107 protein-coding genes (1 of these 107 cut by a window edge) are annotated in these 104,870 nt (G+C 71.8%); 81 read left to right on the top strand and 26 right to left on the bottom strand.

The window, feature by feature from the left end; all coding sequences use genetic code 11:
* The first annotated feature begins 130 nt into the window (after positions 1-130).
* The 39 genes from IEZ10_RS13575 to truA all read left to right on the top strand — a co-directional run bounded on the left by IEZ10_RS13575 (position 131) and on the right by truA (position 28,337).
* On the top strand, positions 131-4,018 hold the full coding sequence (locus IEZ10_RS13575; RefSeq protein WP_189246834.1) for a DNA-directed RNA polymerase subunit beta': 3,888 nt from the start codon (positions 131-133) through the stop codon (positions 4,016-4,018).
* A gap of 517 nt (positions 4,019-4,535) precedes the next feature.
* A complete protein-coding gene (rpsL, locus tag IEZ10_RS13570; protein WP_012887826.1) occupies positions 4,536-4,907 on the top strand; it encodes a 30S ribosomal protein S12 in 372 nt (123 codons plus the stop codon).
* A 2-nt stretch (positions 4,908-4,909) separates the two neighbouring features.
* Entirely contained in the window at positions 4,910-5,380 is a 471-nt protein-coding gene (gene rpsG, locus IEZ10_RS13565; RefSeq protein ID WP_179819699.1) for a 30S ribosomal protein S7, read from the top strand.
* A gap of 87 nt (positions 5,381-5,467) precedes the next feature.
* The gene (fusA, locus tag IEZ10_RS13560; protein ID WP_229811238.1) at positions 5,468-7,516 is read left to right on the top strand and encodes an elongation factor G; all 2,049 of its coding nucleotides are present in this window, start codon (positions 5,468-5,470) and stop codon (positions 7,514-7,516) included.
* Positions 7,517-7,671: 155 nt separating this feature from the next.
* The gene (tuf, locus tag IEZ10_RS13555; RefSeq protein WP_179819697.1) at positions 7,672-8,865 is read left to right on the top strand and encodes an elongation factor Tu; all 1,194 of its coding nucleotides are present in this window, start codon (positions 7,672-7,674) and stop codon (positions 8,863-8,865) included.
* 315 nt (positions 8,866-9,180) lie between these two features.
* Entirely contained in the window at positions 9,181-9,489 is a 309-nt protein-coding gene (rpsJ, locus tag IEZ10_RS13550; protein WP_012887830.1) for a 30S ribosomal protein S10, read from the top strand.
* Between the two features lie 14 nt (positions 9,490-9,503).
* Positions 9,504-10,157: a 50S ribosomal protein L3 gene (gene rplC, locus IEZ10_RS13545; RefSeq protein ID WP_179819696.1), complete on the top strand. Its 654-nt coding sequence runs from the start codon at positions 9,504-9,506 to the stop codon at positions 10,155-10,157.
* Positions 10,154-10,801, top strand: coding sequence for a 50S ribosomal protein L4 (gene rplD / locus IEZ10_RS13540; RefSeq protein ID WP_179819695.1), 648 nt, complete (start codon positions 10,154-10,156; stop codon positions 10,799-10,801). Before rplC ends, rplD begins: the two co-directional genes overlap by 4 nt.
* Positions 10,801-11,103 (top strand): 50S ribosomal protein L23, encoded by a 303-nt coding sequence (gene rplW / locus IEZ10_RS13535; RefSeq protein WP_189246832.1) that lies wholly within the window; start codon positions 10,801-10,803, stop codon positions 11,101-11,103. The genes rplD and rplW overlap by 1 nt, the downstream gene beginning before the upstream one ends.
* Before the next feature lie 92 nt (positions 11,104-11,195).
* Positions 11,196-12,032 carry a 50S ribosomal protein L2 gene (gene rplB, locus IEZ10_RS13530; RefSeq protein WP_179819693.1) on the top strand — a complete coding sequence of 279 codons (837 nt, stop codon included), beginning with the start codon at positions 11,196-11,198 and terminating at the stop codon, positions 12,030-12,032.
* A gap of 11 nt (positions 12,033-12,043) precedes the next feature.
* The gene (gene rpsS, locus IEZ10_RS13525; protein ID WP_030451498.1) at positions 12,044-12,322 is read left to right on the top strand and encodes a 30S ribosomal protein S19; all 279 of its coding nucleotides are present in this window, start codon (positions 12,044-12,046) and stop codon (positions 12,320-12,322) included.
* A 35-nt stretch (positions 12,323-12,357) separates the two neighbouring features.
* Complete coding sequence (rplV, locus tag IEZ10_RS13520; RefSeq protein WP_179819691.1) at positions 12,358-12,711, top strand: 50S ribosomal protein L22; 354 nt, start codon at positions 12,358-12,360, stop codon at positions 12,709-12,711.
* Positions 12,711-13,556 (top strand): 30S ribosomal protein S3, encoded by an 846-nt coding sequence (rpsC, locus tag IEZ10_RS13515; protein WP_179819690.1) that lies wholly within the window; start codon positions 12,711-12,713, stop codon positions 13,554-13,556. The genes rplV and rpsC overlap by 1 nt, the downstream gene beginning before the upstream one ends.
* A gap of 2 nt (positions 13,557-13,558) precedes the next feature.
* Positions 13,559-13,978 carry a 50S ribosomal protein L16 gene (rplP, locus tag IEZ10_RS13510; RefSeq protein WP_012887838.1) on the top strand — a complete coding sequence of 140 codons (420 nt, stop codon included), beginning with the start codon at positions 13,559-13,561 and terminating at the stop codon, positions 13,976-13,978.
* Positions 13,978-14,214 carry a 50S ribosomal protein L29 gene (rpmC, locus tag IEZ10_RS13505; protein ID WP_189246831.1) on the top strand — a complete coding sequence of 79 codons (237 nt, stop codon included), beginning with the start codon at positions 13,978-13,980 and terminating at the stop codon, positions 14,212-14,214. The genes rplP and rpmC overlap by 1 nt, the downstream gene beginning before the upstream one ends.
* On the top strand, positions 14,207-14,488 hold the full coding sequence (rpsQ, locus tag IEZ10_RS13500; RefSeq protein WP_179819689.1) for a 30S ribosomal protein S17: 282 nt from the start codon (positions 14,207-14,209) through the stop codon (positions 14,486-14,488). Before rpmC ends, rpsQ begins: the two co-directional genes overlap by 8 nt.
* Before the next feature lie 233 nt (positions 14,489-14,721).
* Positions 14,722-15,090 carry a 50S ribosomal protein L14 gene (rplN, locus tag IEZ10_RS13495; protein WP_179819688.1) on the top strand — a complete coding sequence of 123 codons (369 nt, stop codon included), beginning with the start codon at positions 14,722-14,724 and terminating at the stop codon, positions 15,088-15,090.
* A complete protein-coding gene (gene rplX, locus IEZ10_RS13490) occupies positions 15,091-15,396 on the top strand; it encodes a 50S ribosomal protein L24 (RefSeq protein WP_189246830.1) in 306 nt (101 codons plus the stop codon).
* The gene (rplE, locus tag IEZ10_RS13485) at positions 15,396-15,980 is read left to right on the top strand and encodes a 50S ribosomal protein L5 (protein ID WP_189246829.1); all 585 of its coding nucleotides are present in this window, start codon (positions 15,396-15,398) and stop codon (positions 15,978-15,980) included. The genes rplX and rplE overlap by 1 nt, the downstream gene beginning before the upstream one ends.
* 2 nt (positions 15,981-15,982) lie before the next feature.
* Positions 15,983-16,168, top strand: coding sequence for a type Z 30S ribosomal protein S14 (locus IEZ10_RS13480; protein ID WP_068896544.1), 186 nt, complete (start codon positions 15,983-15,985; stop codon positions 16,166-16,168).
* 154 nt (positions 16,169-16,322) lie between these two features.
* Entirely contained in the window at positions 16,323-16,721 is a 399-nt protein-coding gene (gene rpsH, locus IEZ10_RS13475) for a 30S ribosomal protein S8 (RefSeq protein WP_179819685.1), read from the top strand.
* A gap of 17 nt (positions 16,722-16,738) precedes the next feature.
* Positions 16,739-17,281 (top strand): 50S ribosomal protein L6, encoded by a 543-nt coding sequence (rplF, locus tag IEZ10_RS13470; RefSeq protein ID WP_179819684.1) that lies wholly within the window; start codon positions 16,739-16,741, stop codon positions 17,279-17,281.
* 2 nt (positions 17,282-17,283) lie between these two features.
* Positions 17,284-17,667, top strand: coding sequence for a 50S ribosomal protein L18 (gene rplR, locus IEZ10_RS13465; RefSeq protein ID WP_179819683.1), 384 nt, complete (start codon positions 17,284-17,286; stop codon positions 17,665-17,667).
* Positions 17,668-17,701: 34 nt separating this feature from the next.
* Positions 17,702-18,334, top strand: coding sequence for a 30S ribosomal protein S5 (gene rpsE, locus IEZ10_RS13460; RefSeq protein WP_179819682.1), 633 nt, complete (start codon positions 17,702-17,704; stop codon positions 18,332-18,334).
* Positions 18,335-18,337: 3 nt separating this feature from the next.
* On the top strand, positions 18,338-18,520 hold the full coding sequence (gene rpmD / locus IEZ10_RS13455; protein ID WP_068896549.1) for a 50S ribosomal protein L30: 183 nt from the start codon (positions 18,338-18,340) through the stop codon (positions 18,518-18,520).
* A 2-nt stretch (positions 18,521-18,522) separates the two neighbouring features.
* Positions 18,523-18,978 (top strand): 50S ribosomal protein L15, encoded by a 456-nt coding sequence (gene rplO / locus IEZ10_RS13450; RefSeq protein ID WP_189246828.1) that lies wholly within the window; start codon positions 18,523-18,525, stop codon positions 18,976-18,978.
* Positions 18,979-19,158: 180 nt separating this feature from the next.
* A complete protein-coding gene (secY, locus tag IEZ10_RS13445; RefSeq protein ID WP_189246827.1) occupies positions 19,159-20,475 on the top strand; it encodes a preprotein translocase subunit SecY in 1,317 nt (438 codons plus the stop codon).
* Positions 20,475-21,125, top strand: coding sequence for an adenylate kinase (locus tag IEZ10_RS13440; protein ID WP_189246826.1), 651 nt, complete (start codon positions 20,475-20,477; stop codon positions 21,123-21,125). The genes secY and IEZ10_RS13440 overlap by 1 nt, the downstream gene beginning before the upstream one ends.
* Before the next feature lie 205 nt (positions 21,126-21,330).
* Positions 21,331-22,149, top strand: coding sequence for a type I methionyl aminopeptidase (gene map / locus IEZ10_RS13435; protein ID WP_189246825.1), 819 nt, complete (start codon positions 21,331-21,333; stop codon positions 22,147-22,149).
* Positions 22,150-22,201: 52 nt separating this feature from the next.
* Positions 22,202-22,633: a DUF1707 SHOCT-like domain-containing protein gene (locus IEZ10_RS13430; RefSeq protein WP_229811227.1), complete on the top strand. Its 432-nt coding sequence runs from the start codon at positions 22,202-22,204 to the stop codon at positions 22,631-22,633.
* A 210-nt stretch (positions 22,634-22,843) separates the two neighbouring features.
* Positions 22,844-23,377, top strand: coding sequence for a hypothetical protein (locus IEZ10_RS13425; RefSeq protein ID WP_189246823.1), 534 nt, complete (start codon positions 22,844-22,846; stop codon positions 23,375-23,377).
* Positions 23,378-23,575: 198 nt separating this feature from the next.
* Positions 23,576-23,797, top strand: coding sequence for a translation initiation factor IF-1 (gene infA / locus IEZ10_RS13420; RefSeq protein ID WP_012887858.1), 222 nt, complete (start codon positions 23,576-23,578; stop codon positions 23,795-23,797).
* Positions 23,798-23,821: 24 nt separating this feature from the next.
* Positions 23,822-23,935: a 50S ribosomal protein L36 gene (rpmJ, locus tag IEZ10_RS13415; protein ID WP_003956441.1), complete on the top strand. Its 114-nt coding sequence runs from the start codon at positions 23,822-23,824 to the stop codon at positions 23,933-23,935.
* 216 nt (positions 23,936-24,151) lie between these two features.
* A complete protein-coding gene (rpsM, locus tag IEZ10_RS13410; protein ID WP_179819675.1) occupies positions 24,152-24,532 on the top strand; it encodes a 30S ribosomal protein S13 in 381 nt (126 codons plus the stop codon).
* Between the two features lie 45 nt (positions 24,533-24,577).
* Entirely contained in the window at positions 24,578-24,982 is a 405-nt protein-coding gene (rpsK, locus tag IEZ10_RS13405) for a 30S ribosomal protein S11 (RefSeq protein ID WP_020542285.1), read from the top strand.
* Between the two features lie 20 nt (positions 24,983-25,002).
* Positions 25,003-25,629, top strand: a complete 627-nt coding sequence (rpsD, locus tag IEZ10_RS13400; RefSeq protein ID WP_189246822.1) for a 30S ribosomal protein S4 — start codon at positions 25,003-25,005, stop codon at positions 25,627-25,629.
* A gap of 100 nt (positions 25,630-25,729) precedes the next feature.
* Entirely contained in the window at positions 25,730-26,746 is a 1,017-nt protein-coding gene (locus IEZ10_RS13395; RefSeq protein WP_189246821.1) for a DNA-directed RNA polymerase subunit alpha, read from the top strand.
* 85 nt (positions 26,747-26,831) lie between these two features.
* Positions 26,832-27,338, top strand: a complete 507-nt coding sequence (gene rplQ / locus IEZ10_RS13390) for a 50S ribosomal protein L17 (protein WP_189246820.1) — start codon at positions 26,832-26,834, stop codon at positions 27,336-27,338.
* A 120-nt stretch (positions 27,339-27,458) separates the two neighbouring features.
* Entirely contained in the window at positions 27,459-28,337 is an 879-nt protein-coding gene (truA, locus tag IEZ10_RS13385; RefSeq protein WP_189246819.1) for a tRNA pseudouridine(38-40) synthase TruA, read from the top strand.
* Here the strand turns inward: truA and IEZ10_RS13380 are convergent.
* From IEZ10_RS13380 to IEZ10_RS13370, 3 genes are all read right to left on the bottom strand, one after another.
* The gene (locus tag IEZ10_RS13380; protein ID WP_189246818.1) at positions 28,327-30,420 is read right to left on the bottom strand and encodes a hypothetical protein; all 2,094 of its coding nucleotides are present in this window, start codon (positions 30,418-30,420) and stop codon (positions 28,327-28,329) included. The genes truA and IEZ10_RS13380 overlap by 11 nt on opposite strands.
* 106 nt (positions 30,421-30,526) lie before the next feature.
* Positions 30,527-31,789 carry a chromosomal replication initiator protein DnaA gene (locus IEZ10_RS13375; protein ID WP_189246817.1) on the bottom strand — a complete coding sequence of 421 codons (1,263 nt, stop codon included), beginning with the start codon at positions 31,787-31,789 and terminating at the stop codon, positions 30,527-30,529.
* Positions 31,790-31,904: 115 nt separating this feature from the next.
* Positions 31,905-32,609, bottom strand: a complete 705-nt coding sequence (locus tag IEZ10_RS13370; protein WP_189246816.1) for a CAP domain-containing protein — start codon at positions 32,607-32,609, stop codon at positions 31,905-31,907.
* Positions 32,610-33,019: 410 nt separating this feature from the next.
* Between IEZ10_RS13370 and rplM the strand changes: the two genes are divergently transcribed.
* From rplM to glmM, 3 genes are all read left to right on the top strand, one after another.
* Positions 33,020-33,463, top strand: coding sequence for a 50S ribosomal protein L13 (gene rplM / locus IEZ10_RS13365; protein WP_189246815.1), 444 nt, complete (start codon positions 33,020-33,022; stop codon positions 33,461-33,463).
* A gap of 71 nt (positions 33,464-33,534) precedes the next feature.
* Entirely contained in the window at positions 33,535-34,056 is a 522-nt protein-coding gene (rpsI, locus tag IEZ10_RS13360; RefSeq protein ID WP_179819666.1) for a 30S ribosomal protein S9, read from the top strand.
* A gap of 1 nt (position 34,057) precedes the next feature.
* Positions 34,058-35,413, top strand: coding sequence for a phosphoglucosamine mutase (glmM, locus tag IEZ10_RS13355; protein WP_189246814.1), 1,356 nt, complete (start codon positions 34,058-34,060; stop codon positions 35,411-35,413).
* Between the two features lie 72 nt (positions 35,414-35,485).
* Here glmM and IEZ10_RS39920 read toward each other — a convergent pair whose 3' ends face one another.
* Genes IEZ10_RS39920 through IEZ10_RS13340 form a run of 4 tightly spaced genes read right to left on the bottom strand, consistent with a single transcriptional unit; the run spans position 35,486 to position 38,071 of the window.
* Entirely contained in the window at positions 35,486-35,608 is a 123-nt protein-coding gene (locus IEZ10_RS39920; protein ID WP_268246308.1) for a hypothetical protein, read from the bottom strand.
* A complete protein-coding gene (locus IEZ10_RS13350) occupies positions 35,608-35,952 on the bottom strand; it encodes a hypothetical protein (protein WP_229811226.1) in 345 nt (114 codons plus the stop codon). The genes IEZ10_RS39920 and IEZ10_RS13350 overlap by 1 nt, the downstream gene beginning before the upstream one ends.
* Before the next feature lie 2 nt (positions 35,953-35,954).
* Entirely contained in the window at positions 35,955-37,304 is a 1,350-nt protein-coding gene (locus IEZ10_RS13345) for an AAA family ATPase (protein WP_189246813.1), read from the bottom strand.
* 50 nt (positions 37,305-37,354) lie between these two features.
* Positions 37,355-38,071: an ABC transporter permease gene (locus IEZ10_RS13340; protein ID WP_189246812.1), complete on the bottom strand. Its 717-nt coding sequence runs from the start codon at positions 38,069-38,071 to the stop codon at positions 37,355-37,357.
* Between the two features lie 104 nt (positions 38,072-38,175).
* On the opposite strand from IEZ10_RS13340, the gene IEZ10_RS13335 reads away from it, so the two are divergent.
* Positions 38,176-39,387: an RNA-guided endonuclease InsQ/TnpB family protein gene (locus IEZ10_RS13335; RefSeq protein ID WP_189246811.1), complete on the top strand. Its 1,212-nt coding sequence runs from the start codon at positions 38,176-38,178 to the stop codon at positions 39,385-39,387.
* On the opposite strand, the gene IEZ10_RS13330 is transcribed toward IEZ10_RS13335, so the two are convergent.
* The 5 genes from IEZ10_RS13330 to coaA form a co-directional block, all read right to left on the bottom strand.
* Entirely contained in the window at positions 39,388-40,305 is a 918-nt protein-coding gene (locus IEZ10_RS13330; RefSeq protein WP_189246810.1) for an ABC transporter ATP-binding protein, read from the bottom strand. It lies immediately after the preceding gene.
* Entirely contained in the window at positions 40,302-41,360 is a 1,059-nt protein-coding gene (locus tag IEZ10_RS13325; RefSeq protein WP_229811225.1) for an ABC transporter permease, read from the bottom strand. The genes IEZ10_RS13330 and IEZ10_RS13325 overlap by 4 nt, the downstream gene beginning before the upstream one ends.
* On the bottom strand, positions 41,353-42,258 hold the full coding sequence (locus IEZ10_RS13320) for an ABC transporter ATP-binding protein (protein WP_189246809.1): 906 nt from the start codon (positions 42,256-42,258) through the stop codon (positions 41,353-41,355). Before IEZ10_RS13320 ends, IEZ10_RS13325 begins: the two co-directional genes overlap by 8 nt.
* A 194-nt stretch (positions 42,259-42,452) precedes the next feature.
* Complete coding sequence (locus tag IEZ10_RS13315) at positions 42,453-43,451, bottom strand: DUF389 domain-containing protein (RefSeq protein WP_189246808.1); 999 nt, start codon at positions 43,449-43,451, stop codon at positions 42,453-42,455.
* A gap of 17 nt (positions 43,452-43,468) precedes the next feature.
* The gene (coaA, locus tag IEZ10_RS13310; RefSeq protein WP_189246807.1) at positions 43,469-44,401 is read right to left on the bottom strand and encodes a type I pantothenate kinase; all 933 of its coding nucleotides are present in this window, start codon (positions 44,399-44,401) and stop codon (positions 43,469-43,471) included.
* A gap of 165 nt (positions 44,402-44,566) precedes the next feature.
* On the opposite strand from coaA, the gene glmS reads away from it, so the two are divergent.
* The 22 genes from glmS (at position 44,567) to IEZ10_RS13200 (ending at position 65,727) form a co-directional block, all read left to right on the top strand.
* Entirely contained in the window at positions 44,567-46,411 is a 1,845-nt protein-coding gene (glmS, locus tag IEZ10_RS13305; protein WP_189246806.1) for a glutamine--fructose-6-phosphate transaminase (isomerizing), read from the top strand.
* A gap of 104 nt (positions 46,412-46,515) precedes the next feature.
* The gene (locus IEZ10_RS13300) at positions 46,516-46,866 is read left to right on the top strand and encodes a holo-ACP synthase (RefSeq protein ID WP_189246805.1); all 351 of its coding nucleotides are present in this window, start codon (positions 46,516-46,518) and stop codon (positions 46,864-46,866) included.
* 196 nt (positions 46,867-47,062) lie between these two features.
* Positions 47,063-48,733: an NAD(P)H-hydrate dehydratase gene (locus tag IEZ10_RS13295; RefSeq protein ID WP_189246804.1), complete on the top strand. Its 1,671-nt coding sequence runs from the start codon at positions 47,063-47,065 to the stop codon at positions 48,731-48,733.
* A complete protein-coding gene (gene alr / locus IEZ10_RS13290; RefSeq protein WP_189246803.1) occupies positions 48,730-49,857 on the top strand; it encodes an alanine racemase in 1,128 nt (375 codons plus the stop codon). The genes IEZ10_RS13295 and alr overlap by 4 nt, the downstream gene beginning before the upstream one ends.
* A 20-nt stretch (positions 49,858-49,877) precedes the next feature.
* Complete coding sequence (locus tag IEZ10_RS13285) at positions 49,878-51,023, top strand: alpha/beta fold hydrolase (protein WP_189246802.1); 1,146 nt, start codon at positions 49,878-49,880, stop codon at positions 51,021-51,023.
* 84 nt (positions 51,024-51,107) lie between these two features.
* Complete coding sequence (tsaE, locus tag IEZ10_RS13280) at positions 51,108-51,524, top strand: tRNA (adenosine(37)-N6)-threonylcarbamoyltransferase complex ATPase subunit type 1 TsaE (RefSeq protein WP_218912107.1); 417 nt, start codon at positions 51,108-51,110, stop codon at positions 51,522-51,524.
* Positions 51,525-51,665: 141 nt separating this feature from the next.
* Entirely contained in the window at positions 51,666-52,379 is a 714-nt protein-coding gene (locus IEZ10_RS13275) for a hypothetical protein (protein ID WP_189246800.1), read from the top strand.
* Between the two features lie 6 nt (positions 52,380-52,385).
* Positions 52,386-52,952 (top strand): class F sortase, encoded by a 567-nt coding sequence (locus IEZ10_RS13270; protein ID WP_189246799.1) that lies wholly within the window; start codon positions 52,386-52,388, stop codon positions 52,950-52,952.
* Between the two features lie 200 nt (positions 52,953-53,152).
* Positions 53,153-54,184 (top strand): ABC transporter ATP-binding protein, encoded by a 1,032-nt coding sequence (locus IEZ10_RS13265; RefSeq protein WP_189246798.1) that lies wholly within the window; start codon positions 53,153-53,155, stop codon positions 54,182-54,184.
* Positions 54,181-54,972: an ABC transporter permease gene (locus IEZ10_RS13260; protein ID WP_189246797.1), complete on the top strand. Its 792-nt coding sequence runs from the start codon at positions 54,181-54,183 to the stop codon at positions 54,970-54,972. The genes IEZ10_RS13265 and IEZ10_RS13260 overlap by 4 nt, the downstream gene beginning before the upstream one ends.
* A complete protein-coding gene (locus IEZ10_RS13255; RefSeq protein WP_189246796.1) occupies positions 54,969-56,366 on the top strand; it encodes a YcaO-like family protein in 1,398 nt (465 codons plus the stop codon). Before IEZ10_RS13260 ends, IEZ10_RS13255 begins: the two co-directional genes overlap by 4 nt.
* A gap of 17 nt (positions 56,367-56,383) precedes the next feature.
* A complete protein-coding gene (locus IEZ10_RS13250; RefSeq protein WP_189246795.1) occupies positions 56,384-57,040 on the top strand; it encodes a TOMM precursor leader peptide-binding protein in 657 nt (218 codons plus the stop codon).
* Positions 57,041-57,051: 11 nt separating this feature from the next.
* Positions 57,052-58,737: a TOMM precursor leader peptide-binding protein gene (locus IEZ10_RS13245; protein ID WP_189246794.1), complete on the top strand. Its 1,686-nt coding sequence runs from the start codon at positions 57,052-57,054 to the stop codon at positions 58,735-58,737.
* On the top strand, positions 58,734-59,465 hold the full coding sequence (locus IEZ10_RS13240) for a nitroreductase family protein (protein WP_189246793.1): 732 nt from the start codon (positions 58,734-58,736) through the stop codon (positions 59,463-59,465). Before IEZ10_RS13245 ends, IEZ10_RS13240 begins: the two co-directional genes overlap by 4 nt.
* A gap of 60 nt (positions 59,466-59,525) precedes the next feature.
* Complete coding sequence (locus tag IEZ10_RS13235) at positions 59,526-59,705, top strand: thiocillin family RiPP (protein ID WP_189246792.1); 180 nt, start codon at positions 59,526-59,528, stop codon at positions 59,703-59,705.
* Between the two features lie 232 nt (positions 59,706-59,937).
* The gene (locus IEZ10_RS13230) at positions 59,938-60,108 is read left to right on the top strand and encodes a thiocillin family RiPP (RefSeq protein WP_189246791.1); all 171 of its coding nucleotides are present in this window, start codon (positions 59,938-59,940) and stop codon (positions 60,106-60,108) included.
* A 65-nt stretch (positions 60,109-60,173) separates the two neighbouring features.
* Positions 60,174-60,362 carry a thiocillin family RiPP gene (locus IEZ10_RS13225; RefSeq protein WP_189246790.1) on the top strand — a complete coding sequence of 63 codons (189 nt, stop codon included), beginning with the start codon at positions 60,174-60,176 and terminating at the stop codon, positions 60,360-60,362.
* Between the two features lie 93 nt (positions 60,363-60,455).
* Entirely contained in the window at positions 60,456-60,662 is a 207-nt protein-coding gene (locus IEZ10_RS13220) for a thiocillin family RiPP (protein WP_189246789.1), read from the top strand.
* A 191-nt stretch (positions 60,663-60,853) separates the two neighbouring features.
* Positions 60,854-61,924, top strand: coding sequence for a PqqD family peptide modification chaperone (locus IEZ10_RS13215; protein WP_189246788.1), 1,071 nt, complete (start codon positions 60,854-60,856; stop codon positions 61,922-61,924).
* Positions 61,921-64,428 carry a lantibiotic dehydratase family protein gene (locus IEZ10_RS13210; protein WP_189246787.1) on the top strand — a complete coding sequence of 836 codons (2,508 nt, stop codon included), beginning with the start codon at positions 61,921-61,923 and terminating at the stop codon, positions 64,426-64,428. The genes IEZ10_RS13215 and IEZ10_RS13210 overlap by 4 nt, the downstream gene beginning before the upstream one ends.
* A complete protein-coding gene (locus IEZ10_RS13205) occupies positions 64,412-65,368 on the top strand; it encodes a thiopeptide-type bacteriocin biosynthesis protein (RefSeq protein WP_189246786.1) in 957 nt (318 codons plus the stop codon). Before IEZ10_RS13210 ends, IEZ10_RS13205 begins: the two co-directional genes overlap by 17 nt.
* Positions 65,368-65,727 carry a hypothetical protein gene (locus IEZ10_RS13200; protein ID WP_189246785.1) on the top strand — a complete coding sequence of 120 codons (360 nt, stop codon included), beginning with the start codon at positions 65,368-65,370 and terminating at the stop codon, positions 65,725-65,727. The genes IEZ10_RS13205 and IEZ10_RS13200 overlap by 1 nt, the downstream gene beginning before the upstream one ends.
* 539 nt (positions 65,728-66,266) lie before the next feature.
* Here the strand turns inward: IEZ10_RS13200 and IEZ10_RS13195 are convergent.
* A complete protein-coding gene (locus IEZ10_RS13195; RefSeq protein WP_189246784.1) occupies positions 66,267-69,191 on the bottom strand; it encodes an AfsR/SARP family transcriptional regulator in 2,925 nt (974 codons plus the stop codon).
* Between the two features lie 348 nt (positions 69,192-69,539).
* On the opposite strand from IEZ10_RS13195, the gene tsaB reads away from it, so the two are divergent.
* Genes tsaB through tsaD form a run of 3 tightly spaced genes read left to right on the top strand, consistent with a single transcriptional unit; the run spans position 69,540 to position 71,699 of the window.
* Positions 69,540-70,223: a tRNA (adenosine(37)-N6)-threonylcarbamoyltransferase complex dimerization subunit type 1 TsaB gene (gene tsaB / locus IEZ10_RS13190; RefSeq protein ID WP_189246783.1), complete on the top strand. Its 684-nt coding sequence runs from the start codon at positions 69,540-69,542 to the stop codon at positions 70,221-70,223.
* Positions 70,220-70,675, top strand: a complete 456-nt coding sequence (gene rimI / locus IEZ10_RS13185; protein WP_189246782.1) for a ribosomal protein S18-alanine N-acetyltransferase — start codon at positions 70,220-70,222, stop codon at positions 70,673-70,675. Before tsaB ends, rimI begins: the two co-directional genes overlap by 4 nt.
* Positions 70,668-71,699, top strand: a complete 1,032-nt coding sequence (gene tsaD / locus IEZ10_RS13180) for a tRNA (adenosine(37)-N6)-threonylcarbamoyltransferase complex transferase subunit TsaD (protein ID WP_189246781.1) — start codon at positions 70,668-70,670, stop codon at positions 71,697-71,699. The genes rimI and tsaD overlap by 8 nt, the downstream gene beginning before the upstream one ends.
* Positions 71,700-71,757: 58 nt before the next feature.
* Here tsaD and IEZ10_RS13175 read toward each other — a convergent pair whose 3' ends face one another.
* Together IEZ10_RS13175 and IEZ10_RS13170 are read right to left on the bottom strand one after the other, a co-directional pair.
* Complete coding sequence (locus tag IEZ10_RS13175) at positions 71,758-72,924, bottom strand: class I SAM-dependent methyltransferase (RefSeq protein WP_189246780.1); 1,167 nt, start codon at positions 72,922-72,924, stop codon at positions 71,758-71,760.
* A 19-nt stretch (positions 72,925-72,943) separates the two neighbouring features.
* Entirely contained in the window at positions 72,944-73,582 is a 639-nt protein-coding gene (locus IEZ10_RS13170; protein ID WP_229811224.1) for a Uma2 family endonuclease, read from the bottom strand.
* Positions 73,583-73,886: 304 nt separating this feature from the next.
* On the opposite strand from IEZ10_RS13170, the gene groES reads away from it, so the two are divergent.
* The 4 genes from groES (at position 73,887) to IEZ10_RS13150 (ending at position 77,143) form a co-directional block, all read left to right on the top strand.
* Positions 73,887-74,198, top strand: a complete 312-nt coding sequence (groES, locus tag IEZ10_RS13165) for a co-chaperone GroES (RefSeq protein ID WP_179819630.1) — start codon at positions 73,887-73,889, stop codon at positions 74,196-74,198.
* A gap of 98 nt (positions 74,199-74,296) precedes the next feature.
* On the top strand, positions 74,297-75,922 hold the full coding sequence (gene groL / locus IEZ10_RS13160; protein WP_189246778.1) for a chaperonin GroEL: 1,626 nt from the start codon (positions 74,297-74,299) through the stop codon (positions 75,920-75,922).
* Positions 75,923-76,197: 275 nt separating this feature from the next.
* Positions 76,198-76,836 (top strand): sigma-70 family RNA polymerase sigma factor, encoded by a 639-nt coding sequence (locus IEZ10_RS13155; protein WP_189246777.1) that lies wholly within the window; start codon positions 76,198-76,200, stop codon positions 76,834-76,836.
* A gap of 91 nt (positions 76,837-76,927) precedes the next feature.
* Positions 76,928-77,143, top strand: a complete 216-nt coding sequence (locus tag IEZ10_RS13150; RefSeq protein WP_189246776.1) for an anti-sigma-D factor RsdA — start codon at positions 76,928-76,930, stop codon at positions 77,141-77,143.
* Here IEZ10_RS13150 and IEZ10_RS13145 read toward each other — a convergent pair.
* Positions 77,104-77,481, bottom strand: a complete 378-nt coding sequence (locus tag IEZ10_RS13145; RefSeq protein ID WP_179819626.1) for a DUF5319 family protein — start codon at positions 77,479-77,481, stop codon at positions 77,104-77,106. The genes IEZ10_RS13150 and IEZ10_RS13145 overlap by 40 nt on opposite strands.
* Before the next feature lie 285 nt (positions 77,482-77,766).
* Between IEZ10_RS13145 and guaB the strand changes: the two genes are divergently transcribed.
* From guaB to IEZ10_RS13130, 3 genes are all read left to right on the top strand, one after another.
* Positions 77,767-79,248 carry an IMP dehydrogenase gene (guaB, locus tag IEZ10_RS13140; RefSeq protein WP_189246775.1) on the top strand — a complete coding sequence of 494 codons (1,482 nt, stop codon included), beginning with the start codon at positions 77,767-77,769 and terminating at the stop codon, positions 79,246-79,248.
* 141 nt (positions 79,249-79,389) lie between these two features.
* Positions 79,390-80,508 (top strand): GuaB3 family IMP dehydrogenase-related protein, encoded by a 1,119-nt coding sequence (locus IEZ10_RS13135; protein WP_189246774.1) that lies wholly within the window; start codon positions 79,390-79,392, stop codon positions 80,506-80,508.
* 250 nt (positions 80,509-80,758) lie between these two features.
* Positions 80,759-81,778, top strand: a complete 1,020-nt coding sequence (locus IEZ10_RS13130; protein WP_189246773.1) for a hypothetical protein — start codon at positions 80,759-80,761, stop codon at positions 81,776-81,778.
* Positions 81,779-81,923: 145 nt separating this feature from the next.
* Here the strand turns inward: IEZ10_RS13130 and IEZ10_RS13125 are convergent, their stop codons facing one another.
* From IEZ10_RS13125 to IEZ10_RS13110, 4 genes are all read right to left on the bottom strand, one after another.
* Positions 81,924-82,748: a class II fructose-bisphosphate aldolase gene (locus tag IEZ10_RS13125; protein ID WP_189246772.1), complete on the bottom strand. Its 825-nt coding sequence runs from the start codon at positions 82,746-82,748 to the stop codon at positions 81,924-81,926.
* 157 nt (positions 82,749-82,905) lie between these two features.
* Positions 82,906-84,060 (bottom strand): 1-phosphofructokinase family hexose kinase, encoded by a 1,155-nt coding sequence (locus IEZ10_RS13120; protein ID WP_189246771.1) that lies wholly within the window; start codon positions 84,058-84,060, stop codon positions 82,906-82,908.
* Positions 84,061-84,115: 55 nt separating this feature from the next.
* The gene (gene nagA / locus IEZ10_RS13115; protein ID WP_189246770.1) at positions 84,116-85,252 is read right to left on the bottom strand and encodes an N-acetylglucosamine-6-phosphate deacetylase; all 1,137 of its coding nucleotides are present in this window, start codon (positions 85,250-85,252) and stop codon (positions 84,116-84,118) included.
* A gap of 100 nt (positions 85,253-85,352) precedes the next feature.
* A complete protein-coding gene (locus IEZ10_RS13110; RefSeq protein ID WP_189246769.1) occupies positions 85,353-86,249 on the bottom strand; it encodes an SIS domain-containing protein in 897 nt (298 codons plus the stop codon).
* A gap of 100 nt (positions 86,250-86,349) precedes the next feature.
* Here IEZ10_RS13110 and IEZ10_RS13105 point away from each other — a divergent pair, with 100 nt between their 5' ends.
* Together IEZ10_RS13105 and IEZ10_RS13100 are read left to right on the top strand one after the other, a co-directional pair.
* Positions 86,350-87,120 carry a DeoR/GlpR family DNA-binding transcription regulator gene (locus IEZ10_RS13105; protein ID WP_189246768.1) on the top strand — a complete coding sequence of 257 codons (771 nt, stop codon included), beginning with the start codon at positions 86,350-86,352 and terminating at the stop codon, positions 87,118-87,120.
* A gap of 220 nt (positions 87,121-87,340) precedes the next feature.
* Positions 87,341-89,077: a glycerol-3-phosphate dehydrogenase/oxidase gene (locus IEZ10_RS13100; RefSeq protein WP_189246767.1), complete on the top strand. Its 1,737-nt coding sequence runs from the start codon at positions 87,341-87,343 to the stop codon at positions 89,075-89,077.
* Between the two features lie 87 nt (positions 89,078-89,164).
* Here IEZ10_RS13100 and IEZ10_RS13095 read toward each other — a convergent pair whose 3' ends face one another.
* The 4 genes from IEZ10_RS13095 to IEZ10_RS13080 form a co-directional block, all read right to left on the bottom strand.
* Positions 89,165-90,295: a COG1361 family protein gene (locus IEZ10_RS13095; protein WP_189246766.1), complete on the bottom strand. Its 1,131-nt coding sequence runs from the start codon at positions 90,293-90,295 to the stop codon at positions 89,165-89,167.
* A gap of 23 nt (positions 90,296-90,318) precedes the next feature.
* The gene (locus IEZ10_RS13090) at positions 90,319-90,852 is read right to left on the bottom strand and encodes a hypothetical protein (protein ID WP_189246765.1); all 534 of its coding nucleotides are present in this window, start codon (positions 90,850-90,852) and stop codon (positions 90,319-90,321) included.
* A gap of 235 nt (positions 90,853-91,087) precedes the next feature.
* Positions 91,088-93,988: a M36 family metallopeptidase gene (locus IEZ10_RS13085; RefSeq protein WP_229811222.1), complete on the bottom strand. Its 2,901-nt coding sequence runs from the start codon at positions 93,986-93,988 to the stop codon at positions 91,088-91,090.
* 289 nt (positions 93,989-94,277) lie between these two features.
* Positions 94,278-96,578: a beta-propeller domain-containing protein gene (locus IEZ10_RS13080; protein ID WP_189246764.1), complete on the bottom strand. Its 2,301-nt coding sequence runs from the start codon at positions 96,576-96,578 to the stop codon at positions 94,278-94,280.
* A 160-nt stretch (positions 96,579-96,738) separates the two neighbouring features.
* On the opposite strand from IEZ10_RS13080, the gene IEZ10_RS13075 reads away from it, so the two are divergent.
* Together IEZ10_RS13075 and IEZ10_RS13070 are read left to right on the top strand one after the other, a co-directional pair.
* On the top strand, positions 96,739-98,304 hold the full coding sequence (locus IEZ10_RS13075) for a succinic semialdehyde dehydrogenase (protein ID WP_189246763.1): 1,566 nt from the start codon (positions 96,739-96,741) through the stop codon (positions 98,302-98,304).
* A gap of 82 nt (positions 98,305-98,386) precedes the next feature.
* Positions 98,387-100,096 (top strand): GMC oxidoreductase, encoded by a 1,710-nt coding sequence (locus tag IEZ10_RS13070; protein ID WP_189246762.1) that lies wholly within the window; start codon positions 98,387-98,389, stop codon positions 100,094-100,096.
* Positions 100,097-100,214: 118 nt separating this feature from the next.
* On the opposite strand, the gene IEZ10_RS13065 is transcribed toward IEZ10_RS13070, so the two are convergent.
* A complete protein-coding gene (locus tag IEZ10_RS13065; protein ID WP_189246761.1) occupies positions 100,215-100,751 on the bottom strand; it encodes a helix-turn-helix transcriptional regulator in 537 nt (178 codons plus the stop codon).
* A gap of 386 nt (positions 100,752-101,137) precedes the next feature.
* Here IEZ10_RS13065 and IEZ10_RS13060 point away from each other — a divergent pair, with 386 nt between their 5' ends.
* Complete coding sequence (locus IEZ10_RS13060) at positions 101,138-102,592, top strand: pyridoxal phosphate-dependent decarboxylase family protein (protein WP_189246760.1); 1,455 nt, start codon at positions 101,138-101,140, stop codon at positions 102,590-102,592.
* Here the strand turns inward: IEZ10_RS13060 and IEZ10_RS13055 are convergent.
* Complete coding sequence (locus tag IEZ10_RS13055; RefSeq protein ID WP_189246759.1) at positions 102,541-103,290, bottom strand: N-acetyltransferase; 750 nt, start codon at positions 103,288-103,290, stop codon at positions 102,541-102,543. The two genes, IEZ10_RS13060 and IEZ10_RS13055, sit on opposite strands and share 52 nt — an antisense overlap.
* A gap of 206 nt (positions 103,291-103,496) precedes the next feature.
* On the opposite strand from IEZ10_RS13055, the gene IEZ10_RS13050 reads away from it, so the two are divergent.
* Positions 103,497-104,870 carry the 5' portion of a DUF885 family protein gene (locus IEZ10_RS13050; RefSeq protein WP_189246758.1) on the top strand. Its footprint extends 141 nt past the window's final position, so 1,374 of the gene's 1,515 nt are visible here — the first part of the coding sequence; it begins with the start codon at positions 103,497-103,499; its stop codon lies off the right edge, out of view.

Below are 104,870 nucleotides of genomic sequence, written 5' to 3'. Positions count from 1 at the left end.
TGTCCATCGAGATGCGCGACACCGACGAGGACGTCTTCCGCGCCGCGGAGGAGCTCGGCATCGACCTGTCCCGGCGTGAGCCGAGCAGCGTCGAAGAGGTCTGATCTAGAAGCTGAGGAGGGGATTACAAATGCTGGACGTCAACTTCTTCGACGAGCTTCGGATCGGACTGGCGACGGCCGACGACATCCGTCAGTGGTCGCACGGCGAGGTGAAGAAGCCCGAGACCATCAACTACCGGACCCTCAAGCCCGAGAAGGACGGCCTCTTCTGCGAGAAGATCTTCGGTCCGACCCGGGACTGGGAGTGCTACTGCGGCAAGTACAAGCGCGTCCGCTTCAAGGGCATCATCTGTGAGCGCTGCGGCGTCGAGGTGACCCGGGCCAAGGTGCGCCGTGAGCGGATGGGCCACATCGAGCTGGCCGCGCCGGTCACGCACATCTGGTACTTCAAGGGCGTGCCGTCCCGTCTGGGATACCTGCTCGACCTGGCCCCGAAGGACCTGGAGAAGGTCATCTACTTCGCGGCCTACATGATCACGCACGTGGACAAGGAGCTGCGCGAGCGTGACCTGCCGTCGCTGGAGGCGAAGATCTCCGTCGAGCGGCAGCACATCGAGCAGCGCCGTGACGCCGACGTCGAGGCCCGTCAGAAGAAGCTCGAGAGCGACCTGACCGAGCTGGAGGCCGCCGGCGCCAAGGGCGACCAGCGCCGCAAGGTCCGCGAGGGTGCCGAGCGTGAGATGCGCCAGCTCCGCGACCGGGCCCAGCGCGAGCTGGACCGCCTGGAGGAGGTCTGGAGCCGCTTCAAGAACCTCAAGGTCCAGGACCTCGAGGGTGACGAGCTGCTCTACCGCGAGATGCGCGACCGCTTCGGCCGCTACTTCCGCGGTGGCATGGGCGCCCAGGCCATCCAGGAGCGCCTGTCCAACTTCGACCTCGACGCCGAGGCCGAGAACCTCCGCGAGACGATCCGCAGCGGCAAGGGCCAGAAGAAGGCCCGCGCCCTCAAGCGTCTCAAGGTCGTGTCCGCGTTCCTGAACACGCGCAACTCGCCCAACGGCATGGTCCTCGACTGCATCCCGGTCATCCCGCCGGACCTGCGCCCGATGGTGCAGCTCGACGGTGGCCGGTTCGCGACCTCGGACCTGAACGACCTGTACCGCCGGGTGATCAACCGGAACAACCGCCTCAAGCGTCTCCTCGACCTCGGCGCGCCCGAGATCATCGTGAACAACGAGAAGCGGATGCTCCAGGAGGCCGTCGACGCGCTGTTCGACAACGGCCGCCGCGGCCGCCCGGTCACCGGTCCCGGCAACCGCCCGCTGAAGTCCCTCAGCGACATGCTGAAGGGCAAGCAGGGCCGGTTCCGCCAGAACCTCCTGGGCAAGCGTGTCGACTACTCCGGCCGTTCGGTCATCGTCGTCGGCCCGCAGCTGAAGCTGCACCAGTGCGGTCTGCCCAAGCAGATGGCGCTGGAGCTCTTCAAGCCGTTCGTGATGAAGCGCCTGGTCGACCTGAACCACGCGCAGAACATCAAGTCGGCCAAGCGGATGGTCGAGCGGGCCCGTCCGGTCGTGTGGGACGTCCTCGAAGAGGTCATCACCGAGCACCCCGTGCTGCTCAACCGCGCGCCCACCCTGCACCGCCTGGGCATCCAGGCCTTCGAGCCGCAGCTGGTCGAGGGCAAGGCCATCCAGATCCACCCGCTCGTCTGCACCGCGTTCAACGCGGACTTCGACGGTGACCAGATGGCCGTGCACCTGCCGCTGTCGGCCGAGGCGCAGGCCGAGGCCCGCATCCTGATGCTGTCCACCAACAACATCCTGAAGCCGGCCGACGGCAAGCCGGTCACCATGCCCACCCAGGACATGGTCATCGGCCTGTACTCGCTGACCACCGAGAAGGACGAGAGCGAGAACGCGCCGGGTCAGGGCAGGATCTTCGGCTCCGTGTCGGAGGCGCTCATGGCCTTCGACCGCCGCGAGCTGGACATCCAGGCCAGGATCCAGGTCCGGGTCGACGGGGACGTCCCGCCGCCGCGCGGCTGGCAGGGCCCCGAGGGCTGGGAGCCGGGCGACCCCTACCGCCTGGAGACCACGCTCGGCCGCTGCCTGTTCAACCAGACGCTCCCGGCGAACTACCCGTACGTCAACTTCCAGGTCGGCAAGAAGCAGCTCTCGGCCATCGTCAACGAGCTGGCCGAGAAGTACCCGAAGGTGGAGGTGGCGGCCGCGCTCGACGCGCTCAAGGACGCCGGCTTCTACTGGGCGACCCGGGCCGGTGTGACGATCTCCATCGAGGACGTCATCGCGCCGCCGAACAAGGCCACGATCATGGAGACGTACGAGCGCCGGGCCGACAAGGTCCAGCGGGAGTACGAGCGCGGTCTGATCACCGACGAGGAGCGCCGCCAGGAGCTCATCGAGATCTGGACCCACGCCACCAGCGACGTGACCGACGACATGCAGCAGGCGTTCCCGAAGAGCAACCCGGTCTGGATGATGGTCCAGTCGGGTGCCCGCGGAAACCTGATGCAGGTCCGGCAGATCTCCGGCATCCGTGGTCTGGTGTCCAACACCAAGGGTGAGACGATCCCGCGTCCGATCAAGGCCTCGTTCCGCGAGGGCCTGTCGGTGCTGGAGTACTTCATCTCCACCCACGGACAGCGGAAGGGTCTGGCCGACACCGCGCTGCGGACCGCCGACTCGGGTTACCTGACCCGTCGTCTGGTGGACGTCGCGCAGGACGTCATCGTCCGCGAGATCGACTGCGGCACCGACCGCGCCGTCCCGCTGCACGTCGGCGAGCGCGACGCCCAGGGCAACCTGGTCAAGGCCGAGAACGCCGAGAGCAACGTGCACGGCCGCATCCTGGCCGAGGACGTCGAGGTGGACGGCAAGGTCATCGCGAGCGCGGGTGTCGACATCAACGACATCCACGTCACCGCGCTGGTCGAGGCCGGGGTGGAGACCGTCAGGACCCGCAGCGCCCTTGTCTGCGAGGCCAAGATCGGTGTCTGCGCCACCTGCTACGGCCGTTCGCTCGCGACCGGCAAGCTCGTGGACGTCGGCGAGGCGGTCGGCATCATCGCCGCCCAGTCGATCGGCGAGCCCGGCACCCAGCTGACGATGCGTACCTTCCACACCGGTGGTGTGGCGGGTGCGGACATCACCCACGGTCTGCCCCGTGTCCAGGAGCTCTTCGAGGCGCGCGTCCCCAAGGGCGTCGCCCCGATCAGCGAGGCCGAGGGCCGGGTCCGCATCGACGAGACCGACAAGACCCGGAAGATCGTCATCGTTCCCGACGACGGTTCCGACGAGGTCGCCTACCAGGTCTCGATGCGGTCGCGGATGCTGGTCTCGGAGGGACAGCACGTCAAGGTGGGCCAGCAGCTGATCGCCGGTGCGGTCAACCCCAACGAGGTGCTGCGCATCCTCGGCCCGCGGGCCGTGCAGCTGCACCTGGTGGCCGAGGTCCAGCAGGTCTACCGCTCGCAGGGTGTGTCCATCCACGACAAGCACATCGAGATCATCGTCCGGCAGATGCTCAAGCGCGTGAACGTGCTGGAGTCGGGTGACACCGACATGCTGCCCGGTGAGCTCGTCGAGCGGCCCCGCTTCGAGCGGATGAACCGCGAGTGCGTGGCGGAGCAGGGCACGCCGGCCTCCGGCCGCCCGGTTCTCATGGGCATCACCAAGGCGTCGCTGGCCACCGAGTCCTGGCTGTCGGCGGCGTCCTTCCAGGAGACGACCAGGGTGCTCACGGACGCGGCGATCCACGCCAAGTCCGACTCCCTGCTCGGCCTCAAGGAGAACGTCATCATCGGTAAGCTCATCCCGGCCGGTACCGGCATGCCGCAGTACCGCAACGTCCGGGTCGAGCCGACCGAGGAGGCCAAGGCCGCGATGTACACGGTCGGCGGCTACGACGGCTCCGCGGCGGACTACACCTTCGGCTCGGGCTCCGGCGAGGCCGTGCCGCTGGAGGAGTACGACTTCGGTCAGTACAACCGCTGAGTGTGACGCCGACGGCGCCCGTCCCCTTCGGGGGGCGGGCGCCGTCCGCTTTTCCGCCGGATTCTTATTGATCTCTCTTGACCGGAATGTTGCGGTGGAGGCCGGACGTTAACGAGAAGAACGGCCGGAGAAGTCCCGCACGACCGGTAAACTCGTCATGGACCCAGCAGCGGCCGGCGGTGAGTCGGACGCGGGAGTCATGGCACGAATACGGGTATCCACTGAGACGGCCGGCAGGCGCGATGGTTTTGACGCGTTGCGCTTGACTGGGTAGTCTTTCCCATCGTGCCCATGTCTTCATGGGCTCTCATGCGTGCGCGTCGACAGGTTCCCACGGGGAGTCGGCAGAGGCGCCGCGTGGCCCCCTCCACCAGGCAGGTTCGGAGATGGCGCGACAAGTGCGCGACACGCCCGACCGCGTGGGTCGGAGTGGGCGGCCACTTCGCAGGTCATGACACCGGCAGTACCTGCAAAGGCAACAACATTCGAATCACCGGCAAGCACGAACGGAGACGCGGTGCCTACGATTCAGCAGCTGGTCCGCAAGGGCCGCCAGGATAAGGTCACCAAGACCAAGACCCCGGCGCTCAAGGCCAGCCCCCAGCGACGCGGCACCTGCATGCGCGTTTACACCACGACCCCCAAGAAGCCGAACTCCGCCCTCCGCAAGGTCGCGCGTGTCCGGCTCACTAACGGCATCGAGGTCACGGCCTACATTCCGGGCGTCGGCCACAACCTTCAGGAGCACTCCATCGTGCTCGTGCGTGGCGGTCGTGTGAAGGACCTGCCGGGTGTTCGCTACAAGATCATCCGCGGCTCGCTCGACACCCAGGGTGTCCGCAACCGCAAGCAGGCCCGTAGCCGTTACGGCGCGAAGAAGGAGAAGTAAGAATGCCTCGCAAGGGTTCTCCTGGTCGTCGTCAGCTCATGGCTGACCCGGTCCACAACTCGCCGCTGGTCACCGCGCTCATCAACAAGGTGCTCCTGGACGGCAAGCGCTCCATCGCGCAGTCCATCGTTTACGGCGCTCTCGAAGGCGCTCGGGAGAAGACGGGCAACGACCCGGTCGTCACCCTGAAGCGCGCGCTGGACAACGTCAAGCCCACCCTTGAGGTCCGCAGCCGCCGCGTCGGCGGTGCGACCTACCAGGTCCCGGTCGAGGTGCGCGCCGCGCGCAGCACCACCCTGGCCCTGCGTTGGCTGGTGCAGTACTCCCGCGCCCGCCGCGAGAAGACCATGACCGAGCGCCTCATGAACGAGCTGCTCGACGCCAGCAATGGCCTCGGCGCCAGCGTCAAGAAGCGCGAGGACACCCACAAGATGGCCGAGTCCAACAAGGCCTTCGCCCACTACCGCTGGTAACAGCGGGTTCGACGAGACGACGAGGACGCGAGAGAAGTGGCCACCACGACCGCTCTTGACCTGGCCAAGGTGCGAAACATCGGCATCATGGCCCACATCGACGCGGGCAAGACCACCACGACCGAGCGCATCCTGTTCTACACCGGCATCAACTACAAGCTCGGTGAGGTCCACGAGGGCGCAGCCACGATGGACTGGATGGAGCAGGAGCAGGAGCGTGGTATCACCATCACCTCCGCCGCTACGACCTGCGAGTGGCTCGGCCACACGATCAACATCATCGACACGCCGGGTCACGTCGACTTCACCATCGAGGTGGAGCGCTCGCTCCGCGTCCTCGACGGTGCCGTCGCCGTGTTCGACGGTGTGGCGGGTGTCGAGCCGCAGTCCGAGACGGTCTGGCGCCAGGCCGACGGTTACGGCGTGCCCCGCATCTGCTTCGTCAACAAGATGGACCGCGTCGGCGCGGAGTTCCACCGCTGCGTCGACATGATGGTCAGCCGGCTGAACGCCACTCCGGCGGTCATCCAGCTTCCCTGGGGCGTCGAGGCCGACTTCAAGGGCGTCATCGACCTGGTGAAGATGAAGGGCCTGCTCTGGAGCGCCGAGGCGGCCAAGGGCGAGATGTACGAGGTCGTCGACATCCCGGCCGAGTACGCCGACGCCGCCCGTGAGTGGCGCGACAAGCTCGTCGAGACCGTCGCCGAGAACGACGACGAGCTGATGGAGCTCTTCCTGGAGGGCACCGAGCCCACCGAGGAGCAGCTGGTCGCGGCCATCCGCCGCGCGACGCTGGCCAGCGCCATCAACCCGGTCCTGACGGGCACCGCGTTCAAGAACAAGGGCGTCCAGCCCCTGCTCGACGCGATCGTCGCCTACCTCCCGGCGCCGACCGACATCCCGGCCTTCAAGGGCCACGCGGTCGGCAACGAGGAGGAGACCGTCGAGCGTCACGCGGACGTGACCGAGCCGTTCGCCGCGCTGGCCTTCAAGATCATGAGCGACCCGCACCTCGGCCGTCTCACCTACATCCGCATCTACTCGGGCACTCTCGAGTCCGGCTCCGGGGTCATCAACTCCGTGAAGGGCCGCAAGGAGCGGATCGGCAAGATCTACCAGATGCACGCGAACAAGCGCGAGGAGCGCCCGTCCGCGCACGCCGGTCAGATCGTCGCCGTGATGGGCCTGAAGGACACCACCACCGGTGACACCCTGTGCGACCCGGCCAACCAGGTCGTCCTGGAGTCGATGACGTTCCCGGCCCCGGTCATCAACGTCGCGATCGAGCCCAAGACCAAGGGCGACCAGGAGAAGCTCAGCACCGCGATCCAGCGGCTGGCCGAGGAGGACCCGTCCTTCCAGGTCCGCCGTGACGAGGAGACCGGCCAGACGGTCATCTGGGGTATGGGCGAGCTCCACCTGGAGATCCTCGTCGACCGGATGCGCCGCGAGTTCAAGGTCGAGGCCAACGTCGGCCGGCCGCAGGTCGCCTACCGGGAGACCATCCGCCGCAAGGTGGAGAAGGTCGACTACACCCACAAGAAGCAGACCGGTGGTTCCGGCCAGTTCGCCCGGGTCATCATCGACCTCGAGCCGCTCGGCGAAGGCAACGACGGCTACGAGTTCGCGAACAAGGTCTCCGGTGGCCGCATCCCGCGGGAGTACATCCCGTCGGTGGACGCGGGCGCCCAGGAGGCCGCCGAGTTCGGCGTTCTCGCCGGCTACCCCATGGTCGGGGTGAAGGTCACCCTGCAGGACGGCGCCTTCCACGAGGTCGACTCGTCCGAAATGGCCTTCAAGATCGCTGGATCGATGGCCTTCAAGGAGGCCGCGCGCAAGGCGGACGCCGTGATCCTGGAGCCGGTGATGGCCGTCGAGGTCACCACCCCCGAGGACTACATGGGCGACGTCATCGGCGACCTCAACGGCCGCCGCGGGCAGATCCGGGCGATGGACGAGCGCGCCGGCGCGCGTATCGTCCAGGCGCTCGTGCCGCTCTCTGAGATGTTCGGCTACGTGGGTGACCTTCGTAGCAAGACGCAGGGGCGCGCCAGCTTCAGCATGCAGTTCGACTCCTACGCGGAAGTGCCTGCGCACATCGCCAAGGAGATCGTCGCGAAGGTGCGGGGCGAGTAAGTCCGGCATCCGTTCCGGTGGCGGAGGCGATCTGATCGCCTTCCCGCCGGGGGTGCGGGGAGCGAGTGCTCGCCGGCCGGTCCCGTGAGGGACCGGCCTCCCCAAGCCCGAGTGAAAAGACGCAAGTCAAGTCAGAATCTCTAAGGAGACAGACAGTGGCCAAGGCCAAGTTCGAGCGGACCAAGCCGCACGTAAACATCGGCACCATTGGGCACATCGACCACGGCAAGACCACTCTGACCGCGGCGATCACCAAGGTGCTCCACGAGCGTTTCCCTGAGCTCAACGAGGCGACCCCGTTCGACAAGATCGACAAGGCGCCCGAGGAGAAGGCCCGCGGCATCACGATCTCCATCGCGCACGTCGAGTACCAGACCGAGAAGCGCCACTACGCCCACGTGGACTGCCCCGGTCACGCCGACTACGTGAAGAACATGATCACCGGTGCGGCCCAGATGGACGGCGCGATCCTCGTGGTCGCCGCCACCGACGGCCCGATGCCGCAGACGAAGGAGCACGTCCTCCTGGCCCGCCAGGTCGGCGTCCCCTACATCGTCGTGGCCCTCAACAAGGCCGACATGGTCGACGACGAGGAGATCCTGGAGCTCGTCGAGCTCGAGGTCCGTGAGCTTCTCTCGGCCCAGGAGTTCCCCGGCGACGACCTGCCGGTCGTCCGCGTCTCCGCTCTCAAGGCCCTTGAGGGCGACGAGAAGTGGGGCGACAGCATCATCGAGCTCATGACCGCCGTGGACGAGAACGTCCCCGAGCCGACCCGTGAGACCGAGAAGCCGTTCCTCATGCCGATCGAGGACGTGTTCTCGATCACCGGTCGCGGCACCGTCGTCACCGGCCGTATCGAGCGCGGTATCGTCAAGGTCAACGAGACCGTCGACATCGTCGGCATCAAGGACACCAAGACCACGACCACGGTCACCGGTGTCGAGATGTTCCGCAAGCTCCTCGACGAGGGCCAGGCCGGTGACAACGTCGGTCTGCTCCTCCGCGGCATCAAGCGCGAGGACGTCGAGCGCGGCCAGTGTGTCATCAAGCCGGGCACCACGACTCCGCACACGGAGTTCGAGGGCCAGGTCTACATCCTCTCGAAGGACGAGGGCGGCCGCCACACGCCGTTCTTCAACAACTACCGTCCGCAGTTCTACTTCCGTACGACTGACGTGACCGGCGTTGTGAACCTGCCGGAGGGCACCGAGATGGTCATGCCCGGTGACAACACCGAGATGACCGTCCAGCTCATCCAGCCGATCGCGATGGAGGAGGGCCTCAAGTTCGCGATCCGCGAGGGTGGCCGCACCGTCGGCGCCGGCCGCGTGACGAAGATCATCAAGTAGTACGATCGCGGAGTGGCGGTCGGCCCTCAACGCAGGGCCGACCGCCGCACCACGAGGTGGCCGTGCCGTACGGCACGTGCCGCCGGGTGCGGCCCACGAACCGTGATCTCGCAGTTGGTTCGGCCGAAGTGACCGAAGTAACTGCCAGATCACGGAAGAAAGCGCAGACCGAAACCGTCTGCTACGTGGGGCGCGGACGAGGACGCCACGCCGGAGACGGCGCGGGCCGCCAGGCCCGGCGGACTCGGCCATCACACAGCGGCCACAGGCCGCACGCAACTTTTTCAGACGACAGCGAAGGACACCGAGGCCATTATGGCGGGACAGAAGATCCGCATCCGGCTCAAGGCCTATGACCACGAGGTCATCGACAGCTCGGCCAAGAAGATCGTCGAGACGGTGACGCGGACTGGCGCTAAGGTCGCGGGCCCGGTTCCGCTGCCGACCGAGAAGAACGTGTACTGCGTCATCCGCTCGCCGCACAAGTACAAGGACAGCCGCGAGCACTTCGAGATGCGCACGCACAAGCGGCTGATTGACATCATCGACCCGACGCCGAAGACGGTCGACTCGCTCATGCGACTCGACCTTCCCGCCGGCGTTGACATCTCGATCAAGCTCTGAGGGAACGCACTGACATGGCTAAGCAGATCAAGGGCGTCCTGGGCAAGAAGCTCGGCATGACCCAGGTCTTCGACGCGGACAACCGGATGGTCCCGGTGACCGTCGTCGAGGCCGGTCCGTGCGTGGTGACCCGCGTCCGCACCGCCGAGAAGGACGGCTACTCCGCCATCCAGCTCGGCTTCGGGCAGGTCGACCCCCGGAAGGTCAACAAGCCGCTCGGCGACTACCTCCGCAAGCACGACATCACCCCGCGCCGTTACTTCGCGGAGATCCGTACCGACGACGCGAGCGACTACACCCTCGGCCAGGAGCTTCTGGCCGACACCTTCGAGGCCGGCCAGTTCGTCGACGTGACGGGCAAGAGCAAGGGCAAGGGCTTCGCCGGTGTCATGAAGCGGCACGGCTTCGGGGGTCTGGGCGCTTCGCACGGTACCCAGCGCAAGCACCGCTCGCCGGGTTCCATCGGTGGCTGCGCCACCCCGGGCCGCGTCTTCAAGGGCCTGCGCATGGCCGGTCGGATGGGCAACGTCCGCACCACCATCCAGAGCCTGAAGGTCCACGCTGTGGACGCCGAGAAGAATCTCATCCTGATCAAGGGTGCGATCCCCGGCGCCAACGGCAGCCTGGTCCTCGTCCGCACCTCTGCCAAGAAGGGGGCTGCCAAGTGAGCACCATTGACGTCCTCGACGTGCGCGGGGCCAAGGCGGGCACCGTCGACCTGCCCGAAGACATCTTCGGCGCCAAGGTCAACATTCCTCTGATCCACCAGGTCGTCGTGGCCCAGCTCGCCGCTCGCCGGCAGGGCACCCACAAGGCCAAGACCCGCGGTGAGGTCAGCGGCGGCGGCAAGAAGCCGTACCGCCAGAAGGGCACCGGCCGCGCCCGCCAGGGCTCGACCCGCGCCCCGCAGTTCGCCGGCGGTGGCACCGTCCACGGTCCGGTCCCGCGGGACTACAGCCAGAAGACGCCCAAGAAGATGAAGGCCGCCGCGCTGCGCGGCGCCCTCTCCGACCGGGCCGGCGGCGGCCGCGTCCACGTGGTCAGCGGCCTGGTCGAGGGCGAGACCCCGAAGACCAAGGCGGCCCTGGAGTCGCTGCGGAAGATCACGCAGGCTCGCAGTGTCCTCGTCGTCGTCGACGAGGGTGACGAGCTCACCTGGCTCAGCCTGCGCAACGCTCCCGAGGTCCACCTGCTGGACGCGGGGCAGCTGAACACCTACGACGTGCTCTGCTACGACGACGTCGTTTTCACTCAGGCGGCGTACGACCAGGTCGTGGCGCGTCTGGGCAAGAGCGGGAAGGAAGACGCCTGATGGAGAAGATCGCCGACCCGCGCGACATCATCATCAAGCCGGTTGTCTCCGAGAAGAGCTACGGCCTGATCGACGAGCACAACAAGTACACGTTCCTGGTGCGGAAGACGGCCAACAAGACGCAGGTCAAGATCGCCATTGAGCAGATCTTCGGTGTCAAGGTGGCCAGCGTCAACACCATCAACCGCCAGGGCAAGCGCAAGCGGACCAAGTTCGGCTACGGCCAGCGCCCCAACACCAAGCGCGCGATCGTGAGCCTGGTCGAAGGCGACCGGATCGACATCTTCGGTCAGGTCGGCTGACCCGCTCGCACGTAAGTACCCGGCCGGAGCGCCCCCCGTCCCACGACGGGGGGCATTCGGCCGGATCAACCGACAAAGGATGAACGAAAAAGATGGGCATCCGTAAGCTCAAGCCGACGACCCCGGGTCGCCGCGGCGCCAGCGTCTCGGACTTCGCCGAGATCACGCGCAGCACGCCCGAGAAGTCGCTGCTGGCGCCCCTGCACAGCAAGGGCGGCCGCAACGTCCACGGCAGGGTCACCACCCGCCACCAGGGCGGCGGCCACAAGCGCGCCTACCGGATCATCGACTTCCGGCGCCACGACAAGGACGGGATTCCGGCCAAGGTCGCTCACATCGAGTACGACCCGAACCGCACCTCCCGCATCGCGCTGCTGCACTACGCCGACGGGGAGAAGCGCTACATCCTCTGCCCGACCGGCCTCAAGCAGGGCGACCTGATCGAGAACGGCCCCACGGCCGACATCAAGCCGGGTAACTGCCTCCCGCTGCGCAACATCCCGACCGGTACCTTCATCCACGCGGTGGAGCTCCGTCCGGGCGGTGGCGCCAAGCTGGGCCGGTCCGCCGGCGCGCAGATCCAGCTTCTCGCCAAGGAGGGCCAGTACGCCACGCTGCGTATGCCCTCCGGCGAAATGCGCCAGGTCGACGTCCGCTGCCGGGCCTCCATCGGCCAGGTCGGCAACGCCGAGCAGGGCAACATCAACTGGGGTAAGGCCGGCCGTATGCGGTGGAAGGGCAAGCGCCCCACCGTCCGCGGTGTCGCGATGAACCCGGTCGACCACCCGCACGGTGGTGGTGAGGGTAAGACCTCCGGCGGCCGTCACCCGGTGAACCCCAAGGGCAAGCCCGAGGGTCGTACTCGTGCGGCGAACAAGGCCAGCGACCGGCTGATCATCCGCCGTAGGACCAAGCGGAAGAAGCGGTAGGAGCAGCCAAAATGCCACGTAGCCTTAAGAAGGGTCCCTTCGTGGACGACCACCTTCAGAAGAAGGTGGACGCGCAGAACGAGAAGGGCACCAAGAACGTCATCAAGACGTGGTCGCGGCGCTCCATGATCGTGCCCGACATGCTCGGTCACACGATCGCCGTCCACGACGGCCGCAAGCACGTCCCGGTGTTCGTCACCGAGTCGATGATCGGTCACAAGCTCGGCGAGTTCGCCCCCACGCGGACGTTCCGCAGCCACGTCAAGGAAGACCGCCGCAGCCGGCGGTAAGCGCCTCAGCGAAGCAGAAGTAAGAGGAGTAAGCGATGGAAGCCAGGGCTCAGGTGCGGTTCGCGCGCCACACGCCCATGAAGGCCCGCCGTGTGGTGGACCTCATTCGCGGGCTGCCCGCTTCGGAGGCGCAGGCCGTGCTGCAGTTCGCTCCCCAGGCGGCGAGCGAGACCGTGTACAAGGTGCTGTCGAGCGCCATTGCGAACGCGGAGCACAACTTCAAGCTCGACCGCGACACGCTCTTCGTGAGCCGTGCGTGGGTCGACGAGGGCCCGACCCTGAAGCGGTTCCGTCCCCGCGCCCAGGGCCGTGCCTATCGGATCAACAAGCGGACGAGCCACATCACCGTGATCGTGGAGTCCCGCGAGCCGAAGGGGAGGACCCGCTAGTGGGTCAGAAGGTAAACCCGCACGGGTTCCGCCTCGGCATCACGACCGACTTCAAGAGCCGGTGGTATGCCGACAAGCTCTACAAGTCGTACGTTGCCGAGGATGTGGCGATCCGCCGCATGCTCAAGAAGGGCATGGAGCGGGCCGGCATCTCCAAGGTGGAGATCGAGCGGACCACCGACCGGGTACAGGTCGACATCCACACCGCCCGTCCGGGCATCGTCATCGGCCGCCGCGGCGCCGAGGCCGACCGGATCCGCGGTGACCTCGAGAAGCTGACCAAGAAGCAGGTCCAGCTGAACATCCTCGAGGTCAAGAACCCCGAGATCGACGCCCAGCTCGTCGCGCAGGGCGTGGCCGAGCAGCTGTCCAGCCGTGTCTCGTTCCGGCGGGCCATGCGCAAGGCGATGCAGTCGGCGATGAAGAGCGGCGCCAAGGGCATCCGGGTGCAGTGCTCCGGCCGTCTGGGCGGTGCCGAGATGTCGCGTTCGGAGTTCTACCGCGAGGGCCGCGTGCCCCTGCACACGCTCCGCGCCGACATCGACTACGGCCTCTACGAGGCCCGCACCACCTTCGGCCGCATCGGCGTGAAGGTGTGGATCTACAAGGGTGAGGCCCCGACCAGCCGCGCCGAGCGCGAGGCGGCCGCCGCCGGCGCCCGCGCCGGCCAGCGTCGTGACCGCGACGACCGTCGTGGCGGCGCCGACCGTCCTCGCCGTGGCGCCGGTGACCGTCCGCGCCGCGGTGGCGCCGGTCGCGGTGACCGCGCCCCCAGGAACGAGGCGGCCTCGCAGGCCGCCCCCGAGACCGGCCCGGCTACGCAGCCGGGTGCTGAAGGGAGCTGACCATGCTGATCCCTCGCAGGGTCAAGCACCGCAAGCAGCACCGGCCTGACCGTCACGGCGCCGCCAAGGGTGGCACCAGGGTCGTGTTCGGCGAGTTCGGCATCCAGGCGCTTGAGCACTCCTACGTGACCAACCGCCAGATCGAGTCGGCTCGTATCGCCATGACCCGGCACATCAAGCGTGGCGGCAAGGTCTGGATCAACATCTACCCGGACCGTCCGCTGACCAAGAAGCCGGCCGAGACCCGCATGGGTTCCGGTAAGGGTTCGCCGGAGTGGTGGATCGCCAACGTCAAGCCCGGCCGCGTCATGTTCGAGCTGTCGGGTGTCGCCGAGCCGGTGGCTCGCGAGGCTCTGCGTCGTGCGATGCACAAGCTCCCGATGAAGTGCCGGTTCGTCAAGCGTGAAGTGGGTGAGGCGTGATGGCTAAGGGCCTGACCGCCGGTGAGCTGCGGGTGGAGGACCAGGACACCCTGGTCCAGAAGCTGAAGGAAGCCAAGGAGGAGCTGTTCAACCTCCGCTTCCAGGCCGCGACCGGCCAGTTGGAGAGCCACGGGCGGCTGCGCGCCGTCCGCCGCGAGATCGCCCGTATCTACACCGTGATGCGTGAGCGGGAGCTCAACATCGTTACGGTTGAGAAGGAGTCGATCGATGGCTGAGACCGCTGAGAGCACGACCCAGGCGCGGAACTACCGCAAGACCCGTGAGGGCCTGGTCGTCAGCGACAAGATGGACAAGACCGTCGTGGTCGCCGTTGAGGACCGCGTCAAGCACCCGCTGTACGGCAAGGTCATCCGCCGGACGACCAAGTACAAGGCGCACGACGAGGCCAACGCCTGCGGCGTCGGCGACCGCGTCCTTCTGATGGAGACCCGGCCGCTGTCGGCCAGCAAGCGCTGGCGGGTCGTCGAGATCCTCGAGAAGGCCAAGTAAAGAACGCGCGCCCCGTGGGGAGTGATCCGTTCACTCCCCACGGTGGTGTCCAAGGGGGCGAAGAAGACCTTCGCCCCGCCTGCGGCGGCGGCCCGCAGGCGGCAGAACCCCGTCGCACCGCGTAGGCTGCGACGGGCGGACCCGCCCGCAGGGCTGTCCCGGGGGAAAAAGACCCAGCAGGTTCCGCAAGGCTCACCCGAGGGTGAGAACCGGCGAGACAAACAGGAGTACAAGTGATCCAGCAGGAGTCGCGGCTCAAGGTCGCCGACAACACGGGTGCCAAGGAGATCCTTTGCATCCGGGTGCTCGGTGGCTCGGGCCGGCGCTACGCGGGAATCGGCGACATCATCGTCGCCACGGTCAAGGACGCCATTCCGGGCGGCACCGTGAAGAAGGGCGACGTCGTCAAGGCGGTCGTCGTCCGCACTGTCAAGGAGCGCCGCCGGCCCGACGGCTCCTACATCCGCTTCGACGAGAACGCCGCCGTCATCATCAAGGACAGCGGTGACCCTCGTGGCACGCGTATCTTCGGTCCGGTCGGACGCGAGCTGCGTGACAAGAAGTTCATGCGCATCATCTCGCTCGCGCCGGAGGTGTTGTAAATGCCGAAGCTTCACGTGAAGAAGGGTGACCTGGTTCAGGTCATCGCCGGCAAGGACAAGGGTGCCAAGGGCCGGGTGATCGCCGCCTTCCCGCGCGAGGAGCGCGTGGTGGTCGAGGGCGTCAACCTGATCAAGAAGCACTCCAAGGAGACCAACCAGGGCCCGCGCGGCGCCAAGACCGGCGGTGTGCAGACCATGGAGGCTCCCATCCACGTGAGCAACGTCAAGAAGCTCAAGGATGACGAGAAGCCTGCCAAGAAGGAGTCGGCCAAGTCCGCCTCCGACGAGTCGGGTGAGGACAACTGATGACCGCTGAGACCACCGAGACCGTCCAGGCCGCGCGGCCCGTCCCGCGCCTCAAGCAGCGCTACCGCGAGGAGATCATCGCGAAGCTGCGCGAGGAGTTCGGGATCGAGAACATCATGCTGGTGCCCACGATCACCAAGATCAAGGTGAACATGGGCGTCGGCGAGGCCGCTCGCGACTCGAAGCTCATCGAAGGCGCCGTCCGCGACCTCACCTCGATCACCGGCCAGAAGCCGGCCGTCGTCCGGGCCCGCAAGTCCATCGCCCAGTTCAAGCTGCGTGAGGGCATGCCGATCGGCGCCCACGTCACGCTGCGCGGCGACCGGATGTGGGAGTTCCTGGACCGGCTGCTGTCGCTGGCGCTGCCGCGTATCCGCGACTTCCGCGGTCTGTCGCCCAAGCAGTTCGACGGCAACGGCAACTACACCTTCGGCCTCACCGAGCAGGTCATGTTCCACGAGGTCGACCAGGACAAGATCGACCGCCAGCGGGGCATGGACATCACCGTCGTGACCACCGCTAAGACCGACGACCAGGGCCGGGCGCTGCTCAAGCACCTCGGATTCCCCTTCAAGGAGGCCTGATCATGGCGAAGACGTCGCTCAAGGTCAAGGCTGCTCGCAAGGCCAAGTTCGAGGTCCGGGCGTACACTCGGTGCTCGCGCTGTGGTCGTCCGCGCGCCGTTTTCCGGAAGTTCGGCCTGTGCCGCATCTGCTTCCGCGAGATGGCGCACCGGGGCGAGCTGCCCGGCATCACCAAGTCGAGCTGGTAGCCGTCCGCGCGGCCGTACGGGTCCCACAGGGGCACGTGGAGCCGCGCGGCGCCGCCGGCCACACCAGTAAGTCCATTCACCGGGCGCCGTTCCAGGCGCCCATGACCGCACCGCAGGTCCCCTGGGGAAACCGCGGTGAGGAAGGCCACCGGCCATGACGATGACCGACCCGATCGCAGACATGCTCACGCGTCTGCGAAACGCGAACTCGGCGTACCACGACACCGTGGCGATGCCGTACTCGAAGATCAAGGCGCACATCGCCGAGATCCTTCAGCAGGAGGGTTACATCCAGTCCTGGAGCGTCGAGGACGCCAAGGTTGGAAAGAACCTCGTGGTGGAGCTCAAGTTCGGGCAGAACCGTGAGCGTTCGCTCTCTGGCCTGCGCCGGGTCTCCAAGCCCGGCCTGCGGGTCTATGCGAAGAAGGACAACCTGCCTCGGGTCCTGGGCGGGCTGGGCGTCGCGATCATTTCGACGTCCGGCGGTCTGATGACCGACAAGCAGGCCAGCAAGCGTGGAGTGGGCGGGGAAGTCCTCGCCTTCGTTTGGTAGAAGGGAGAAACCACAGCATGTCGCGAATCGGACGGCTGCCCATCCCTGTACCGAACGGCGTGGACATCGCCATCGATGGCCGGAATGTCACGGTCAAGGGCCCCAAGGGCACGCTTTCACACACGGTCGCTGAGCCGATCGAGGTCGCCAAGGGCGAGGACGGCAACGTGACCGTCACGCGCCCCAGCGACGAGAACAAGATCCGTGCGCTGCACGGCCTGTCCCGCACGCTGATCGCCAACATGGTGACCGGTGTGACCCAGGGATACTCCAAGACCCTGGAGATCGTGGGCGTCGGTTACCGCGTCCAGGCCAAGGGCCCGACCCAGCTCGAGTTCTCCCTCGGTTTCAGCCACCCGGTGATCATCGACGCGCCGGAGGGCATCTCCTTCCGCGTAGAGAAGCCGACGCTGTTCCACGTGGACGGCATCGACAAGCAGAAGGTCGGCGAGATCGCCGCGAACATCCGCAAGCTGCGCAAGCCCGACCCGTACAAGGGCAAGGGTGTGCGCTACCAGGGCGAGGTTGTCCGCCGCAAGGTCGGAAAGGCTGGTAAGTAGGCATGGCTGGCAAGACTGCGTTCGGCAAGCACACGGCCGCCCGCGCCGTCTCGCGGGCCCGCCGCCACGGCCGAGTCCGCAAGAAGGTCGTCGGCACGGCCGAGCGTCCCCGCCTGGTCGTCAACCGCTCCACGCGGCACCTGTTCGTCCAGATCGTCGACGACGCTCAGGGTCACACGCTGGTGAGCGCCTCCACCATGGACGCCTCCCTGCGTTCGGCCGCCGGCGCCAAGACCGACAAGGCCAAGCAGGTCGGCGAGCTTCTCGCTCAGCGGGCCAAGGCCGCCGGGATCACCGCCGTCGTGTTCGACCGCGGTGGCAACCGCTACGCGGGCCGCATCGCGGCCCTCGCGGACAGCGCCCGCGAAGGCGGGCTGGAGTTCTGATGGCCCGTCTTACGAATGAGAAGAGGAACCACTAATGGCTGGAGCACCGCGTCGCGGTGGTGCCGCCGGTGGCGAGCGGCGTGATGGTCGTCGTGACGACCGCCGCGGTGGCAACGCTGACAAGGGCGTCTCGTACATCGAGCGCGTCGTGAAGATCAACCGAGTGGCCAAGGTCGTGAAGGGTGGTCGGCGCTTCAGCTTCACCGCCCTCGTCGTCGTCGGCGACGGCAACGGTCTGGTCGGCGTCGGCTACGGCAAGGCCAAGGAGGTGCCCGCGGCCATCGCCAAGGGCGTCGAGGAGGCCAAGAAGCACTTCTTCCGCGTGCCCCGCATCCAGGGCACCATCCCGCACATCGTGCAGGGTGAGGAGGCGGCCGGCGTCGTCTTCCTGCGTCCGGCCTCGCCCGGTACCGGCGTCATCGCCGGTGGCCCGGTGCGCGCCGTGCTGGAGTGCGCCGGCATCCACGACGTGCTGTCCAAGTCTCTCGGCTCGGACAACCCGATCAACATCGTGCACGCCACCGTGGCGGCTCTGAAGGGCCTCAGCCGGCCCGAGGAGATCGCCGCCCGCCGTGGCCTGCCGATCGAGGACGTCGCGCCCAAGGCCATGCTCAAGGCTCGTGCCGAGGGCATCGCCGAGGCCGCGGCGGCTAAGGCGGTGAGCTAGGCGATGGCACGCCTGAAGATCACTCAGGTTCGCTCGAAGATCGGCGGCAAGCAGAACCAGCGTGACTCGCTGCGCTCGCTCGGTCTGAAGCGCATCGGCGACGTCGTCGTCAAGGAGGACCGCCCGGAGATCCGCGGCATGGTCTCCGTGGTGACGCACCTCGTCACCGTGGAAGAGGTCGACTAGACATGGCAGAGAACACTCCGCTCCGTATTCACCACCTGCGGCCGGCTCCCGGCGCCAACAAGTCGAAGATCCGCAAGGGTCGCGGCGAGGCGTCCAAGGGCAAGACCGCGGGCCGTGGCACCAAGGGCACGCACGCCAGGACCACCAACACCCCCGGTTTCGAGGGTGGCAACGTTCCGCTCCAGCGTCGCCTGCCCAAGCTGAAGGGCTTCTCCAACGCTATGTTCAAGACGACCTACCAGGTCGTCAATCTGGACAAGCTCGGCGAGCTCTTCCCCGAGGGTGGCGACGTCACCATCGAGGCGCTGATCGCCAGGGGTGCGGTTCGCAAGAGGCAGCCGGTGAAGGTGCTCGGTACCGGCGACATCTCCGTGGCGTTGAACGTGCAGGCGCACGCCTTCTCCGCCAGCGCGAAGGAGAAGATCGCCGCTGCCGGTGGCTCCGTCTCCGAGCTGTAGGCACAGCATGACGTGGCGCGGGGGCTCATCATGGGCCCCCGCGCCCGTAGTGCGTTAGAGTTCGCTGGACAGTGGGCTTCGACTACTCATTTCCGCGGGCTCGTTGACTTGAGATAGTAAGATGCGCCACCCCCGCACCATAGTTGACCGACCTCGCCTTTCAGGCGCGCAGGAGGGACCGTGCTGACCGCGTTTACCCGAGCGTTCCGTACGCCGGACCTGCGCAAGAAGCTGCTCTTCACACTGGGCATCATCGCGCTTTTCCGACTCGGTTCGGTTCTTCCGACCCCGGGTGTAAACAACGAGAACATCGCCCGATGCCTCCAGCAGGCGCAGGCCGGTGATTCCGGAAACATCTACGGCATGGTGCAGCTGTTCAGCGGTGGCGCCCTGCTGAAACTTTCAGTGTTCGCGCTGGGCATCATGCCCTACATCACCGCGAGCATCATCCTCCAGCTCCTCGTGGTGGTCATTCCCCGGCTGGAGGCACTGAAGAAGGAGGGGCAGGCGGGCCAGACGAAGATCACGCAGTACACGCGTTATCTGACGATCGGCCTGGCGATCCTGCAGTCCACCGCCTTCATCGCCCTCGCGCGCAGCGGGCAGCTGTTCCCGCAGTGCCGCGAGGAGATCCTCATCGACAAGGACAACATCTTCGCCATCGTCACGATGGTGCTGACGATGACCGCCGGCACCGGCGTCATCATGTGGCTGGGCGAGCTCGTCACCGACCGCGGCGTCGGCAACGGCATGTCCATCCTGATCTTCACCCAGGTGATCGCGGTCTTCCCGGCCGAGCTGCTGAACATCGCCCGTCAGAAGGGCGCCTTCGTCTTCGCGGTGGTGATCATCACCGGTATCGCGATGATCGCCCTGGTGGTCATGGTCGAGCAGGCGCAACGCCGGATTCCCGTGCAGTACGCCAAGCGCATGGTCGGCCGCCGGATGTACGGCGGGACCTCGACCTACATCCCCCTGAAGGTGAACCAGGCGGGCATCATCCCCGTCATCTTCGCCTCCTCGCTGCTGTATCTCCCGCAGCTGGTCACGACCCTCTTCAGCAACTCCGCGGAGGAGCCGAACCAGGTCGTCCAGTGGATCGAGCAGAACCTGGTGCGGGGCGACACCCCGGCGTACATGATCATTTTCTTCCTGCTCATCGTCTTCTTCACCTACTTCTACGTGTCCATCACCTTCAACCCCGTTGAAGTGGCCGACAACATGAAGAAGTACGGTGGATTCATCCCGGGCATCCGCCCGGGCCGGCCGACGGCTGAGTACCTGAACTATGTGCTCACGAGGCTGACCGCTCCCGGCGCGCTGTACCTGGGCCTGATCGCCATGGTGCCGATCGTCGCACTCGCGGTCGTCGGTGCGAGTCAGAACTTCCCGTTCGGAGGAACGAGCATTCTGATCATGGTTGGTGTCGGTCTCGACACCGTGAAGCAGATCGAGAGCCAGCTCCAGCAGCGCAACTACGAAGGCTTCCTGAAGTAGTGCGTCTCGTCCTGGTCGGGCCCCCCGGAGCGGGTAAGGGGACGCAGGCCCAGTTCATCGCATCGAACCTGTCCATCCCGAAGATCTCGACAGGTGACATCTTCCGTGCCAACGTCTCGGGCGGCACGGAACTCGGCAGGATTGCCAAGGAGTACATGGACCGCGGCGACCTCGTGCCCGACGAGGTGACGATCGCGATGGTCCGCGACCGCCTCTCGGAGAGCGACGCGCAGGACGGTTTCCTGCTCGACGGCTTCCCCAGGAACGTGCCCCAGGCCGAGATCCTGAAGAAGATGCTCTCGGAGTTCGGCGCGGCCCTCGACGTCGTCCTCGAGCTCGTGGTCGACGACGAGGAGGTCGTGCGCAGGCTGGCGGGCCGCCGTACGTGCGGCCAGTGCGGCCGCATCTGGCACGTCGACTTCGACGACAAGAAGGACGACGTCTGCGACGTCTGCGGCGGCCGGCTGTACCAGCGTGAGGACGACTCCGAGGAGACCGTCCGCCACCGGCTGGAGGTCTACCAGGAGCAGACCGCCCCGCTCGTCTCCTTCTACGCCGACGAGAGCCTCCTGGTCGGGGTGGACGCCACCGGCCCGGTGGAGGAGATCACCCAGCGCGCGATGGAGGCCCTGCGCCCCTTCGCCGACTAGCGGCCCGCCCGGGTCCCGGACCGGGAACGGCCCGGCTCGGGTCCCGTTCCCGGGGAACGACCCGCGGAGCCGGGACCGGAAGGCCGGAGAAATCATCCAGCACGCCACCCATGGAAACCCCACGGGTGGCGTGTTGTCATTTAGGGCAGAATCGGGGGAATTGGCCTCCTCGACCGCCCGTTGAACCACCCCAGGGGGTGCGCACGTGTTCAAGAAGAACAGGCACGGAATCCAGCTGAAGACGCCCGAGCAGCTGGAGAAGATGCGGGCGGCGGGCCTGGTGGTCGGCCGGACGCTGCAACTGCTCCGCGAGAGCGTCCAGCCGGGGATGACCCCGCTGGACCTCGACGGCATCGCGGAGAAGGCCATCAGGGACGAGGGCGCGATCCCCTCCTTCAAGGGCTACCAGGGCTTCCCGGCGTCGATCTGCGCGTCGGTGAACAACGAGGTCGTCCACGGGATCCCGAGCGATCGGCGCCCGCTGCGCGAGGGCGACATCATCTCGATCGACTGCGGGGCCATCCTCGACGGCTGGCACGGCGACTCCGCCATCACGGTCCCGGTGGGCGAGGTGGATCCCAAGCTGACCGAGCTGATGCGGGTCACCGAGGAGGCCATGTGGCGGGGCATCGCCGCGCTCACCGTCGGCCGTCACCTCTCCGACATCGGCCACGAGATCGAGAGGTACGTCCGCTCCCAGGGCCGTTACGGCATCCCCCAGGAGTACGGCGGGCACGGCATCGGCACCGAGATGCACATGGACCCGTGGGTCGCCAACCACGGCCGCCCGGGCCGGGGGCCGCGCTTCGAGGCGGGCATGTGCTTCGCCGTGGAGCCGATGCTGAACCTCGGCACCGACCGGACCAGGGTGCTGTCCGACGACTGGACCGTCGTGACCGTCGACGGAAAGGCCTCCGCGCACTTCGAACACAGCGTCGCGGTGACCGATAATGGTCCGTGGGTACTGACCGCCCTTGACGGGGGGAGAGAGCGGCTTGCCGACCTGTTGGGAGACGCGGGCTAGACGATCTGCCCGCCGGTGAGCGGATGTGATGCCGATGGCGGTTGGTCCGGAGATGCGAGCCTCTGACGGAGACCGTGACAGGGTCGCCGCGGCGCTGAGGGAGCACTACGCGCAGGGCCGGCTCACCACGGAGGAGTTCGACGAGCGTCTGGAGCAGCTCTACACCAGCAAGACCTACGGCGAGCTGGCCCGGCTGACCTCCGACCTCCCCGACGTCGACCTGCGGAGCCTTCCCGAGCCCGCCTCCCGGCAGCCGGCGCGGAGCGGGAAGGCCAAGTCCGGCAAGGGGTCGGGCGACCTCAAGGAGGCGTGGCAGGCCTGGGCGGTGGTCGGCGCCATCAACTGGGCGATCTGGTTCTTCATCGGCCTGGTGAGCAGTCTCGACTTCACCTATCCCTGGCCGCTGTGGGTGATGGGACCGTGGGGCATGGTCCTGCTGGTCATCACGATGTTCTCCGGCTCGGGCCGCCGCCGGGACCCCTGACGGCCTCCTCGGCGCCGGGCTCGGCATGGCCGGCGCCGTACGGCCGGGCCGTGGCCGTACGAGATCCTCACCTTCCGGAAAGGCCCTCCGGCGGTCCGCCGCCGGAGGGCCTTTCCCGCGTTGTGCGTGATCTTTACCCCCCGAGGCCCTTGCCCCCCGGGCGGCCGGGTACATGATCGCCATCGGTGGGCCGTGAGGTGGGGGTGGGCGATGGGGCCTGGTCGCGACGTCGCGACGTGCGCGAGAGTCCTCGGGTTGTGCGCGGCCGTGTTCGTGCTCACCGGCGGCGCCGCCGCGGGGGACGACGTGAGCGTCACCCCGTCCACGGCCCGCCCGGGACAGCTCGTGATCGTCTCCGTCGACCCGTGCGTCGCCCCCGCCGTCGCCTACTCCGCCGCCTTCGACACCACCTCCGCCCGGCTCGGCGACCACGACGGCGCGATGTACGGCACCGCCCGCGTCAGCTTCGACACCGTCCCCGGCTCCTACGTCGTCACGGTCCGCTGCGTCCGGGGCGGGCCGTACAACGGCACGTTCACGGTGGGCGCGCCGCGGCCCGCCGGGTACTCCGGCGGGGACCCGGACCGGGAGGCGGAGGCGGCGTCCGCCGTCCGGACGCTGTGGTTGTTCGGGGCGCTCGCCACCGTGGTGACGGTGCTGGGAACGGGGCTGACGCTGGCGATCGGCCGCCGGGCGCGCGGTGACCGCGAGACCTCGCCGACGCAGGGGGACGGCCCGATCTGAGGTATCCTGGATAGCGGTTGTGTCAAGGTACCGGCCGTCTGTTTCGCATTTCACCGCCGGGTGCCGTACACTCCTTCTTCGGTTCACTATGACCATTGCGCGTCGGCGGTTCGCAACCGTCGCTCTCATCGAAGCGCGTGGTCGCGGCTGCTTAGTGTTCCGATGCCTCAGACGACCGATCAGTGAAACGCGAGGACCATGGCCAAGAAAGACGGCGCCATCGAGATCGAGGGCACTGTGGTTGAGTCGCTCCCGAACGCGATGTTCCGGGTGCAGCTCGACAACGGCCATAAGGTCCTGGCCCACATCAGCGGGCGGATGCGGATGCACTACATCCGAATCCTTCCCGACGACCGGGTTGTCGTCGAACTGAGCCCCTACGACCTCAGTCGTGGGCGGATCGTCTACCGATACAAGTAAGCGTCTGAGGGACGAATAAGGACTATGAAGGTCAAGCCGAGCGTCAAGAAGATCTGCGACAAGTGCAAGGTGATCCGCCGGCACGGTCGCGTCATGGTGATCTGCGACAACCTGCGCCACAAGCAGCGCCAGGGCTAGTCGAAGAGCAAGGCCTTACATGAGTCCGCTCCACGTGGCGGACTCGTCCCATGTGGGGCCGGAGAAAGCAAGCGCGTCTCACACCCGTGCAGGCGGTCCTCACCGGGCCGGACCACGCGGGAGACCCCCGGTCGGAGGCCGGGGCCCTCGCCCCTGGGCATGGGGAGGGGCAGTGTGGCGCAGGACCTCCGCCACAACGAAGGAGAATGCCCGACCATGGCTCGCCTGGTTGGCGTCGACCTCCCCCGCGACAAGCGGCTGGAGATCGCTCTCACCTACATTTACGGAATCGGCCGCACCCGCGCGCTGGAGGCCCTCAAGGCCACCGGTGTGAGCGGCGACCTTCGCGTTCACCAGCTCACGGACGACGAGCTCGTCCCGCTGCGTGACTACATCGAGGCCAACTTCAAGATCGAAGGTGACCTCCGCCGCGAGGTCCAGGCCGACATCCGCCGCAAGATCGAGATTCAGTGCTACCAGGGCATCCGGCACCGCCGCGGCCTTCCCGTGCACGGTCAGCGCACGCAGACCAACGCGCGTACCCGCAAGGGCAAGAAGAAGACCGTCGCCGGCAAGAAGAAGCCCGGTAAGAAGTAGTCCGCGCAGCCGCAGGACCGAAGACCTCAGGAGTGAAGGCAAACAATGCCTCCTAAGAGCCGCCAGGGCGCGCCCAAGAAGGTGCGTCGCAAGGAGAAGAAGAACGTCGCTCATGGGCACGCCCACATCAAGAGCACGTTCAACAACACGATCGTCTCGATCACCGACCCGAACGGGAACGTGATCTCCTGGGCCAGCGCCGGCCACGTCGGGTTCAAGGGCTCCCGCAAGTCCACCCCGTTCGCCGCCCAGATGGCCGCTGAGAACGCCGCCCGCCGCGCCATGGAGCACGGCATGCGCAAGGTCGACGTCTTCGTCAAGGGCCCCGGCTCCGGCCGTGAGACCGCGATCCGCTCGCTGCAGGCGACCGGGCTCGAGGTCGGGTCCATCCAGGACGTCACCCCCGTGCCGCACAACGGCTGCCGTCCGCCCAAGCGCCGTCGCGTCTGACGCCCAGGAGAAGATAGAAAATGGCTCGTTACACGGGTGCGGACTGCAAGCTCTGCCGCAGGGAGAAGACCAAGCTCTTCCTCAAGGGCAAGAAGTGCGAGTCCGCGAAGTGCCCCATCGAGATCCGTCCTTACCCGCCGGGTGAGCACGGCCGCGGCCGTCCGAAGGAGTCTGAGTACCAGCTCCAGCTTCGTGAGAAGCAGAAGACCCGCCGCATTTACGGCATCCTCGAGAAGCAGTTCCGCAACTACTACGAGGAAGCCAACCGCAAGGGCGGCAAGACCGGCGAGAACCTCCTCCAGATCCTGGAGAGCCGTCTCGACAACGTGGTCTACCGCGCCGGCTTCGCCGAGTCCCGCGACGCCGCCCGCCAGCAGGTGCGCCACGGCCACTTCCTGGTGAACGGCAAGAAGGTCGACATCCCGTCGTACCGCGTTCGCGAGCACGACATCGTCGAGGTGCGGGAGCGTTCGCGCAACCTCCTGCCCTACGAGGTCGCCCGCGCCACCGCCGGTGACCGGACCTTCCCGGCCTGGCTGGGTGTGGCCCCCGAGGCCATGCGCATCCTGATCCACCAGCTCCCGGTCCGTCAGCAGATCGACACGCAGGTCCAGGAGCAGCTGATCGTCGAGCTCTACTCCAAGTAGCGCTCACGTGGGTGCCGTACGGCTGGGCCGTACGGCACCTATGCTGTTTGTAGCGAGCGACGTCAAATAGCGGGCGTCGCCATCCAGGGGGAGAACCCACATGCTGATCGCTCAGCGTCCCACCCTCCTCGAGGAGTCCCTCGAGGAGACCCGCTCCAAGTTCGTCATCGAGCCGCTGGAGCCGGGCTTCGGCTACACCATCGGCAACTCGCTGCGCCGCACGCTGCTGTCGTCCATCCCGGGCGCGGCCGTGACGAGCATCCGCATCGAGGGCGTGCTGCACGAGTTCTCGACCGTCCCGGGGGTCAAGGAGGATGTCACCGACATCATCCTGAACCTCAAGGAGCTGGTCGTGTCCTCCGAGCACGACGAGCCGGTCGTGATGTACCTGCGCAAGCAGGGCCCCGGCGACGTCACCGCCGCCGACATCGCGCCCCCCGCGGGCGTCGAGGTGCACAACCCCGAGCTGCGCATCGCCACCCTGAACGGCAAGGCGAAGCTGGAGATGGAGCTGACCGTCGAGCGCGGCCGCGGCTACGTCTCCGCCGCGCAGAACAAGCAGCCGGGCCAGGAGATCGGCCGTATCCCGATCGACTCCATCTACTCCCCGGTGCTCAAGGTCACCTACAAGGTCGAGGCGACCCGTGTCGAGCAGCGCACCGACTTCGACCGTCTGATCCTGGACGTCGAGACCAAGCCGTGCATGAAGCCCCGCGACGCGGTGGCCTCGGCCGGCAAGACCCTCGTCGAGCTGTTCGGCCTCGCCCGCGAGCTGAACGTCGAGGCCGAGGGCATCGACATCGGCCCGTCGCCGACGGACGCGGCCCTGGCCGCCGACCTGGCGCTGCCGATCGAGGAGCTGAACCTCACGGTCCGCTCCTACAACTGCCTCAAGCGCGAGGGCATCCACACCGTGGGTGAGCTCGTGGCCCGCAGCGAGCAGGACCTGCTGGACATCCGCAACTTCGGTGCGAAGTCCATCGAGGAGGTCAAGCAGAAGCTGCACGAGATGTCGCTCGCGCTCAAGGACTCCCCGCCCGGATTCGACCCGAGCGCGGTGGCCGGCGGCGGCTACGACGACGACGACAGCGCGTACGTCGAGACCGAGCAGTACTGAGTTTCATCATCGGGGGTCCTAGGACCCGCCGGCCCGACCCCGGTACCTCGTACGGCCGGGGCGGGTTAACTACAAGGAGATCGAAATGCCTCAGCCCACCAAGGGTGCCCGTCTCGGTGGAAGCCCTGCTCACGAGCGGCTGATCCTGTCGAACCTGGCCACCCAGCTGTTCCAGCACGGCCGGATCACCACCACGGTCGCCAAGGCCAAGCGGCTTCGCCCGCTGGCCGAGCGGCTGATCACCAAGGCGAAGAAGGGCGACATCCACAACCGTCGCCAGGTGATGACCGTCGTCCGCGACAAGGGCGTCGTCCACCACCTGTTCACGGAGATCGCCCCGACCTTCGCCGAGCGTCCCGGTGGCTACACCCGGATCACCAAGATCGGTAACCGCAAGGGCGACGCCGCCCCGATGGCCGTCATCGAGCTGGTGTCCGAGCCGCTGAACACGGTCCGCACCACCACGGCTCCGGCCGCCCCGGCCCCGAAGGCCGAGGAGACCGAGGCCCCCAAGGCTGAGGAGACCCCGGCCGAGGAGACCGCCGAGGCCCCCAAGGCCGAGGAGGCCGAGGCCAAGAAGGACGAAGCCTGATCCGTCAGGCCCGCTGAACGGGCCCGGCATCCCCTTTCGCGGGTGCCGGGCCCGTTCGCGTTCAAGGGTTCCGCGTTTCAGGGGTTCTGAGCTCAAAGCGCGCTTCATGGGAGGAACATCGTGGTACGGCTGCGCCTGGACCTCGCCTACGACGGCACCGACTTCTCCGGCTGGGCCAGGCAGCCGGAGCGGCGGACGGTCCAGGGGGAGATCGAGGAGGCGCTCGGGAAGGTCCTCAGGATCCCCGATCCGCCGGCGCTGACCGTGGCCGGCCGGACCGACGCGGGGGTCCACGCCCGGGGCCAGGTGGCGCACGTGGACGTGGATTCCGGGGTGCTGAGCGCGCTGGACAGCCGGCATCGCCGGGCCGAGCCCCTCCCCGGCCCCGAGACGGCGGAGGGCGTCGCCGTACGGCTTCCCGTGCTGGGCCGCAGGCTCACCGGGGTCCTGCCGCCGGACGTCAGGGTGCACGGCGTCACGGTGGCACCGGAGGGCTTCGACGCGCGGTTCTCCGCGGTGTCCCGCCGCTACGCCTACCGGGTCTGCGACGCGCCCGGCGGGGTGGACCCGCTCCGGCGCCACGAGGTCGTCTGGTACGGCCGGCCCCTCGACCTCGGCAGGCTGAACGAGGCGGCGCGGACCCTGCTCGGCGAGCACGACTTCGCCGCGTTCTGCAAGAAGCGCGAGGGCGCCACCACGATCCGCGAGCTGCAGCGACTCGACTGGGTGCGGGAGGGCGACGTCCTGGTGGCCACCGTGGTGGCCGACGCGTTCTGCCACTCGATGGTCCGCGCGCTCATCGGGGCGCTGCTGCCCGTCGGCGAGGGCCGCCTGCCGGTGGACTGGCCGGGCGGGGTGCTGGCGCGGGCCGTGCGCGACTCCGGAGTGCGCGTCGCGCCGGCGCACGGCCTGTGCCTGGAGGAGGTGCGCTACCCCGAGCCCGGGGAGCTGGCCCGGCGGGCCAGGGAGACCCGCCGGGTGCGCACGCTCAGTCGGTGACGGACGCGCCGCCGGTCTGACCCGCCTGACCGGCCACCGCGCGCTTCTCGACGGCCTTGGCGGTCTGGTCGCGGAAGGCCCCGCTGACCCTGCCGAGGATCTTCTCCTTGGCCGTCGGGGTGTGGCCGTCGCTGAAGGTGGCGTAGCTGAAGACGATGTAGCGGCCCCACACCATCCCCGACGCGTAGCCACCGGCGATGCTCACGCGCTCGGCCCCGGAACCGGCGGACCCGGGCAGGCCGCGGAACCACAGGTTGCTGCCGAGGTTCTTCTCCTGGTCGGCCGCGATGGCCGACGCCCGGTCGGGCAGCACGGCGATCCCGGTGGTCACGGCGTACTTCCGCTTCTTGTCCACGTACGTCGCCCGCAGCACCTGGCGGCAGTCGCGGTTGCTCAGCGCGCTGGCGAACTTCCCGGCCGCCGCCTCCTGGCACTGCTTGGCGACGTCGGTCTTGACCCGGACGAAGGTGGCCGAGCCCACGGTGACCTTCTTGGTGAAGACGTCCGTCAGGGTCATCCTGCCGGGGTCGGTCTTCTCCGAGTTGATCACCTGGGCGTCGGCCAGCCGCGGCTCGTCCGTGGCCGCCGGGTCGTCCGTGGGCCCGGTCTCCCCGGCGGTGGGGACCGGTTCGGCCACGGCCGGCGGCTTCGGGTCGTCGGAGGACCGCTGGACGAGGACGACGCCGGTGCCGACGCCGGCCGCCAGGACCACCGCCGCGGCCGCCAGGATCACGACCCGGTTCCGCCGGGCGGTGGGAGGCGCGGCGGATGGCGCGGGCGGGGCGGGCGCCACCGCCGAGGGCGGGGTGAAGGGGCCGCGCTCCTGCGCGACCGCCTGCATCGGGACGGGCGGCTGGGCCGCCTGCGAGGCGGGGATGGGCGGGAAGAGCGGAGGCAGCTCCGGTATGCCGCCCGGCGGGGTCGCCTCCTCGGCCGGCGCGGGGCCGGGGGACGCGGGGAAGGCGGTCCCCGCGGTCTCGGGGGCCGCCGCGGTCTCGCGTGCCGGGTCCGGCGTGCCGGGCCGGGCCTGTCCGGCGGGCGCCTGCGCGGCCGCGTCCGGTACGGCGGGAGCCGCGGGGAGGGGGCCGGGAGAGCCGGGGGCGGCCGTTTCGGCGTGCGCCGCCGGGGCTCCCGGTGCGGGCCCGTCCTGCGCCGTATCGGCGGGACCGGCGGGATCGGCGGGCCGTTCCGCGGCGGCCGGGCGGCCGGGCCCGGCCGTACCGGCGGGATCGCCCCCGGGGCCGTCCGCGCCGGGCGGCCGTACGGCGGCGTCACCTGACTCGCCGGGACGGCTCGCGGCGTCGTCGTGCTCGGTCCAGACCGGCTCGCCGGTGGCGGCCGGCCACCTCGGGGCGTCGTGGGCCCCGGGTTCGGTGGAGGGCCAGACCTGCATCCCGGCGGCGGCGGCGGTGAAGGCGGGCGGCGGCTGCCAGGGCGGGGCCCCCGGCACGATCGGCGCGGTGGTCAGCGGGACGGGCCCGCCGGGCCCGCCGCCCGGACCGCCGGGCCGGCCCGGCGCGCCCTGCGGGGCCGGTGGACCCGCCCAGGCGGGGCCGGACGGAGAGGGGGCGGACCCGCCCGGCCCCGCCGGCGGGGCCCACGGCGGCGAGGAGGGGCCCGCAGGAGCCTGGGGCGCCTGCGGGGCCGCCGCCCACGGCGGCGCCCCGGATCCGGCGCTCTGGGGGGTCTGCGGGGCCGCAGGGCCCGCCCAGGGCGGTCCGGAGTGCTCCGGCGGCACGGGCGCCCCCGGCTGGGGGACGCCGTGCCGCGAGGCGGGGGGCTGTGGAGGCTGGGAGGGCTGTGGGGGCTGTGGGGGCTGTGGGGCCGACACCTCGTCGTCGGGGTCGGCGTACCAGTCGTAGGGGGTGCCGTCGTCGGGGACCGTCCACGGCTGGGCCGCGCCCGGAGCCCGCTCCGGCCACGCCGAGGGGTCGCGGGACTGGTCGTAGGGCTGGTCGTCACCTGAGGGGGCGGTCCGCTGCACCGGCGGCGAAGGCTGGCCGAAACTCGGCGGCGGCGTCGTCGGTGCGGCCGAACGTTCGGCTTCGCGTTCGTGCTCGGACCCGGATTCCTGGCCACGCATACGGGGAAGCGTAGCGATAGCCGCAAGATCGTCAGGCGGGTATGGACGTCCGCGCCTTTTCCGGCCCGCCCGTTTCCGGGCCGGAAACGGGCGGGCGGGCCCTCTGTCAGGGGCGCTTCCCGGTCAGCGAGCGCGCCTCCAGAACAGGCGTGACGGTCGCGTCGGCGGCCCCGAAGGCCGCCTGGTTCAGCTTCTTGACCTCGGTCTTCTTCGGCAGGTGCCCGTCTTTGTACTGGAACCAGATCAGCACGGCGTAGTGGCCGTGGGTCCATCCGCCGGCGAACGCCTCGCCGCTGCCGAGAGATTTGGTGACTTTGTCCTTACCGGGCAGCGCCTTGAGATACTCCTCCAGGGACTTGCCCCGCACCGTGGAGACGACCTTGGACGCCGCGGCCGACGTCCTGAGGTTGGCGACCCCGACGGTGCCGATGATCTTCCCTGAGGAGTCGCGGAAGCTGGCCCGCAGCAACTGGGTGCACTTGCCGTCGGCGAGCGCCTTCTGCAGCTTGTCGCCCACCACGGCGTTCTTGCACTTGGTGTCGTTCCTGCGGACGGTCATCTCGAACCGCTGGCCGTCGTGCGCGACCTTCTTCCGCTTGAACACCTCGTCGAGGGTGAGCCTGCTGGGGTCGGTGGCCCGCGAGGCGGCGAACCCGAACTTGCCGCCCGGCGCGTCGGGCAGCTGTGCGCCGGAGGTCCGGGCCGGCGGGCTCGCGGTGGCGGCCGGCGGGACGTCGTCGGAGCCGGCGAGGGCCGCCAGGCCGAACCCCGCGGCGACCAGCACGGCGAGTCCGGCCCCGATGAAGATGAACGGCCGGTAGGAGCGGGGGCCCTCGTCGTAGGGGCTCCACGCCTGGCGCGGACGCTTCGGCGCCCCGGCCTGCTCACCGGCGCGCGACGTCCCCGCGGGCGGCTGGGGGTCCCGCTCGTACGGCGCGGAGCCGGGCCGGGCGCCCTCCCCGGGGGACGCGGCTCCGTGGCGTCCCGGTGACGGCTGCGGCGCGCCGTACGGCCGCCCCGACCCGTCGCGAGGGTCGGAGGGGTCGTTCGGGGACCCGAACGCGTCGCGCTGCTCCCGCGGATAGGGCGGCTCGGACGCGGGGTTCCGCTCGCGCGCGTACGGCGGCTCGGGCATGCGGTAGGGCTGCTGCGCGGACGCGCCGCCGGGCTCCGCGGGGTCGTACGGCTGTTCGTGCGGCTGTTCGTACGGCCTGCCCGGCGAGGCGAACCAGCCGCCGTCGCCGGCGGGCGGGCCCCCGGGCCGGTCGTGCGGAGCGGGCCCGGACGGGCGCTCACCGCGCGAGGGCGGTGTCGGCGCGTCGGGCAGGACGTACGGCTGGCGGCGCGGCGGTTCACCGGGAAAACCCATGCGCCGAGACTAGGCCATGTGCTGCGGATCTTCCGCCCGCCGGCGGCCCGCCCGCACGGATCGGTCCGGGACCCCGCCGGGGATCCCGCCCCGCGCGGCACGGTCAGGACGCGGTCTAGCTGTAGCCGAAATCCTGCGTCCACCAGGGGCCGTCCGGGCCCTCGACGAGGCCGACGCCGGTGGCGGCGAGCCTGCAGTCGAGGATGTTGCGCCGGTGGCCGGGGTTGGCCATCCAGTTGCGGACCGTCTCGGCGGCGGTGAAGTAGCCGCGGCCGATGTTCTCGGCGCCCCCGTCGCGGTAGCGGGCCGCCTCCATCCGCTTCCAGGGCGAGGTGCCGTCGGGGGAGTTGTGGGAGAAGAGTCCGCTGGCCGCCATCTCGGTGGAGTGGGCCCTGGCCGACCTGACCAGCCGCGAGTCGATCCGCAGCGGCGCGCAGCCGGCCCGCCTGCGCTCGGCGTTGGTCAGCCGGACGACCTCGCGTTCCATCGTGCTCAGGGACGTCATGACCCGGGTCGTGCCCGTGTCGTCGCCGTTGAGGTAGCGGGGGGCGTCGTCGGTGGGGTCGGTGAGGGGGTGACGGGGACCCCTGCTGGCGCGCGTGGTCGGCCGCGGAGACGACGTCGTCGGGGTGGTGGGGCGCACGACCCGGGCGAGCGGGGCCCGGCCGCCCAGGCCCTGCGCCCCGGAGGCCGAGGGGGAGGGCCGCGCCGGGTCGGAGTTGTTCAGGTACACCTGGCCGGTGGTCGTCACCTCGCGGCTGTTCCTGCCGAGCAGGAAACCCAGCAGCAGCACGAGGGTCAGGCATGCGAACAGCCCCATGCGGCGAAGGCTGGACCGATGGGTGCGCCGGGGGTGAGGGAACTGCCACATACCGCTGTCAAAGATAGAGATGTTTCGGAAGAGGAAGAAGAGAATGCCCGGAACGTAGCGGAACCGTTCTGCGGGCCCGGGCGCGGCGATCCCGGAGCAGTCGCCGGTCATGGGTACACTGGTCGCAGGCACCGGCGTGCGGCCGGGTCTTTTTGACCCATGCTCTCCACCGCCGGTATCCTCTTAGTTCGTTGTGTGCGAATTGGTCTCCTCCATCAAGACCGATACGCGGCGCGTCCGGCGTCATCTCCTGATGATTGGGAGACGGAAGGTCCGGGCTGTCGTGTGCCCGCACCTACCGACCAAGCCGCTGTCGTTTCCGACAGTCCCGAAGACGCGAGCAAAGAAGGCATACGACCGTGCGCACGTACACACCCAAGCCTGCTGAAGTCGAGCGTCAGTGGCACATCATCGATGCCACCGACATCGTGCTCGGCCGGCTGGCAAGCCACGTCGCGATCCTGCTTCGCGGTAAGCACAAGCCGACCTTCGCCAACCACGTCGACACCGGTGACTTCGTCATCGTCATCAACGCCGACAAGGTCGCGCTGACCGGCAACAAGCTGGAGCAGAAGAAGGCTTACCGTCACTCGGGCTATCCCGGTGGTCTGCGTTCCATGACCTACGGCGAGCTCATGGACAAGCGTCCTGACCGCGCCGTCGAGAAGGCCGTGCGGGGCATGCTGCCCAAGAACGCCCTCGGCCGAAAGATGATCAAGAAGCTCAAGGTCTACTCCGGCTCCGAGCACCCGCACCAGGCCCAGAAGCCGGTGCCGTTCGAGCTGACCCAGATCGCCCAGTAGTCGCCCAGCTGCTTATCGCCAGCAGCGTCGGCCCGATGGCCGGCGCCAAGTAGGAAAGTAAGAGGAGAACCGTGGCTGAGCCCACCGGTGTCGAGACGCCCATCGAGGGCGAGCAGGAAGCTTATCTGTCGGAGGAGTTCCCCTCCGAGTACACCACCGAGTCCGTTGCCGGCGGCGAGGCCGCCGTCCGCAAGCCCATCACGACGGGCAACTCCTACGGCACCGGCCGCCGCAAGGAGGCCGTCGCCCGCGTCCGCATCGTGCCGGGCACCGGCAAGTGGACGATCAACGGCCGTCCGCTGGACGTCTACTTCCCGAACAAGGTCCACCAGCAGATCGTCAACGAGCCCTTCGTGACGCTCGGCGCCGAGGACCAGTTCGACGTCATCGCCCGCATCGACGGCGGCGGTGTGACCGGCCAGGCCGGCGCCCTGCGCATGGGTCTCTCCCGCGCGCTGGCCACGCTGGACGTCGAGGTCAACCGCCCGCCGCTGAAGAAGGCCGGCTTCCTGACCCGTGACGCCCGCGCCACCGAGCGCAAGAAGTACGGCCTCAAGAAGGCCCGTAAGGCTCCGCAGTACAGCAAGCGTTAAGTTGGGGCGCCTCTTCGGCACCGACGGGGTCCGTGGGGTCGCGGGGAGCGACCTCACGGCCGAGCTGGCCATGGAGTTGTCCGTGGCCGCGGCTCATGTCCTCGGCGATGCCGGAGCGTTCAACGCCGGAACGGGGCGGCACGACCGCCCCGTCGCGGTCGTGGGCCGGGACCCGCGGGCTTCAGGAGAGTTCCTGGAGGCCGCCGTGGTCGCCGGCCTTGCGTCGTCCGGCGTGGACGTCCTCCGGCTCGGCGTGCTGCCCACCCCGGCGGTCGCTTACCTCACCACGGCCCTCGGGGCCGACATGGGCGTGATGATCTCCGCCTCCCACAACCCCGCCCCGGACAACGGGATCAAGTTCCTCACCCGCACCGGCCACAAGCTGCCCGACGCGGTGGAGATCGAGATCGAGCGCCGGCTCGGCGAGAAGTGGGACCGCCCCGTCGGTGCCGCGGTCGGCCGCGTGCGCGAGACGTACGGCGAGGCCGACCGTTACGTGTCCCACCTGCTGTCCACCATGACAGGCCGCCTGGACGGCCTACGGGTGGTCGTCGACTGCGCCAACGGCGCGGCTCACACGGTCGCCCCCGATGCCCTGCGAAGGGCCGGCGCGACGGTCGAGACCATCGGCGCGAGCCCGGACGGCCTCAACATCAACTCCGGGGTCGGCTCGACCCACCTGGAGCGGCTCCAGGAGGCCGTGGTCTCCGGCGGGGCCGACGTCGGCATCGCCTACGACGGTGACGCCGACCGCTGCCTGGCGGTCGCGCACACCGGCGAGGTGGTCGACGGCGACCAGATCATGGCGGTGCTCGCCCTGGCGCTGCGCGCCGAGGGCAGGCTGGCGGCCGACACCGTGGTCGCCACGGTCATGTCCAACCTGGGCTTCAAGATCGCCATGCGGAACGCCGGCATCGAGGTGGTCGAGACCGCCGTGGGCGACCGCTACGTGCTGGAGGCCATGCGGGCGGGCGGCTACAACCTCGGCGGCGAGCAGTCCGGCCACGTCCTGATGCTCGACCACGCCACCACCGGTGACGGCCTGCTGACCTCTCTGCAGCTGCTGCAGGTGGTCGCCCGCGAGGGCAGGTCGCTGGCCGAGCTCGCCTCGGTGATGACCCGGATGCCGCAGGTCCTGATCAACGTCAAGGACGTCGACCGGGCCAAGGCCTCGGTTCCGGAGCTGTCGGCGGCGGTCGCCGTGGTGGAGTCCGAGCTCGGGGAGACCGGCCGGGTGCTGATCCGGCCGAGCGGTACCGAGCCGATGATCCGCGTCATGGTCGAGGCCGCCTCGGCGGAGCAGGCCGAGCTGATGGCGGGCCGCCTGGCGGAGGTCGTCCGTACGGCCTGCGCCTGACCGCTGTACGGCCCGCAGCCCGGATGAAAAGGGGCATGGCCCGCGTGTCCACGCGGGTCATGCCCCTTTTCGTCATGAGTGGGAGGGGAGCTGGCCGTCGAGCGTCCAGATGCCGACCTCCACCCCGGTCACCCTGCTCCGGTAGAGCTCTCGCTCCGTCAGGACGCACAGGTCTCCGAGGCCGAGTTTCGCCATCACGTGATCGGAGAACGGTGTCCCGGTGCCGGCTCCGGCGAGAAGTTTCCGAAGGAAGCACTCCCCCACTCGACGGTGTGCAGGACCCATGGGGCCTGACTGGTGATGACCAGTTCGAGGAGCTGCTGGAGCTTCTCGGCACGGTCCCTGCGAATCCGGCCGTCGGGGAGCTGGGCGATGTGGTTGCCCGTCTCGATCACCGCGGTGACGGGCAGGATGAGGTCGCAATCCCTCTTCTTCTCCTGCAACTGTCGCACCACGTTCTCCCGGTTCTGGTTCTTACCGGGGAGGTCGAGGATGTTGCAGAGCACCGAGGTGTCGACGAACTCCACTCTGCGTCCCACGGTCAGCCGATTCCCATCAGCCGGTCGAACTCGGTGAAGTCACGTTCGCGGGCGGGGGGCTGCTCCAGGAGGCCGGAGGTGACGACCGTGCCGAGATCACCCTGGGCCATCAGGCTGGGATACCCGTCCATCTCCGGAAGCCTCCGAAGATGGGAGAGGCCGGTGCTGCGGTCACGGGAGCAGACGACGACATGTTTGTGATCGTCCGCGTCCAGGGCGGAGAGCAGGGCGGGGCTGTGCGTCGTGAAGATCACTTGTGAGGCGTCCTTCTGTGTGGCCTGCCTGACCAGATCAAGTATCTGACTGGCTTGAGAGGGGTGCAGGCCGTTCTCCAACTCCTCGATGACCAGAGTCGGAGATCTGCGGTCATCCTCCGCGCCGCGTCCCCCGAGGTCGAGGTCCCGCCCTTGGCGGAGCAGGCTCGTGGCGATCGCGGTGAATCTCAGCAGGCCGTCGCTCATCTCCCTGGCCGGAGTGACCGCTCCGTCCTCACGCAGGGCCACCATGACGTCGTTGAGCTGGGAGCGGATGATCTCGATCCCGGTCACGTCGTGCTCGACGAGGTCGCGTACGCGGGCGACGAGTTGCCGGAAGCGATCGGGGTCGTGCCGCTCCATGTGACCGATCACGGCGGAGAGGTTCTCCGCGGTCCTCCGCAGCCGGGTGTCGCGGCTGGGAACGTACTGCCGCATCAGGTGGGGTACGGGGTCCAGGTGGAAGACTCCGCGAAGCGCCTCCAGGACGTCCTCCGCCGCGGCGACCACTCGGTCCTCGGCCTTCGTCTCGCCCGGAAGTCGCAGCGGAAGCTGGCTGGTGAGCAGTCGCGTGGAGCGGAACGACGCTTTCGGGTCCCGGCCTGGACGGCCGTTGTACCAGGTGGCGTCGATACTGCCGGACCCCGGCTGAGCGTCTGCCGTTCTCAGTAGTTTGTGGGTCACCCGGTCCTGGGGATTCCGGGTCGAGCGGTGGTCTCCCGAAATGCCGACGAGTGTCTCGCTGAGGATCTCCGGTTCAGGATGAACCTGGACAGTGACGTCGAGGAAGACCTGAAAATATCCCCTGCCCAGTCGATCGGTCGAGACAAGGGTGCAACCCAGCCGGAATCTGTCGCTTCCGTGGGGTGGACATCCCTCCATGCCTCCGCGCAGCGGGCCCTCGTCCCCCCGTCTGCTGTCGAGCGCGTCGACGAGGTCCGCTCCGGATGCCAGGCGGGACAGCACCTCCAGGCCGTCCAGCGCGTTCGACTTCCCACTGCTGTTGCGGCCGATGAGCGTCGTCATGCCGCCCAGGGGGAGCTTTGCGTCACGGAAGGTCTTGAACTCGGTGAGACGCAGCTCCGTCAGAGACCTCATGTGTGAACGGTACATGCGCACCCCCTCGCCGGGGCGCGCATGTACCGGAACTACTCGTCGCCGGTGAGGGAGAAGCCTCGCAGGCGGTGGCCGGCCCAGACGATCGCGCCGACGGTGACGACCAGCAGGGCGACGGCGGCGAAGCCGATCGTGATCCCGGTGGACAGGAACGCCGAGGACGACACCTGGTCGGCGACGGTCTGGGCCCACTGCTGGATGGAGAACCTGCGGGCGCCCGGCACGAAGTTGCCGACCACGCCCTCCCACACCAGGGCGTAGGCGATGCCGATCGTGACCGCGTGCCGGGTGATGATGCCCAGCAGCATGAACACCGCCGCGTACGCGACGCCCCCGGCCAGGGCGCCGGCGGCGAAGCCGTACGCGATGCCGGACTCGGAGCCGACCAGCAGATAGGACGCGGCGAAGGTCGGGACGGCGCCGAACAGGGCGAGCAGGGAGGCGGCGACGGCGAACTTCGTCCGCGCGATGACCGGCCGGGAGATCGGCTTGGACAGCAGGTGGACGACCGTGCCGTCCTCGATCTCCGGGGCGATCACGCCGGTGCCCGCGATCAGGCCGAGCAGCGGCAGCATCGTGCCGATGGCGAAGGTCTGCATGAGCGTGACCGTCGCCTGCTCGCCGGCCTCGCCGATCCACCGCAGCAGCACGGCCAGGCCGAGGAGCACCAGCGGGAGCAGGACGAGCAGCCAGATCCTTCTGCGGCCGAGCAACGCGCGGTAGGAGATCCCGGCGATGACACCGTTCATCAAAACTCCTTGAGCGTGGAAACCCGGTCCTTCAGGGCCGGGAGGAAGCGCGGCACCGTGCCAAATGACCTACCGGATACAGCGACTTCTAATAAGATTCGAACGTGCGTACGGCGTACAAGGTGCGGGTTTACCCCACCCCCGAACAGGCGGCCACGCTGAGCCGCACGTTCGGCTGCCTGCGCGTGGTGTGGAACCGCATCTTGGCCTGGCGGCACGCCCGCTACCACGGCGAAGGGGTCACGACGAGCTTCGCCCAGGCCAACGCCCGCCTCACGGCGATGAAGGCGACCGATGAGCTGGCGTGGCTGAACGAGGTGTCGTCGGTCCCGCTGCAGCAGGCCATCCGCCACCAGCAGGTCGCCTTCACCAACTTCTTCGCCGGACGCGCCAGGTACCCGCGCTACAAGTCCCGCACCGGACGTCAGAGCGCCGAGTACACCCGCTCGGCCTTCCGCTACCGCGACGGGCGCCTGTTCCTGGCGAAGATGGACGCTCCGCCGGCGTTCGTGTGGTCCTGGCCGGACATCGACCCGGCCACGATCGACCCGGCCACGGTCACCGTCTCCCGCGACCCGTGCGGGCGCTGGTACGCCTCCTTCACCGTGGACGTCGACGACCCGGAGCAGGTCCCGGCGACCGGCCGGGTGGTGGGTGTGGACGTCGGGGTGAAGGATTTCGCCGTCACCTCCGACGGTGAGAAGATCGCCAACCCGCGCCACCTGGCGAAACGGGAACGCAACCTGGCCCGTTACCAGCGGCGCATGGCCCGCAAGCAGCACGGCAGCGCCAACCGGGCCAAGGCCAAGGCGAAGGTCGCCCGCGCGCACCGCAAGGTCCGTGCCTCCCGCGCCGACTTCCTGCACCGCACCTCGGCGCGGCTGGTCCGCGACCACGACGTGATCGTGATCGAAGACCTCGCGGTGGCGAACATGGTCCGCAACCGGAGTCTGGCCAAGGCGATCTCCGACTGCGGATGGGGCGCCTTCCGCCGCATGCTGGAGTACAAGGCCGCCAAATACGGTCGCCACCTGATGGTGATCGACCGCTGGTATCCCAGCTCGAAGACCTGTAGCGCGTGCGGGCACCTGCTCGCCCGGCTCTCCCTCTCCACCCGGACGTGGCAGTGCCCGTCCTGCGGCACCCGGCACGACCGGGACGTCAACGCCGCGAAGAACATTCTGGCGGCAGGTCTTGCCGTGTCGGCCTGTGGAGGTGACGTCAGACACTCCGGGTCCTCCCGGGTGCGGTCGCCGGTGAAACAGGAACTCCAGCCCGCGAGGGCCGGAATCCCCGTCCTTCCGGGCGGGGAGTAGTCAACAGCTGCTCCTGTCGATCAGATAGGAGAAGACGCTTTCGAGGTCCTCGTCGGCCGGGGAGACCTGCGTGATCCGCACCCCGGTGTCCCTGGCGACCCTGGGCAGCAGCCGGGTGAACCGCCGGAAGTCGACGGCCTGCACCTCCAGGCCCTGGCCGGTGAGGGAGACCGCGCTGGAGGAGGGGTCGGCGACCAGGGCCGACGCCAGGCGGCGGTCGTCGCTGGAGCGGATCCGGAACACGTGGGGCCGGTCGGTCATCCTGCGGCGGATCTCGCGGAAGTCACCGGAGGCGGCGTGCCGGCCGGCGACCATGACCTCGATGTGCTGGGCGACGCGCTCGACCTCCTCCAGGATGTGCGAGCTGAACAGGATGGTCTTGCCGGCCGCCCCCATGCCGGTGACCAGCTCCATCAGGTGCATGCGCTGGCGCGGGTCCATGCCGTTGAACGGCTCGTCGAGCAGGAGGACCTGCGGGTCGTGGACGAGGGCGGCGGCGACCTTGATCCGCTGCCGCATCCCCTTGGAGTAGGTCTCGATCCTGCGGTCCCTGGCGGGTTCCATCTCGACCAGGGCGATCGCCTTGCGGGCGGCGTCCTCGGGGTCGGGGAGGCGGTGCAGCCGCGCCCCGGACAGCACGAACTGCCAGCCGGTGAGGAAGCCGTAGGCGGCCTCGCGCTCGGGGACCAGGCCGATGGAGCGGTAGATCTGGTGGTTGCGCCAGATCTTCGTCCCGTCGAGGGTCACTGTGCCGCTGGACGGGGCGAGGAACCCGGCCATCATGTGCAGGAGCGTCGACTTGCCGGCGCCGTTGGGGCCGAGCAGGCCGGTGACGCCGGGGCCGACGGTCATGGTGACGTCGTTGACGGCGACGACGTTGCCGTACCAGCGGGAGACCTGGGCCAGTTCGATCCTCATTGCGAGGCCGCCTTCCGGTAACGCAGGATCAGGGCGGTCACGGACAGGGCGATCAGCGCTACCACGGCCAGGATCGTCACGGCGACGCCGGCGCCCGCCGGGTAGGTGGTGGGGCCCGAGGCCTTCGCGCCGAGGAGGCCCACCTGGACCGCGGCGTCCACGAGGAAGAACGGATTGATCATCCACGCCCACGCGGCGGCGGTGTAGTCGTTCGCCGACTCCAGCATCGCCGCGAGCGCGCCCGAGACCGCGGAGGTGAGCAGGTAGAACGCGATGACCGCGGCGACGCCCAGGCCGCGCCGGGGAGTGAAGGAGGCGATCGCCACGCCCAGGCAGGACAGCGCCACCGCGAGGACGACGGCCCCGGCGAGGGCGGTGAGGTAGTCGGCGGTGTGGTTCGGGCCGGGCGGATCGATGACCAGTTCGCCGACGAACAGCACGGTGAGCGGGACGGCCAGGATCAGGAACATCGCCGCGGTCATCGCCGCGACCTTGGCGCCGATGTAGTCCAGGAGCCGCACCGGCCGCGACAGGTAGAGCGGCAGCACCCGGAAGCGCAGGTCGGGCGCGACGGTGTACGGCGACTGCGCGGCGAGGAAGACGGCGATCACGACCTGCATGATGGTCGCGTAGCCGGTGTAGCTGATGATCCCCTCGCGTTTGACCAGCGCCATGACCCCGATGGAGACGATCGTGGGGAACATCATGACCGTCGCGAGCGCGAACGGGATGATCTTCGAGCGGGCCGGGCGGCCCAGCCCGAACACCCCGCGCAGGGTGTGCAGGGTCAGCGCCGCGACGGCGTGGGCGCGGCCGAGCCGTACCCCTTCGTAGTGGCGGTAGCCGATGTCGTGGATGACCCCGGCGGGGGCCGCGGAAGGCGCGCCGGAGGGCGCGGGGGGCGTCTCGGGCACGGCGGTCCTCTCACGGGTGCGGCCGGGGCCCGCCGGGGGCCCGGCCGGGTGGCTGGGCGTGTCGCGGCCGTTCCGGTCGTCCGGCTGGTCGGGCGGGCCGGGCCGGTTCCGGTCGTCCGGCGGTCCGGGCAGGTCAGGCATCGGCGGGCTCCCGGAAGACGTCCTCGATGCGCTGGCGGCCCTGCTCCATGCGGACGAGGTGGAGGTCGAGGTCGCAGACGGCGTCGCGGAGCGTGTCGAAGGTCTCCGGCGCGCGGACGTCCACCAGGAGCGTCCGGCCGTGCGGGGTGACGGTCTCGCCCAGCTCGGTGAGCCGGGCGGCCAGGGCGTCGCGGCCCTCCTCCACCTCCACCATGACGGTCCGGGTGGTCTGCGTGAAGTCGGAGATGGGGGAGGAGCGCAGCAGTCTGCCGCCGTCGATCACGATGACGTGGTCGCAGATCCGCTCCAGCTCGCCCAGCAGGTGGGAGGTGACGAGAACGCTGATGCCGAACTCGGTGCCGATCCTGCGGATCAGCGCCAGCATCTCGTCGCGGCCCTGGGGGTCGAGCCCGTTGGTGGGCTCGTCCAGGAAGACCAGCCGGGGGTCGTGCGCCAGGGCCTGGGCGAGCTTGACCCGCTGCTTCATGCCGGTGGAGTAGCCGCCCATGGCGCGGTAGCGCTCCTCGTACAGGCCGACGTGGCGCAGCACGTCGGCGGCGCGCTCGCGGGCCGCGGTGCGCGGCAGGCCGGCCATCTGGCCCATGTGGACGGTGAACTCCGTGGCCGACAGGTCGGGGGGCAGGCAGTCGTGCTCGGGCATGTACCCGACGGCGCCGCGGATCTCGGCGCCCCGGGTCGTCACGTCCATGCCCAGCACCTCGGCCCGGCCGGCCGAGGGCGCGAGCAGGCCCAGCAGGATCTTGATCAGCGTCGATTTGCCCGCGCCGTTCGCGCCGACCAGGCCGGTGACGCCGGGGCCGACGTCGACGGTGAGCCCGTCGAGCGCCGTCACCCGGGGAAATCGTCTGGTGAGTCCCTCGGTGGCGAGGATAGTCATACCAGGACACTATCCACCGGCCGCGCCGGGAGCCTCCGCCGTGGGGACGAATCCGCCTCGGCCGAAAGGCCGGTCCGGCACGCCCGCACGTCTTCCGGTTCCGGCTCCCGCCCGGCGCGGCGCACCCGCCCGCACGCCTTCCGCCCGGTTGAGGATCCCGCCGTACGGCTTCCGCCCGGCGGCCGCGCCCGCCCCTACCGGTCGCCCCGCCGGAGCCCCGGCCCCCCGCCGCGCTCCAGGCCGCGCGGTCCGCGCGGTCCGCGCGCGGGGAACCGTACGCCGAACCGCTCCCAGTAGGCCCGCTGGACGAGCAGGGTGACCGTACCGGAGATGACCATGCCGGCGATGTTCACCGCGAGCTGGGTGACCGAGCCCGCCACGTCGGCCCAGCGGCCGAGGGCGACGGCGACGGCGAGGTATCCGGCGGCGGGCACGGTGGTGACCGAGATGAAGACGCCCACCAGGGCCGAGGACTTGCCCGCGGTGACCGACAGCACCCCGGCCGCCCCGGCCAGCAGGGCCACGACGAACGACCAGCGGTCGGGCTTGACGATGAACTCGATCTCCTCGTGCCCGCGCAGCGTGCCGGGGTCGATCCAGCCCAGCGCGCGGAAGGTCAGCGCGCAGGCGAGCGTGACCGCTATGGCGACCGTGAACCCGGTGAGGAGCGTGCGCAGGGCGCGGACGATCAGGTGCCGGTCGCCCCTGAGCAGGCCGAAGCAGACGGCCGCGACGGCGCCGAACTCCGGGCCGAGCACCATCGCGCCGACGATCAGGATCGGCGAGTTCACGATCACGCCGACCGCCGCGATCTGCGTGGCGATCACCAGGAACGCCAGGAAGGCCCAGCTCAGCTCGGTGTCGTCCTCGACCCGCTGGGCGAGCTCGTCCCAGATCACCGCGTCGTCGCCGTGGCCGGGCGCCTCCTCCTCCGCGCGGGCGGCCACCTCGGAGACCGACAGGTCGACCCGTTCGCCCGCGATGGACCCGAGGGTGTCCAGGTCGAGGTCGCGCAGGCAGTCGATCATCTCGCTGGCGGCCTCGCGGGCGATGTCGAACTCCACGAGGTCGCCCTTCGGGGAGCGGGCCGCGCCGTGCAGCACGACGACGTTGGCCACGCCGACGGCGCCGTCGAGCAGGCCGAGGACCTCGTCCGTCCGCTCGGACGGGCTGATCACGCGGAGATGCAGCACACGACTCCCCCTACCCGTCAGATGCGGCGCAGTCCCACCCGGCGGACGGAGTGGTCGGCGCCCTTGTGCAGCACCAGGTCGGCCCGCCCCCGGGTGGGGGCGATGTTCTCGACGAGGTTGCGCTCGTTGATGTCGCGCCAGACGTTCCTGGCGAACTCGGTCGCCTCATGATCCGACAACTCGGCCAGGTGCCGGAAGTAGGAACGCGGATCCTCGAAGGCGGTACGGCGCAGTTTGTGGAAGCGGTCGAGGTACCAGTCCCGGACGTGCTCGACTTTCGCGTCCACGTAGATGGAGAAGTCGAAGTAGTCGTTGACCGCGAGGGCGGCGGGCGGGGCGGGCTGCAGCACGTTGAGCCCCTCGACGATGAGGATGTCGGGCCGGCGGACGGTCTGCGTCGCGCCGGGGACGATGTCGTACTCCAGGTGGCTGTAGACCGGGGCGGTCACCTCGGGCCGGCCGGCCTTGACGTCGGCGACGAACCTGACCAGGGCCCGCCGGTCGTAGCTCTCCGGGAAGCCCTTGCGGTGCATGATGTCCCGGGCGGTGAGGACCGCGTTCGGGTACAGGAAGCTGTCGGTGGTGATCAGGTCCACCCGTGGGTGCTCGGGCCAGCGGGCCAGCAGGGTGTGCAGCAGCCGGGCGGTGGTGGACTTGCCGACGGCGACGCTGCCGGCGATGCCCAGGATGTACGGCGCGGGCCCGGCGCCCGTCCCGAGGAAGGTGCTGACCGCCGCGCCGCGCTGCCTGCCCCCGGTGAAGTGCAGGTTGAGCAGCCGGGTGAGCGGCAGGTAGATGTCGGTGACCTCGGCCAGGTCGATCGGGTCGTCGACGCCGCGCAGCCCCTTCAGCTCGTCCTCGGTAAGCGTCAGCGGCGTGTTCCTGCGGAGTCCGCTCCACTGCTCGCGGCTCAGCTCCACGTACGGAGTCGCCTCCCACCCGTTGGTCATAGCCAGCAAGCGTACTGATCGGCCGGATGCCGCTCCGCGCGGGTCCGGGCATGCGCGGCTCCGCTCAGGGCAAGGTTCTGCCCGATGGCGGGCAGGATTCTTGGTTTCCCTCGGGGGTTCTCCATAGGCTCGTCGGTCGATCTCACAGGAAGAGGGAGGTTGGACATGTGCGGAATAGTGGGATATGTCGGTCACCGACCGGCGGTCGAGGTCGCCGTCGAGGGGCTGGGCCGGCTGGAGTACCGGGGCTATGACTCCTCCGGTGTCGCGCTGGTCGGCCCCGGCGGGGAACTGGCCGTGGAGAAGCGGGCCGGAAAGCTGGCCAACCTGCGCTCGGCGCTGACGTCGCGGCCCCTCCCCGAGGCGACGGTCGGCATCGGGCACACCCGCTGGGCGACCCACGGCGCGCCGACCGATCGCAACGCCCACCCGCACACCGACTGCCGCTCCAGGATCGCGGTGATCCACAACGGCATCATCGAGAACTTCGCCGAGCTCCGGGCCGAGCTGGAGGACGACGGGCACAAGCTGCTGTCGGAGACCGACACCGAGGTGGTGGCGCACCTGCTGGAGCGGCACGCCGCCGACGGGCTGGCCGAGGCGATGCGCCGGGTGTGCCGGAGGCTGGAGGGGGCGTTCACGCTGCTGGCCGTGTCCGCCGACGAGCCCGACGTGGTGGTGGGCGCCCGCCGCAACTCGCCGCTGGTCGTCGGGCGGGGCGAGGGGGAGAACTTCCTCGGCTCGGACGTGTCCGCGTTCATCGCCTACACCCGCGAGGCCGTCGAGCTGGGCCAGGACCAGGTGGTCGAGCTGCGCGGCCCGGGGATCACGGTCACCGACTTCCACGGGGCCCCGGCCGAGACGCGTGACTACCACGTCGGCTGGGACGCCTCCGCCGCCGAGAAGGGCGGCTACGACCACTTCATGCTCAAGGAGATCGCCGAGCAGCCGCGGGCGGTCGCCGACACGCTGCTCGGCAGGATCGGCTCCGACGGGCTGCTCACCCTGGACGAGATGCGGCTGTCGGACCAGGAGCTGCGGGACGTCAGCAAGATCATCGTGGTCGCGTGCGGAACCTCCTACCACGCCGGCCTCATCGCCAAGTACGCCATCGAGCACTGGGCCCGCGTCCCGTGCGAGGTCGAGCTGGCCAGCGAGTTCCGCTACCGCGACCCCATCCTCAACCGCGACACGCTCGTCATCGTGATCAGCCAGTCGGGCGAGACCATGGACACGCTGATGGCCGTACGGCACGCCCGCGAGCAGCGGTCGCGGGTACTGGCCATCTGCAACGTCAACGGCTCCACGATCCCGCGCGAGTCCGACGCCGTCCTCTACACGCACGCCGGCCCGGAGATCGCCGTCGCCTCCACCAAGGCGTTCCTCACCCAGCTCGTCGCCTGCTACCTCGTGGCCCTCTACATCGCCCAGGTCCGCGGGGTGAAGTTCGGCGACGAGATCACCCAGATCCTGGACCGGCTGGCCGGGATGCCCGCCAAGGTGGAGGAGGTGCTGGCGACCATGGAGCCGGTCCGCGCGCTGGCCCGCTCGCTGGCCGGCGAGCGGTGCGTGCTCTTCCTCGGCCGGCACGTGGGCTTCCCCGTCGCCCTCGAAGGGGCGCTGAAGCTCAAGGAGCTGGCCTACATGCACGCCGAGGGGTTCGCGGCCGGGGAGCTGAAGCACGGCCCGATCGCGCTGATCGACCGGGGCCTGCCCGTCGTGGTGGTGGTCCCCTCCCCGTCGGGTCAGCGTGTCATCCACGACAAGATCGTGTCCAACATCCAGGAGATCCGGGCGCGCGGGGCCAGGACCATCGTCATCGCCGAGGAGGGGGACACCGCGGTGGAGCCCTACGCCGACACGCTGATCCGCGTCCCCGCCGTGGAGACCCTGCTCCAGCCGCTGGTGGCCGCGGTGCCGCTGCAGGTCTTCGCCTGCGAGCTGGCCACCGCCAAGGGCCACGACGTCGACCAGCCCCGCAACCTGGCCAAGTCGGTCACCGTGGAGTAGCCGCCGCGCCTTTCACGACGCCGCCGGACCCCGCCCGCCCTGGGCGGGGTCCGGCGGCGGTGACGCGGCGGCCGGGAGACGGGTGCGGGCGGTAGCCTGAGGCGGTGATCGTGGGCATCGGGGTGGACGTCGTGGACATCGCCCGGCTCGAAAAAGCGCTGGCGCGGACCCCCGCCCTGCGGGAGCGGGTGTTCACCGAGGCCGAGCGGGACCTGCCGGTGCCCTCCCTGGCCGCGCGGTTCGCGGCCAAGGAGGCGGTGGCGAAGGCGCTCGGCGCCCCGCCGGGGCTGGACCACCTGGAGGCCGAGGTGCGCCGCGGCGCGCACGGCCGCCCGGAGCTGCACGTCAGCGGCCGGGTCGCCGAGGTCGCGGAGCAGCTGGGCGTGGGGCGCTGGCATCTCTCGCTGACCCACGACGGGGGCGTGGCCATCGCCTACGTGATCGCCGAGGCCTGACCGCGGCCGGAGGGTCGGCCGTACGGCGCGGCGACGCGGGTCGGGAACGCGGTACGGGCCGAACGGACGCGGCGGAACGCGACGCCGGTGGAACGGACGCGGCGGAACGCGGGGCCGTACGGCGGCGGCGGGCCGGCCGTACGGCGGGCCGTGCCGGAGCATGCGCCGGAGATCGCCGCGGGATAGCGTCGGAGCCATGCTGACCGCGTACACCTCCGATCAGATAAGGGCCGCCGAGGCGGCGCTCATGGCGAAGCTGCCCGAGGGGACGCTCATGGAGCGGGCCGCCGCGGGCCTCGCGGTCGTCTGCGCCGGAGCCCTCGGGACGGTGTACGGCTCCCGCGTCGTGGTGCTGGCCGGCGGCGGCGACAACGGCGGCGACGCCCTGTACGCCGGGGCGCGGCTCGCCGCCAGGGGCGCCCGGGTGCACGCCGTGCTGGCCGGGGCGCGGGTCCACGAGGGCGGGCTCGCGGCCCTGCGGCGGGCCGGGGGCCGGGTGACGGACCTCGGCGGCGCGGCCGGGGAGACCCCGGCGGACCCGGCGGGCGGCGGGACGGCGGACCTCGCGCGGGACTCCGCGACGGACTCCGCGCGGGGGTCCGGAAAGGGCTCCGGGCAGGGGCTCGGGAAGGGCTCCGTGCAGGGGCCCGGGAAGGGCTCCGTGCGGGATCCGGCGAAGGGCCCGGCGGTGGGCGCCGGGGTGCGGCGCCTCCTCGACGGGGCCGACCTCGTGGTGGACGGGCTGGTGGGGATCGGCGGGACGGGCGCGCTGCGCGAGCCGTACGCGACCCTGGCCCGGCTGGCCGCCGAGGGGCCCGCGACGGTGGTCGCGGTGGACGTGCCGAGCGGGGTGGACGCGAGCACCGGGCGGGTCGACGGGCCGGCGGTCCGGGCGGACGTCACCGTCACGTTCGGGGCCCGCAAGATCGGCCTGCTCGCCGACCCGGGCGCGGCCCGCGCCGGGCGGGTGGAGCTGGTGGACATCGGGCTGGGACCGTACCTCCCCGACCCCGGGGCGTCGGCGCTCACCGACGCCGACGTGGCGCTGATGCTGCCCCGGCCGGGAGTGGAGTCCGACAAGTACCGCCGGGGGGTCGTGGGCGTCGCGGCCGGGAGTCACCGCTACACCGGCGCGGCGGTGCTGGCCGTGGGCGGGGCGGTGCGGGCCGGGGCGGGCATGGTCCGCTACGCGGGCCCCGCCGAGCCGGTGGCCCAGGTGCGGGCGCGCTGGCCCGAGGTCGTCATCACCCCGCTCGAACCGGGCGAGGGGATCGGCGAGGTGGGGCGGGTGCAGGCGTGGGTGCTCGGGCCCGGCCTGGGCACCGGCCCGGAGGCGCTCGCCGTCGCCCGCTCGGTGCTGGCGAGCGACGTCCCGGTGCTGGTGGACGCCGACGGCCTGACACTGGTCGCCGAGAACCGGTCGCTGCTGCGCCGCTCCGCGCCGGTGCTGATCACCCCGCACGCGGGCGAGCTGTCGCGGCTGCTGGACGTGCCGCGGTCGCGGATCGAGGCCCGCCGGGTGGAGTACGCGCGGCGGGCCGCGGACGAGCTGGGTGTGACGACCCTGCTGAAGGGCTCGACCACCGTGGTCGCCGAGGACGAGCGGCCGGTCAGGATCAACCTCACCGGCAGCTCGTGGCTGGCCACCGCGGGCACCGGCGACGTGCTGGCCGGGGTCGCGGGCGCGCTGCTGGCCGCCGGGCTGGGACCGTACGACGCGGCCTCCTGCGCGGCGTACCTGCACGGGCTGGCCGGGCGGAACGGCCCGGTCTCGGCGTGGGACGTCCTTTCGGGCGTCCCGGGGGCGGTCAGGGAGGTCATGGACCGGCTCGGGGAGGACGACGGAGCTGCCAAACTGGAAAGATGAATTTCCCGACGACGCCCGCCGAGGCGCGGGTGGACCTCTCCGCGATCCGGGACAACGTCGCCCTGCTGGCCGGCCGGGCCCCCGGGGCGGAGGTCATGGCAGTGGTCAAGGCCGACGGCTACGGGCACGGCATGGTCGCCTCCGCGCGAGCCGCGCTGGAGGGCGGGGCCGCCCGGCTGGGCACCGCCCAGATCCGCGAGGCCCTCGCCCTGCGCGACGCCGGCGTCACCGCGCCGGTCCTGGCGTGGATCATGACGCCCGGCGAGCCGCTGGACGAGGCGGTCGGCCGGGACGTGGAGCTGTCGGCGGCGGTCCCCGGCCTGGTGGACCGGATCGCCGAGGCGGCGGTCCGCGCCGGCCGGGTCGCCCGGGTGCACCTGAAGATCGACACCGGTCTGTCGCGCGGTGGCGCGGCGTTCGGCGACTGGCCCGCGCTGCTCGACCGGGCCCTGGCCCGTCAGGCCGAGGGGACGATCGAGATCGTCGGGATCTGGTCGCACCTCGCCTGCGCCGACGAGCCGGGGCACCCGTCGGTCGAGTCCCAGCTCGCCGTCTTCGACGACGCGCTGGCCATGGCGGAGAAGGCGGGCGCCGCGGGGTCCCACGTGGTCCGGCACATCGCCAACTCGGCGGCGACACTGACGCTGCCGCAGGCGCGCTACGACATGGTCCGCCCCGGAATCGCGGTCTACGGCCTGAGCCCGGTGCCCGCGCTCGGGGATTTCGGTCTCCGCCCGGCGATGACCCTGACCGCGCGGATCGCGCTGACCAAGCGGGTTCCGGCCGGAACCGGGGTGTCCTACGGACACCTTTACGTCACGGATCGCGAGACCACGCTTGGACTGGTGCCCCTCGGGTATGCGGACGGCGTTCTGCGATACGCGACAAATCGGGCGGAGGTGATGGCGGGTGGACGACGCCGCCGCATCGCCGGACGGGTCTGCATGGACCAGTTCATGATCGACGTGGGGGACGACCCGCTGGCCGAGGGCGACGAGGTGATCCTGTTCGGCGACGGCTCGCGCGGCGAGCCGACCGCCCAGGAATGGGCGGATTCCCTCGACACGATCTCGTATGAGATCGTGACCCGGATCGGTTCGCGGGTCCCGCGCGTTCACCGGTGAGAGGCACGTCAGGGGGTCGTATGGGCACTGCCACACGGCGAAGGGTGGGGGTCGCCGGCGCGCTCGTCGGCGCCGCGTCCGCCGGGGTGGCCGCCGCGGCCTTCGCCAAGCGCTACGCCATCGGCCGCATCAGGCTCCGGCCCGACCTGGAGGCCGGCGAGCCGTTCGGCGAGCTGCGCGGCCGGCCCGCCGCGGTCACCGCCTCCGACGGCCTCGTCCTGCACGCCGAGGTCGACGGCCCCGAGGACGCCCCGCTGACCGTGGTGTTCTGCCACGGCTACACCCTCAACCTCGACTCCTGGCACTACCAGCGGCGCGACCTGCTCGACTCCTACCGGATGGTGCTGTGGGACCAGCGCTCCCACGGACGCTCGCCGCGCGCGCCGGTCGACGACCACGGCTCCCTCATCGACCGGCTGGGCGAGGACCTCGCCGAGGTGATCGAAGAGCTGGTGCCCGGCCCGTGCGTGCTGGTGGGCCACTCCATGGGCGGCATGACGATCATGGCGCTGGCCGACCGCCACCCCGAGCTGTTCGAGGAGAAGATCAGGGGGGTCGCGCTGATCTCCACCTCCGCCGGCAGGCTGGGCGAGGTCTCCCTGGGACTGCCCGCCCTGCTGGCCAGGGCCGTGCACACGGTCACGCCGGGCACGGTCTCGCTGCTGGGCCGCCGGGGCACGCTGGTGGACCGCGGCCGGGAGGCGGCCAACGACCTGGCCTTCCTGATGCTGCGCCACCTGGGCTTCGGCGACGCCACCAACGTCAGCCCCACGGTGGTGGACTTCGTCGAGTCGATGATCCGCTCCACCCCGTTCGAGGTGATCGCCGACTTCTACCCGGCGCTGATGGCCCACGACAAGCTGGCCGCCCTGGGAGTGCTGGACGACGTGCCGACCTCCATCATCGTGGGGGACAAGGACTGGCTGACGCCGGTGGACCACAGCAAGGCCATGGCGGCGGCACTGCCCCGCGCCCAGTTCACCGAGGTTCCCGACAGCTCGCACCTGGTCCAGCTCGAACGGCCTACCGTGGTCAACGACGCACTGCGCGACCTGATCAAGCGGGCCCTCGCCGACGAGGCCGCCGCCAACGTCGCCGAGGCCGACGGGGCCGACGGGGCCGACGGGGCCGACGGGGCCGACGGCGTCGGGGGCCCGCGCGGGTGACCGGGCCACCGGGCGCGGTCCGCAGGACGCGACCATCGCAGGGGAGTTGATCGAGAAGTGAGAATCGCGGCGACCACCGAGGAGATGCGGGAGCTCGGCAGGGAGCTGGCCGGACTGCTGCGCCCGGGCGACCTGGCGGTGCTGTCCGGGCCGCTGGGCGCGGGCAAGACGACCCTGGTCCAGGGGATCGCGGACGGGCTCAAGGTGCGCGGCCCCATCACCTCGCCGACCTTCGTCATCGCCCGGGTGCACCCCTCGCTGTCCGGGGGCCCGGCGCTCGTGCACGTGGACGCCTACCGGCTGGGCGGCGACCTGGAGGTCGACGACCTCGATCTCGACGCCTCGCTGGAGGAGTCGGTGACGGTCGTGGAGTGGGGCGAGGGCCTGGTCGAGGGCCTGGCCGAGGACCGGCTGGAGATCTCCATCGAGCGCGGCGAGACCGGTGAGGAGCGTGCCGTACGGCTGCGCGGGGTCGGCGCCCGGTGGGAGGGCGTCGTCTGACGGAACCCCGCGCGTTCGCTCCGCGTCCCAGTTGGTATAGATCGATGATTGTCCCAAGCGGGTTTGCCCTTGTTTTAAGGGGAACAGGTGCAGTGGTGCCGGGCGAGGGTCGTCGGCCGGAGTGGGAAGTGGAGTGCGACGGTGCCAAGCGTCAAGCATGCCGCGGTTCTGGGGGCCACTCTGGGCGGCCTCGCTCTTCTCGGGGTGACCGGATGCACGGCCGAGGCGGACTCGGGGGCGGGAGCGACCGCCTCGCCCGCGGCGTCGCAGACGTCCGCCAGCAGGGGTGACATCGAGGTCCAGCTCCAGCCGGCCCGGGTGAAGGCCGGGCAGAAGGTGTGGATCCTGGCCAACTGCCCGATCCCCCAGGGCGGGCCGGAGCACCGCGGCACCGGGTCGTCCCGGATCTTCCGCACCGCGGTGACCCTCGACCCGATCCTGGTCACGCCCAGCCCCGCCCCCTCGTCGGCCTCCACGCCGACCGCGCGGCCGTGGGTCCGGGGCCAGGCCACCGTGGCCCCCGGCACCGCGGCCGGCGTCTACGAGGTCAACGCCCGGTGCGAGGGCACCAACGACACCGGCAAGGCGAGCCTCCGGGTGGTGGGCGACGCCAAGCCCAGCGCCAAGCCCACCGCGGAACCCGGCGAGGAGGCGTCCGACGAGCCGACCCGCAAGCCGAAGCCCCGGCCGACCCGGACCGTCATCAGCACCCGCGCGCCCTCCACCGGCGGCGGCGGCACCGCGGCCGGCGGCCCGGAGGACGACGGCACGCCGCTCGGGGTGCCCGGGGTGCTGCTGGCCGCCGCCCTGCTGGGCGGCACGGGGGTCGTGATCGCCCGCCGTCGCCGCCCGTAACCGCCGATGGCCGCACCCACCCGCTGGTCACGCGTCATCACCGCCGGGATCGTCACCGGCTTCGTCATGGTGCTCCTCCACCGGGGCGCCGGCGTGGACGTCCCGGAGGCCCGCGACCCGGTGGTGCCCGAACGCGTGGAGATCCCCTCGCTGGGCATCAAGGCGCCCCTGATGAAGCTCGGGGTCAAGGACGGCGAGGTGGAGCTCCCGCCGTACGACAAGCCGAACGCGGCGGGCTGGGTCAAGGACACCGCGGTGCCCGGCGACGAGGGCCCCGCGGTGATCCTCGGGCACGTGGACACCAAGACCGACCCCGCGGTCTTCTACCGGCTCAAGGACATCCGCGAGGGGCAGGTCGTCAAGGTCAGGCGCAGCGACGGCGAGGTCGCCCAGTACCGGGTGGACTCCGTCGAACGGGTGAGCAAGGACCGCTTCCCGGCCGACAAGGTCTACCTCCAGGACGGCCTGCGGCTGATCACCTGCGGCGGGGACTTCGACTGGGACCGCCACGAGTACCGCGACAACGTCATCGTCTACGCCACCCTCGTCAAACCGGCCGACCCCAGAACCTGACCCCCGGGAGCCGCCGGAGGAGCGGGGGCGCCCGGCCGTCCGCCGTACGGAGGACGCGGGCGCGCCGGCCGGAACCGGCGGAACCGGCGGAAATGACGGGGCCGCCGGGGAAAACGGCGGGAAAATCGCGGTGAAATCCGCCGCTCCTACTCTCACAGCCAGAGATCAAGCAAACGGTCCCGGCAGTGGGAGAGAACGGCATGACAATGCTCGACAGCGGGACACGTGCCGAGCGCACGGAGTCACCCGCGAGTCCAGACCAGGAAACCGCGATAACGATCGACGGTCTGGTGAAGGCCTACGGTGCCCACCTCGCCGTCGGCGGCCTGAACCTGACCGTACCCGCCGGGGAGGTCTTCGGCCTGCTCGGCCCCAACGGCGCGGGCAAGACGACCACGGTGGAGTGCCTGGTCGGCCTCAGGGAGCCGACCGAGGGCCGGATCAGGGTGCTCGGCCTCGACCCGCTGCGTGACCGGGCGGAGTTCGTCCGGCGGGTGAGCGTGCAGCCCCAGGAGGGGGCGCTCTTCACCACGCTGACCGTGACGGAGACCCTGCGGCTGTGGGCGTCCCTGTACGCCGCGCCCCGCACCGTGGCCGGCACGCTCCGGCGCATCGGGCTGGAGGAGCAGGCCGGGACGCGCGTCAAGGCCCTCTCCGGAGGCCAGCGCCGCCGGCTCCTGCTCGGTGTCGCGGTGATCGCCAACCCCGAGGTGCTCGTCCTCGACGAGCCCGCGGCCGGGCTCGACCCGCAGGCCCGCCAGCAGCTGTGGGAGCTGATCAGGGCCGAGCGCGCCGAGGGCACCACGGTCCTGCTCACCACGCACGACATGACGGAGGCCACCGAGCTCTGCGACCGCGTCGGCATCGTCGTCGGCGGCCGGATGGTCGCCCTGGGCACCCCCCGTGAGCTGGTCCACCGGCTGGGCGCGGCCCACGAGGTGTCCTTCGAGACCGGTGCCGACCTCGCCGCCCTCTCGGCGCTGGAGTGCGTCACCGGCGTCTCGGCGGAGGGCGGCCGGGTGACGGTCACCACCTCCGACACCGACGAGGTCGTCCGCGCCGTCGCCGGGCTCGACGCCCGGCGCATCGAGGTCCGCACCGGCCACCTGGAGGACGTCTTCCTGCGGCTGGCGGCCGGGCACCATGAGAGCGCCCCCGCCGGACACCACGAGGACGCCCCCGCAGGGCATCACGAGAGCACCCCCGCCGGGCGGAACGGGGGCGGGCGATGACGGCCGTCACCCCGCCCGCGGCCGGAGGCCGGCCCGGCGCCTTCGCGGAGCTGACCCGGGCCAACGCCCGCGAGCTGGTCAGGGATCCGAAGAGCCTCTTCTTCGTCATGGTCTTCCCGCTGCTGTTCATGGCGATGTTCCTGTTCATGGGCACGCTCAACCCCTCGGGGGGCGGCGGCGGCTTCGACCCCGTCCGGTCGGGCATCCCCGCGGTGCTGCTCATGGCGTTCATGTCGCTGGCCTTCTTCGGCACCGCCACCCCGCTGATCACGATGCGGCAGCAGGGCACGCTGCGCATGCTCGGCACCACGCCACTGCGCCGGACGACCTTCATCGTGGCCCAGGCGCCCGCCCGGCTGGCCATCGCGCTCGTCCAGCTCGCCGTGCTGTCGGCCGCCGCCCTGGCCACGGGTTTCCTGCAGCCGTCGGCGATCGGCCGGCTCCTGGTCACCTGCGCGCTGGGCCTGGTCATGCTCTTCGCGGCCGGCTACCTGGTGGCGGCGCGGATGCGCAACGCCGAGCTGGCCAATGGCGTGCTGGCGCTGGCCATGCCGGTGCTGCTGATGCTCTCGGGGGTCTTCCTGCCCATGGAGATCCTGCCGGAGGCGGTGCGCACCGTGGCCGGGCACCTGCCGACCACCTACTTCGCCGACGCGCTGCGTCAGGACCTGACCGGGGTGGCCGGGGGATCGGTGGTCACGAGCTGGCTGGTGATGGCCGGGGTGGCGCTCGTCGCCGCCGCCGGGGCCGTCTCCCTGTTCAGCTGGACGGACGGTGAGAAGCGATGAGCGCCACCGCACCCGAGACGACGGGGGCCACCGCACCCGAGACGACGGGCACCACCGCACCCGAGGCGGCCCCCGCCGCCGAGCCCCTGGGCGCGCTGGCCGAGCTGGACCGCCTGGTGAGCCCGTACGGCCTGGCCAGCCGTGTGCGGCGGCTCCCCAACCACCCCGGCGAGCCCCGGTTCGCGATCTTCACCGCCTCCATGGGCGACCTGGCCGCGGTCTCGCCGAACATCGCCGAATCCGCCGCGGGCTCCGACGTCCGCGGCGGCATGGACGGCGCCGGCGGCGGCCTCGGCACCGAGCGCGCCGGCCGGCTCTGCGTCGCCGAGTCGCTGGAGCGCTACTCAAGCTGCGTCTTCGACGAGGCGGCCCTGCGCTGGGCCACCGCGGAGGAGCTCGGCGACGAGGCGCTCGACCTGGGTACGGTGCCGCGCTGCTCCCCCCGGGAGCTGGCCCATCCCAAGAGCATCGTCACCGCCCCCGACCCGGCCGGGCCGATGCGCTGGACCAGGGGCTGGTCGCTGACCGGGAACCGGCCGGTGTGGGTGCCGGCGGTGATGGTGTGGATGCACATCCGGGCCAAGTCAGCCGCCGAGCGGTTCACGATGCCCATCTCGACCGGCTGCGCGGCCCACACGGACCTCGCCTCGGCGCTGGTGGGGGGGATCTGCGAGGTGGTGGAGCGGGACGCGATCGCCCTGACCTGGCTGCAGCGCATCCCCTGGCCGCGCATCGAGCTGGACGAGATCCCCGCGCGGCTGGCGCCGTACGTGGAGAGGCACCGGGCCGGGCACGTGCGGACGCGCTTCTACGACGCGACCACCGACCTCGGCGTCCCGACGGTCTACTCCGTCGACCTGACGCCGGACAACGAGGTCCTGGGCCAGCTCGTGATGTGCAACACCGACCTGGACCCGGTCGTCTCGGTCGGGAAGCTCATGCGGGAGTCGGCGTCGTCGCGGATCGCCATGCAGGTGCCCCGGCCCCGGCCGGCCGACCCGGACGAGTTCCTGCACGTCTTCCACGGCGCCTCCTACATGGGCGCACCCGGGCGGGCCGGCGACTTCGCCTTCCTGCTGGACGGCCGGGAGCGCCGTCCGCTGTCGGCGATGCCGGACCTGTCCACCGGAACCGCCGCGGGCGACCTGCGCCTGCTGGTCGAGCGGCTCGGCGCGGCCGGGTGCGACGTGATCGCCGTCGAGGTCACCACGGACGAGGCCAGGGACGTCGGCTTCCGGGTGGTCCGGGTGATCATCCCGCAGCTCATGCCGCTCTCCTTCGTCCACACGGCCCGCTACACCGCGCACCCCCGCCTGTACGAGGCCCCGGCCCGGATGGGTCACCGGGTGCACGCCGAGGCCGACCTCAACCCGCTGCCCCAGCCGTTCGCCTGACGAGGAAGGACACCGCGATGCACGAGCTTCACCTGATCACGCTGGGCGGCTTCGGCGCGGCGGTGGCCGGCCGGGTGCGCGAGCTGCGGGACGGCGTCGCCGTCACCCCGGCCGACGGGCACGGCCACCCGGACCCCTCGCTCTGGCCGGCCGCCAGGGTCCGGGCGCTGGTCTCCTTCCGCTCCGCGCCGCGGCTGGAGGAGACCCTGGACGGCGCGTCCTTCGCCTACCGGACCCCCTGGTTCCCCGTCGTGCTGGAACACCCCCGCCTGCGGGTCGGCCCGGTCGCCGCCCCCGGACACGGCGCCTGCGCCCGCTGCTTCGCGACGCGCCGCCGCCAGCACGACCCGGCCCACCACCTCGGCGCCGCGCTGGCCGACGCCTACGACGCCGACCCCGCGCTGGGGCCCGCGGGCCACCTGCCGCACCACGCCGAGCTGGCGGCGCTGCTGACGATCCGGCTGACGGACTCGCTGCTCGCCGACGGCGGCGCCGCCGAAGCGGGGCATGTGCGCCACCTCCACCTGCTCGACGGGACGCTGGGCCGGTCCACGGTCGTCGCCGTGCACGGCTGCCGCCGCTGCCGCTCCACCCCCGACCAGCGCGAGTCGACCTGGCGCGACCTCGCCGACGAGCTGCCGGAGCTGCTCGCCCCGGCCGCCGGACTCCAGTGATGGGACGAGACATGACCAAGCCGAGCCTGGTCCCCGCGGAGGCGATGAGCCACGCGGTGGCCAACGACCCCCAGTTCCGCATGCCCCGGCGCCCCCGCCTGGTCCCCGGCCTGGTGACCCTCCCGCTGCCCGACGGCCTGCTGATCGAGGGCACCCCCACCCGGCAGGTCCTGCGCGGCACCGCCGCCCGGACGCTGATCCCCCGCCTGCTGCCCGAGCTGGACGGCCGCAGGGAGCCGGCCGGGCTGGCCGCGGACCTGGAACTGTCGCCGGCGCACCTGCACCAGGCCCTGTCCATGCTCTACACCTGCGGCGTCCTGGAGGACGCCGCAGGGCCGGGGACGCCGGAGGGGACGCCCGAGCCGAGCGCGGTCTTCCTCACCAGGTCGATCGACGCGAGCCGGGTCAACGTCTCCGGGGGAGAGGCGGTGCGCAGGCTCGCCGCCGCCCGGGTCGCGCTCGCCGTCGCCGACCCCCGGCTCGCGGCCGCCCTGCGGCGGGCGCTCCTGGCGGGCGGCATCGGCGCCGTGACGCGCTGGGACGGCGATCCCGGCCGGACGGACCTGCTCATCCTGGCCGATGACGGCCCCGCGGACCCGGGCGTTCCCGTCCTGCCCCTGCGGGTGGACGGCGGGGTCGTCTGGCTGGGGCCGTACACCGACACCTCCTTCACCGCCTGCGTGGCGTGCGTGACCGCCCAGCGGGACGGGGGAGAGGCGGACGAGGTGCCGGAGCCGGCGGACCTGGATCCGGACCTCGCCGCCGGCATGGCCGCCGCGCTCGTCGCCGCCGACACGGTCGCGCTGCTGAGCAGGGTGGGTTCCACCCACGCGCTGCGCGGCCTGGTCCGCACCGACCTGGCCGCCTGGCACCAGCGCACCTACCCGCTGGCGGCGCTGCCCGGCTGTCCCCGCTGCGACGGCGACGGCCCGCCGGAACCCGAGGTCCCGGTGGCCCTCGGCTACGAGGAGTCGGTCGCCTTCCCGCCCCGCAGCCTCACCAACCCGCGCGACCACCAGGTGCACTACCGGCCGGGGAACATCGCGCTCCAGGTCGAGTGCAAGCGCTGGCCGTCGGCGTCCCACGTCCCGCTGCCCGACCGGCCCGAGCAGGACCGGACCGGCCCCGTCCCGCGGAGCTCGGAGGTCACCGCGCCGCGCCGGTTGGACGCGGCCGGCCTGGGCGCCCTGCTGCGCCGGGCCGCCGGGCTGCGCGACGGCGGGGGTGAGGGCGGCGGGGACGGCGGGACGGTCACCTCCCGCAAGATCCAGCGCTGGGCGCCGACCGGCGGAAACCTCGGCTCGGCCCAGCTCCACGTGATCGCCCGGGACGTCGCCGGCCTCGACCCCGCGGTGTACGGCTACCGCGCCGACGTCCACCGTCTCGCCGACCTGACCTGGGCCGACCCCTACGCGGAGATCGCGGGCCTACCCGACGCCGAGGCCGTCGTCGTGATCACCGGAGCCCTCGACCGGGTGGCGTCGAAGTACGCCACCTTCGCCTGGCGCGTCGTCCACCTCGACGCGGGCGTCGCCCTCACCCAGCTTCGGCTGGTCGCGGCCGAGCGGGGCATCGCCACCCGCGTGGTGCCGTACTGGGACGACACCGCGCTCGCCGGCCTCCTCTCCGTCGACCCGGACGCGGAGCCGATCACCGCGGTCCTCGCGGTCAACCCGACGATGAAGGAGACCCGATGACCGCCCTGCGCGACCACATGACGCTCTTCACCCTGCTGCGTGAGCAGAGCCGGCTGACGGCCGAGGACGTGCGGCGGGGGCCGCGTCCCGGGCCGGGCCGGATCCGCCCGGCAGGCCCGAGGGAGGCCGGGCCGGACCTCCCCGAGGTCCGGACGGCCCCGGCCCCGCCGACGGCCAGGCCGCTGGAGGAGATCCTCAGGAACCGCGTGTCGATCCGCGACTACGCCGACGAGGCGGTCCCGGCCGGCGTGGTGGCGGCGAGCCTCGCCACGGCCTTCCGGCTGGACAGGGAGGGCTGGCCCGACGACTGCGCCGCCGGTCACCGGCTCGGCGTGCTCGTCGCCGCCCGCGGGATCGACGGGCTGCGGCCGGCCGTCTACCGGGCCGACGAGGACGGCGCCCGCCTGGTGCCGCTCGCCGGGCTCGCCGACGGCCGGGCCGCCGAGGAGATGGTGCTGCAGATCGAGTACGCGGCCAGCCCCGTCATCCTGGCGGTCACCGGGTCGCTGTCCGCCGCGCTGGACCGGCACGGCGCCCACGGCCACCGATCGCTGATGGCGAGGGCCGCCGGCTTCGCGTACGCGGCCATGATCCAGGCCGCCGCGTACGGGCTGACGGGCAGCGTCTTCGCGGGTTTCCTGCAGTCGGGCCTGCGCCCGCTGGTGGACCTGGACGGCTACCGCAACCGGCAGCTCTTCGCCGTCTCCCTGGGCTACCCGCGCCACTGAGACCTCCGTACGGCGCCCGCCGTACGGGAAACCGGAAACACCACGGAAAGGAGTGGGCACATGGCCCACGACAAGGAAGAGTCGGTCGACCTCTACGCCGAGGACCTGGCCGAACTGCAGGTGGACGACCTCCCCGGCGAGGCCGCCCTCGGCTCCATCAGCACGGCCTCCTCGACCAGCTCCGCCTCCTGCCCGGTCAGCTCGGCCAGCACCGCGACCACCGCCAGCACCTACGGGTGACGGACCGCGACCACCGGATGAACCGCTAGACCGCTGAGGAGACGACGGAAGTGGACATGGACCTCTTCGCCGAGGAGATCGGCGACGACGAGCTCTACCTGTACCAGCTCAACGAGACCACGCTGCTGGGCTCCCTGAGCACCGCGAGCACGGCCTGACCCATCCTGCGCTGCCATGTCCCCCCGACGATCCTCGGCAGACCAGGCACCCCCCATCGAAAGGAAGAAGCCCCATGGCCGACAAGGACATCGACCTCTACGCGGAGGAGCCCGAGGAGCTCTCCGCCGAGGAACTCGCCGACACCAACCTGCTGGGCACCTGGAGCAGCGCGGGCTGCGCCGGCTCGGCCTCCTGCCCCGTGTCCACCACCTCCAGCGCCTCCAGCGCCTCGTCCTTCGGCTGAGAGAACCCTCGGCCGGAAGAACCTCCGACCGGGAGAACCCCCGGGCGGGAGAAAGGGAGAGACAGATGACCGACCACAACGACGACCGCGACGACCGGATCGACCTGGCCGCCGAGGAGGTGGGCGCCGAGGAGCTCGGCGAGGTCACCTCGGCCGGCTTCACCACCCTCAACACCGCCTTCACCGGCGGCACCGCCAGCTGCCCGGGCTCCTCGGCCAGCACGGCGTCGTCCTTCTCCAGCAGCGGTAACTGAAGCACCTCACCGGAAGAGCACCGCGCCGGACGCCCCGGGAACGAAGGCAGCGCTCCCGTGGCGTCCGGCCCGCGACCACGAAAGGCACCGAAGATGACCGACCGCGAGGACACCCGCAGCGACGACGCCCGGAGCGACGACCGGATCGACCTGGCCGCCGAGGAGGTGGGCGCCGAGGAGCTCGGCGAGGTCACCTCGGCCGGCTTCACCACCGCCGGGACCGCCTTCACCGGCGGCACCGCCAGCTGCCCGACGTCGTCGGCCAGCACCGGCTCATCGTTCTCCAGCAGCGGCGGCTGACGCGCGGTGCCGGGACCCACGGGAGGGTCCCGGCACCGCCACGCAGGCGGCCGGCTCAGATCCCACACGCGTCGAGTGTGAAGGCAGCACCCTCGACGCGAAGACCAGAAAGGCGCACCATGCGATCCGCCACCCAGCATAACTCCGCCGGAACCGCAGCGCCGGACACGGCCGCGGCGGACACCGACTGGATGAACGCCGTCCCCCTCCGACTCCGGCCGGGCGTCGAGGTCATCACCGGCATCGACGACCGGCCGCTGCTGTTCAACCCGGCCACCGGGCGGTACGTCGCGCTCACCCGGGCCGGGGTGCGGGTGCTCGACCTGCTCGACGGCAGCAGGACCGGCGCGGTCATCACCGCCGGGCTGGCCGGCGAGCGCGAGGACCTCCGCGAGCGCGTCGACGCATTCCTGGCGGACCTGCGCCAGGCGGGCGTGCTCACCGTCGAGCCGCGGGAACCGGACCGCAGGGCCAGGATCCTGAGCTTCTCACTGCGTGAGCACATGCCCAGGCTCCGGCTGACCGGCCGGGTCGAACACGTCCTGGAGCCGGTGGCCGCCGTGCTGCGCCGCGTCCCGGCGCGGGCGCTGACCGGCGCCGTGCTGGCCGTGGTGCTCGCCGGCCTGCTGACCGGCGGCTACGCGCTCACCCACCCCGCCGGTCACGGTTATCCGGCGCTGTGGTGGGTGGCCCTGCCGATCCTCGTCGTCCAGATCATCTGTCACGAGACCGCGCACGCGCTCGCCTGCCAGTACCTCCGCGCCCCGATCAGGGAGGCCGGGGTGGGGCTGATGCTCTACTTCATGCCGGTCGCCTACGTCGACCGGACCGACGCCTACCGGATCAGGAGCAGGGGCGGGCGGGTGATGATCGCGCTCGCCGGGCCGTTCAGCGACCAGCTGTGGTTCGGGGTCACCGGCGTGATCGCGCTCACCGCTCCCGGGCAGGCCGGCGACATCGCCTACGTGCTGCTCGTCCTGCAGGGAATGCTCACCCTCGTCAACCTCAACCCCCTGCTGCCCTCCGACGGTTACCACGCGGTCACGGCGGCCGTCGGCGCGGTCAACCTGCGTGGCCGGGCGTTCGCCTACCTCACACACGTGGTGCTGCGCGGTCCCCTCCCGTCGGGCATGCGCGCGCTGGGCGCCTGGCGGAAGGCGGGCTACCTGCTCTTCGGCGGTCTGTGCCTCGCCTACGCGGCCGGCCTCGCCGTCCTCGTCCTCAACAACCTGTGGACCATGATCGGAGGGTTCTTCCGATGACGCTGACCCTGCCGGCCCCCGTCGCGGCCGGTGCCGAGCTCTCCGACCTGCGGGTGGACCGCGTGTGCGGGCTTCCGGCCGGCGCGGCGGGCGTCGGCCTGGCCGAGACCGGCCGGCTGCTCGACCGGATCGCCGGACACGAGGCGTTCCTCGCCGAGACGGCGGACCTGGTCAGCGACGCCCTGTACCGGCTGGTCCCGCTGCTCGACCATGATCCGGGGCTGCGCCGTACCGTGCTGAAGGTCAGGCGGGCCACCCGCGGCGACAGGCCGCCGCGGGTCGCGGACGCGGAGCTGGACCGGATCGCCGAGGCGCTGGCCGGCGACGACGCGGAGCTGTTCCGCCGGTGGGCCGGGGCCGCGCTGGCCCGCGCCCGCCTGCTCGACCGGCTGCCCGCCGCCTACGAGCGGGAGACCGCCGACGCCGGACGGCGGCTGCGCGACCTCCTCGCCGCCCCCGCGCTCTCGGCCGGCATCGCCCATGCCAGCGCGGACCTGCTCAGGCACGCCGACGACGGCGCCTTCCACCCGGGCGGCAGGACCGCGCGCTCGGTGCTCTCCTACGCGGTCCGGGCCTCGCGCAAGACCAGCCCCTTCTCCACCTTCACCGGCGTCGGCGTGTCCGGCAGGCCCAGCGGCGGGCGCAGCAACACCGCGCTCTCCCAGACGCACGTCTTCACCTGGCTCCAGGCGCTGGTGCGGGACGAACGGCTGGTCACCGCGTTCGACCTGGAACCCGTCGGGGCGGTGCGCACGATCGACGGCGAGCCGAGGGCGCTGGTGTCGGCCTACCGGGTCGGCGACGCCTTCGCCTGGCGCACCGACGAGATGGTCGACATCACCGTCTACCGGGAGATCGTCCGGTCGCTGGCGGGGACGGGCCGCGCCGGGGCCGCGGAGTATCTGATCCGGCTGGGCGGCGCCGACCCCTTCGCCGCGCTGCAACGGCTGCTGGACGCGGGCATGCTGCGGGTCGTCGCCCCGTGGCGGCGCGGGGACCCGGCGCCGCTGCTCGCCGTGGCCGAGGCCGTACGGCGGGTCGGCACCGAGTACGCCGGGACGGTGGCCGACGCGCTCCGGCGGCTGCACACCGACGCGGTGGAGCTCGCCGATCACGACGGACCCCGCCGGGTGAGCGCGCTGGGGTCCATGGCCGACCGTGCGGAGCGGGAGCTCGGGCGGCTCGGCGTCGCCGCCGACCGCACCGGCTTCGCCGTCTACGACGACGCCGAGGCGATCGCCGACGTGCCCCCGCTCGGCGACGGCGTCGCCGCCGACCTGCGCGAGCTGGCCGGGCGCATGCGGCCGAGGATCTTCCGCAGCCACCTGTACGACATGCTCGTCGACATCTTCGTCGAGCGGTACGGCGCCGGGGGGCGCTGCCCGGACGCGTTGCGCTTCTGCATGGAGGTCTCCGGCGCCCCCGACCTCACCCGGCGGCTCTACGCGGCCGTCCGCGCCGACGCGCAGACCTGGGGACGCCCCACCGAGCGGGCCTGGCTGCCGGTCGGCCCCAGCTCGGCGCCGCCCAGCGCGGCCGTCGCCTACCAGGTCGTCGCGGAGTCGGCGGAGGCGCTCCGCCGGGGCGACCACCGGCTGGTGGTCAACCAGATCAACCCGGGCTCCGGCGGCCTGGTGGCCCGGTTCCGCACCGTGCTCGACGGCCCGGACGGCCTGGCCGGCCGGCTGCGCGCCTGGATCGGCGGGAACTTCCCCGAGGCCGAGCCGCGTGAGCTGGTGATCTCCGCGGACGTCAACGGCCTGCAGCACGCCTGCTGCGGCACCATCCCGGCGCTGACCTGGCCGAGCGAGCTGCCGCTCGCCGACGGCGGCGACGCGCTCGCCGTCAGTGAGCTGTCCGTCGTCCACGACGCGGCGGCGGGCACGCTCACCCTGCTCGACCCCTACGGCCGCCCCGTGGCCCCGGTCTACCTGGGGGTCGTCCCGCAGCATCTGGTCCTGGGCCCGGCCCGCTACCTGATGGTGATCGGCGATCCGTGGGTGCTGGGCACCGGCCTGTCGTGCGCGCGCGGCCCGGCGGAGAGGGTCACCGAGCCCGCGGGGGAGGTGGAGACGTCGGCCCGGCAGGGTTTCGGGCGGGTCGTGACCAGGCGGGCGACCTGGCGGATCCGTCCCGGAGACTTCCCCCGGCCCGAGCGCGGCGAGCCGCCGGTCGAGTACTTCCGGCGCGCCGACCGGTGGCGGCGGCGGCTCGGCGTCCCGGAGGAGGTCTTCGTCTCGCTGGAGACCCCCGCCATCTCGATGGAGCACGGCAAGCGCAAGCCCGTCCTGCTCGACTTCCGGAGCCCCCACTCGCTTCACGCCGTCGCCGGCCTGGCCGTCGACGGCGTGGTGGCGATGTCGCTGGCCGAGTCGCTGCCGGGACGTGACGGCTACTGGCTGCCGGGCCCGGACGGGTGTCATCATGCGGTGGAGCACCTGTCCTACCTACGTTGGGAGCGCCCGCGACCCGCTGGGAGGAAGGCCGATGTCCGACGCGCCTGAGTGGTGGTTCGTCCGGCTCTACACCGGAGGGTTCGCGGCCAGTGACCTGCTGGTGACGGAGGTGTTGCCGCCGCTGGTGGCCGAGGCGCGCGCCCACGGCGCGTTCCGCTGGTTCTTCATCCGCTACACCGACCCCTCCGGCCCCCACCTGCGGGTACGGGTGTTCGGGCCGCGGGAGACCGTGGACCGGATGCACCGGTCGCTGTCCCGGATCCGGCGCCACGCCGACGCCGTGCTGACCGAGGTGCGGGACGACGCCGTCTGGCTGGCCCCCATCCCCATGCGCCGGATGCTCGGCGACTCCGGCACCGGCCTGGCCTCGGGCCTGTACGAGCCGGAGTACGGCAAGTACGGCGGGCCGCAGGGGGTCGAACTGGCGGAGCGGGTCTTCGAGTTCTCCAGCGACCTCGCGCTCTGGGCCACGGCCCGGTTCACCAAGATCCCCGAACGGGCCGCGTTCGCCGTGCTCGCGCTGCGCGAGGCGGTACGGGCGCTGATCGAGGGCGGCCCGGGGGACCTCCGTCCCGAACCGGTGATGCCGCCGGCCGACCGGCGGCGGCGGGCCGTGAGCCGACGGCGCTACTGGGACCGGCACCTCGCCTGGTGGACGGCGGACCTGGCCCGGCACGCCCCCGAACTCCAGGCGGAGCTGCGGCGGCACGCCGACCGGGACCCGCACGGTGTGCGGCCGACCGCCGGCGCGCTGCTCGCCGACAGCGCGGTGGACCCCTGGCTGCGCCGCTGGGGAGAGGTCATCGACGACTCGCTCGTCCGGGCCCAGCGGATGCACGTCGGTCTCACACCGCAGCACCTGGTCTTCCACCAGTCGCACATGATGATGAACCGGCTGGGCTTCCTGCCCAGGGAGGAGGCACTGCTCGGCATCATCGCCGCCGGTCTGGAGGCGGAGACACCTGTCGGACTAACCAAGGAGAGATGATGACCACCTCGGTAGACGAAACCCACGCCGCGGTCCGCCAGGGGCTGCTCCTGGCGGCCGTGGGCGCTCTCGCGCTCGGAGCCGGCCTCACCGTCGTCGGTGAGGCCGCGTGGATCTGGGGCGTCGGCCTGGCGCTGCTGATCGCGGGCTCGGTGCGGGCGGCGATGGCCGTCCGGAAGGCGGGACGGCGGGTCGAGCTTCCGGCGAAGTACGCGGGCGGGCTGGCCGCGGCGTTCTTCGCCGTCATGTTCGGCGCCGCGCGGCTGACGGCGGCGGGGCACACCTGGGCCTGGGCGGTGGCGGGCGCGCTCGTGGCGGCGGTCCTGCTGGTGGCGGCCCTGCGGCGAGGACGACGCTGACGGGGGACGGCGTACCCCCCACGCCTCCCAGAGGCTCCCGGAAGGCTCCCGCGATCAGCGGGGGCCTTCCTGTTCTCCCGCGGGAACCGGCTTCCCCGGCGGTGACAGGCCGAGAAAATAGCGGAGAAATCCAGGGCTCCTAGTGTGTTCCCACAGCACGGAGAAACAGACCAGGGGAGGACCTGTGATTCGCGGAGCTCGGGTTTTACTGATCGTCGCAACCTGTGGAACCTTCTTCGGCGCCGTCGGGGCGGGTGCGTCCCTCACGGGTTCCCCCGCGACGCACACCCCGGGGAACGCGCCCCGGCCGGCCCTGATGGCGTCCCATCCCCTGCCGAATCCGCCGGGCCCGGACGAGCCCGTTCCCACGCCGGACCAGTCGGGCCTGGAGAACCCCTGCCCCCCGCCGAACCCGCCGGGCCGCAACGGCGGGTTCGGGGACGAGTGGATCTGATCCGCGCGACCGCCGACGACCGGAGCCCCGGGCCATCGCCCGGGGCTCCTCCATGTTCCGGGCCCTTCGGCGCCCGGCCTCGCCGTCAGCCCGGCATGTCGGACATCGCGGCCAGCGCGCGTTTCTCCCAGAGCGGCGCGGTGCCGTTGCTCAGGTCCACCGCCTCCTGGAACATCCGCCTGGCCGCCTCCGGCTCGTCGTTCCCGGCCAGGGCCCGGCCGAGGAAGTAGCACGTCTTGGCGCACACGACCGACTGGCCCGTGTCGAGGGCGAGCCGCCGGGCGTCGGTGAGGGTCCGCAGGGCCTCGTCGAACCGGTCCTGCAGGATCAGGGTCTCGCCCAGCCCGCACAGGATGTACGCCTCGCCCAGCCGGTCGCGCAGGTGACGCACCGGGGCGAGGGCCGCGGTGAACCGCTCCGCGGCCCGGGCCGGTTCCCTCCGGCGCAGGTGCAGCTCGCCCAGCCGCCACAGGGCCTGGGCCTGGCCGCGCTGGTTGCCGATCTCCTCGCAGATGGCCAGGGCCTCGCGGAGCCGGGCGTCGGCGAGCGTGAAGTCCCCGTGCAGGACCGCGATCTGCGCCATGCACCCGAGGACGTGGGCCTCCGTGGCGCGGTCCCCGGCGCGGTGCAGCTCGGGCAGCGCGGCCTGGTAGCGCTGCAGGGCGGCCCGGTGCCGGCCCGCGAAGTGGTCGACGAGGCCCAGGTCGCGCAGGGTCAGCGCACGCCCCTGGGCGTGGCCGAGCTCGTCGAAGATCGTCAACGCGGCGTCGAGCATGCCGGACGACTGCCCCCGGTACGGTTCCAGCCCGCCCAGGCCGTGCAGCATCACGGCCTCGCCCAGCCGGTTCCCGCCACGGCGGGCGGCGTCCAGGGCCAGCCGGTAGATGGCACGCCGGTCGTCCCGGTAGCCACGGGTCTCGTAGAGGACGACCCCGGACTGGGCCAGCTCCCAGGCGAGCTCGTCGAGCCCGGCCCCGGCGGCCTGCGCCACGCCCGCGGACAGCGTGCGCCGTTCGCTCTCCAGCCAGTCCAGCGGCGTGGCGAGCGGGTCACCGGTGAGCCCTCCGGGCGGTGACCACGCGCGCGTCGTGCCGCGGACGACGGCGAAGTCGCCGCCCCGCTCGCGGCGGTTGGCGTCGTAGGCGAGGGTGAGGAGGCAGCCGAGGAACCGGGCCAGGATCTCCCTCCTGCGGTCCTCCGGCTCCTCGGCCAGCGCACGCTCCCTGGCGTAGAGCCGGACCAGGTCGTGCAGGCGGTGCCGGAGCTGGCCGGCCGGGTCGCGGCCGATCGTGTGGACGAGCTGCGCGTCGAGCAGTTCCTCCAGATGCGCCTGGGCCTCGGCGACGCCGGTGCCGAGGAGCGCCGCGGCGGTCCAGTCGGCGAAGTCCGGCGCGTCGAGCAGGCCCAGCCGCCGGAACAGCGTCGCCGCGGGCCGGCCCAGCCCCTGGTAGCTGAGCGAGAAGTTGGCCCGCAGCCCCACCTCGCCGTAGTTGAACTCCGCGAGCCGCCGTTGCTCGTCGTCGAGCCGCGCGGCCAGGTCGGCGGGTGCCCAGTGCGGCCGGGCGAGCAGCCGCGCGCCCGCGATGCGCAGGGCGAGCGGCAGCCCGCCGCACAGCTCGGCGATCCTGGCCGTCGCGGTCCGGTCGCCGCCCATCCGGTCCTCGCCGACGATGGCGTCGAGGAGTCCCGCGGACTCCTCGTCGTTCAGCGTCGGCAGCCTCAGGGAGTGCGCGCCCTGCCGTACCACGAGGTCGGTGAGCTGGTCGCGGGTGGTGATGACCACCGCGCAGCCGGGCGTGCCGGGCAGCAGCGGACGCACCTGCGCCGAGGTGTGCACGTTGTCCAGGAGGAAGAGCACCCGGCGGCCGGCCAGCAGGCTGCGCAGCAGCGCCTGCCGGTCGTCCGGATCGGGGGGGACCTCCTCCCCGGGGACGCCCAGGGCGCGCAGGAAACGGTCGAGGGCGGCCTCCGGAGGGACCGGGCTGGCCTGCTCGGTGTAGCCGTGCAGGTCGATGAAGAGCTGGCCGTCGGGGAAGTGCCGGGCCATCCGGTGGGCCCAGCGCACGGCCAGGCCCGTCTTGCCGACGCCGCCCATGCTGGTGATCACGATGCAGGCCGGCACCCCGGCGGTCCGGCACCGGGCGAAGACCCGGTCCATCTCGTCCAGCTCCCGTTCCCGCCCGATGAATCCGGCGATGTTGGACGGGAGCTGGGCGACGGCCCCGGCGGCGGGCGGGCGCGGTGGGGAGGAGGGGCCCGTCCCCAGACGGCCCCGCAGGATCGCGTCGTAGGTGGACCTGAGCTCGTGCCCCGGGTCCACCCCGAGCTCGTCGGCGAGCAGCGCGCGGCCCCGGTGGTACACCTCCATGGCCTGGGCCTGGCGGCCCGCGGCGCACAGCGCCCGCATGAGCGTGGCGCGGAGCCTCTCCCGGAAGGGGTGGCGGCCGACCAGGTCGGTGAGCTCGGTGATCACCTCACCGCCGAGGCCGTGGGCCAGCCGCAGATCCAGGTACTCCTCGATGACGCCGAGCCGCCACTCCTCCAGCCTGGCGGCCTCGGCGCTCATGATGTCGCTGTCGAGGCCGGACAGGGTTTCGCCGCGCCACAGCTCCAGGGCCGACCGCAGCCGTTCGGCCGCGGTCGCGGGATCGTTGCCCTCCGCGGCCGCGCGGCCGGCCCTGACCAGTTCCTCCGCCGTGTTCAGGTCGACGGTGACGGCCTCGGGGCGGAGCTGGTAGCCCGGCGGCACGGCGGCCACCAGCTGCTCGCCCGAGCCGTGCAGGACGCGGCGCAGCCGGGTGACGCAGATGGCTATCTGGTTGCGTGCGGACGCCGGGGGACGCTCGCCCCAGACGGCGTCGATCATGAGGTCGAGCGGGACGACCCGGCCGGCGTTCAACGCGAGCAGCGCGAGAACGACGCGCTGACGCCGGCCGGTTATCTCCAGGGCCGTTCCGTCCACCATCGCGTCCACGGGTCCGAGGACCCGTACTTTACGGAGGTCGCTCAAAAAATCTCCCCGTGACCGGCCGAAACCCCTTCATGGCATTCGTGATCATCGATATCTCGAAATTTAGGGTATAGAACGCCATTCGTGAATCTTTTACTCTTATGTCTGACTTTTGGTTACGGTCGAGAGAATCATTTCCCGCTCCCCGGCGTGCCGTCGGGGCCGGCGGGGAGAGCGGGATTCCGGTGGGACGGCCGCCGGCCGGGACCCGGCGCCCGGACGGCCCCGATCTCCGCGGACCCGAGGCGCGGACGGCCCGGTCTTCGCGGGATTCCGCACGGGCTCGGGACCCGGACGGACGCCGGGAAGCGGTCCCGGCTCCCGCGCGACGGACTAGGCTAACTGTTCGTGCTGGTCCTGGCCTTTGATACCGCGACCCCCGCCGTCACCGCAGCGCTGCACGACGGTGAACGGGTCCTCGCCGAGTCGACGACCGTCGACGCCCGCCGCCACGGCGAACTGCTCGTGCCCACGATCGAGACCGTCCTGCGGGAGGCCGGCGCCGTGCTCGCCGACGTCACCGTCGTCGTCGCGGGCGCCGGGCCCGGCCCCTACACCGGCCTGCGGGTCGGCCTGATGACCGCCCAGGCCCTCGCCGCGTCGCTCGGCGTCCCGGCGTACGGCGTGTGCACGCTCGACGCCGTCGCCTACGGCAGCGGGCTGTCCGAGCCGTTCCTGGTCGCCACCGACGCCCGGCGCAAGGAGGTGTTCTGGGGCCACTACGAGGACATGCGGACCCGGCTGTCCGGCCCCGCGGTGAGCCGGCCCCACGACCTGCCCGCCGACCTCCCGCTCGTCGGCGCGGGCGCGCGGATGTACGCCGAGGTCGTCGGCGCCTCCCGGCTGCTGGACGCGCCCGAGTACCCCTTCGCCGGGGCGCTGGCGTCGCTGGCCGCCGAGCAGCTCGGCGAGCCCGACATCCGCGAGGTCGTGGAGAGCGGCACGCACCCCGTGCTGAGCACGCCCCGCCCGGTGTACCTTCGCCGCCCCGACGCCCAGGTGCCCGCCGCGCCCAAGAAGGTCGGCACATGACCGTGACGCTGCGCACGATGACCGAGGACGACCTGTCCGCGGTGCTGAAGATCGAGCGGGACACCTTCCCCGCGGACGCCTGGAGCGAGGGCATGCTCCGCGACGAGCTCGCCGGACAGCCCGGCACCCGCCACTACGTGGTGGCCGAGACCGGCGAAGGGATCATCGGCTACGCCGGGCTCTTCGCCGCCGGTGACCAGGCCGACGTGCAGACCATCGCCGTCGCGGCCGACCGGCGGCGCACCGGGGTCGGCGGCGCCCTGCTCACCGAACTGCTGGCCGAGGCCGGACGGCGCGGCGCGCGCTCGGTCTTCCTGGAGGTGCGCGCCGACAACCCCGCCGCGCAGGCGATGTACGAGCGGTTCGGCTTCGTCCGGCTCGGCCTGCGCCGCCGCTACTACCAGGACGGCACCGACGCGATCACGATGCGGAAGGATCTCATCCATGAGTGACGAACCCCTGGTCCTGGGCATCGAGACCTCCTGCGACGAGACCGGGATCGGCATCGTCCGGGGACACACCCTGCTGGCCAACACGATCGCCTCCAGCGTCGACGAGCACGCCCGCTTCGGCGGCGTGGTGCCCGAGGTCGCCTCCCGGGCGCACCTGGAGGCGATGACCCCCACCGTCGAGCGGGCGCTGGAGCAGGCGGGCCTGCGCTTCTCCGACATCGACGCGATCGCGGTGACCGCCGGGCCGGGGCTGGCCGGCGCCCTGCTGGTCGGCGTGGCCGCCGCCAAGGCGTACGCGCTGGGCCTCGGAGTCCCGCTGTACGGGGTGAACCACCTGGCCGCCCACGTGGCCGTGGACCAGCTCGAACACGGCGCCCTGCCCAAGCCGTGCATCGCCATGCTCGTCTCGGGCGGCCACTCCTCCCTGCTGCTGGTGCCCGACGTCGCCAAGGACGTCATCTCGCTCGGCTCCACGGTGGACGACGCCGCGGGCGAGGCGTTCGACAAGGTGGCGCGGGTGCTCGGCCTGCCCTTCCCCGGCGGCCCCTACATCGACCGGGCCGCCCGCGACGGCTCCGGCACGGCCATCGCCTTCCCGCGGGGCAAGTACGACGACGGCACCCTCGACTTCTCGTTCTCCGGCCTGAAGACCGCCGTGGCCCGCTGGGTGGAGGCCAGGGAGAGGTCCGGCGAGCCGATCCACGTGCCCGACGTGGCGGCGTCGTTCCAGGAGGCCGTGGTCGACGTGCTGACCCGCAAGGCCCTCCAGGCGTGCCGCGAGCACGGCGTCCAGGACCTGCTGATCGGCGGCGGCGTGGCGGCCAACTCCCGGCTGCGCGCCCTGGCCCAGGAACGCTGCGACGCGGCGGGGGTGCGGCTGCGCGTCCCCCGGCCGGGGCTGTGCACCGACAACGGCGCCATGGTGGCCACCCTGGGCTCCGACCTGGTGGCGGCGGGCGTCACCCCGTCGTCCCTGGAGATCCCGGCCGACTCCTCGCTTCCGATCACCACCGTCCACGTCTGACGGCACGACCCCGCCCGCGCCCCGGAGACCACGGGGCGCGCGGTCCTTTCGCCGCGGGTCAGGCCGGGCTGCAGATGAGGGCGAACGGCCGCTCCCCGACGCGGGTGAGGACCACCGTCGCGGACCCGCCGCCGGAGAGCCGCAGATCCCTGCGCAGGCGCTCCACGTCGACCGCCGAGCCGCGCTTCTTGACCGTCACGGTGCCCGCCCCGCGCTCGCGCAGCGCCGCCCGCAGCCGTTTGAGCGAGAACGGCATCATCTCGTGCACCTCGTACCGCGCCGCCCAGGGCGTGGCCGCCCCGGTGTCGCCGGTGATGTAGGCGATGCGCTCGTCGAGCAGCCGGCCGCCCACCTGCCGGGCCACCTCCGCCACCAGGTGCGCCCGTACGGCCGCGCCGTCCGGCTCGTAGAGGTGGCGGCCGATCGCGCCCACCGGGGCGGGCTCCGCGTCCGGATCCGGCGTCAGCGTCACGCCGGACGGCAGCATCGTGGCCCTGCGCGCCGCGTCCCCGGCCAGGCCGCCGCACCAGATCGCGGCCTCCTTGACGTCGCCGCGCCAGGAGACCCACTCGGCCTCGGCGCCCGGCGGGATGAACTCGTACGGGATGCCGGGGGCGACCTTCAGGCAGGCCGCCGGGGCCTTCGCCACCATGCCGAGGACCTCCGGCCACGGCGGGGAGTAGGCCATCGGGTCGAACGTCCTGCCCCGCGCGGTACGGCGGGCGGGATCGGCGAACAGCACGTCGAAGGCCGACGGGTCGACCGTGGCGGCCTCGGCCGCGCGGACCGTGACGCGGTCGCCGAGGCCCAGGGCGTCGGCGTTGGCCCGGGCGACGGCGGCGGTGAGCGGGTCGGCGTCCACGGCCTCCACGACGCAGCCCGCCCTGGCCAGCGCCAGCAGGTCGCCGCCGATCCCGCAGCAGACGTCGGCCACCCGGGAGCCGGCCGGGACGCGCCGGGCCCGGTGGTCGGCCACCTCGCGGCGGGTGGCCTGTTCCAGGCCGTGCGGGGTGAAGTACATGACGGCGGCGTCGGAACCGAACTTCTCCCGCGCGCGCTCCCTGAGCGCCGCCTGGGTGAGCGCCGCGGAGGTCAGGGCCGCGTCGTAGGTCCTGCGCAGCCGCGTCACCGCGGCCACCGGGCCGTCACCCGCGGCCTCGGCCGCCGCCGCGAGGGCCTCCTGGCCGCGCGGCGTCAGCAGTTCCCGAAATGCGTCGAGGTCCACACCGCCCGACGCTACCGCCTCACTTCAGCAGGCCGGCCAGATCGATCTCGACGGGGAAGGGGACCGGGACCGAGAGCACACCGCGATGGATGCCGGTGGGGACATAGGAGCGGGTGGCGGGGTCGAGTTCGTAGACGTAGACGACGGGCACGCCGTCCGCCTCTTCCACCCGCCAGAAGTGCGCTATCCCGGCCTGGGCGTAAGCGCGCGGCTTGACCTCGCGGTCGCGGAGCACCGACTCGGGGGAGACCACCTCGACCACCAGATGGACCTCGCCGGGGAGGTAGGCGGTGCGGTCGTGGTCGTGGTCGAGCGCAGCGTCGATGAGAAGCACGTCGGGGCACGGGCGCTGCCGCGCACCGAGCTTGACGTCCATCTGGGTGGCCACCGCCAGCCGGTCCGGGGCCTGAGCCTCGAAGGCGGCCGCGAGCCTGCGGATCACGAGATCGTGGAAACGCTTCTGGGGGGACATGAAGACGAGGGCTCCATCGACGAGTTCGACGTGCTTGAAGAAGTCCGGCTCGCCGTTCGGGCCCTCGTCGGGCAGGCGGTCGAGGTCGTCGGCGGTCCACCCGCCGGCCGGGGGACGGGGCCAGTCGGCGAGCGGGTCGCGGCCGTCACCTCGCGTGCCCGCTCTCTCGCGGAGTGTGCTGGTCACATCGCTCACCTTAGCGTCGTCTCCATTGCCGTTCGTGACCATCGCATTACTTCCCGTCGATGTCCGTCGTCCCGCCTACCTCTCATGGTGCCCCCGGCGGGGGCTCCTGTCCCCTCGTCGGGGGCGCCCGGAGCGTCGGCGGGCGGTTCGTGTTGACTGTCAAGGCCTCCTTGCATACTGTTCCGTATTGGCACTCTCCCGGTGAGAGTGCCAATGCAAGCGCGACGAGGCTGGTCTGACACCCGCGACGGCAGACCGCTGGTCGCCTCTTCTAGATCATTCAAATCTGAAGGGGAGGTCCGACGTGACGACCGCCACCAAGGTTCCCGTTAAGCCGCTCGGCGACCGCATCGTGGTCCAGCCGCTTGAGGCCGAGCAGACCACCGCCTCCGGCCTGGTCATTCCCGACACCGCCAAGGAGAAGCCCCAGGAGGGCAGGGTCCTCGCGGTGGGCCCGGGCAACTGGGACGAGGACGGCGACAAGCGCATCCCGCTCGACGTCAAGGAGGGCGACGTCGTCCTCTACAGCAAGTACGGCGGCACCGAGGTGAAGTACGGCGGCGAGGAGTACCTCGTGCTCTCCGCCCGTGACGTGCTCGCCATCGTCGAGAAGTAGTTCATCGCTTCCGACGTTTCCGAGATGACGCATCGAGCCCCGGGTCGCGAGAGCGCCCGGGGCTTCGATGCTCCCACGTGCCCCCAGAGAGGACTGTCATGCCCAAGATCCTGTCGTTCGAGGAGGACGCCCGCCGCTCGCTGGAGCGCGGTGTCAACGCCCTCGCCGACGCCGTCAAGGTGACCCTCGGCCCCCGCGGCCGCAACGTCGTCATCGACAAGAAGTTCGGCGCTCCGACCATCACCAACGACGGCGTCACCATCGCCCGCGAGGTGGAGCTGGAGAAGCCGTACGAGAACCTCGGCGCGCAGCTCGCCAAGGAAGTCGCGACGAAGACCAACGACATCGCCGGTGACGGCACGACCACCGCGACCGTCCTCGCCCAGGCGATGGTCCGCGAGGGTCTGCGCAACGTCGCCGCCGGCGCCCAGCCGCTGGGCCTCAAGCGGGGCATCGACCTCGCGGCCAAGGCCGTCAGCGACAGGCTGGTCGAGAGCGCCCGCCCGGTCGCCGACAAGAAGGAGATCGCCCACGTGGCGACGATCTCCGCGCAGGACGCCAAGATCGGCGACCTGATCGCCGAGGCGTTCGACAAGGTGGGCAAGGACGGCGTCATCACCGTCGAAGAGTCCAACACCATGGGCCTGGAGCTGGAGTTCACCGAGGGTCTCCAGTTCGACAAGGGCTACCTGTCGCCCTACATGGTGACCGACCAGGAGCGCATGGAGGCGGTCCTGGAGGACCCCTACATCCTGATCACCCAGGGCAAGATCTCCTCCGTCGCGGACTTCCTGCCGCTGCTGGAGAAGGTCGCGCAGACCAAGAAGGCGCTGCTGGTCATCGCCGAGGACGTCGAGGGCGAGGCCCTGGCGGTCCTGGTGACCAACAAGATCCGCGGCACCTTCACCTCCGTCGCCGTCAAGGCGCCGGGCTTCGGTGACCGTCGCAAGGCCATGCTCCAGGACATCGCCATCCTCACCGGCGGCCAGGTCGTCAGCGAGGAGGTCGGCCTCAAGCTGGAGCACGTCGGCCTGGAGGTGCTCGGCACCGCCCGCCGCGTCGTGGTCACCAAGGACGCCACCACCGTCGTGGACGGCGCCGGCGACGCGCAGGCGATCGAGGACCGCGTCCGTGAGATCAAGGTCGCCATCGAGCAGTCGGACTCCGACTGGGACCGCGAGAAGCTGCAGGAGCGCCTGGCCAAGCTCGCCGGCGGCGTCTGCGTGCTCCGGGTCGGCGCGGCCACCGAGGTGGAGCTCAAGGAGAAGAAGCACCGCCTGGAGGACGCCATCTCCGCGACGCGCGCCGCGATCGAGGAGGGCATCGTCTCCGGCGGCGGCTCCGCGCTCGTCCACGTCTCCAAGGCCCTCGACGACCTGGGCCTGAGCGGCGACGAGGCGACCGGTGTGGGCGTGGTCCGCCGGGCGCTCATCGAGCCGGCCCGCTGGATCGCCGAGAACGCCGGTCTGGAGGGCTACGTCGTGACGTCCAAGGTCTCCGAGCTCCCGGTCGGCCACGGCCTGAACGCCGCGAGCGGCGAGTACGGCGACCTGATCGCTCAGGGTGTCATCGACCCGGTCAAGGTCACCCGTTCGGCCGTCCAGAACGCCGCCTCCATCGCCGGCATGCTGCTGACGACCGAGGCCCTCGTGGTGGACAAGCCCGAGGAGGAGGCTCCGGCCGCCGCCGGTGGTCACGGCCACGGTCACGGTCACGGTCACTGATCCGCGCGATCGGCCGGTACGGCCCGCGTCCCGTTCGGGGCGCGGGCCGTACGTGTTTTCGGATAGCCCGAAAGGGGCCCCAAAGCGTCACGGCGGAGAGCCGGTAAGAGAAACCCCCTTATGGGAAATCACTGACATATTAGACCGGTCTATGAAATATATTTTCATCACGTGACCCTTATTGTCATCGAGCGATTACACCCCGTTATCGACGTGTCAATGTGACCAATCCGTAGCCGTTGGTCATGGGGACAGGCCCGAGCGATACGGGCATCATGCGTAACGTGACCGAGGGATGCGTCGCCGACGCCAAAAGAGGGGTAAGGCTTGCGACGAGATCTGAAGGGAGCGCCCACAGGGATGACCTCAAGGATCTGACGAGCCTCGCAGTTCAAGGTGATCGAACCGCGATCGAAAGTCTGATCGCACAGTTGCGGCCAATGGTCGTCCGTTATTGCCGTGCTCGTCTGGGCCGGGTTTCCGGTCAGTATCACATCGCGGACGACGTGGCCCAGGAGGTGTGCATCGCGGTGCTGTCCGCGCTGCCCCGCTACCGCGACATGGGGCGCCCTTTCGCGTCCTTCGTCTTCGGCATCGCCTCCCACAAGGTGGCCGACGCCCTGCGCAGCTCCGTGCGCTCGGCCGTGCCCACGCAGGACCTCCCGGACGGGCCCGACGACGGCCCCGGCCCGGAGGAGACCGTGGTGCGCTACATCGAGGCCGAGCACGCGCGCAGGCTGCTGTCCAGGCTCCCCGACAACCAGCGGGAGCTGCTCATCCTGCGGGTGGTGTCGGGCCTGTCCGCCGAGGAGACGGGTAATGTACTGGGCATGTCACCAGGAGCGGTTCGCGTCGCCCAGCATCGGGCGCTGGCCCGGCTGAGGGCGATGGCGGAGCTGGAGTCGACGGCTTGACCCCGAACCCGGCGAGCGGTGTCCGACGAGGGCCGCGCCGTCCCCGGCGCGGGTCCGGCCGGGCCGGCGAGCACCCCGAGCGAGCGCGGGCATGACCACCGTCCACCCGCTCCGTCCGGCGCGCGAGCGCGGGCCGGACGACGGCACGTGCGACGGCGCGGCCGTGGCCGGGACCGACGCCCTGCTGGAGGCCCTCTCCCGCAGGGAGCCCGTTCCCACCGCGGATCCGGCGATCGCCCTGCTCGCGGCGCTGGTCGACGACGTCGATCAGCGGCGCTCCTCGGTGTCGATCACACCGTCGACGTAGCCCCTGGCGTACTCCCAGGTGACGTAGTCGCTCGGGTCGGGTTGATAGGCGGGCTCGTGCACCTGCGGCCAGCCTTTCTCGATCATCTGGCGCAGGTTGCCGCGCAGCAGCTCCCAGCCGAAGTAATGCTGTTCGCCGCACTCCGGGCAGTCGAGGACCAGCCCGAGCACGCCGTGCGGTTCGAGCAGGGAGCGGAAGACCTCCACGTCGGCCAGGTCGGTCATGGCCTCGTCGCGTTCGGCTGAGGTCAGCGGTTCGGCGTCGCCTGGCTCTCCCAGGGTCGCCGCCGGGTCGTCGGGGTCGTCCGCGAACGGGTCGCGTGGGACATCGTCGAGCACTATCCCACCTTATGACCTCGATGCGATGGGCAGGCCCCGAACCGTCCGAGCCGTCCGGGACGTGACATCCGCGGCGAACCGTACGGCCGCCGCACGGGACGACCGTACGGCCGCCGAGGCGGACCCGCCGGGGCCCGCGCCCGGCATCCGCGCCAGGGGCCGCGCGCCCGGTGTCCCGGGGTTTCGCGCCCGGCGTCCCCTGCTTGGGAGGCCAGACCCTAAACTTGCATACGGGGGCCGGCGCCTTTCCCCAGCCATGAGAGCGCCGAGGCAGAAGGGTTGCAGATGGCCAAGTTCACCGAACCGGGACTCACGTTCGACGACGTGTTGCTCGTGCCCGCCTTCTCGGACCTGCAGCCGGGCGAGGCCGACACCCGCACCCGTCTGTCACGCGGGATCACGCTGAGCATCCCGCTGATCTCCGCGGCGATGGACACGGTCACCGAGGCCCGGATGGCGGTCGCGATGGCCCGCCAGGGCGGCATCGGCATCCTGCATCGCAACCTCTCCATCGAGGACCAGGCCCAGCAGGTCGACCTCGTCAAGCGCTCCGAGGCCGGGATGGTGACCAACCCCGTCACCTGCTCGCCGGACGACTCCCTCGCCGATGTCGAGCGCCTGTGCGGCACCTACCGCATCTCCGGCGTCCCGGTGACCGACGCCGACGGCGTCCTCGTCGGCATCGTCACCAACCGCGACATGCGCTTCGAGACCGACCACAGCCGCCCGGTGCGCGAGGTCATGACCCCCATGCCGCTGGTCACCGCGCCGGTCGGGGTCTCCAGGGACGACGCGTTCGACCTGCTCAGGAAGAACAAGATCGAGAAGCTGCCGCTGGTCGACCCCGCCGGGCGGCTCCGCGGGCTCATCACCGTCAAGGACTTCACCAAGAGCGAGCAGTACCCCCTCGCCACCAAGGACGCCGACGGACGGCTCGTCGTGGGGGCGGCCATCGGCGTCGGGAACGACGCCGAGAAGCGGGCCTCCGCCCTCATCGAGGCCGGGGCGGATGTGATCATCGTCGACGTCGCGCACGGCCACTCCAAGGGGCTCGCCGACATGATCTCCAAGATCAAGGCCAACAGCGGCGTCGAGGTGATCGGCGGCAACATCGCCACCCGCGCCGGCGCCCAGATGCTGGTCGACGCCGGCGCCGACGCGGTCAAGGTCGGCGTCGGGCCGGGCTCCATCTGCACCACCCGCGTGGTCGCCGGCGTCGGCGCCCCGCAGGTGACGGCCATCCACGAGGCGTCCCTGGCCGCCGGTCCCGCCGGGGTGCCGGTGATCGGCGACGGCGGCCTGCAGTACTCCGGGGACATCGTCAAGGCCATCGCGGCCGGCGCCGACGCGGTCATGCTCGGCTCCCTCCTGGCGGGCTGCGAGGAGTCGCCGGGCGAGCTGATCTTCATCAACGGCAAGCAGTTCAAGTCCTACCGCGGCATGGGTTCGCTCGGCGCGGTCCGCAACCGCGAGCGCGGCGGCGCCTCCTTCAGCAAGGACCGCTACGCCCAGGCCGACGTCGGCGGCGAGGACAAGTTCATCCCCGAGGGCATCGAGGGCCAGGTCCCCTACCGCGGCCCGGTCGCCGCGGTCGCCCACCAGCTCGTCGGCGGCCTGCGCCAGGGCATGTGGTACTCCGGGTGCCGCACGATCGCGGAGATGCACGCCAGGTGCGAGCTCATGCCGATCACCGCGGCGGGCCTCAAGGAGAGCCACCCCCACGACATCCAGATGACGGTCGAGGCCCCCAACTACCACCGCCGGTAGGGGCCGGCCGCGGATGCCCGGGGCGGACGACGGAAACGACCGACTCGTACCAGGCACGCCGAGTGGGCGGACCGAGACGGCAGGTACGGCTCGCGCCCGCTCGCGTGCGCCGCACCTGCACGAAATGGGAAAGACAGACATATGACTCAGGTGGAGATCGGGCGCGGCAAGAACGGCCGTCGTGCCTACGCGCTGGACGAGATCGGCATCGTCCCGTCCCGGCGTACCCGCGACCCGGAGGAGGTCTCGATCGCCTGGCAGATCGACGCCTACCGGTTCGAGCTGCCCGTCGTGGTGAGCCCGATGGACAGCGTCGTCTCGCCCGCGACCGCGATCGAGGTCGGCCGGCTCGGCGGCCTCGCCGTACTCGACCTCGAAGGGCTGTGGACCCGCTACGACGACCCCGCGTCCCTGCTGGCCGAGGTGGCCGAGCTGCAGGGTGAGGCCGCCACCCGGCGGCTCCAGGAGATCTACAGCGCGCCGATCAAGGAGGAGCTGATCGGCCGCCGCATCGCGGAGATCCGCGAGGCCGGGGTGACCACGGCCGTCCGGCTGTCCCCGCAGCGCACGGTCCAGTACCACAAGGCCGTCATCGACGCGGGCGTGGACATCTTCGTGATCCGCGGCACCACGGTCTCCGCCGAGCACGTCTCCGGGCGGGCCGAGCCGCTGAACCTCAAGCAGTTCATCTACGAGCTCGACGTCCCGGTGATCGTCGGAGGCTGCGCCACCTACACCGCCGCGCTGCACCTGATGCGGACCGGCGCGGCCGGCGTGCTGGTCGGCTTCGGCGGCGGCGCCTCGCACACCACCCGCACCGTGCTGGGCGTGGCGGTCCCGATGGCCACCGCGATCTCCGACGTGGCCGCGGCCCGCCGCGACTACATGGACGAGTCCGGCGGCCGCTACGTCCACGTGATCGCCGACGGTGGCATGGGCACCTCCGGTGACATCGCCAAGGCCATCGCCTGCGGCTCGGACGCGGTCATGGTCGGCTCGCCGCTGGCCCGGGCCGCCGAGGCCCCCGGGCGCGGCTTCCACTGGGGCTCCGAGGCCCAGCACCCCGAGCTGCCCCGCGGCAAGAGGGTGAGGTTCGACACGGTCGGGACGCTGGAGCAGATCCTGCACGGCCCCTCCTCGGTCGCCGACGGCTCGATGAACCTCATGGGCGCGCTCAAGCGCACGATGGCCACCGCCGGATACTCCGACCTGAAGGAGTTCCAGCGCGTCGAGGTCGTCGTCGCCCCGCAGGGCAGCTGACGTCCCGCCCCCGGCGCCTTCGCCGGTCACGGCCGTGGCCTTCCGCCGGTCACGGCCGTGATGTCCGCCGGCCGGCCCGTGGTCTTCCGGCCGGCCCGTGGCCTTCCGGTCGGCCCGTGGCGCCGGGGTGCGGTCGCGTGGCGCGTGACGTCCGCGCGGCGTGCGACGGTCGTGTGACGCGCAACGTCGGACAAATGTGAGCGACAGGCGCGAAAATGACGTATGACGGAAAATCTGTGAACATTCCCCTGTGCCGGATGACCCGCAGCTCCGCCTCGCCCTCAACGAGGGGCCGTTCCACGCCGCGCTGCGCGCCGCGGTGGAGGCGCGGGGCCTGACCCTGGAGCGGCTCCGCCGGCACCTGGAGGAACGCGGGCTGCGGGTCGGGATGACGAGCCTGAGCTACTGGCAGCAGGGCCTGCGCCGCCCGGAGCGGCCCGAGTCGCTGCGCGCCGTACGCGCGCTGGAGGAGATCCTCGCCCTGCCGCCGCGGTCCCTGATGGGGCTGCTCGGCCCGCCGCGTCCCCGGGGGCGCGGGCAGGGCACGCGGTCCCCGGCGGGCGACGGGGAGCCCGCCGCCCCGTTCGCCGGATCGGCAAACACCCTGTCGGCGCTGCTCCACGACCTGGACGGGGTGGCCGACGACCGCCGCCTGCACGTCACCGCGATGTACGAGACCCTGCAGATCGGGACCGACCGCAGCGCCACGCGGCGCGAGACGCTCCAGGTGGTGCGGGCCCGCCGGGACGACCCCGACCGGTTCATCATGGTCTACCGGGGAGACCTGGGATGTGACGTGGAGCGCGTGCGGATCAGGGCGCTGGAGGACTGCCGGGTCGGCCGGATCCGGCGCGACGGGGCGACCGCGCTGGTGGTGGCCGAGCTGCTGTTCGGCCGGGCGCTGGAGGCCGGTGAGACCCAGGTGATCCGCTACGAGCTCGCCGACCCGAGCGGCGTGGAGACCACCGAGTACGAGCGGGCCTTCCGGTTCCCCGCCGACCAGTACGTCCTGCGGGTCGCCTTCTCTCCGGCCGCGCTCCCGGCCCGCGTCCGCCGCTTCGCCCGTCACGCTCCCGGGCCGGGCGACCGCGATCCGGGTGACCACGGGCCGGACGAGCGTGGAACGGACGACCGCGGGCCCGCCGGGTGCGGACCGGGCGGGCGGGAGGACGCGGAGAGCGCGCTGACCCTCAACGCCCACCACGCGGTCCACCTGGTGACCGGACCGTTCGGGCCCGGCGCGGTCGGCGTCCGCTGGGACTGGCCCTGACCGGCCCGGTGGACGCCCGGAACCCGGAGCGGCCTTCCGGCGGGCGGAGAGACCGTGCCCCCGGGCGCCCGCTCCTCCGGCGGCCGGAACGATCGTGACCCCCGGTCCCGCTCTTCCGGGACCGGAAGCCCGGTGACCCCGGGGCTCAGCCCGCCAGGACGCCCAGGAGCCGGGTGACCTCGGTGGCGACGGCCGTACGGCCCGACCCCAGGTACTTGCGGGGGTCCACGACCTTCTCGTCGGCCGCCAGGTGCTCGCGGACCGCGCGGGTGAAGGCCACGTTGAGGTGCGTGGCGATGTTGATCTTCTTCATGCCCTGCCGTACGGCGGCGCGCAGGGTCTCGTCGGGCACGCCCGAGGAGCCGTGGAGCACCAGCGGCACCGGTACGGCGGCGTGCAGCCTCGCGATCAGCTCAAGGTCGAGGACGGCGTCCTTGGTGGTCATGGCGTGGGAGCTGCCCACCGCCACGGCCAGCGCGTCGACACCGGTCCTGGCGACGTAGTCCACCGCCTCGTGCGGCCTGGTCCTGACACCCGGCGCGTGCACCCCGTCCTTGCCGCCGACCTCGCCGAGCTCCGCCTCCACCCAGACGCCGCGTCCGTGGCACAGCGCGGCGACCTCGGCGGTGGCGGCCACGTTCTCCTCGTCGGGCAGCGCTGAGGCGTCGAACATCACCGACCCCAGGCCCAGCTCCAGGGCCTCCTCCACTAGCGCCCGGTCGGTGGCGTGGTCGAGGTGCACCGCGACGGGGACCGCCGCCGCGCGGGCCACCGCGAGCGACGCGGCCGCGATCGGGGCCAGGGCTCCGTGGAAGCGGACGCAGTTCTCGCTGATCTGCAGCACGACCGGCATGCCCGCGGCCTCCGCGCCGGCGACGATCGCCTCGGCGTGCTCCAGTTGGATGACGTTGAACGCGCCGACGCCCGCCGGGGCGGCGTCGATGATGTCTCCGATGCCGGCAACAGGCATGGTCACCCTTTCGTCTACGGGGTCCGGGCCGGGCCCGGGATGGGAGGGGTCTACGGAAGCTGGAGGGGCGGTGCGAGGCCGGACGGGGCCGGAGCGGGGAGGAGCCGGAGGGGCCGGGGGAGAGGGGACGGGGGAGATCGAAGGGGGATGTGGCGGATCAGGGGCCGACGGGGTCCACCCGGATGCCGGGGCGGACCCGCCGGAACGTCTCCTCGTCGAAGTCGCCCGCGACCGGCGCCGCCACCGCGGCCGCGCCCAGGGCCGCCGCGCGGCGCAGCCGGTCCGGCCAGGGCGTGCCCTCCACCAGGCCCAGTGCCAGCCCCGCGACGAGCGCGTCACCGGCCCCGGTCGGGTTCCCCGCCACCCGGTACGGCATGGCCGCCCGCCAGGCCCCCTCGGGGGTCACCGCCAGGAGCCCGTCCGCGCCGAGGGAGACCACGACCGACTCCGCACCGTCGCGCCGCAGGACCCCGGCCCCGGCCAGCGCGTCGGTGATCGGCGCGTGCCCGGTCCCCGGAACGCCGGCCGGTGTCCCGTGGGCCTCCGAACCACCGGCCTGCCCCCCACCGGTCTCCGGAGCACCGCCCGGCGCCCGGAGGTCCGCGGCGGACAGGGCGCGGGCCAGCTCCTCGGCGTTGGGTTTGAGGACGGCGGGGCGGCCCGCCGGGGCGGCGCGGAGCGGCTCGCCGTCGGCGTCCACGATCGCCGGGACGCCGCGCCCGCGGGCCCGCGCGGCGAGTTCGGCGTAGAAGCCGGCCGGAACCCCGGGGGGCAGGCTGCCGGAGATCACGACGGCCGCGGCGGCCCCGAGCCGCCGGTCGTAACCGCGCAGGAAGTCGTCCAGCTCCGCCTCGGTGACCACCGGCCCCGGCTCGTTGAACAGGGCGGTGCGCGGACCGGCCGTCCGGGCCGGGGCCACGTCCTCCGGCGCGGTGCCGTCCGAAGCCGGGCCACCCGGGACCGGACCGGCCGGCGCCGTGCCGTACGGGAGCGGGGCGGGGTCGCAGACCGCGAGGGTGGCGCGCGACTCGGCGGCGATGGGGGTGAGGGCGGCGGGCAGGCCCGCCGCGGACAGGTCGGCTTCGGCGGCCCGGCCGTTCGGCCCGCCGGCCAGGCCGGTGACGAGGACGTCGCGGCCGAGGGCGGCCAGCACCCTGGCCACGTTGACCCCCTTGCCGCCGGCCCGGCGGTGGACGGACCGCACCCGGTTGACGCCGTCCCAGTCGACGCCGTCGGCCACGTAGGTGACGTCCAGCGCCAGGTTGAGCGTGACGGTGAGGATCGTGCCGGAACCGGCCGCGGGGAAGCTCATCGGAAACCTTTCGGCGGGACCTCCCGACCCGGCAGGGGAGGGCCGGGCCAGGATGTCATCGGGGTTCGGTGATCCAGATTCCATGCCTCATGACGCCCGCGACCTCCAGGTCGTCGGTGAGGACCACCAGGTCGGCCTGCCTGCCGACGGAGACGGACCCGAGGCGGTCGTCGAGGCCGAGCACCCGCGCCGGGGTGAGCGCGGTGACCTCGGCGGCCTCGGTCATGGACAGCCCGGCCTCCCGGACGGCGCGCCGGAAGGCGACGTCCATGGTGAGCGTGCTGCCCGCGATGGAGCCGCCCTCGGCGAGCCGGGCGACGCCGCCGGTGACCTCGACCTTCATCGGGCCGAGCCGGTAGGAGCCGTCGCCCATGCCGGCCGCCGCCATCGCGTCGGTGATCAGGACGGTCCGGGCGGGTCCCGCGACGTCGTAGGCCAGGCGGGTCATCGCCGGGTGCAGGTGCACCCCGTCGTTGATCAGCTCGACCGTGACCCGCTCGTCCTCCAGCAGCGCGGCGATCGGCCCCGGCTTCCGGTGGTGCAGTGGCGGCATCGCGTTGTACAGGTGCGTCGCGACGCGGGCGCCGGCGTCGATGCCGGCGAGGGTCTGCTCGTAGGTGGCGTCGCTGTGGCCGAGGGCGGCGATCACGCCGTTCGCCGCCGCCTCCCGGACGGTGTCCAGCGCGCCGGGCAGCTCCGCGGCGATGGTGAGCATCCGGACGTGCCCCCGGCCCGCCGCGAGCAGGCCGGCGAACTCCCCGGGCGAGGGGTCGCGCAGCAGGGCCGGGTCGTGCGCGCCGCAGCGGGCCCGGGAGATGTAGGGGCCCTCGAAGTGGATGCCGGCGAGCAGGCCGTCCTCGCACAGGTCGGCCAGGGCGGAGGTGGCGCGGGCCAGGTCGTCCAGGCCCGCGGTGACCAGGCTCGCCATCAGCGTGGTGGTGCCGTGCCGGGCGTGCAGGGCGGCGATCCGGCGGGCCTCGTCCTGGTCGCCGTTCGGGAAGGATCCGCCCGCCCCGCCGTGGCAGTGGATGTCGACGAAGCCCGGAACGACGTACCGGCCCGCGAGGCTGTGACCCGGTCCGGGGGCGGCGCCCCGGCCCACGTGGGTGATGCGGCCGTCTTCCACGGTGAGCCAGCCTTCGTGCACGCCTTCGGGGGTCACGACACGGGCGTCGGCGAGAGTGATGCTCATGGCCCTATCCTCTCCGGTTCCCGGCGGACCCGGTTCGCGGCGGTACGGCGGGATCCGTCACGATGCGCACCGGCATGGGGTTCCTCCCCGCCCCTTCGCGTCAGCCGGGGAGGATGACGGAGCGGGTCAGGTGCATCGGCCGGTCGGGGTCGAGACCGGCGGCGCGGGCCCGCGCCACCGCCACCCGCTGCACCCTCACGAGCTCGGCCATGGGGTCGAGGCCGCTCTCCACGAACGACCCCCCGGTGGCCTCCACCTCGCCGCGCAGGCCGCCGGGGGCCTCGCCGAGCATCCAGGTGATCCGGCCGGGCCCGGCGATGCTGATCGGCCCGTGCCGGTACTCCATCGCCGGGTAGGACTCGGTCCACGCCCGGCACGCCTCGCGCATCTTCAGCGCGGCCTCCAGGGCCAGGCCGTACGTCCAGCCGCGGCCCAGGAACGTGAACTGCTCGGCGGAGAGCAGCTCGTCGGGCAGCGGCTCGGCGAGCACCCGCTCGGCGTCGGCGACCGCGCCGGAGACGTCCTCGCCGAGGTGGGTGCGGAGCAGGGCGAGCTGGGTGGTGGCGAAGCGGGTCTGCACGACCGACTCCTCGTCGGCGAAGTCCAGCACCACGACCTCGTCGGCCAGCGTCATGATCGGGGTCGAGGGGTCGGCGGTGATCGCCGTCGTCGGCGTGCCGGTGGGCCGCAGCCGCTCCAGCAGCTCCAGCACCTCGGTGGTGGTGCCCGATCGGGTCAGGGCGAGCACCCGGTCGTAGGAGCGCCCGGCCGGGGCCTCGGAGGCGGCGAAGGCGTCGGTCTCGCCGTGTCCGGCCCGCTCGCGCAGGGTCGCGTACGCCTGGGCGATGAACCAGGAGGTGCCGCAGCCGACGACGGCCACCCGCTCGCCCCGGCGCGGGAGCGCGCCCGCGGGCACCTCGGCGACGCGGCGCCAGCAGTCCGGCTGGGATGCGATCTCGGCTTCGGTGCGGGTGGTTCCGGCGGTCCCGTCAGTCACGGCGTGCCTCCTGATGGTTCGTTTATGAGTGATTTATAGCAGAAATGAGCAAGTTTGCGCACAGGTGAGTTTCCCGCCGGGCTGTGCCAGGCTGGTCACCGTGAGCCGCTATGAGCGCTGGAACGCGATCCTCGAACTGCTCTCGCAGGAGGGGCGCCTGTCGGTGGAGCAGGCCGCCGAGGCGCTCGCCGTCTCCGCGGCCACCGTCCGCCGCGACTTCGACCAGCTCGCCCAGCAGCAGATGCTCATGCGCACGCGCGGCGGCGCGGTCGCGCAGAGCGTCAGCTACGACCTGCCGCTGCGCTACAAGACGGCCCGCCGCGCCGGGGAGAAGCAGCGGATCGCGCGGGCCGCGGCCGAGCTGGTGAAACCCGGCGCGGTCGTCGGCGTGAACGGCGGCACGACCACCTCGGAGGTCGCCCGGGAGCTGGCCCTGCGCGCCGATCCGGAGATCGGCTTCACCCTCGTCACGAACGCCCTGAACATCGCCGCGGAGCTGACCGTGCGGCGGCACGTGAAGATCGTCGTGACCGGAGGGGTGGCGAGGCCGCAGTCGTACGAGCTGATCGGCCCGCTGGCGTCCGGGGTGCTGGAGCGGGTGTCCCTCGACATCGCGTTCCTCGGCGTGGACGCGATCGACCCCGAAGCGGGCGCGTCGGCCCGCCACGAGGGCGAGGCCGAGGTCAACAACCTGCTGATCGGCCGGGCGGCCCGGGTCGTCGTGGTGGCCGACGCCTCCAAGGTCGGCCGCCGGGCCTTCGCCCGGATCTGCCCGATCGGCGCCGTCGACGTCCTCGTCACCGACGGGAGCCTGCCCGGTGAGTCCGTGGCGCGGTTCGCGGAGGCGGGCGTGGAGGTGATCCGTGTCTGACCCGCGCCCGGTCCGCCGGTGCGGCGCCGTACGGTGGACGGACGGGGCCCCACGGGCGGGCGGTCCGGGACACGGCGGCGGATGCCGGGCCGTACCTCGTCGGGGCAGGCGAATGTGGCGCTGATCTCATCGCCGGGGGCTACCCCCCGGTAGTGCCGTCCGCCCTTGTGGGGTAGATACCTCGCGCAAGATGACATTCCAACCCCCAGGGGGATGCAGCATGACGGTGCGAACGGGCACGGCACGCCTCGGTCCCGAGGAGCGGAGCACCGCACTGGCGCAGATGGCCGCCCGGGAACTCGACGTGGTGGTGATCGGCGGCGGGGTCGTCGGCGCCGGCGTCGCTCTCGACGCGGTCACCCGCGGGCTGAGCGTCGGCCTGCTGGAGGCCCGCGACTTCGCCTCCGGAACCTCCTCCAGATCCTCCAAACTGATCCACGGCGGCCTGCGCTACCTGGAACAACTCAACTTCGACCTGGTCAGGGAGGCGCTGCAGGAGCGGGCCCTGCTGCTGCAGCGGATCGCCCCGCACCTGGTCCGGCCGGTGCCGTTCCTCTTCCCCCTCACGCACACCGGCTGGGAGCGCCCGTACGTCGGGGCCGGCCTGGCGCTGTACGACTCGCTGGGCTTCTCCTTCGGGTTCACCCGGGGCGTGCCCGGCCACCGCCACCTGTCGCGCAGGAGGGCGCTGCGGCTCGCGCCCGCGCTGCGCAGGTCGGCGTTCACCGGCGCGGTGCAGTACTGGGACGCGCAGGTGGACGACGCCCGCTACGTGATGACCATGCTGCGGACCGCCGCCACCTACGGCGCGCACGTCGCCTCCCGGACGCAGGTGGTCGGCTTCCTGCGCGAGGGCGAGCGGGTCACCGGGGTCCGGGTGCGCGACCTGGAGACCGGGACCGAACTGGACGTGCGGGCCCGGCAGGTGGTCAACGCCACCGGCGTATGGACCGACGACATCCAGGAGCTGGTGGGCGGGCGAGGGCAGATCCACGTCCGCGCCTCCAAGGGAGTCCACCTGCTCGTGCCGCGCGACCGGATCCACTCCCTCACCGGGGTCATCCTGCGCACCGAGAAGTCGGTGCTCTTCGTCATCCCCTGGGGGCGGCACTGGATCATCGGGACCACCGACACCCACTGGGACCTGGACCGGGCGCACCCGGCGGCCTCCCGGGCGGACATCGACTACGTGCTGGAGCACGTCAACGCCGTGCTGTCGGTGCCGCTGACCCGCGACGACGTCGAGGGCGTCTACGCCGGGCTGCGGCCACTGCTGTCGGGGGAGTCGGAGGAGACCTCCAAGCTCTCCCGCGAGCACATGGTGGCCCACCCGGTGCCGGGGCTGGTCATGGTGGCCGGCGGCAAGTACACGACCTACCGGGTCATGGCGAAGGACGCGGTGGACGCCGTGGCCCACGGGCTGGACCAGCGGGTCCCGCGCTCCTGCACGGACCGGATCCCGCTGGCCGGAGCCGAGGGCTACCAGGCGCTGTGGAACGCGCGGCAGCGGCTGGCCGCCTCCTCCGGGCTGCACGTGGCGCGGATCGAGCACCTGCTCCAGCGGTACGGTTCCATGATCGGAGAGGTTCTCACGCTGATCGAGGAGGACCCGTCGCTGGCGCGGCCGCTGGCCGGCGCCGACGACTACCTCCGGGCGGAGGTCGTCTACGCCGCCACCCACGAGGGCGCCCGCCACCTGGACGACGTGCTGGCCCGGCGGACGCACATCTCGATCGAGACCTTCCACCGCGGGCTGGCCGTCGCGCAGGAGGCCGCCGAGCTGATCGCCGGCCCGCTGGGCTGGGGCGAGGAGCAGGTCCGGCGCGAGGTGGAGTACTACACCAAGCGGGTCGAGGCCGAGCGCCTGTCCCAGGAGCAGGACACCGACCAGGAGGCCGACGCGGTCCGTCTCGGCGCGCCCGACGTGGTGCCCGCCGTGGTGCCGAGGAGCGCGTGAGCCGGTACGCCGGTCACCGCCCCCGGCCACGGGAACGGCTCCGGCCGGGGGCGGACGGCGGCGGCGGCCCCGTGGTCAGGCATGTGCTCACGGGGCCGCATCGTGGCGGGCGCGGCGTCGTCTGCGGATGAGCAGGAACGAAGCCGCCGCCAGGGTGGACAGGACGATGCCGACGGTGACGACCGCCGTCGCGAGGAAGCCGCCGCCGTCCATGGTGGCGGCGGCCATTCTGGCGGCTCCCGCGGCGGGGAACCGGATGTCGGCTTCGGCGGTGTGCCGGACCAGTCCGCTTTCGAGGTGGAAGCGGACGTGCCAGGGGCCGTCGGGGACGCGTTCGGTGAGGGGCGCGGTGACGGGGCCGGCGTCGCCGGGGGCGAGCGTGGTTCCCGTCCGGACCTGGTAGGGGCCCGCGGTCAGGCCGCCGTTGGTGAGCGTCATCTCGCCGCTCAGGTCGAGCGCGCGTCCTCCGGTGTTGCGTACCTGGGCCGAGACGATCTGCTGCCCGTCCGGCGCCCGCTGGGCGGTCAGCGTGTCGATGGTGAAGTCCGCGGCCGGTGGGTTGTCGCCGCCGACGGACAGGTAGACCCGGACGCCGACGCGGTTGACCAGCCGCAGCCCTCCTCCCGGCGGCGGGTCCTTGGCCACCTCGGCCCAGATCATCGCGTAGCGCTCCCCCGGGGCGGCGCCTTTCGGCACGTCGACGGTCGCGGTGACCATCGTGCGGGCGCCCGGGGCGAGCAGGATCTCGTGCCGGTTCGTGCTGATCCAGGTGGACAGGTCGTTGGGGGTGCGGCCGGGGGCGAACCGGAAGGCCCGGTCGCGGATCTCGGCCGCCGCCGGGTAGAGCGAGACGACCCAGGGGGAGCCGGTGGTGTTGGACACCTCGACGCGGCGGTGGATGACCGTCCCGGGTTTCAGGTGGTCGACGATGTAGCGGCGGGCCCGCGAGTCGGCGCGCGCCTGGAGCGGCGCGTCGACCAGGCGGATCCCGATGCCGTTTTCGCGGGTGTGACCGGTGGTGGCCGCCGCCGTGGCGCCGGCGTGGAGCGTGGTGGCCGCCGCCGCGGCGCCGGCGTGGGGTGTGGCGGTGGCCGAGGCGATGGCTCCGGCGTGGAGCGTGACGGTGGCCGGGGCGATGGCCCCGGCGTGGAGCGTGACGGTGGCCGGGGCGATGGCCCCGGCCACCAGCAGTCCGCGGAGGAGGTCGTGGATGCGCACAGGCTGTCGCCGTCTCGGGAGGGTCAGCCGACCGAGTGGGTGACGGTGCCGGTGTAGGTGCCGGCGACCCTTCCGTCCGGGATGGTGATGGTGAGCGTCGGGTTCCAGGTGGCGCTGTTGTCACCGACGAGGTCGGTTCCGGTGAAGGCGACGCGCGGCACGTTGATGATGCCGCCGGGGCCGGGGGTGAAGGTGCCCGTGCCGGTGTGGCCGGTTTCAGGGCCTGGCGTGTAGGTGACGTTGATGCTGGGGACCGTCTCGGGCGGGGTGGCCCCGCCGGTGGTGAAGTCGGTGCTGATGGCGGTGGCGGTCCAGGAGCCGTTCAGGACACCGCGCTTGTCGGTCACCATGACGGGGCCCATCGGTCCGGAGATGCTGGTGGCGTCGGAGGCCACCGTGCCCAGGTCGACCCCGTCCGGGGCGTTGATCGTGAGGTCGCCGCTGTCGATGGTGAACGTGACGATGGTGTTGTCGGACGCGGCCGTGGCCGGTGGGGCGGTGGCGGTCGCGAGGCCGAGGCCGGCGACTACGGCGGCCATGGTGAACTTTTTGCGCATCGTTACTCCGGTTGCCAAGCAGGAATGTGAGAGGCGCGGCGAAGCGGACAGGCCGGTCCATTGGGTAATTCAAGGGACCTGTCACCACACCTCGCATTAGAAGGTAACTGTCCGTAGTCAAATGGTGATCGAGGGCGCGACCATGGTTCTTCCAATGGGGGGCCTGAAATGCGACTTCACCCTTTGCCGGACCGGCCCGCACGGGCCGGTCCGGCAAAGGGCGTGACGCGCCGGGTCAGCGGGAGAACGCCTGGAACTCGGCGGCGCGGAGCTGGTCCCTGGCAAGACTGGCGGTCGCGCAGTCGGTCGCGGAGTTGGGGTCGTCGTCCTGCTCACCGGCGTAGAGCGGGTTGCCGGTGCACTGGGTGGACACCGCCCGCAGCATCAGGTGGGTCGCCCTGGTGGTGGGGATCCGGAACGACCTGATCAGCAGGTCGGCGCCGCGCGGGCGCGGCCGCCGGGTCGCGAAGGCGTCCTGAGGGCTGGTGTAGACGAGCGAGTACGCCGCGGGCGAGGAGCAGTCCTTGGCGGTGGCGTCGCAGGCCAGGACCTCGAAGGCGCGCAGGGCGCTGAAGCGGTTCTGGCCGCCCGGGTCGGCCGGGTCGTTCACGCTGGGCCGCAGCATGGCGCTGACCTGGACCCGGCGGACCGTGACGGGGGCGGTCCCGGCCAGGTCCACCGCGACGCCCCTGCCCTTGACCGGGCCGGTGAGCGAGGCCCAGTTCGTCGCCTCGGTCTCGTCGATCAGCTTGTCCTGGTTGACCCCGTCACCGGACGCCGTCGCGCCGAGCGCGGCCGAGGCGAGGTTCTTCGGCAGGGGCAGCGGCAGCGGCAGCTTCACGCCGGGCAGCACCGCGAACCTCACCCGGGTGTGCCCGTACCCGGCTCCGGCCACCACGAAGTCGTACGCGCCCGGCGTCATCTCCACGGTGTCGCCCAGCTCGGTCGCCGGGTCGGTGTCGGCCACCGGTACGGCGCGGCCCTCGTAGTCGCCGACGTAGAGCCGCAGCTTCGCGTCCTTGGCGTCGAGCAGCGGCTTGAGCTGCAGCGTTCCGTTCTTCCCGGCCGGGTCGGCGAAGCTCGGGGTGGGGTCGGGGTCGTTCTGGCCGGCGCTGGCGGCGTCCTTGCCCAGGCCGTGCTCGGCGAACGCCCGCCACATGATGTCGTGGTCCCGGCCGCCGAAGCGGATGGCGTCGGCGGCGAGCAGCGCGTCGCGGTGGTCGACGTAGCTGACCGCGCCGGAGGCCATCAGCAGCAGCGCGTCGAAGGAGACCTGCGCCCAGCGGCGGTTGCCCGGGCACTTCTCGACCGGAGTCCTGCCCTCGGCGCACGCCTTCTGCTGCGCGGGGGTGCCCTTGCCGTACCGGCGCAGGAACGCCTCGCGCACGTCGAACTGGGTGGCCGACCAGATCTCGCCGTCGGCGTGGACCTGCTGGCCGACGATGTCGTAGGCGATGTCGCTGTAGTTCAGCGGCGAGCGGGACATGTCGTAGTTGCGGATGCCCGCCTTCCCGTCGCCGGTGACGTAGCCGCCGGTGACGTACGGCGTCTCGCCCGCGGGGCGGAAGCCGTTCTCGTAGAGGTACTCCATGGCGAACAGGTCGGAGGTGCTCTCGTTCATCGCGCCGGGCTGGGCGCCGCTCCACCCGGCGTTCGGCCCGGCGATCATGCGGCCGGAGATCGCGTGGGTGTACTCGTGGCCGATGACCGACATGTCGTAGTCGCCGTCCACGCAGGGGGAGTAGAACGAGCCGGCGATCGACTGCCACAGGTACATGTTGGTGATCGGGGCGACCCCGTCGGGGCCGGTGATCTGGTTGGCGTTGTCGCGCACGCTGAACACCCGGGCGCCGGCCTGGGCGTTGCCCTGCTCGGGGTCGCCGCCGAGGCCGCCGCGGGAGCCGTTGTCCCGCTGCATGTTCCACGCGGTCTCGGTGAAGCCGAGGCGGTAGGACCAGTCGTGCATCCGGTTGTGCATGACGTGCAGGTTCGCGATCGCGGCTTCGAGGTCGGCCTCGCCCGGCTGGTCGAAGGCGGCCGGGTCGCACCTGGCGGTGTGCCACCGGTTCGTCCACGGGTAGACGTACCCGCGGTCCGGCGTGGTCGCGTTGCTCCGGGTGCCGACGCTGTACGGGTTGTCACTGGCGCGGTTCTCGACGGTCCTGGCCGAGTTGCCGACGCTGGTGCGGGTCGGCGCGCCGGTCACGTGGTCGACGTCCCAGGCCCGGCCGGTCGCCGCGTCGCCGGTGACCTGGTCGCAGCCGGGCCCGGCCACGTGGCACCAGGTCGCCCGGGTGTCGGCCGAGGAGTAGTCGGCCGGCGGGTTGGCGGTGAAGGCGGCCCAGCGCGGGTCGGGGTCGTCGAAGGCGTGGTCCACCAGGTTCTCGCGGGTCAGGATCTCCCCGCTGACCGCGTCCACGTGCGTGGTGTACCCGGCGGGCTCGCCCTCGCCGCCGCCGATGACGACGATCTGGAAGGCGCTGTGCGTCCCGTCGGGCGCGGGCACCGCCACCGGGGTGGCCGTCCTGGTGGTGGCGGTGGCGAGGTCGATCCCGCCGTCCCGGGCGGCGATCTCCAGTGCCCGCTGCGCGGTGATGGCGGCGGCCGGGGGAGCGGCGGTGGAACGTGACAGGGTGGAGGTGACGTGGATCACCTTGCCGCCCGTCACGCCGATCGCCACCTGCCCGTCCACGCCCGCGGGCAGGTCGCCGAACCTCTGCCGCAGCAGTACGGCGTGGCCGTCCCCGACCGGGTTGACCGCGACCTTCTCCAGGGCGTCCACGGCCGCGGCGGACAGGCCGAAGAGGGACTCGTTGGCTTTGAGGTAGTCCCGCGCGGCCCGCTCGGGGTCGGCGTTCAGCCCCTCGGCCAGCGGCGCGGAGCCGGTGACGACGGCCGGGGTGCCGAGGGCGTTCCACCGGATCGTCGCGGCCTGCGCGGCCTTGGACAGCGAGGCCGGGGGCGCGACGTGGCCGCGGCGGTTGTCCACGTCGGGTTTGCCGTGCTGCTCGGCCTGGAAGTCGTGGATCTCGGGGGCCTGTCCCGCGGGCGCCCGCTGGGCGTCGGCGGGCAGGGGAAGGGCGATCGCGGCGGCGGCCGCCAGGGCGGTGACGCGTAACCAGGGTTTGGGGGGCAACGATCCTCCTGCGCGGGGACGGCCGTCACCGGCCGATCACGCGCGGCGCACGCGTGATGCGCACGACACAACACCGGTTCTTATTTCCTGACAAGATCTTGTAAAAGGTGTTATGTCGGTATAAGGGATCGACGTCAGGGGCCGGGGAGGACCGCGGTCGTACGGGATTCCGGGCCGCCCCGGCTCCGGGAAGATCCCGGAGCCGGGGCCGACGCCCGCGACGACGGGGCGACCGGCCCCGGAGGCCCGCCGGGCCCGGCCCGGAGAGCCCGGCCCGGCGGGCCACCGGTCAGTCGAACGGTATCCAGCCCCGGTCGGCGAGGCCGTCCAGGGCGCTGACCTTCAGGCCCAGGTCGGAGACCGTCCACAGGTCGTCGCCGATCACGACCGAACGGCGGATGCCGGGATCGTAGGCGAAGCGGGCGTCGCCGCCACCCCCGGGGCGGGGGTGCGTGACGGTGCCGGTCCGGGTGACCGAGGAGTCGTCGATCCGCAGGACCAGGGCGCCGCCCATGGGCCGCTCACCGCTCCAGGAGTTCAGCGGGACGACGGCGGAGCCGGTGGCGGGCCAGTAGAGGAAGGCGTGCGGGTCCCACTCCGCCTCGGAGCCGGAGTCCTTGGCGAACATCCGCGACAGCAGGCGCGGGGCGGCGGGGTCGGAGACGTCGAACAGCGAAACCTGGGTGCCGAGCGTACGGCCCCGCTCGCTCGCCTCCTGACCGATGCCGATCAGCCGCCCGTCGCCCGCCGGATGCAGGTAGGCGGAGTAGCCGCTGATCTTCAGCTCACCGGTCGCCCGGGGGGCCTTCGGGTCGCGCAGGTCCAGCGTGTAGAGCGGGTCCACCTGCCGGAACGTCACCACGTAGCCGACCGGGCCGATGAAGCGGACCGAGTAGATCCGCTCGCCCCGGCCCAGCCCGCCGACCTCGCCGACCTTCCCCAGGGTCCGGGCGTCCAGCACGTACACGGCGCTGGAGGAGTCACGGTCACCGGCCGCCGGGTCCGAGGGGCCCGCGGAGGTGGTGGCGACCCGCAGGTGCCCCTCGTACTCCGACAGGGAGTACTGGTTGAGCAGCCGGCCCGGGACCTTGCCGGAGGCGACGTAGCGCGGAGCCCCGGGCGCGCCGATGTCGAACCGGTGGATCTCGGTCTCCTCGGGCGGCAGGACCGGCGTCGTCTCGGGAGCCGCCGTCCCGGGCGTGGTCTCGGCCGTGGCCGTGGGCGGCACGGGGGCGGGCTCGGAGGGGGTCGGCTCGTCCCGGGGCGCCTGCGCGGTGTCCGTCGGCTCGGCGGTGACGGTCGGCGGGGGGACGGCCGGCGGCTCGGACGACGTCGGCTCGTCGCGGGGCGCCTGCGCGGTGTTCGCGGGCGTCGCCGTTCCCGGGTCCGGAGCCGCGGGCTTCGCCGGGGTCGCGGACTCCACCGGGGGAACGGGCGCCGCCGGAGTCGCGGGTGTGGCCGACGGCGCGTCCTCCACGGGCGGATCAATCGGCCGGGGCCACAGCATGCGCGGGTTGCTGGTCACGTACAGGCTGGAGGCGGTGCCGTACACCGTGTCGCCGTCGGCCGCCACGCTGATCGGGTCCGGCGCGGCGATCCCCTTCGCGCCCGCGGCCAGATCGACGCTGTAGACGGTCAGCATCGACGTGCCGGTGTACTCGTCCGGGTGGCTGACCCGCTCGCAGCCGACCGTGCCCTTGGTGGTGCGCCCCGCGGCGTCCGTCGTCTCGAACGCCGGCAGCCACGCCCCGACCGGGGCCTTGGCCACGACGTCGCGGTTGTGCCGGATCCGCTCGGCGTCCGTCAGGTCGGGGCCGGGGTCGGGGAAGGCGATCTCCGGCTGGCTGCGGACCACGATCCGCACCGTCGAGCCGGTCATCCTGGCGTCCAGGTGCGACCCGGACGCGGTGAGCGTGCCGGTCACCGTGGGCTTGCCCGCCAGGTCCACGAGCACGTACCGCGGCCCGGCGCTCGGCGCCCGCTTGGCCATCGCGCCGAAGGGGACGCCTCCGCCGCCGGAGAACAGCACCAGCGCCCGGTCGCCGCTGACCAGCAGGTCGGCCGGGGCCCAATTCTGGTCGCCGTCCACCAGCTTCAGCGTGCCGGTGACCTTCCTGGTGGCGGCGTCCACCACCCGCAGCACGCCCCGGTTGACGACGATCACCCGCCTGCCGTCGGTCTTGACCAGGTCGGGCTCGTCCGCCCCGGCCTCGTGGACGTTGGTGGTCGAGTGCTCGGGGGCGGCGGTCTTGGCGCGGGGCGCGGCGGTGTCCGCGCGCGCCTCCATGTACATGATCTGCGGCGGCCCCAGGCCCCACGGCCCGACGTTCCGCGCCGCGGCCGCCCGCAGCCCCGCCAGCATGTCGTCGCAGCCGTCGTAGGAGACCAGCCTGATCCTGCCCAGGTCGGCCGGCGCCGTACGGCCCGCGTCCGGCCCCGCCTGCTCGCACCCCGAGGCGAGCAGGGCCACGGCGAGGGCCGCGGCGAAGGTGGAGGTGAGGGTGGTGCGGGCGGGGGTGAGGGCGGCGCGGGACGCCGGGCGGGAGGCCGCGCGGGATACGGCGCCGGCCGTACCTGTGGATGTCCTCATGCCCCTATGACGGGCCCGGATCGCGCCCGGTTCATGGGAGGACCGGATCGCGCCCATCGCGCGGGGAGCGGGCCGCGGCGGGTCCGGGTCGCATCCCGTTCGGAGGCGGGAGGTGTACCGACCGGTAGCCAGGGTGGCCGCTCCCGAATATTCTTCGAGCATGGCTGTCACTCTTGGCGCTACCAGGACCCTCGACCCGACCATGGTCGAACGTGTCGCCCGGCAGGTGGTCTCGTCCGGCAAGACCCAGGAGATCATCGCGCCGTTCACCGGCGAGGTCCTCGCCGAGCTGCCCGTCTCCACCGCCGACGACGTCCGCGCCGCCCACGTCCGGGCCCGCGAGGCCCGCGCCGCCTGGGCCGCGCTGCCCGCCGCCGAGCGGATCCGGCCCTTCCTGCGGCTGCACGACGCCATCCTCGACCGGCGCGAGGAGATCCTCGACGTCGTGCAGTGGGAGACCGGCAAGGCGCGCAGGCACGCCTTCGAGGAGGTCCTCGACGTCGCGGGCTGCACGCTGTACTACGCGCGCCGGGCCCCCGGCCTGCTGGAGACCCGCCGCCGCGCGGGCATCTTCCCCGTCGCGACGAGGACCGTCGAGGCGCGCCGGCCCAAGGGGACCGTGGCGCTGATCTCGCCGTGGAACTACCCCCTCTCGCTCGGCGTCACCGACGTCGTCCCGGCGCTGCTCGCGGGCAACACCGTGGTGCACAAGCCCGACACCCAGACCGCGCTGTCCACGCTGTGGACGATCGACCTGCTGGTCTCCCTCGGCATGCCCCGGGAGATCTGGCAGGTCGTCCTCGGCGAGCCCGCCGAGATCGGCGACCCGCTGCTCGACGGCGCCGACTACGTCGCCTTCACCGGCTCCACCCGGGGCGGCCGGAAGATCGCCGAGGCGGCGGCCCGGCGGCTGATCGGCTGCTCGCTGGAGCTCGGCGGCAAGAACCCGATGCTCGTGCTCGACGACGCCGACCTCGACGTCGCCGCCCAGGGCGCGGTCCGCGCCTGCTTCACCAACGCCGGGCAGCTGTGCATCTCCGTCGAGCGGCTCTACGTCCACGACGCCGTGTACGACGCCTTCACGGAGCGGTTCGTCCGCCAGACGAAGAACATGCGCCTGGGCGCGGGGCTCGACTGGAGCGTCCAGATGGGCTCCCTCACCTCCCGCCGCCAGCTCGACGCGGTCACCGCCCACGTGGACGACGCCGTGGCCAAGGGCGCGGTCGTCCTGGCCGGCGGGAAGGCCCGGCCCGACCTCGGTCCGCTGTTCTACGAGCCGACGATCCTGGCGGACGTGGACGAGACCATGAGCCTGTGCCGCGAGGAGACCTTCGGCCCGGTCGTGTCGCTCTACCGCTTCACCGGCGAGGACGAGGCGGTCGAGCGGGCCAACGACACCGCCTACGGCCTCAACGCCTCCGTCTGGACGCGCGACGTCGCCCGCGGCCGCGCGCTGGCCGCCCGCATCAAGGCCGGCACGGTCAACATCAACGAGGGGTACGGCGCGGCCTACGCCTCCTACGACGCGCCCATGGGCGGCATGAAGTCCTCCGGTCTCGGCCGCCGCCACGGCGCCGAGGGCCTGCTGAAGTACACCGAGGCGCAGACCGTCTCCAGCCAGGCGACCTGGATGGGCTTCGAACCGATCCTCGGCATGACGTACGACAGGTACGCCGACACCCTGGCCGGGCTGCTCAAGGCCATGAAGCGGCTGCACCTGAAGTAGGAGGGCGGGCCGCGTGCTGAAGGGGGCGGCCCCGTCCGACGCGCCGGGCGTCCCCCCGTCACGCCCCGAAGGGAATCGCGGAATGTTCAACTACGACGTGCTCGTCGTCGGCTCCGGGTTCGGCGGCGGCGTCGCGGCGCTCCGGCTGACCGAGAAGGGCTACCGGGTCGGGGTGCTGGAGGCCGGGCGGCGGTTCGACGAGGACACGCTGCCGAAGACGTCCTGGCGGGTCCGCGACTTCCTGTGGGCGCCGGCGCTCGGCATGAAGGGCATCCAGCGCATCCACGTGCTGCGCGGCGAGAAGGGCACCGGCGTGATGGTCCTGGCGGGCGCCGGGGTCGGCGGCGGCTCGCTCGTCTACGCCAACACCCTCTACGAGCCCCTCGACCCGTTCTTCCGCGACCCCCAGTGGGCGTCGATCACCGACTGGAAGGCCGAGCTCGCCCCGTACTACGACCAGGCCCGGCGGATGCTGGGGGTGACGGTCAACCCGACCGTCACCCGCGCCGACGAGATCGTCAGGAAGGTCGCCGACCGGATGGGCGTGGGCCACACCTTCCACCCGGCGCCGGTCGGGGTCTTCTTCGGCCGGCCCGGCGTGGAGGTGGACGACCCCTACTTCGGCGGGGCCGGGCCGCGCCGCCGGGGCTGCACCGAGTGCGGCGAGTGCATGACCGGCTGCCGGCACGGCGCCAAGAACATGCTGACCAAGAACTACCTCCACCTGGCCGAGAGGGCCGGCGCGAGGATCCACCCGGAGACCACGGTCACCTCGGTCCGCCCGCTGGCCGGCGGCGGCTACCGGGTCGAGGTCGCCCGGACCGGGACACCGTGGCGGCGCCGCACCCTCACGGCCGAGCAGGTGGTCTTCGCGGCCGGGACGTACGGCACGCAGCGGCTGCTGCACCGCCTCAGGGCGTCCGGCGCGCTGCCCGGCCTGTCGGACCGGCTGGGCACGCTGACCAGGACCAACTCCGAGGCGCTGCTCGGGTTCGAGCGGCCGGCGGGCAGCCCGGGGGAGAAGCTCAACCGCGGGGTGGCGATCACCTCCTCCATCCACCCCGACGAGCACACGCACATCGAGCCGGTCCGCTACGGCGACGGCTCCAACGCGATGGGCCTGCTGCGCTCCCTGCTGATCGACGGCGACACCGGCAACGAGGGGACGCCGCGCTGGCGGAAGTTCCTCGGCGAGGCGCTGCGCCGACCCCACCTGCTGCCGAGGCTGTTCGACCACCGCCGATGGTCCGAACGCACGATCATCGCCCTCGTCATGCAGGCCAAGGACAACTCGATCACGCTGTCCGCCCGCCGGGGCGTGTTCGGCCGGCGGCTGCGCTCCGGGCGCGGCCACGGTGAGCCCAACCCGACCTGGCTGCCGGCCGGGCACGAGTTCGCCCGCCGCGCCGCCGAGGAGATCGGCGGCATGCCCGGCGGCTCCTGGCTGGACCTGTTCGACATCCCCGCCACCGCGCACTTCCTGGGCGGCTGCGTCATCGGCGCCGACGCGGGCAGCGGTGTGATCGACGCCTACCACCGCGTCCACGGATACGACGGCCTGCACGTCGTGGACGGCTCCGCCGTCTCGGCCAACCCGGGCGTCAACCCCTCGCTGACCATCACCGCCCAGGCCGAGCGGGCCATGGCCCTGTGGCCCAACCGGGGGGAGGCCGACCCCCGGCCCGCGCCGGGCTCGCCGTACGCCCGGATCGCACCGGTCGCGCCGCGCGACCCGGTCGTCCCCGAGGCCGCCCCCGGCGCGCTGCGCCTGCCGATCGTCGTCGTCACCTGACGGCCCGCGCGGTCCGTACGGAACCCGCCGGACCGCGGACGGAACGGTTTCGTCCGGATCGCGGCGTCAGGCGGGCACGTTCCGCGGTGCCCCGGTGCCGGTCCCGACTGTCCGGTTCTCAGGAAACCGCGTGGCAGAGACGCGCACGGTCCTCGGCGGGGAGCCGGCGTTGAAGACGGTGCGCGCGGATCAGCGAGTCCGCGACCTCGCACACCCGCGCGACCTCCACCTCCATCGGGGACACTTCGGCCAGACGGTTCTCATGCAGCCAGGTCGCCACCTCGGCCCACGACCAGAGGCTGACCCGCGGACGCCGTACCTTCGGCGCGGGGAACCCGCCGGGTCCCCGGCGGCCGGCGGCCCAGTGGTCGGCGGTGGCGAAGCTCCTTCCGGTGCGCTCCGCGATCTCGGCGAGCGTCACCAGATCTTCGCTGGCACCGGTGATCTCGACACCGGCCGCCCGGCCCTGGGAGATCGCGGAGGCGACCGCTTCCACCGCCGTGGAGGACTCCCGGTCGAACGCGGCGACACCGGGCCCGCCTTCGCCCGGGTCGAGTGACACGGTGGCGTCGTCCCACCCCGCTTCGTACAGGGCGTCGATCACCTCCTCACCCGCCGGAGCCGTGAAGTGCAACTCGAAGCTGTAGACGGTCATCGACACCGTCCTCCTTCCGCCATGTCGTCCTCGGACGTGCGCGGGCAGTGGTCGGCGAGACGGCGCAGGCGTCTCGCATGAACATCTGGTGACCGTGGCGTCGACCAGATCGAAGTCGGCGGCCTGCATCCGTCCCGCCCTCCGGGGCAGCGGGCGCGTCCCCACGCATGACCTTCCGCCTTCTCTATGATCCACCCCCTCGCGATCATGTAATCGATCGCGGCCCGTATCTCCTTGCTGGGATGCCGATCCATGTAGAGATAATGCTACATCATGTTGAGTTAATTCTACGGAATGGGAGACCGTTCGGTGAACGGCTCATGGGCGCCCTCCCGGGAAACCGGCCGCGGTTGGTCATCCGATGCCGGGTGACCCAGTATTCCGGTGTGACGTGGGATGTGGACGAGTTCGTGCGGGCCGCCGCGGCGACCGTCGAGGAGCTGGCCGTGCACGTGGACGAGAGCCGGCGGGGCCTGACGCCGGTCCTGGGCCGCCGCCCGCCGTCCGAGCTGGCCGAACGGCTCGGCCTGGCGCGCTGGATCCGCGAGGGCGGGATGACGCCGGAGAGCCACGCGGAGTTCCTGGCGGCCTACCTCGCGGAGGGGAGCCGCCCGCACCACCCCGCCTCCCTCGGCCACCAGATCGCCGCCCCCGACTTCCCCGCCGCGCTCGCCGACCTCGTGCACGGCGTGACCAACAACCCGATGGCGGTCTACGAGATGGGCGCGGCGGCGGCGACCGTCGAGTTCGAGGTCGTGCGCTGGATGCTCGGCAAGGCCGGCTTCGGGGAGACCGGCGGCGGGGTGCTCACCCACGGCGGGTCGCTGGCCAACCTCACCGCGCTGCTGGCCGCCCGCGCCGCCGCCGCGCCGGACGCCTGGGCCGAGGGGACGCCCGGCGACCTCGCGCTGCTCGTCCCCGAGGCGTCCCACTACTCGCTGGCCCGCGCCGCCGCGATCCTCGGCCTGGGAGAGCGGGCCGTCCTCCCGCTGGACGCCGACCCGCTCGGCCGGATCGACGTCGCCCGCCTGCCCGCGGCCCTGGACCGGGTACGGCGGGCGGGCCGGCGGCCGATGGCCCTGGTGGCGAACGCCTGCGCGACGGGCACCGGCCTCTACGACGACCTGCGCGGCGTCGGCGGGTTCTGCGCGGCCAACGGGATCTGGTTCCACGTGGACGGCGCCCACGGCGCGTCGGCCCTGCTGTCGGAGGGGCACCGGCACCTGCTCGACGGGATCGAACTGGCCGACTCGCTGATCTGGGACGCGCACAAGATGCTGCGCACGTCCGGCCTGGCCGCGGCCGTGCTGACCCGGCGCCGGGACGACCTGGACGCGGCCTTCCGGCAGCGGGCGAGCTACCTGTTCTACGGCGCCCAGGACTTCGACTCGGCCGGCCGGACGGTGGAGTGCGCCAAGGCCGCGCTGGGCCTGAAGATCTTCCTCAACCTCGCCTGGCGGGGCGAACGGGGCCTCGGCGAGTACGTCGCGGGCCGGTACGCCGCCGCCCGCCGCCTGTGGGAGCTGGGCCGGGAGCGGCCCGGGTTCGTCTTCCCGTACGAGCCGCAGAGCAACATCGTCTGCTTCCGGTACGGCACGGGCGACCAGGCGGCGATCCGCGAGCACCTGATGGCGGACGGCTCCTTCCACCTGACCTCGGCCGAGATCGGCGGTGTCCGCCACCTGCGGGTCACGGTCATGTCCCCGTCCACGGACGACAAGACCCTGGAGGCACTTCTCGCCCGGATCGCCGGGACGGCGGGCGCCGAGACCGTGAACCGGGCGAGCGCTCAGGCCGGGGCGGTGAGGCGGTGGCGGACCCAGACGTTGGGCTCGACGTAGACGGCGTGGTCCTGCTCGACGTCGCAGTGGACCGGGGCGAGGGCGCCGGGCACCTCGACCGGGCCGCTGACGTCGAAGGACAGGCCGGTCCACTCGCGCCACTCGGCGAGCGTGCCGGGCACCGTCATCGAGCGCGGCGCGACCTTGACGATCGTGCCGCCCGCGCGCACGTGGACCCGGAGCCACGGGTCGGCCGGCAGGCCGTCGGGACGGGTACGGGCGGCGTACTCCTCCATCGGGGTGCGCGGCTCCAGGTGCTTGGCGCTGGGCCGTACCGGCGCCAGCAGCTCGCCGAACCCCAGGCGGGCGGCGTTGTCGCGCAGGGCGGCCAGCATCACCGGTGACAGGCCGGTCCCCAGACGGTCGGGGCGGACGGTGATCTCCAGGGCGGAGACCGTGCCGGGCTCCCCGCCGGTCAGCCGGGTGTGCCAGGCCCGCAGCATCACGGTGTCCCACCCGCCGTCCGGCAGCTCGTCACGGGTCCAGGTGAACGGCACGCTCATCGCCTTGGCCACGAGCCGCCCCGGCTCGTGGCCATCGTCGGCGACCAGCACGAACTCGGCGTACTCCTCGACGACCTCGTAGAACAGCGACGCCATCGGATCGTGGAACATGAACTCCGGCCAGGAGCTGGGCATGTTCCACAGCGCGTCGCGAAGGTGGGGGCGTTCGGCCAGCGTGGTGATGCGGAGGGACATCGGCGCATCCTCCCACCGCCGCCCCTCGCCGCTCGACCGGTTTTCCGCGGGCCGCCGGAAGGCCGCGCCGCACGCGCGGCGCCCGCCGCGGGGCGTGGCCCGCACCGCACGCCCGCCTCCGGGTGGGTCATCGGCGTCGGTGGGCGTCCGCGTGGCTCCCGGTTCGGGGCTCGGCGCGGAAGGTCGTCTGGGATAGCTTCGCCTACATGAGCGAACTCGACTCCCGCCTGCGTGCGGTGTGCGACATGGCCGTGGCCGAGTCCCGGGAGGCGGCCGGGCGGCACGAGTACGACGGGGTGGTGCAGGACCTCTCTCCCGAGGGGGTGCGCGCGGGGCTGGCCGCGCTCGGGAAGGGGTCGCCGCCGGACGACCCGCACGACGCCGCGCACCTGGAGATCTTCGAGGCGGCCACCCGGGCCGCGTTCGGTGAGCTGGAGCTGCACCGGCGCAGCCCGCTCACCCACCTGAACAATCTCGACCTGGCCTGCTACGACCGGGAGTACGCCCCGGAGGCGGAGCGGACCGCGGCCAGGCTCGCCCACCTCGCCCGCTGGCCCGAGGCGGTGGAGGGCGCGATCGCCTCGCTCGACCGGCTCAGCGCGCCGGTCGCCGGCGCGCTGCTCGGGGCGGTGCGGGGCCTGGCGGCCGGGGTGCCGGAGGACGCGGACGAGTCCGTGCGGGAGGCGGCGCTCAAGGCCCACGCCCGGCTGGTGGAGCACGTGGAGGAGGCGTCCCGCTCCGGCGACCCCGACGCCTCGCTCGGCGCCGAGGGGCTGGCCCTGCTGATGGGCTCGGGTGACGGCCTGCCGGTGGACCTCGACGCCCTCGCCGCGCGGGCCGACGCCGAGCGCGACCGGCTCATGGAGCGCCTCACCGAGTCGTGCGCGAAGCTGGGCTCGGCGGGCCGCCCCCCGCTGGAGACGGCGCGCGAGCTGGTCCGCGACCACCCCGGAATCGACGGCGTGATGGACGCCGCGCGGACCGGCGCCGAACGGGCGGTCGCCTTCACCCGCGAGAAGGACCTGGTGCCCTACCACGACGGCGAGTGCCGGGTCGGCCTGGCGCCCGAGTCGCGCCGCTGGGCCATGGCGATGATGAGCTGGGCCGCGCCGGGCGAGCCCGACGGCCCCTCGTGGTACCACATCACCCCGCCGGATCCCACCTGGCCGGAGCGCGACATCGAGGAGTGGCTGGAGGTCTTCAGCGCGACCACGCTGCCCGCGATCAACGTGCACGAGGTCGCGCCGGGGCACTTCTCCCACGGCCGGGCCCTGCGCCACGCGCCCTCCGACGTGCGCCGGACGCTCATGTCGATGGCGTTCGCCGAGGGCTGGGCGCACTACGCCGAGGAGCTGTGCGTCGAGGAGGGCTTCGCGCCCGACGACCCGCGCTTCGAGATCGGCGTGTGGCTGGAGGCGCTGATCCGGGTGACCCGGCTGGCCTGCGCGATCGGCGTGCACACCGGCTCGATGACGGTCGAGGAGGGCGCCCGCCGCTTCGAGGCCGACACCCACATCAGCGGTCCGGCGGCGATGTCGGAGGCGGCGCGGGCCACCTTCGACCCGACCTACGGCCGCTAC

It is taken from the genome of Streptosporangium pseudovulgare, assembly GCF_014648055.1.
Lineage (GTDB): Bacteria > Actinomycetota > Actinomycetes > Streptosporangiales > Streptosporangiaceae > Streptosporangium > Streptosporangium pseudovulgare.
Note: the sequence above shows the minus strand (reverse complement) of the source record. Positions and strands in the feature narration are given on the sequence as shown.

Bases quoted from the DNA above. Each gene is read 5' to 3' on its own strand.
- IEZ10_RS13575 (WP_189246834.1), top strand. From the start codon at position 131: ATGCTGGACGTCAACTTCTTCGACGAGCTTCGGATCGGACTGGCGACG.
- rpsG (WP_179819699.1), top strand. From the start codon at position 4,910: ATGCCTCGCAAGGGTTCTCCTGGTCGTCGTCAGCTCATGGCTGACCCG.
- fusA (WP_229811238.1), top strand. From the start codon at position 5,468: ATGGCCCACATCGACGCGGGCAAGACCACCACGACCGAGCGCATCCTG.
- rpsJ (WP_012887830.1), top strand. From the start codon at position 9,181: ATGGCGGGACAGAAGATCCGCATCCGGCTCAAGGCCTATGACCACGAG.
- rplC (WP_179819696.1), top strand. From the start codon at position 9,504: ATGGCTAAGCAGATCAAGGGCGTCCTGGGCAAGAAGCTCGGCATGACC.
- rplW (WP_189246832.1), top strand. From the start codon at position 10,801: ATGGAGAAGATCGCCGACCCGCGCGACATCATCATCAAGCCGGTTGTC.
- rplB (WP_179819693.1), top strand. From the start codon at position 11,196: ATGGGCATCCGTAAGCTCAAGCCGACGACCCCGGGTCGCCGCGGCGCC.
- rpsS (WP_030451498.1), top strand. From the start codon at position 12,044: ATGCCACGTAGCCTTAAGAAGGGTCCCTTCGTGGACGACCACCTTCAG.
- rplV (WP_179819691.1), top strand. From the start codon at position 12,358: ATGGAAGCCAGGGCTCAGGTGCGGTTCGCGCGCCACACGCCCATGAAG.
- rplP (WP_012887838.1), top strand. From the start codon at position 13,559: ATGCTGATCCCTCGCAGGGTCAAGCACCGCAAGCAGCACCGGCCTGAC.
- rpmC (WP_189246831.1), top strand. From the start codon at position 13,978: ATGGCTAAGGGCCTGACCGCCGGTGAGCTGCGGGTGGAGGACCAGGAC.
- rpsQ (WP_179819689.1), top strand. From the start codon at position 14,207: ATGGCTGAGACCGCTGAGAGCACGACCCAGGCGCGGAACTACCGCAAG.
- rplX (WP_189246830.1), top strand. From the start codon at position 15,091: ATGCCGAAGCTTCACGTGAAGAAGGGTGACCTGGTTCAGGTCATCGCC.
- rplE (WP_189246829.1), top strand. From the start codon at position 15,396: ATGACCGCTGAGACCACCGAGACCGTCCAGGCCGCGCGGCCCGTCCCG.
- IEZ10_RS13480 (WP_068896544.1), top strand. From the start codon at position 15,983: ATGGCGAAGACGTCGCTCAAGGTCAAGGCTGCTCGCAAGGCCAAGTTC.
- rpsH (WP_179819685.1), top strand. From the start codon at position 16,323: ATGACGATGACCGACCCGATCGCAGACATGCTCACGCGTCTGCGAAAC.
- rplF (WP_179819684.1), top strand. From the start codon at position 16,739: ATGTCGCGAATCGGACGGCTGCCCATCCCTGTACCGAACGGCGTGGAC.
- rplR (WP_179819683.1), top strand. From the start codon at position 17,284: ATGGCTGGCAAGACTGCGTTCGGCAAGCACACGGCCGCCCGCGCCGTC.
- rpsE (WP_179819682.1), top strand. From the start codon at position 17,702: ATGGCTGGAGCACCGCGTCGCGGTGGTGCCGCCGGTGGCGAGCGGCGT.
- rpmD (WP_068896549.1), top strand. From the start codon at position 18,338: ATGGCACGCCTGAAGATCACTCAGGTTCGCTCGAAGATCGGCGGCAAG.
- rplO (WP_189246828.1), top strand. From the start codon at position 18,523: ATGGCAGAGAACACTCCGCTCCGTATTCACCACCTGCGGCCGGCTCCC.
- IEZ10_RS13430 (WP_229811227.1), top strand. From the start codon at position 22,202: ATGCGAGCCTCTGACGGAGACCGTGACAGGGTCGCCGCGGCGCTGAGG.
- IEZ10_RS13425 (WP_189246823.1), top strand. From the start codon at position 22,844: ATGGGGCCTGGTCGCGACGTCGCGACGTGCGCGAGAGTCCTCGGGTTG.
- infA (WP_012887858.1), top strand. From the start codon at position 23,576: ATGGCCAAGAAAGACGGCGCCATCGAGATCGAGGGCACTGTGGTTGAG.
- rpmJ (WP_003956441.1), top strand. From the start codon at position 23,822: ATGAAGGTCAAGCCGAGCGTCAAGAAGATCTGCGACAAGTGCAAGGTG.
- rpsM (WP_179819675.1), top strand. From the start codon at position 24,152: ATGGCTCGCCTGGTTGGCGTCGACCTCCCCCGCGACAAGCGGCTGGAG.
- rpsK (WP_020542285.1), top strand. From the start codon at position 24,578: ATGCCTCCTAAGAGCCGCCAGGGCGCGCCCAAGAAGGTGCGTCGCAAG.
- rpsD (WP_189246822.1), top strand. From the start codon at position 25,003: ATGGCTCGTTACACGGGTGCGGACTGCAAGCTCTGCCGCAGGGAGAAG.
- IEZ10_RS13395 (WP_189246821.1), top strand. From the start codon at position 25,730: ATGCTGATCGCTCAGCGTCCCACCCTCCTCGAGGAGTCCCTCGAGGAG.
- rplQ (WP_189246820.1), top strand. From the start codon at position 26,832: ATGCCTCAGCCCACCAAGGGTGCCCGTCTCGGTGGAAGCCCTGCTCAC.
- IEZ10_RS13380 (WP_189246818.1), bottom strand. From the start codon at position 30,420: ATGCGTGGCCAGGAATCCGGGTCCGAGCACGAACGCGAAGCCGAACGT.
- IEZ10_RS13375 (WP_189246817.1), bottom strand. From the start codon at position 31,789: ATGGGTTTTCCCGGTGAACCGCCGCGCCGCCAGCCGTACGTCCTGCCC.
- IEZ10_RS13370 (WP_189246816.1), bottom strand. From the start codon at position 32,609: ATGGGGCTGTTCGCATGCCTGACCCTCGTGCTGCTGCTGGGTTTCCTG.
- IEZ10_RS39920 (WP_268246308.1), bottom strand. From the start codon at position 35,608: ATGGCGAAACTCGGCCTCGGAGACCTGTGCGTCCTGACGGAGCGAGAG.
- IEZ10_RS13345 (WP_189246813.1), bottom strand. From the start codon at position 37,304: ATGAGGTCTCTGACGGAGCTGCGTCTCACCGAGTTCAAGACCTTCCGT.
- IEZ10_RS13340 (WP_189246812.1), bottom strand. From the start codon at position 38,071: ATGAACGGTGTCATCGCCGGGATCTCCTACCGCGCGTTGCTCGGCCGC.
- IEZ10_RS13330 (WP_189246810.1), bottom strand. From the start codon at position 40,305: ATGAGGATCGAACTGGCCCAGGTCTCCCGCTGGTACGGCAACGTCGTC.
- IEZ10_RS13325 (WP_229811225.1), bottom strand. From the start codon at position 41,360: ATGCCTGACCTGCCCGGACCGCCGGACGACCGGAACCGGCCCGGCCCG.
- IEZ10_RS13320 (WP_189246809.1), bottom strand. From the start codon at position 42,258: ATGACTATCCTCGCCACCGAGGGACTCACCAGACGATTTCCCCGGGTG.
- coaA (WP_189246807.1), bottom strand. From the start codon at position 44,401: ATGACCAACGGGTGGGAGGCGACTCCGTACGTGGAGCTGAGCCGCGAG.
- glmS (WP_189246806.1), top strand. From the start codon at position 44,567: ATGTGCGGAATAGTGGGATATGTCGGTCACCGACCGGCGGTCGAGGTC.
- IEZ10_RS13295 (WP_189246804.1), top strand. From the start codon at position 47,063: ATGCTGACCGCGTACACCTCCGATCAGATAAGGGCCGCCGAGGCGGCG.
- alr (WP_189246803.1), top strand. From the start codon at position 48,730: ATGAATTTCCCGACGACGCCCGCCGAGGCGCGGGTGGACCTCTCCGCG.
- IEZ10_RS13285 (WP_189246802.1), top strand. From the start codon at position 49,878: ATGGGCACTGCCACACGGCGAAGGGTGGGGGTCGCCGGCGCGCTCGTC.
- tsaE (WP_218912107.1), top strand. From the start codon at position 51,108: ATGCGGGAGCTCGGCAGGGAGCTGGCCGGACTGCTGCGCCCGGGCGAC.
- IEZ10_RS13270 (WP_189246799.1), top strand. From the start codon at position 52,386: ATGGCCGCACCCACCCGCTGGTCACGCGTCATCACCGCCGGGATCGTC.
- IEZ10_RS13265 (WP_189246798.1), top strand. From the start codon at position 53,153: ATGACAATGCTCGACAGCGGGACACGTGCCGAGCGCACGGAGTCACCC.
- IEZ10_RS13260 (WP_189246797.1), top strand. From the start codon at position 54,181: ATGACGGCCGTCACCCCGCCCGCGGCCGGAGGCCGGCCCGGCGCCTTC.
- IEZ10_RS13255 (WP_189246796.1), top strand. From the start codon at position 54,969: ATGAGCGCCACCGCACCCGAGACGACGGGGGCCACCGCACCCGAGACG.
- IEZ10_RS13250 (WP_189246795.1), top strand. From the start codon at position 56,384: ATGCACGAGCTTCACCTGATCACGCTGGGCGGCTTCGGCGCGGCGGTG.
- IEZ10_RS13245 (WP_189246794.1), top strand. From the start codon at position 57,052: ATGACCAAGCCGAGCCTGGTCCCCGCGGAGGCGATGAGCCACGCGGTG.
- IEZ10_RS13240 (WP_189246793.1), top strand. From the start codon at position 58,734: ATGACCGCCCTGCGCGACCACATGACGCTCTTCACCCTGCTGCGTGAG.
- IEZ10_RS13235 (WP_189246792.1), top strand. From the start codon at position 59,526: ATGGCCCACGACAAGGAAGAGTCGGTCGACCTCTACGCCGAGGACCTG.
- IEZ10_RS13230 (WP_189246791.1), top strand. From the start codon at position 59,938: ATGGCCGACAAGGACATCGACCTCTACGCGGAGGAGCCCGAGGAGCTC.
- IEZ10_RS13225 (WP_189246790.1), top strand. From the start codon at position 60,174: ATGACCGACCACAACGACGACCGCGACGACCGGATCGACCTGGCCGCC.
- IEZ10_RS13220 (WP_189246789.1), top strand. From the start codon at position 60,456: ATGACCGACCGCGAGGACACCCGCAGCGACGACGCCCGGAGCGACGAC.
- IEZ10_RS13215 (WP_189246788.1), top strand. From the start codon at position 60,854: ATGAACGCCGTCCCCCTCCGACTCCGGCCGGGCGTCGAGGTCATCACC.
- IEZ10_RS13210 (WP_189246787.1), top strand. From the start codon at position 61,921: ATGACGCTGACCCTGCCGGCCCCCGTCGCGGCCGGTGCCGAGCTCTCC.
- IEZ10_RS13205 (WP_189246786.1), top strand. From the start codon at position 64,412: ATGTCCGACGCGCCTGAGTGGTGGTTCGTCCGGCTCTACACCGGAGGG.
- IEZ10_RS13200 (WP_189246785.1), top strand. From the start codon at position 65,368: ATGACCACCTCGGTAGACGAAACCCACGCCGCGGTCCGCCAGGGGCTG.
- rimI (WP_189246782.1), top strand. From the start codon at position 70,220: ATGACCGTGACGCTGCGCACGATGACCGAGGACGACCTGTCCGCGGTG.
- tsaD (WP_189246781.1), top strand. From the start codon at position 70,668: ATGAGTGACGAACCCCTGGTCCTGGGCATCGAGACCTCCTGCGACGAG.
- groL (WP_189246778.1), top strand. From the start codon at position 74,297: ATGCCCAAGATCCTGTCGTTCGAGGAGGACGCCCGCCGCTCGCTGGAG.
- IEZ10_RS13155 (WP_189246777.1), top strand. From the start codon at position 76,198: ATGCGTAACGTGACCGAGGGATGCGTCGCCGACGCCAAAAGAGGGGTA.
- IEZ10_RS13150 (WP_189246776.1), top strand. From the start codon at position 76,928: ATGACCACCGTCCACCCGCTCCGTCCGGCGCGCGAGCGCGGGCCGGAC.
- guaB (WP_189246775.1), top strand. From the start codon at position 77,767: ATGGCCAAGTTCACCGAACCGGGACTCACGTTCGACGACGTGTTGCTC.
- IEZ10_RS13135 (WP_189246774.1), top strand. From the start codon at position 79,390: ATGACTCAGGTGGAGATCGGGCGCGGCAAGAACGGCCGTCGTGCCTAC.
- IEZ10_RS13125 (WP_189246772.1), bottom strand. From the start codon at position 82,748: ATGCCTGTTGCCGGCATCGGAGACATCATCGACGCCGCCCCGGCGGGC.
- IEZ10_RS13120 (WP_189246771.1), bottom strand. From the start codon at position 84,060: ATGAGCTTCCCCGCGGCCGGTTCCGGCACGATCCTCACCGTCACGCTC.
- nagA (WP_189246770.1), bottom strand. From the start codon at position 85,252: ATGAGCATCACTCTCGCCGACGCCCGTGTCGTGACCCCCGAAGGCGTG.
- IEZ10_RS13100 (WP_189246767.1), top strand. From the start codon at position 87,341: ATGACGGTGCGAACGGGCACGGCACGCCTCGGTCCCGAGGAGCGGAGC.
- IEZ10_RS13090 (WP_189246765.1), bottom strand. From the start codon at position 90,852: ATGCGCAAAAAGTTCACCATGGCCGCCGTAGTCGCCGGCCTCGGCCTC.
- IEZ10_RS13080 (WP_189246764.1), bottom strand. From the start codon at position 96,578: ATGAGGACATCCACAGGTACGGCCGGCGCCGTATCCCGCGCGGCCTCC.
- IEZ10_RS13075 (WP_189246763.1), top strand. From the start codon at position 96,739: ATGGCTGTCACTCTTGGCGCTACCAGGACCCTCGACCCGACCATGGTC.
- IEZ10_RS13070 (WP_189246762.1), top strand. From the start codon at position 98,387: ATGTTCAACTACGACGTGCTCGTCGTCGGCTCCGGGTTCGGCGGCGGC.
- IEZ10_RS13065 (WP_189246761.1), bottom strand. From the start codon at position 100,751: ATGACCGTCTACAGCTTCGAGTTGCACTTCACGGCTCCGGCGGGTGAG.
- IEZ10_RS13055 (WP_189246759.1), bottom strand. From the start codon at position 103,290: ATGTCCCTCCGCATCACCACGCTGGCCGAACGCCCCCACCTTCGCGAC.